General features: G+C 40.5%; 103 protein-coding genes, 1 tRNA gene and 8 pseudogenes (2 of these 112 cut by a window edge). 57 read left to right on the top strand and 55 right to left on the bottom strand.

Going from position 1 to position 115,343, the window contains the following annotated elements; genetic code table 11:
* From atpH to FJG96_RS01785, 7 genes are all read left to right on the top strand, one after another.
* Window positions 1-387: the 3' portion of an ATP synthase F1 subunit delta gene (atpH, locus tag FJG96_RS01815; RefSeq protein ID WP_139412484.1), read on the top strand. The gene continues 198 nt to the left of window position 1, outside the view; 387 of the gene's 585 nt are visible here — the last part of the coding sequence; its start codon lies beyond the left edge, outside the window; the stop codon is at window positions 385-387.
* The gene (gene atpA / locus FJG96_RS01810; protein ID WP_005774542.1) at window positions 387-1,922 is read left to right on the top strand and encodes a F0F1 ATP synthase subunit alpha; all 1,536 of its coding nucleotides are present in this window, start codon (window positions 387-389) and stop codon (window positions 1,920-1,922) included. Before atpH ends, atpA begins: the two co-directional genes overlap by 1 nt.
* A 20-nt stretch (window positions 1,923-1,942) precedes the next feature.
* Window positions 1,943-2,866, top strand: coding sequence for a F0F1 ATP synthase subunit gamma (locus FJG96_RS01805; RefSeq protein ID WP_139412483.1), 924 nt, complete (start codon window positions 1,943-1,945; stop codon window positions 2,864-2,866).
* Window positions 2,867-2,885: 19 nt separating this feature from the next.
* Window positions 2,886-4,493 carry a F0F1 ATP synthase subunit beta gene (gene atpD, locus FJG96_RS01800; RefSeq protein WP_139412482.1) on the top strand — a complete coding sequence of 536 codons (1,608 nt, stop codon included), beginning with the start codon at window positions 2,886-2,888 and terminating at the stop codon, window positions 4,491-4,493.
* Window positions 4,494-4,619: 126 nt separating this feature from the next.
* Entirely contained in the window at window positions 4,620-5,036 is a 417-nt protein-coding gene (locus FJG96_RS01795; protein WP_139412481.1) for a F0F1 ATP synthase subunit delta/epsilon, read from the top strand.
* A gap of 24 nt (window positions 5,037-5,060) precedes the next feature.
* Entirely contained in the window at window positions 5,061-6,692 is a 1,632-nt protein-coding gene (locus FJG96_RS01790; RefSeq protein WP_139412480.1) for an MFS transporter, read from the top strand.
* Window positions 6,693-6,716: 24 nt separating this feature from the next.
* A complete protein-coding gene (locus FJG96_RS01785; RefSeq protein ID WP_005774548.1) occupies window positions 6,717-7,721 on the top strand; it encodes an HlyD family secretion protein in 1,005 nt (334 codons plus the stop codon).
* A 454-nt stretch (window positions 7,722-8,175) separates the two neighbouring features.
* Here FJG96_RS01785 and FJG96_RS01780 read toward each other — a convergent pair whose 3' ends face one another.
* Window positions 8,176-8,463, bottom strand: a complete 288-nt coding sequence (locus FJG96_RS01780; RefSeq protein ID WP_139412479.1) for a hypothetical protein — start codon at window positions 8,461-8,463, stop codon at window positions 8,176-8,178.
* A gap of 927 nt (window positions 8,464-9,390) precedes the next feature.
* Here FJG96_RS01780 and ispG point away from each other — a divergent pair.
* Window positions 9,391-10,632, top strand: coding sequence for a flavodoxin-dependent (E)-4-hydroxy-3-methylbut-2-enyl-diphosphate synthase (gene ispG / locus FJG96_RS01775; protein ID WP_139412478.1), 1,242 nt, complete (start codon window positions 9,391-9,393; stop codon window positions 10,630-10,632).
* Between the two features lie 814 nt (window positions 10,633-11,446).
* Window positions 11,447-12,613: an MFS transporter gene (locus tag FJG96_RS01770; RefSeq protein ID WP_139412477.1), complete on the top strand. Its 1,167-nt coding sequence runs from the start codon at window positions 11,447-11,449 to the stop codon at window positions 12,611-12,613.
* Window positions 12,614-12,834: 221 nt separating this feature from the next.
* Here FJG96_RS01770 and FJG96_RS01765 read toward each other — a convergent pair whose 3' ends face one another.
* Window positions 12,835-13,737: a polyprenyl synthetase family protein gene (locus FJG96_RS01765; RefSeq protein WP_139412476.1), complete on the bottom strand. Its 903-nt coding sequence runs from the start codon at window positions 13,735-13,737 to the stop codon at window positions 12,835-12,837.
* Between the two features lie 441 nt (window positions 13,738-14,178).
* On the opposite strand from FJG96_RS01765, the gene rpmF reads away from it, so the two are divergent.
* Window positions 14,179-14,358 carry a 50S ribosomal protein L32 gene (rpmF, locus tag FJG96_RS01760; RefSeq protein ID WP_005774555.1) on the top strand — a complete coding sequence of 60 codons (180 nt, stop codon included), beginning with the start codon at window positions 14,179-14,181 and terminating at the stop codon, window positions 14,356-14,358.
* 1,347 nt (window positions 14,359-15,705) lie between these two features.
* Here rpmF and FJG96_RS01755 read toward each other — a convergent pair.
* The 3 genes from FJG96_RS01755 to FJG96_RS01745 form a co-directional block, all read right to left on the bottom strand.
* Window positions 15,706-16,290, bottom strand: coding sequence for a CarD family transcriptional regulator (locus FJG96_RS01755; RefSeq protein WP_139412475.1), 585 nt, complete (start codon window positions 16,288-16,290; stop codon window positions 15,706-15,708).
* Between the two features lie 304 nt (window positions 16,291-16,594).
* Complete coding sequence (gene fdxA, locus FJG96_RS01750) at window positions 16,595-16,936, bottom strand: ferredoxin FdxA (protein WP_005774558.1); 342 nt, start codon at window positions 16,934-16,936, stop codon at window positions 16,595-16,597.
* Window positions 16,937-16,957: 21 nt separating this feature from the next.
* Complete coding sequence (locus FJG96_RS01745) at window positions 16,958-18,538, bottom strand: hypothetical protein (RefSeq protein WP_139412474.1); 1,581 nt, start codon at window positions 18,536-18,538, stop codon at window positions 16,958-16,960.
* Window positions 18,539-19,140: 602 nt separating this feature from the next.
* Between FJG96_RS01745 and FJG96_RS01740 the strand changes: the two genes are divergently transcribed.
* Window positions 19,141-20,052 (top strand): RNA polymerase factor sigma-32, encoded by a 912-nt coding sequence (locus FJG96_RS01740; protein ID WP_005774560.1) that lies wholly within the window; start codon window positions 19,141-19,143, stop codon window positions 20,050-20,052.
* 351 nt (window positions 20,053-20,403) lie between these two features.
* Here FJG96_RS01740 and FJG96_RS01735 read toward each other — a convergent pair whose 3' ends face one another.
* Window positions 20,404-21,978 (bottom strand): M48 family metalloprotease, encoded by a 1,575-nt coding sequence (locus FJG96_RS01735; protein WP_139412473.1) that lies wholly within the window; start codon window positions 21,976-21,978, stop codon window positions 20,404-20,406.
* A gap of 148 nt (window positions 21,979-22,126) precedes the next feature.
* Between FJG96_RS01735 and FJG96_RS01730 the strand changes: the two genes are divergently transcribed.
* From FJG96_RS01730 to rimJ, 4 genes are all read left to right on the top strand, one after another.
* The gene (locus tag FJG96_RS01730) at window positions 22,127-22,768 is read left to right on the top strand and encodes a thiamine diphosphokinase (RefSeq protein WP_139412472.1); all 642 of its coding nucleotides are present in this window, start codon (window positions 22,127-22,129) and stop codon (window positions 22,766-22,768) included.
* Between the two features lie 103 nt (window positions 22,769-22,871).
* Window positions 22,872-23,258: a glycine zipper domain-containing protein gene (locus FJG96_RS01725; protein WP_005774563.1), complete on the top strand. Its 387-nt coding sequence runs from the start codon at window positions 22,872-22,874 to the stop codon at window positions 23,256-23,258.
* Window positions 23,258-25,123 carry an ABC-F family ATP-binding cassette domain-containing protein gene (locus FJG96_RS01720; RefSeq protein ID WP_139412721.1) on the top strand — a complete coding sequence of 622 codons (1,866 nt, stop codon included), beginning with the start codon at window positions 23,258-23,260 and terminating at the stop codon, window positions 25,121-25,123. The genes FJG96_RS01725 and FJG96_RS01720 overlap by 1 nt, the downstream gene beginning before the upstream one ends.
* Window positions 25,124-25,688: 565 nt before the next feature.
* Window positions 25,689-26,255, top strand: a complete 567-nt coding sequence (gene rimJ / locus FJG96_RS01715; RefSeq protein WP_139412471.1) for a ribosomal protein S5-alanine N-acetyltransferase — start codon at window positions 25,689-25,691, stop codon at window positions 26,253-26,255.
* 611 nt (window positions 26,256-26,866) lie between these two features.
* Here the strand turns inward: rimJ and FJG96_RS01710 are convergent.
* Window positions 26,867-27,127 (bottom strand): DUF2312 domain-containing protein, encoded by a 261-nt coding sequence (locus FJG96_RS01710; RefSeq protein WP_005774567.1) that lies wholly within the window; start codon window positions 27,125-27,127, stop codon window positions 26,867-26,869.
* 274 nt (window positions 27,128-27,401) lie between these two features.
* Between FJG96_RS01710 and FJG96_RS01705 the strand changes: the two genes are divergently transcribed.
* The 4 genes and pseudogenes from FJG96_RS01705 to FJG96_RS01690 all read left to right on the top strand — a co-directional run.
* Window positions 27,402-27,890 (top strand): DUF1036 domain-containing protein, encoded by a 489-nt coding sequence (locus FJG96_RS01705; protein WP_139412470.1) that lies wholly within the window; start codon window positions 27,402-27,404, stop codon window positions 27,888-27,890.
* Window positions 27,887-29,323, top strand: coding sequence for a pyruvate kinase (pyk, locus tag FJG96_RS01700; RefSeq protein ID WP_139412469.1), 1,437 nt, complete (start codon window positions 27,887-27,889; stop codon window positions 29,321-29,323). The genes FJG96_RS01705 and pyk overlap by 4 nt, the downstream gene beginning before the upstream one ends.
* 57 nt (window positions 29,324-29,380) lie before the next feature.
* Window positions 29,381-29,669: pseudogene (locus FJG96_RS01695) on the top strand (pyruvate kinase alpha/beta domain-containing protein); the annotation flags it as partial.
* A gap of 63 nt (window positions 29,670-29,732) precedes the next feature.
* Window positions 29,733-30,016: pseudogene (locus FJG96_RS01690) on the top strand (pyruvate kinase alpha/beta domain-containing protein); the annotation flags it as partial.
* A gap of 848 nt (window positions 30,017-30,864) precedes the next feature.
* On the opposite strand, the gene FJG96_RS01685 reads toward FJG96_RS01690, so the two are convergent.
* Together FJG96_RS01685 and FJG96_RS01680 are read right to left on the bottom strand one after the other, a co-directional pair.
* Window positions 30,865-31,248 (bottom strand): cell division protein ZapA, encoded by a 384-nt coding sequence (locus FJG96_RS01685; protein WP_005774572.1) that lies wholly within the window; start codon window positions 31,246-31,248, stop codon window positions 30,865-30,867.
* Between the two features lie 28 nt (window positions 31,249-31,276).
* Window positions 31,277-31,552 carry a DUF4164 domain-containing protein gene (locus FJG96_RS01680; RefSeq protein ID WP_005774573.1) on the bottom strand — a complete coding sequence of 92 codons (276 nt, stop codon included), beginning with the start codon at window positions 31,550-31,552 and terminating at the stop codon, window positions 31,277-31,279.
* 336 nt (window positions 31,553-31,888) lie between these two features.
* On the opposite strand from FJG96_RS01680, the gene tkt reads away from it, so the two are divergent.
* The 5 genes and pseudogenes from tkt to FJG96_RS01655 all read left to right on the top strand — a co-directional run.
* On the top strand, window positions 31,889-33,895 hold the full coding sequence (gene tkt / locus FJG96_RS01675; protein ID WP_139412468.1) for a transketolase: 2,007 nt from the start codon (window positions 31,889-31,891) through the stop codon (window positions 33,893-33,895).
* A gap of 204 nt (window positions 33,896-34,099) precedes the next feature.
* Window positions 34,100-35,107: a type I glyceraldehyde-3-phosphate dehydrogenase gene (gene gap / locus FJG96_RS01670; protein ID WP_139412467.1), complete on the top strand. Its 1,008-nt coding sequence runs from the start codon at window positions 34,100-34,102 to the stop codon at window positions 35,105-35,107.
* A gap of 381 nt (window positions 35,108-35,488) precedes the next feature.
* Window positions 35,489-36,682 (top strand): phosphoglycerate kinase, encoded by a 1,194-nt coding sequence (locus tag FJG96_RS01665; RefSeq protein WP_180338234.1) that lies wholly within the window; start codon window positions 35,489-35,491, stop codon window positions 36,680-36,682.
* 138 nt (window positions 36,683-36,820) lie between these two features.
* Window positions 36,821-37,852, top strand: coding sequence for a class I fructose-bisphosphate aldolase (locus FJG96_RS01660; protein ID WP_139412465.1), 1,032 nt, complete (start codon window positions 36,821-36,823; stop codon window positions 37,850-37,852).
* Window positions 37,853-37,887: 35 nt separating this feature from the next.
* Window positions 37,888-38,261, top strand: a pseudogene (locus FJG96_RS01655) (class I fructose-bisphosphate aldolase); the annotation flags it as partial.
* 1,438 nt (window positions 38,262-39,699) lie between these two features.
* Here FJG96_RS01655 and rpmE read toward each other — a convergent pair.
* The gene (gene rpmE, locus FJG96_RS01650) at window positions 39,700-39,921 is read right to left on the bottom strand and encodes a 50S ribosomal protein L31 (RefSeq protein WP_005774581.1); all 222 of its coding nucleotides are present in this window, start codon (window positions 39,919-39,921) and stop codon (window positions 39,700-39,702) included.
* Window positions 39,922-40,109: 188 nt separating this feature from the next.
* On the opposite strand from rpmE, the gene FJG96_RS01645 reads away from it, so the two are divergent.
* Window positions 40,110-41,900 carry an ABC transporter transmembrane domain-containing protein gene (locus tag FJG96_RS01645; RefSeq protein ID WP_139412464.1) on the top strand — a complete coding sequence of 597 codons (1,791 nt, stop codon included), beginning with the start codon at window positions 40,110-40,112 and terminating at the stop codon, window positions 41,898-41,900.
* A 283-nt stretch (window positions 41,901-42,183) separates the two neighbouring features.
* On the top strand, window positions 42,184-43,323 hold the full coding sequence (locus FJG96_RS01640) for a coiled-coil domain-containing protein (protein WP_139412463.1): 1,140 nt from the start codon (window positions 42,184-42,186) through the stop codon (window positions 43,321-43,323).
* A 382-nt stretch (window positions 43,324-43,705) separates the two neighbouring features.
* On the opposite strand, the gene FJG96_RS01635 is transcribed toward FJG96_RS01640, so the two are convergent.
* The 10 genes from FJG96_RS01635 to FJG96_RS01585 all read right to left on the bottom strand — a co-directional run bounded on the left by FJG96_RS01635 (window position 43,706) and on the right by FJG96_RS01585 (window position 53,633).
* The gene (locus FJG96_RS01635) at window positions 43,706-44,497 is read right to left on the bottom strand and encodes an inositol monophosphatase family protein (protein WP_005774584.1); all 792 of its coding nucleotides are present in this window, start codon (window positions 44,495-44,497) and stop codon (window positions 43,706-43,708) included.
* A 12-nt stretch (window positions 44,498-44,509) separates the two neighbouring features.
* Complete coding sequence (gene efp / locus FJG96_RS01630; RefSeq protein ID WP_012232455.1) at window positions 44,510-45,085, bottom strand: elongation factor P; 576 nt, start codon at window positions 45,083-45,085, stop codon at window positions 44,510-44,512.
* Between the two features lie 49 nt (window positions 45,086-45,134).
* Complete coding sequence (locus tag FJG96_RS01625) at window positions 45,135-45,380, bottom strand: hypothetical protein (RefSeq protein ID WP_139412462.1); 246 nt, start codon at window positions 45,378-45,380, stop codon at window positions 45,135-45,137.
* 355 nt (window positions 45,381-45,735) lie between these two features.
* A complete protein-coding gene (locus FJG96_RS01620; protein ID WP_139412461.1) occupies window positions 45,736-46,101 on the bottom strand; it encodes a helix-turn-helix domain-containing protein in 366 nt (121 codons plus the stop codon).
* Window positions 46,102-47,357: 1,256 nt separating this feature from the next.
* Window positions 47,358-47,768: a hypothetical protein gene (locus FJG96_RS01615; RefSeq protein WP_139412460.1), complete on the bottom strand. Its 411-nt coding sequence runs from the start codon at window positions 47,766-47,768 to the stop codon at window positions 47,358-47,360.
* A gap of 670 nt (window positions 47,769-48,438) precedes the next feature.
* Window positions 48,439-49,482: a tetratricopeptide repeat protein gene (locus FJG96_RS01610; RefSeq protein WP_139412459.1), complete on the bottom strand. Its 1,044-nt coding sequence runs from the start codon at window positions 49,480-49,482 to the stop codon at window positions 48,439-48,441.
* A gap of 389 nt (window positions 49,483-49,871) precedes the next feature.
* Window positions 49,872-50,237, bottom strand: a complete 366-nt coding sequence (locus FJG96_RS01605; protein ID WP_139412458.1) for a helix-turn-helix domain-containing protein — start codon at window positions 50,235-50,237, stop codon at window positions 49,872-49,874.
* A gap of 362 nt (window positions 50,238-50,599) precedes the next feature.
* On the bottom strand, window positions 50,600-50,965 hold the full coding sequence (locus FJG96_RS01600) for a helix-turn-helix domain-containing protein (RefSeq protein WP_139412457.1): 366 nt from the start codon (window positions 50,963-50,965) through the stop codon (window positions 50,600-50,602).
* Window positions 50,966-51,837: 872 nt separating this feature from the next.
* The gene (locus FJG96_RS01595) at window positions 51,838-52,608 is read right to left on the bottom strand and encodes a TIR domain-containing protein (protein ID WP_139412456.1); all 771 of its coding nucleotides are present in this window, start codon (window positions 52,606-52,608) and stop codon (window positions 51,838-51,840) included.
* A 362-nt stretch (window positions 52,609-52,970) separates the two neighbouring features.
* Window positions 52,971-53,633, bottom strand: coding sequence for a thiamine phosphate synthase (locus FJG96_RS01585; RefSeq protein ID WP_139412455.1), 663 nt, complete (start codon window positions 53,631-53,633; stop codon window positions 52,971-52,973).
* A gap of 148 nt (window positions 53,634-53,781) precedes the next feature.
* On the opposite strand from FJG96_RS01585, the gene FJG96_RS01580 reads away from it, so the two are divergent.
* The 9 genes and pseudogenes from FJG96_RS01580 (at window position 53,782) to ybgC (ending at window position 60,026) form a co-directional block, all read left to right on the top strand.
* Window positions 53,782-54,924: an OpgC family protein gene (locus tag FJG96_RS01580; protein ID WP_139412454.1), complete on the top strand. Its 1,143-nt coding sequence runs from the start codon at window positions 53,782-53,784 to the stop codon at window positions 54,922-54,924.
* 200 nt (window positions 54,925-55,124) lie between these two features.
* A complete protein-coding gene (locus FJG96_RS01575) occupies window positions 55,125-55,643 on the top strand; it encodes a DUF1465 family protein (protein ID WP_005774594.1) in 519 nt (172 codons plus the stop codon).
* Window positions 55,644-55,667: 24 nt separating this feature from the next.
* A pseudogene (locus FJG96_RS01570) lies at window positions 55,668-55,903 on the top strand (DUF1465 family protein); the annotation flags it as partial.
* 336 nt (window positions 55,904-56,239) lie between these two features.
* Window positions 56,240-56,475 (top strand): annotated as a pseudogene (locus FJG96_RS01560) (DUF1465 family protein); the annotation flags it as partial.
* Between the two features lie 136 nt (window positions 56,476-56,611).
* Window positions 56,612-56,758, top strand: coding sequence for a hypothetical protein (locus FJG96_RS08815; protein WP_180338225.1), 147 nt, complete (start codon window positions 56,612-56,614; stop codon window positions 56,756-56,758).
* A gap of 378 nt (window positions 56,759-57,136) precedes the next feature.
* Complete coding sequence (gene ruvC, locus FJG96_RS01555; protein ID WP_139412720.1) at window positions 57,137-57,652, top strand: crossover junction endodeoxyribonuclease RuvC; 516 nt, start codon at window positions 57,137-57,139, stop codon at window positions 57,650-57,652.
* Window positions 57,649-58,263, top strand: coding sequence for a Holliday junction branch migration protein RuvA (gene ruvA, locus FJG96_RS01550; protein WP_005774596.1), 615 nt, complete (start codon window positions 57,649-57,651; stop codon window positions 58,261-58,263). The genes ruvC and ruvA overlap by 4 nt, the downstream gene beginning before the upstream one ends.
* 13 nt (window positions 58,264-58,276) lie before the next feature.
* Entirely contained in the window at window positions 58,277-59,368 is a 1,092-nt protein-coding gene (gene ruvB / locus FJG96_RS01545) for a Holliday junction branch migration DNA helicase RuvB (protein ID WP_139412453.1), read from the top strand.
* A 217-nt stretch (window positions 59,369-59,585) separates the two neighbouring features.
* Window positions 59,586-60,026 (top strand): tol-pal system-associated acyl-CoA thioesterase, encoded by a 441-nt coding sequence (gene ybgC, locus FJG96_RS01540; RefSeq protein WP_005774599.1) that lies wholly within the window; start codon window positions 59,586-59,588, stop codon window positions 60,024-60,026.
* A gap of 570 nt (window positions 60,027-60,596) precedes the next feature.
* On the opposite strand, the gene FJG96_RS01535 is transcribed toward ybgC, so the two are convergent.
* Window positions 60,597-60,959: a helix-turn-helix domain-containing protein gene (locus tag FJG96_RS01535; protein WP_139412452.1), complete on the bottom strand. Its 363-nt coding sequence runs from the start codon at window positions 60,957-60,959 to the stop codon at window positions 60,597-60,599.
* 912 nt (window positions 60,960-61,871) lie between these two features.
* Window positions 61,872-62,237, bottom strand: a complete 366-nt coding sequence (locus FJG96_RS01530; protein ID WP_139412451.1) for a helix-turn-helix domain-containing protein — start codon at window positions 62,235-62,237, stop codon at window positions 61,872-61,874.
* A 1,483-nt stretch (window positions 62,238-63,720) separates the two neighbouring features.
* On the opposite strand from FJG96_RS01530, the gene tolQ reads away from it, so the two are divergent.
* The 5 genes and pseudogenes from tolQ to FJG96_RS08945 all read left to right on the top strand — a co-directional run.
* Window positions 63,721-64,434, top strand: coding sequence for a protein TolQ (tolQ, locus tag FJG96_RS01525; RefSeq protein ID WP_005774603.1), 714 nt, complete (start codon window positions 63,721-63,723; stop codon window positions 64,432-64,434).
* Between the two features lie 15 nt (window positions 64,435-64,449).
* Window positions 64,450-64,902, top strand: a complete 453-nt coding sequence (gene tolR / locus FJG96_RS01520) for a protein TolR (RefSeq protein ID WP_139412450.1) — start codon at window positions 64,450-64,452, stop codon at window positions 64,900-64,902.
* A 108-nt stretch (window positions 64,903-65,010) separates the two neighbouring features.
* Window positions 65,011-66,573, top strand: a complete 1,563-nt coding sequence (locus FJG96_RS01515) for a cell envelope biogenesis protein TolA (protein WP_139412449.1) — start codon at window positions 65,011-65,013, stop codon at window positions 66,571-66,573.
* Window positions 66,574-66,619: 46 nt separating this feature from the next.
* Complete coding sequence (gene tolB, locus FJG96_RS01510) at window positions 66,620-67,942, top strand: Tol-Pal system beta propeller repeat protein TolB (RefSeq protein ID WP_180338233.1); 1,323 nt, start codon at window positions 66,620-66,622, stop codon at window positions 67,940-67,942.
* A 672-nt stretch (window positions 67,943-68,614) separates the two neighbouring features.
* A pseudogene (locus tag FJG96_RS08945) lies at window positions 68,615-68,728 on the top strand (DUF4102 domain-containing protein); the annotation flags it as partial.
* 688 nt (window positions 68,729-69,416) lie between these two features.
* Here the strand turns inward: FJG96_RS08945 and FJG96_RS01505 are convergent.
* Complete coding sequence (locus FJG96_RS01505; RefSeq protein WP_005774608.1) at window positions 69,417-70,163, bottom strand: YebC/PmpR family DNA-binding transcriptional regulator; 747 nt, start codon at window positions 70,161-70,163, stop codon at window positions 69,417-69,419.
* A 382-nt stretch (window positions 70,164-70,545) separates the two neighbouring features.
* Here FJG96_RS01505 and FJG96_RS01500 point away from each other — a divergent pair, with 382 nt between their 5' ends.
* The 6 genes from FJG96_RS01500 to glmM all read left to right on the top strand — a co-directional run bounded on the left by FJG96_RS01500 (window position 70,546) and on the right by glmM (window position 79,690).
* Entirely contained in the window at window positions 70,546-71,241 is a 696-nt protein-coding gene (locus FJG96_RS01500) for a DUF1013 domain-containing protein (RefSeq protein ID WP_139412447.1), read from the top strand.
* A 194-nt stretch (window positions 71,242-71,435) separates the two neighbouring features.
* Window positions 71,436-71,957 carry a peptidoglycan-associated lipoprotein Pal gene (gene pal, locus FJG96_RS01495; RefSeq protein ID WP_139412446.1) on the top strand — a complete coding sequence of 174 codons (522 nt, stop codon included), beginning with the start codon at window positions 71,436-71,438 and terminating at the stop codon, window positions 71,955-71,957.
* Between the two features lie 53 nt (window positions 71,958-72,010).
* Window positions 72,011-73,624 (top strand): tol-pal system YbgF family protein, encoded by a 1,614-nt coding sequence (locus tag FJG96_RS01490; protein ID WP_139412445.1) that lies wholly within the window; start codon window positions 72,011-72,013, stop codon window positions 73,622-73,624.
* 18 nt (window positions 73,625-73,642) lie between these two features.
* Entirely contained in the window at window positions 73,643-75,130 is a 1,488-nt protein-coding gene (tilS, locus tag FJG96_RS01485; RefSeq protein ID WP_139412444.1) for a tRNA lysidine(34) synthetase TilS, read from the top strand.
* Window positions 75,131-75,244: 114 nt separating this feature from the next.
* On the top strand, window positions 75,245-77,425 hold the full coding sequence (gene ftsH, locus FJG96_RS01480; RefSeq protein ID WP_139412443.1) for an ATP-dependent zinc metalloprotease FtsH: 2,181 nt from the start codon (window positions 75,245-75,247) through the stop codon (window positions 77,423-77,425).
* A 906-nt stretch (window positions 77,426-78,331) separates the two neighbouring features.
* On the top strand, window positions 78,332-79,690 hold the full coding sequence (gene glmM, locus FJG96_RS01475) for a phosphoglucosamine mutase (RefSeq protein ID WP_139412442.1): 1,359 nt from the start codon (window positions 78,332-78,334) through the stop codon (window positions 79,688-79,690).
* 431 nt (window positions 79,691-80,121) lie between these two features.
* Here glmM and FJG96_RS01470 read toward each other — a convergent pair whose 3' ends face one another.
* Window positions 80,122-80,478: a helix-turn-helix domain-containing protein gene (locus FJG96_RS01470; RefSeq protein WP_139412441.1), complete on the bottom strand. Its 357-nt coding sequence runs from the start codon at window positions 80,476-80,478 to the stop codon at window positions 80,122-80,124.
* Between the two features lie 876 nt (window positions 80,479-81,354).
* Between FJG96_RS01470 and FJG96_RS01465 the strand changes: the two genes are divergently transcribed.
* From FJG96_RS01465 to FJG96_RS01450, 4 genes are all read left to right on the top strand, one after another.
* A complete protein-coding gene (locus FJG96_RS01465) occupies window positions 81,355-81,729 on the top strand; it encodes a hypothetical protein (protein WP_139412440.1) in 375 nt (124 codons plus the stop codon).
* A 262-nt stretch (window positions 81,730-81,991) separates the two neighbouring features.
* Window positions 81,992-82,240 (top strand): HigA family addiction module antitoxin, encoded by a 249-nt coding sequence (locus FJG96_RS01460; RefSeq protein WP_139412439.1) that lies wholly within the window; start codon window positions 81,992-81,994, stop codon window positions 82,238-82,240.
* A gap of 195 nt (window positions 82,241-82,435) precedes the next feature.
* Complete coding sequence (locus FJG96_RS01455) at window positions 82,436-82,624, top strand: antitoxin VbhA family protein (protein ID WP_139412438.1); 189 nt, start codon at window positions 82,436-82,438, stop codon at window positions 82,622-82,624.
* Window positions 82,611-83,204, top strand: coding sequence for a Fic/DOC family protein (locus FJG96_RS01450; RefSeq protein WP_139412437.1), 594 nt, complete (start codon window positions 82,611-82,613; stop codon window positions 83,202-83,204). The genes FJG96_RS01455 and FJG96_RS01450 overlap by 14 nt, the downstream gene beginning before the upstream one ends.
* Here FJG96_RS01450 and FJG96_RS01445 read toward each other — a convergent pair.
* The 23 genes and pseudogenes from FJG96_RS01445 to FJG96_RS01320 form a co-directional block, all read right to left on the bottom strand.
* A pseudogene (locus FJG96_RS01445) lies at window positions 83,201-83,458 on the bottom strand (type IV secretion system protein); the annotation flags it as partial. The gene FJG96_RS01450 and the pseudogene FJG96_RS01445 overlap by 4 nt on opposite strands.
* Before the next feature lie 46 nt (window positions 83,459-83,504).
* Window positions 83,505-83,927, bottom strand: a complete 423-nt coding sequence (locus tag FJG96_RS01440) for an EexN family lipoprotein (protein ID WP_139412436.1) — start codon at window positions 83,925-83,927, stop codon at window positions 83,505-83,507.
* A gap of 277 nt (window positions 83,928-84,204) precedes the next feature.
* Complete coding sequence (locus tag FJG96_RS01430; RefSeq protein ID WP_139412434.1) at window positions 84,205-84,504, bottom strand: EexN family lipoprotein; 300 nt, start codon at window positions 84,502-84,504, stop codon at window positions 84,205-84,207.
* Between the two features lie 323 nt (window positions 84,505-84,827).
* Window positions 84,828-85,112, bottom strand: coding sequence for an EexN family lipoprotein (locus tag FJG96_RS01420; protein WP_139412432.1), 285 nt, complete (start codon window positions 85,110-85,112; stop codon window positions 84,828-84,830).
* A gap of 150 nt (window positions 85,113-85,262) precedes the next feature.
* On the bottom strand, window positions 85,263-86,315 hold the full coding sequence (gene virB11, locus FJG96_RS01415) for a P-type DNA transfer ATPase VirB11 (protein WP_139412431.1): 1,053 nt from the start codon (window positions 86,313-86,315) through the stop codon (window positions 85,263-85,265).
* Between the two features lie 65 nt (window positions 86,316-86,380).
* Window positions 86,381-87,568, bottom strand: a complete 1,188-nt coding sequence (gene virB10 / locus FJG96_RS01410; protein ID WP_139412430.1) for a type IV secretion system protein VirB10 — start codon at window positions 87,566-87,568, stop codon at window positions 86,381-86,383.
* Between the two features lie 40 nt (window positions 87,569-87,608).
* The gene (gene virB9 / locus FJG96_RS01405; RefSeq protein WP_078674220.1) at window positions 87,609-88,460 is read right to left on the bottom strand and encodes a P-type conjugative transfer protein VirB9; all 852 of its coding nucleotides are present in this window, start codon (window positions 88,458-88,460) and stop codon (window positions 87,609-87,611) included.
* A 2-nt stretch (window positions 88,461-88,462) separates the two neighbouring features.
* Window positions 88,463-89,134 carry a VirB8 family type IV secretion system protein gene (locus tag FJG96_RS01400; RefSeq protein WP_078674219.1) on the bottom strand — a complete coding sequence of 224 codons (672 nt, stop codon included), beginning with the start codon at window positions 89,132-89,134 and terminating at the stop codon, window positions 88,463-88,465.
* The gene (locus FJG96_RS01395; RefSeq protein WP_139412429.1) at window positions 89,131-89,415 is read right to left on the bottom strand and encodes a type IV secretion protein VblB7; all 285 of its coding nucleotides are present in this window, start codon (window positions 89,413-89,415) and stop codon (window positions 89,131-89,133) included. The genes FJG96_RS01400 and FJG96_RS01395 overlap by 4 nt, the downstream gene beginning before the upstream one ends.
* 7 nt (window positions 89,416-89,422) lie before the next feature.
* A complete protein-coding gene (locus FJG96_RS01390; RefSeq protein WP_139412428.1) occupies window positions 89,423-90,349 on the bottom strand; it encodes a TrbL/VirB6 family protein in 927 nt (308 codons plus the stop codon).
* 26 nt (window positions 90,350-90,375) lie between these two features.
* Window positions 90,376-90,750, bottom strand: a complete 375-nt coding sequence (locus FJG96_RS01385) for an EexN family lipoprotein (RefSeq protein ID WP_139412427.1) — start codon at window positions 90,748-90,750, stop codon at window positions 90,376-90,378.
* A 59-nt stretch (window positions 90,751-90,809) separates the two neighbouring features.
* Entirely contained in the window at window positions 90,810-91,019 is a 210-nt protein-coding gene (locus FJG96_RS01380) for a hypothetical protein (RefSeq protein WP_139412426.1), read from the bottom strand.
* Window positions 91,020-91,055: 36 nt separating this feature from the next.
* On the bottom strand, window positions 91,056-91,469 hold the full coding sequence (locus tag FJG96_RS01375) for an EexN family lipoprotein (RefSeq protein WP_139412425.1): 414 nt from the start codon (window positions 91,467-91,469) through the stop codon (window positions 91,056-91,058).
* A gap of 59 nt (window positions 91,470-91,528) precedes the next feature.
* Window positions 91,529-91,738, bottom strand: a complete 210-nt coding sequence (locus FJG96_RS01370) for a hypothetical protein (protein WP_139412424.1) — start codon at window positions 91,736-91,738, stop codon at window positions 91,529-91,531.
* Between the two features lie 26 nt (window positions 91,739-91,764).
* Window positions 91,765-92,169: an EexN family lipoprotein gene (locus FJG96_RS01365; RefSeq protein ID WP_139412423.1), complete on the bottom strand. Its 405-nt coding sequence runs from the start codon at window positions 92,167-92,169 to the stop codon at window positions 91,765-91,767.
* A gap of 380 nt (window positions 92,170-92,549) precedes the next feature.
* Window positions 92,550-92,765, bottom strand: a pseudogene (locus FJG96_RS01355) (EexN family lipoprotein); the annotation flags it as partial.
* Window positions 92,766-92,803: 38 nt separating this feature from the next.
* Window positions 92,804-93,139, bottom strand: coding sequence for an EexN family lipoprotein (locus FJG96_RS01350; protein ID WP_139412420.1), 336 nt, complete (start codon window positions 93,137-93,139; stop codon window positions 92,804-92,806).
* A gap of 2 nt (window positions 93,140-93,141) precedes the next feature.
* Window positions 93,142-93,525: an EexN family lipoprotein gene (locus tag FJG96_RS01345; RefSeq protein WP_139412419.1), complete on the bottom strand. Its 384-nt coding sequence runs from the start codon at window positions 93,523-93,525 to the stop codon at window positions 93,142-93,144.
* Window positions 93,526-93,527: 2 nt separating this feature from the next.
* Window positions 93,528-93,794, bottom strand: a complete 267-nt coding sequence (locus FJG96_RS01340; RefSeq protein ID WP_139412418.1) for an EexN family lipoprotein — start codon at window positions 93,792-93,794, stop codon at window positions 93,528-93,530.
* 25 nt (window positions 93,795-93,819) lie between these two features.
* Window positions 93,820-94,521, bottom strand: coding sequence for a type IV secretion system protein (locus tag FJG96_RS01335; RefSeq protein WP_139412417.1), 702 nt, complete (start codon window positions 94,519-94,521; stop codon window positions 93,820-93,822).
* Window positions 94,518-96,878 carry a VirB4 family type IV secretion/conjugal transfer ATPase gene (locus tag FJG96_RS01330; protein WP_139412416.1) on the bottom strand — a complete coding sequence of 787 codons (2,361 nt, stop codon included), beginning with the start codon at window positions 96,876-96,878 and terminating at the stop codon, window positions 94,518-94,520. Before FJG96_RS01330 ends, FJG96_RS01335 begins: the two co-directional genes overlap by 4 nt.
* On the bottom strand, window positions 96,875-97,201 hold the full coding sequence (locus tag FJG96_RS01325) for a VirB3 family type IV secretion system protein (protein WP_139412415.1): 327 nt from the start codon (window positions 97,199-97,201) through the stop codon (window positions 96,875-96,877). The genes FJG96_RS01330 and FJG96_RS01325 overlap by 4 nt, the downstream gene beginning before the upstream one ends.
* A gap of 28 nt (window positions 97,202-97,229) precedes the next feature.
* Complete coding sequence (locus tag FJG96_RS01320) at window positions 97,230-97,577, bottom strand: TrbC/VirB2 family protein (RefSeq protein WP_139412414.1); 348 nt, start codon at window positions 97,575-97,577, stop codon at window positions 97,230-97,232.
* A 158-nt stretch (window positions 97,578-97,735) separates the two neighbouring features.
* Here FJG96_RS01320 and FJG96_RS01315 point away from each other — a divergent pair, with 158 nt between their 5' ends.
* Window positions 97,736-98,479, top strand: a complete 744-nt coding sequence (locus FJG96_RS01315; RefSeq protein WP_139412413.1) for a nuclease — start codon at window positions 97,736-97,738, stop codon at window positions 98,477-98,479.
* Window positions 98,480-98,855: 376 nt separating this feature from the next.
* Here FJG96_RS01315 and FJG96_RS01305 read toward each other — a convergent pair whose 3' ends face one another.
* Together FJG96_RS01305 and FJG96_RS01300 are read right to left on the bottom strand one after the other, a co-directional pair.
* A complete protein-coding gene (locus FJG96_RS01305) occupies window positions 98,856-99,308 on the bottom strand; it encodes a phage holin family protein (RefSeq protein ID WP_005774647.1) in 453 nt (150 codons plus the stop codon).
* Between the two features lie 3 nt (window positions 99,309-99,311).
* Window positions 99,312-99,650 carry an ElaB/YgaM/YqjD family protein gene (locus FJG96_RS01300; RefSeq protein WP_139412719.1) on the bottom strand — a complete coding sequence of 113 codons (339 nt, stop codon included), beginning with the start codon at window positions 99,648-99,650 and terminating at the stop codon, window positions 99,312-99,314.
* Between the two features lie 978 nt (window positions 99,651-100,628).
* On the opposite strand from FJG96_RS01300, the gene FJG96_RS01295 reads away from it, so the two are divergent.
* Both FJG96_RS01295 and FJG96_RS01290 read left to right on the top strand, forming a co-directional pair.
* Window positions 100,629-101,504: a MotA/TolQ/ExbB proton channel family protein gene (locus FJG96_RS01295; protein WP_139412412.1), complete on the top strand. Its 876-nt coding sequence runs from the start codon at window positions 100,629-100,631 to the stop codon at window positions 101,502-101,504.
* Window positions 101,501-102,100, top strand: coding sequence for a biopolymer transporter ExbD (locus FJG96_RS01290; protein ID WP_139412411.1), 600 nt, complete (start codon window positions 101,501-101,503; stop codon window positions 102,098-102,100). The genes FJG96_RS01295 and FJG96_RS01290 overlap by 4 nt, the downstream gene beginning before the upstream one ends.
* 879 nt (window positions 102,101-102,979) lie before the next feature.
* Here the strand turns inward: FJG96_RS01290 and dut are convergent.
* A complete protein-coding gene (gene dut, locus FJG96_RS01285) occupies window positions 102,980-103,519 on the bottom strand; it encodes a dUTP diphosphatase (RefSeq protein ID WP_139412410.1) in 540 nt (179 codons plus the stop codon).
* Window positions 103,520-103,798: 279 nt separating this feature from the next.
* Window positions 103,799-104,608, bottom strand: coding sequence for a VIT1/CCC1 transporter family protein (locus tag FJG96_RS01280; RefSeq protein ID WP_139412409.1), 810 nt, complete (start codon window positions 104,606-104,608; stop codon window positions 103,799-103,801).
* A 1,041-nt stretch (window positions 104,609-105,649) separates the two neighbouring features.
* On the opposite strand from FJG96_RS01280, the gene FJG96_RS08810 reads away from it, so the two are divergent.
* Window positions 105,650-106,378 carry a hypothetical protein gene (locus FJG96_RS08810; RefSeq protein ID WP_180338224.1) on the top strand — a complete coding sequence of 243 codons (729 nt, stop codon included), beginning with the start codon at window positions 105,650-105,652 and terminating at the stop codon, window positions 106,376-106,378.
* A gap of 209 nt (window positions 106,379-106,587) precedes the next feature.
* Entirely contained in the window at window positions 106,588-106,797 is a 210-nt protein-coding gene (locus tag FJG96_RS01270) for a hypothetical protein (RefSeq protein ID WP_139412408.1), read from the top strand.
* A 708-nt stretch (window positions 106,798-107,505) separates the two neighbouring features.
* Here the strand turns inward: FJG96_RS01270 and FJG96_RS01265 are convergent.
* The 3 genes from FJG96_RS01265 to FJG96_RS01255 all read right to left on the bottom strand — a co-directional run bounded on the left by FJG96_RS01265 (window position 107,506) and on the right by FJG96_RS01255 (window position 109,628).
* On the bottom strand, window positions 107,506-108,039 hold the full coding sequence (locus tag FJG96_RS01265) for a type II toxin-antitoxin system PemK/MazF family toxin (protein WP_139412407.1): 534 nt from the start codon (window positions 108,037-108,039) through the stop codon (window positions 107,506-107,508).
* Between the two features lie 407 nt (window positions 108,040-108,446).
* Window positions 108,447-109,010 (bottom strand): disulfide bond formation protein B, encoded by a 564-nt coding sequence (locus FJG96_RS01260; RefSeq protein WP_139412406.1) that lies wholly within the window; start codon window positions 109,008-109,010, stop codon window positions 108,447-108,449.
* A gap of 12 nt (window positions 109,011-109,022) precedes the next feature.
* A complete protein-coding gene (locus FJG96_RS01255) occupies window positions 109,023-109,628 on the bottom strand; it encodes a YqaA family protein (protein WP_139412405.1) in 606 nt (201 codons plus the stop codon).
* A gap of 196 nt (window positions 109,629-109,824) precedes the next feature.
* Here FJG96_RS01255 and FJG96_RS01250 point away from each other — a divergent pair.
* Together FJG96_RS01250 and FJG96_RS01235 are read left to right on the top strand one after the other, a co-directional pair.
* Window positions 109,825-109,909 (top strand) — tRNA-Leu (locus tag FJG96_RS01250).
* A gap of 1,677 nt (window positions 109,910-111,586) precedes the next feature.
* Complete coding sequence (locus tag FJG96_RS01235) at window positions 111,587-113,371, top strand: MFS transporter (RefSeq protein WP_139412404.1); 1,785 nt, start codon at window positions 111,587-111,589, stop codon at window positions 113,369-113,371.
* 1,601 nt (window positions 113,372-114,972) lie between these two features.
* Here the strand turns inward: FJG96_RS01235 and FJG96_RS01225 are convergent.
* Window positions 114,973-115,343 carry the end of an outer membrane protein gene (locus tag FJG96_RS01225; protein WP_139412403.1) on the bottom strand. 520 nt of this gene lie beyond the right edge of the window, so only the last 371 of its 891 coding nucleotides appear in the window; its start codon lies beyond the right edge, outside the window — the gene reads right to left on this strand; its stop codon occupies window positions 114,973-114,975.

The following is a 115,343-nucleotide window of genomic DNA, read 5'->3' as shown; positions in this document are numbered from 1 at the left end:
AAAATGATGCAATCTGTTTGTGAAAACATCAAATTTGCTGATAAAGAAGCAGGGCAGATTGTTGGTAATTTCTTACGCGTTGTTGCAGCAAACCGTAGGCTTAGTGCCGTATTTGGTATTTTACATGCTTTTCAGCGTCATGTCGCACGCGCTCGTAGGCAAGTTACTGCGCAAATTATTTCTGCGCGCCCGTTGAGTTCTCAACAAAAACAAGAGTTGTGTGAGGCTTTGGAAGGTGTGGTTGGGGGAAAAGTTTTGCTCCACATCATTGTCGATCCAACAATTCTTGGTGGATTAATCGTTCGTGTCGGGGCGTCTCAAATTGATACGTCTCTTCTCACGAAATTGTCTTCGCTTAAGCTTGCATTGAAAAAAGAGGTCAGCTGATGGATATTAGACCATCTGAAATTTCAAAAATTCTAAAAGAGCAAATCAAAAACTTTGACCAAAAGGCTGAGGTTTCAGAAATTGGTTGGGTTCTCTCTGTGGGAGATGGTATCGCTCGCGTCTATGGTTTGGATAATGTTCAAGCTGGGGAAATGGTTGCTTTTCCAAATGGTGTGCGCGGGATGGCGCTCAATTTGGAAGTTGACAATGTCGGTGTGGTCATTTTTGGCTCAGATCGCGAGATTCGTGAAGGAGATTGTGTCAAGCGGTTGGGCGCTATTGTTGATGTTCCTGTGGGACCCGCTTTGCTTGGCCGTGTGGTTGATGCTCTTGGAAACCCTATCGATGGTAAGGGACCACTTAAGGAAACAGAGCGTCGTCGTGTTGATGTTAAGGCACCAGGGATTATTCCGCGTCAGTCTGTGCATGAGCCTATGTCAACCGGATTAAAAGCGATTGATGCGCTCATCCCCATCGGACGGGGACAGCGTGAATTGGTGATTGGTGATCGCCAAACAGGAAAAACAGCGATTTTGCTCGATACATTTTTAAATCAAAAACCGTTCCATGAAAAAGGGGCTGGACGAGAGCAGGACAAAGTTTATTGTATTTATGTGGCTATCGGTCAGAAACGTTCGACGGTGGCACAATTCGTTAAGGTTTTAGAAGAACGTGGAGCACTGGAATATTCTATTATTGTTGCGGCAACCGCTTCTGATCCTGCTCCCTTGCAATTTATTGCACCTCTTGCGGGATGCGCGATGGGCGAATATTTCCGCGATAATGGGCAACATGCTTTGATCGGTTATGATGACTTGTCAAAACAAGCAGTGGCTTATCGTCAAATGTCTCTTTTGCTGCGTCGTCCACCAGGGCGTGAAGCTTATCCGGGAGATGTTTTCTATCTGCATTCACGTCTTTTAGAACGGGCGGCAAAATTGAATGCGGAAAATGGATCAGGATCATTGACAGCTTTGCCGGTCATTGAAACGCAAGCAAATGACGTTTCAGCTTATATTCCGACAAATGTGATTTCCATTACCGATGGGCAAATTTTCTTGGAAACCAATTTGTTCTATCAGGGTATCCGTCCTGCTGTAAACGTTGGTCTTTCTGTATCGCGTGTTGGTTCGGCTGCACAAATAAAAGCCATGAAGCAGGTTGCTGGATCGATTAAAGGGGAATTGGCACAATATCGTGAAATGGCTGCTTTTGCGCAGTTTGGTTCTGATTTGGATGCATCAACCCAGCGACTTTTAAATCGGGGAGCACGCTTGACAGAGCTCTTAAAACAGCCACAATTTTCTCCACTCAAAACAGAAGAACAAGTGGTGGTTATTTTCGCAGGGGTGAATGGCTATCTTGATTCTCTAGCGGTTTCTGATGTTGCGCGGTTTGAGCAGGGGCTTCTGGTACTTTTGCGGAGTGATTATCAAGATCTCTTAAAAGCAATTGCTGAGCAAAAGCAAATAACAGATGAGCTAAAAGATAAGTTGATAACTGTTCTCAACACCTATGCGAAAAATTTTTCGTGATGAATTGATGGAATGCTTGAATGGCCTCACTAAAGGATCTTAGAGACCGTATCGCTTCGGTTAAAGCAACACAGAAAATTACCAAAGCTATGCAGATGGTTGCGGCGGCGCGGTTGCATCGTGCGCAAGAAGCAGCACAATCGGCACGTCCTTATGCGAAGAGAATGGCTGATATTTTAACCAGTGTTGCTTCTGATGTGGATGGTGTTGATGCACCGGCTCTTATGCGTGGGACGGGGCGCGATGATGTACATCTCCTCGTGGTGTGTACGGCTGAGCGTGGTTTATGTGGTGCTTTTAATGTGCAAATCGCTCGTCGTGCCCGTGAGCAAATTAAAGCACTGTTGACCGCTGGTAAAATTGTGAAAATTATCACTGTGGGCAAAAAAGGTGCGGATATCTTATCGCGTGATTATAAAAGTTTGATGATTGATCACATTGATTTACATGCTGTAAAGCGAATTGGTTTTGCAGAGGCGATGATGATTAGTCAACGCATTATTGATTTGTTCAATGAAGGCGCTTTCGATGTCTGTACGTTATTTTATTCTGAATTTGTTTCCGTGATTAATCAACGCCCAACAGCTTTTGACTTGATCCCAATGGGGGCTCCAAAAGCAGCTGTTGAAGCAATAGATGTTGGGGAGCAAATAGAGCCTAAAGGTTCACAAGGGGTTGTTAATGGGGCGGTTGTTTATGAGTATGAACCTGATGCTGCTTCTCTTTTAGAAGCGCTTGTGCCCCGCAATCTTTCAGTGCAAATCTTTCGGGCTTTACTGGAAAATGTTGCTGGTGAAATGGGCGCAAAGATGACAGCTATGGACAATGCATCGCGTAATGCAGGTGAAATGATTAATAAATTGACGGTGGCTTATAATCGTCAACGTCAGGCACAAATTACCACAGAATTGATCGAAATTATTGCGGGCGCTGAAGCGCTTTAAATGGAAAAGGTAAGGATTGATGGCAAAAGCAGTAACCTCAAGCAAAGGAGCAGAAAAAGGTGAAAAAAAGAAACCAGCTGCTCGTTCCGGTGTGAAAAAAGACGCTTCGAAATCGCAAGTGGATGTAAAGACTTCATCTGCGCCTGCACGTCGTGTTGCTAAAGATGCGACCGTGAAAAAGGAAGAGCGTGTGAAAGGCGCTGTTGGTGAGATCAAACAGGTTATTGGTGCTGTCGTTGATGTGCAATTTGAAGGGGCATTACCAAATATTCTCAATGCGTTGGAAACAGAAAATTTAGGCAATCGATTGGTGTTAGAAGTTGCGCAGCATTTGGGTGAAAATACTGTGCGTACGATTGCCATGGATACGACCGATGGTCTGATGCGTGGCCAAAAGGTTGTGGATACAGGAGCACAGATTAGCGTTCCTGTAGGAGAAGCAACTTTGGGACGTATTATGAATGTGATTGGAGAGCCGGTGGATAATGTCGGCCCAATTCCTTCAACTAAAACGCGTTCTATTCACCAAGAAGCGCCTGAATATGTTGAACAATCGACCGTTTCAGAGATTCTTGTCACGGGTATTAAGGTTGTGGATTTGTTAGCCCCTTATTCGAAAGGGGGGAAAATTGGCTTGTTTGGTGGTGCTGGTGTTGGAAAAACCGTTCTCATTATGGAGCTTATCAACAATATTGCAAAGGCACATGGTGGTTATTCCGTGTTTGCTGGTGTGGGAGAACGGACACGTGAGGGAAATGATCTTTATTACGAAATGATCGAAAGCCGCGTGAATGTGAATCCAAAAGAAAACAATGGTTCAACAGAAGGCTCAAAATGTGCGCTTGTTTATGGGCAAATGAATGAACCACCAGGAGCACGTGCGCGTGTGGCTCTTTCAGGATTGACCATTGCAGAAAGCTTTCGTGATGAAGGGCAAGATGTGCTCTTCTTTGTGGATAATATTTTCCGGTTTACACAAGCAGGGGCTGAGGTATCTGCTCTTTTAGGACGTATTCCTTCTGCTGTGGGATATCAGCCAACTTTGGCAACGGATATGGGGGCTTTGCAAGAACGTATTACCAGTACAAAAACAGGTTCTATTACTTCCGTTCAGGCGATTTATGTTCCGGCTGATGACTTGACAGATCCTGCGCCGGCAACGTCTTTTGCCCATTTGGATGCCACAACCGTTCTTTCGCGCTCTATTGCGGAAAAGGGAATTTATCCAGCAGTTGACCCGCTTGATTCTTTCTCGCGTATGTTGGATCCATTGATTGTAGGGGAAGAGCATTATACGGTTGCTTGTCAAGTGCAAACCATTTTACAACGTTATAGAGCCCTTCAGGATATTATTGCTATTCTTGGGATGGATGAGCTTTCTGAAGATGACAAACTGTTGGTGGGACGGGCGCGTAAAATTGAACGTTTCCTTTCGCAACCTTTCCATGTGGCAGAAGCCTTTACGGGCTCGCCAGGAAAACTCGTTCCTTTGGAAGACACAATCAAAGGCTTTAAAGGTCTTTGTGCGGGCGATTATGATGATTTGCCAGAAGCTGCTTTTTATATGGTGGGTTCGATTGATGAAGCCATTGAAAAAGGAAAACGTCTCATGGCGGAGGCTTCTTGAATTAGAAGCTTCTTAGTTTAAGGAGAAATCTGTCATGAATATTTGTCGTTAAATAAGGGCAAGTTGTTGAAAAAGATAAGTTGTTAAAGAGGGCGGAGAGCCCTTCAGGGTATTGTGGAGACTTTTGTGGAAAACAATAGAGAAGAGCATTTTTTGTTTGAGCTTGTATCGCCTGAAAAGATTGTGTTTTCAGAGCAGGTGGTGTCTGTTGTTCTTCCTTCCGCTTCTGGTGTTTTGACCGTGATGGCACATCATGCACCATTGGTGGCAAGCATTGTGTTGGGGGGTGTTCGTGTTCGCACCTCTGTGGGAGAAAAGCTCTTTGCTGTTTGCGGAGGTGTTGCAAATATTACCTTTGCGGGTTGCTCTTTATTGGTCGAGCATGTTGTGGCTGTGGAGCATCTTTCTTTTGATGCTTTAGAACAGCAAATCTTGCAGGTTCAAGCGACGTTAGAGGGGGGAACGCGTGATGCGGACAATCCTAAAATCGAGGCTTTTTTCCAGCAATTGTCAGCGGATGGTTCTGTGTTGATAGAAGCGTAGCAGGGTATATTAGGAAAAGGTGACATGAGCGGAAAAAAAAGTACGGTTATGTCTGCCAAAAGGGGCGGAAAGCCTTTTCCTCGTCCTGGTCGTGTTTTTGCGGGACCTCTGCCGAAATGTTTTGTTTATATTTTTGCTTCTCTTATTTTGCAATGGGCTTATGGTTTGGGAGCCAATATTGTTCAGTCTAATATTGTCCATCTGACCGGTGATTTTCACGCAACTTTGGCCGAGACGACATGGTTGGTTGCAGCCTATATGGCACCAAATGTCAGTGTGGCGATTATGTTGATTAAAATCCGCTATCAATTTGGACTGCGTGCTTTTGCTGAACTGTCGATCCTTGGCTTCGTTTTGGTTTGCGCGTTGCAGCTCTTTGTGACTGATCTGCGTTCTGCGCTGATTATTCGCTTTTTTGCTGGGATTGCTGCTGCGCCTTTGGCTTCACTTGCGTTGCTTTATATGATGGAGGCTTTTGCGCCAGCAAAGAAGTTTACTGTTGCTCTTAGTTTGAATTATATGAATGCGGCTTTAGCGGCACCTTTATCGCATTTGATTTCTCCTGATTTGTTGGAAAATGGTGGTTTTTCCAGTCTTTCTGCTCTGGAAATGGGGTTGGTTCTCATCAGTTTGGTCTGTATCTATACGTTGCCTCTCACCCCTGTTGTTCGGAGTAAGGTTATTCAAAAGTTAGATTGGATAAGCTATGGTTTGATTGCTCTTGGTCTTGGTCTTAATGCTGTAATTATGTCTGTTGGCATCTTGTATTGGTGGTATGAAGCGCCATGGATTGGTTGGGGGCTTGCACTGGCTATTTTCTCTTTGGCTGTTGCTATTATGATTGAGCTTAATAGAGAAAAACCATTGATTGATCTGCGTTGGATTTTCAGTAAAGAAATGATTCAATCTGTTTTTATTTTATTGATTTTTCATGTGTTCTTGTTGGAACGATCCAATTTGCCCTTCGGTTTTTTTAATCTTTTTGGTTTGCTCAATCGCGAGATGGCGCCCATGTATTTTGCAGTGACATTGGGGACTTTGTTAGGGGGGGCTGTTTGTGTGTTTTTTTTACGGGCAGGGCGTGAGGATTATTTTTATTTGTTATCTTTGGGGTGTTTGGCTCTTGGCGCTTATTTAGATAGTCGTGTAAACCATTTAACGCGTCCACAAGATATGATGTTGAGCCAAGGATTGGTGAGTTTTAGTTATGCGCTTTTTTTGCCTCCTGCGCTTTTTAAAGGGTTTGCGATCGCTGGTGAGCGAGGACCACGTTATGTTTTGAGTTTTATTGCTGTTTTTTTGCTCACACAAGTAACGGGAGGATTGATGGGGTCGGCTTTTTTTGGCAGCCTGCAGTTTTATTTTGCTCATAAGAATTTTGAGTCCTTAACACAAAATATTGTTGTGACTGATCCGCTTATTTCCGGTGAGATGAATACTTTATTTTCGCCTTTTTATGGTACGTCTGTCGCTCATGGCTTGGGAAAAGATCAGGGGACTTCTCTATTGATAGAGAAATTTAAGTTAACAGCAAATATTTTTGCTTATGATGACGTTTTTCGGCTTTATTTTTATATTTCAATGGTTGTATTCGTTATTTTTCTTGTCACAATGATTGTTAAGTCATGCTCTGTGCGTGCATTAGAAAAAAAGTGATGTCATAGAAGAGGGGTGCAAAAAATGATAAAAGCATTACGGTCAAAGGCTACGATTGTTGCATTCCTGTCAGGTATTATGGGGGTTTTGCTGATTTTGTGGGCTTGGAGACTTCCTCCTTTTGTGAGCAATATCCAAATAACGGATAATGCTTCCATTAAAGGCGATGTTACTTTGGTTAGTTCACAGATCTCTGGGGTGATCGCACGTATTTATGTGCAAGATTATCAACGCGTTGAAAAGGGAATGCTGCTCTTTGAGCTTGATGATTCTCTTTTTCGTCAGCAGCTTGCACGAGCACAGGCTGTTCTCGATTCAAAAAATGCAAAATTGGCCAGTATTGAATTGCAAGCACAGCTTTTGCAGGGTGAAATTAATACAGCAGAAGTCGAATTGGCTCGTTCACGAGCATTCTCTAATGTTGTTCCTGATAAAAAGTTAGGTTTTGGTGATGCGGCAAGTACTGTTTCTCGTCCTCTTTCACAACTCTTGGCGGCATTGGAAACAAAACGGCAATTGCAAAAACAATTAAATCTTGAACGGCAAAGTTTACAGTCAGAAGTTGCGGGCGCAAAAGTGGGGGTTGAGTTGGCAAAACTCAATCTCGATCATACAAAGATTTTATCGCCTCGAACAGGCTATATTGGATTGGTTGGCGCTAGGGTAGGACAATATGTTATGCCGGGGACGCAATTGGTCTCCGTCATTTCTGATGATATTTGGATTATTGCTAATTATAAAGAAACGCAACTTTCTCAGATGCGTGTGGGACAACCGGTTGTTTTTTCTGTTGATGCATTGAACAACAAAAAGTTAACAGGGCGTGTGGTTCGTTTTGCTCCTGCGACAGGTTCAGAGTTTTCATTGTTAAAAACGGATACGACAATTGGTAATTTTATCAAAATTGCGCAACGTATCTCCGTACGGATTGCTTTAGATCCTGGGCAGGAAGGGATTGAAAAGCTTATTCCTGGAATGTCTGTGGTGACATATGTGGATACTTCGCAGCGAGTCGATTCTGGAGGATAAAATTTTGGGTTTTTTCAATTTAATTTTTATACCGTTTTCTTATAGCAAGTGGTTGTTCACTTTAGAAGATTTCGTTTGGTTTGTGATGCTCTATCTTTTAAAGCTCTTAAAACTCTTACTTGTCATGATGTAAAATAATATTCTTTAAAATATTCAAGTGCATGCCTTTTTTATCCCTTTACATTTTGTGATATAACGTAGTCGAGGGGGGCTGGAGTAATACGTTAAAAGCTTGCTTGTTGTTTCTTACTACACTGTTCTTTTAGGTGTGGTGGCGTGGATTACATGCGTGGACAGTGATCCTGCTGCTAGATCAAAAGCTGGATGAGAGACTGTTGGATGAAAAATTTATCCTTTAGGTGCATAAGGTTAGGGGGTGTAAAATATTATACTTTATCAACGATAAAAAAATGCCCGCTTTGAATCGGGCATGAAAAGGGGGAAATTATTAGTGTTAGTAATTTTTGCGTATGAGTAAGACGCTTGCTAAAACTAATCCTGCAGCTAATGCGAGGGTTTTCTTAGGATTTTCTTTTGCTTTTTTCTTTAATTCTGTTGCCTGTTCGTTCAGGTGATAAAGCGCATGACGGCCCTTTTGTTTCCACGTGTTAAACAGCTCAGAAATATTTTCAAAGCTATCATTTTGAGAACTCCAGCGATTTACGGGAACGAGTTCTCTTTTTAATTGTGCAATACGTTTTTTAATTTTAGCATTTTTGGCATTGGTTGAAAATAGACACATCTGTTGACTCCTTCATGTGTTAAATTGTTGCATGATCGTTGGAATTGTGTTTGGGGTTTTGCTATAACGGCTTAAAATTTGAAAGGTTGCATTGATTATATGGTCTAGGGGTATATTGTTGGGAGGGATTATGCGGCTTGGGGGTGAGGTGAAAATTTAAGCGTTTGGGTTTAACGAGACGTTTCTTAGCGGGTTTGTATTCATTTCATGATGAGGGGGATAAAGGATATAGGATAAAATCTCCTGCAAAGAATAATCCCTCGTGAGAGGTCTCAAGTTTATCGCGCATTTCCATCATTATTTCATACAGGGATTAAATTGGGCGCTTCATTTTCTTGTACTTGTTTCAGAGTGTTACGATTGCTTTTGAAGATAGTTTTTCAAACATTTTTACTTTTTTAGTTTTATTTCCATGGGTGCTTTTAAGTGTGTAAGGGGCATGGCTTTGATTGATGATGAATAAATTTGCAATGAGAGAAGCTGACCATGTTTAAGTTTTTTATTCAAATTTATAAAAAAGAGATTATTATAAATCAATATGTTGTCTTAATTAGGTGGTAGCTTTCGTGCATTTTTAAAAATTGTGCTGTGATAAGCGTTATCTGTTGTGTTGTAAATATTGTTTTTCGATGATGTGGATGTAAGGTATAGGATGCCACTTAAAAATGTGGTTTTGTCCTTGTCTGATTTCAGTTTCTTTTTGAAGTAACCAAGTGTAAAATTACGAATGTGAGCAGGCGTGGTAGGATTTATCTGAGGCATTTATGAAATGGACCTCGCTTATGGGCTTAAATTGCATCAGGGGTAACAGATGGGACTTTAAGCAATCTGTTGATTGGTGGGCGGTGTATGTTCATCCTTTGAAGCGCGGAGAAAGTCAATGTCAGTGATGACTGATAGTGCGGATTTTAAAAATTTGAGGACTTGATGAGCACGACCTATTTTTTATCGAAACCTCTTGAGCGTCGTCACTCTGTTGGCGTCGCTGTTGGTGATGTAATGGTTGGGGGGCAGAGCCCGATAGTTGTACAGTCAATGACCAATACAGATACTGCTGATGTTGATGCAACCGTTTCTCAAGTGGCTGCTCTTTGGCAAGCGGGCTCACAATTGGTTCGTATTACGGTTGATCGTGATGAAGCGGCGGCAGCTGTCCCAAAAATACGTGAACGATTGGAGCGGTTAGGATTTTTTGTCCCATTGGTTGGAGATTTCCATTATATTGGCCATAAGCTTTTATCAGAGCATCCGGCATGCGCTGAGGCGCTTGCCAAATATCGCATCAATCCTGGAAATGTAGGTTTTGGTGCGAAAAAAGATCGTCAATTTGCAGAAATTATTGAGATTGCTTGTCGTTATCATAAACCTATTCGCATTGGTGTGAATTGGGGTTCTCTTGATAATGCGTTGTTAACACAGCTTATGAATGAAAATGCGAGACAAGAAAACCCTTTATCGGTGGCTGAAGTGATGCGGGAAACCGTTGTGCAGTCGGCTATACAGTCGGCTCTTTGGGCTGAAGAGATGGGATTGGGGCGTGATAAAATTATTCTTTCTGCTAAAGTGAGTGATGTTCAAGATCTTATTGCTGTCTATATTGCTTTGGCAGAGCGTTGTGATTATGCTCTTCATTTGGGATTAACGGAAGCAGGGATGGGAACAAAAGGGGTTGTGGCTTCTTCAGTGGCTTTGGGCATTTTATTACAGCAAGGGATTGGCGATACAATCCGGATTTCCTTAACGCCGGAACCGGGTGGGGATCGAACACGAGAAGTAAAAGTGGGGCAAGAGCTTTTGCAAGTGATGGGATTTCGGCAATTTCTCCCCGTGGTTGCAGCTTGCCCTGGATGTGGGCGTACAACTTCAACGGTTTTTCAGGAATTAGCGCAAAAAATTGAAACAAATTTACACAAAAATATGCCCGTTTGGCGTGAAAAATACCCTGGAGTTGAAAGTTTGAAGGTTGCTGTGATGGGATGTATCGTCAATGGTCCAGGGGAATCAAAACATGCGGATATTGGAATTTCATTGCCTGGAGTGGGAGAAAGTCCAGCGGCACCCGTTTTTATTGATGGACAAAAGGTAAAAACTTTGCGGGGTGATCATATTGCTGAAGAATTCGAGGGGCTGTTGAGTGATTATATTCATAAACGCTTTGGACAAGGTTGAATAATTGCACAAGGTTGAAATAAAGAAGATCCCTTGTTTTAAAGAGATATCTCTTAGGATTTCCATTTCACGATGGAGTTTATGAAATGCTATAATGGTAAAGTTCTCGTGAAGGGTATAAAACTTGTACAGTCCCCCCATCTTTTAAGTTTAATAAAAGAACAACCCGCAGCATCATATATTTGCGCCGGCTTCCATACAGTTTTTAAGATTTGAGATGGTACCATAAAAGACATTTTAGTTTTTATTTGTAACGTTTTTACTCACATGTCTCCCTCGCTTGTGAGGGCAGATAAGTGATTTGAATTGATGCACTATGAGTGAGTGAAAGAATTTTACAATATTCAGGATGCTCATTCGACATGCAAAACAATGAATGATGATTATAAATCAATGTATTGTTTGTTGATCAGTTGCTTGGTACGGTGTGAAAGTATTGTACTGCTGATGATCTCAGGCAAAACCAGCTTTTATGCATGGTATCAGAAACCTATGACTGATATCGATGTGTTTGAGCTTTTTAAGACTATTCAGTAAAACGATATGAAGACTTTGATAGATCCTTAAATGTGGATGCTGGCTCGTTGGCGGTTCTTGCGTTCGTGGAATAATAGACTTTGACAAAAGCAAAATTATAGAAAGAACATGATTTATTCTTTCTTCCGATATTTTTAGGCATTTTTCCGGATATAAAATTGATAAAACTGAAGATCCTTATAGCGGATATTGCCCTATCTGTCATAAAAGGTCAGCTTTTATTTTTCTATAAAATGATGTATCTGGATGCCTTTTTTGGCGCTATTGGGGGGAATGAATGAAAAGTATACTAGCCTTTGGCTTTTTATTTAACGGTATAAGAATTTTAACAGGCGCCTTTATTGTCTTTTATATGCTTGAAAAAGGGCTAACACTTATTGATATCGGGATCATTAAGTCATTTCAGGCTTTTATTATGATGGTGACCGATATTCCTCTGGGGTATTTTGCCGATCGAAAAAGTTATAAAATATCAATCGTTTTAGCGGCGGCTTTTGCTGCTCTATGGCTCTTTCTTATGGGCGTTTCTACAAGCTTTTACGGTTTTCTTGTGGCAGAATCTTTTAATGCAGTGTCGCTGACATTGATTGCGGGGGCTTATAATGCTTTACTTGTTCAATATGCAAAAGCAAAAGGAACATCGACTAAAAAAGTGCTGGGATTAAGTTCTCAATATAATTACATTGGCATGTTTATCTTTAGTTTGATTGGTGCTTATTTTGCTGATTATTCGAGCCAATCTATATGGTATATCGCGGCATTTTTAATGTTGATGACAACATTCTTTGGTTTGTTTTTTCTTGATGACCTCAAAGGAGAGAAAAGACCACGTCATGTCAATTCACTTCAGACACATTCTTTCATTTGTGAAGCTAAAGAAATGGTCTCTATTTTTGTTCAAATTCCTTATATCTCTTTATGCTTTTATTTTTCATTGATTTTTTTCAATATCTTTTCGCAATATTGGCAGTGGATCTTTAAAGATCATCATATTCATGTCACTTATTTTGATCTTGGGCTGACATTTTCGCTGATATTGCTCTCTCAGCTCTTGGCGAGTTTTCTCTTTACAAAACTAAGCGAGAAAATAAATTTTGTTTTATTGCTGTTTCTTTCTGTTTGTCTGATTTTTACAGTGGCTTTCTTTGAACCAAGAAAAGAAATTGCTGTCATTTTAGTCTGTATGATTTTTTATCTCATTAAGTATACCTATCTTCGTGTGGAAGTTATTCTACATGATTGTATGAGTGATCATTTCAGGGCGACATACGAGTCTTTCTTGTCAACCGTTGGAAGAATGAGCCTCTTGGTGTTTTTTTACATGAGTGCCTCTATGGTCAATAGGTTTGGCTTTTTCTCACTCATTTATATTTTTGCTCTTTATTTATTGATTTACTTGTTGTCCGTATTTTTTTTAGAAGGAACGCGCAAAAAAGTTCAATGAGATTATTATTACATGTGTGTTTTATAAATTCATGTGCTTGTTTTAATGGATCTCTTCAAGGTTTGTCATATCCCCTTAGGGTTTGTCATATCCATTGAATGATGGGACCAATAATATCATGGAGATCAATGGTAAGATTTTTGAAAAATCTCTTGGACATTTAACAAAAAGGATGGTGTAAGCTGTGTACAATAGAGCGGAATGTAATAGGGTCGATGACGTTAATTTTTGCGTGTTGCACTAAAGCGAGCTGCTTGTTGGAGAGGGAGTGCTTTGATACCAAAAGGGTGTAAGAGAGCCTCTGCTTTTGTGATGAGGGAATCTCGCTTTTTTTCGGTTTCTTCAATGCCATAAAGGCGAACAAAAGTTGCCTTTTGTGCTGTTTCATCTTTCCCAGCGGTTTTTCCCAAAGTCTGTGTGTTGGCAGTAACATCAAGAAGATCATCCGTTAATTGAAAGGCTAGACCAAGGTAGGTTCCAAAAGCCGTCAACTTTGTCAATAATTTTTCTGACGCATTACCAATGATGGCGCCTGCTTGGCAAGCAAAGCTTATCAGAGAAGCTGTTTTCATGTGTTGTAGGGTGATGATGTCAGTACTTTCTTGTGGTCTTTTTTCTGCTTCAATATCAAGCATCTGACCACCTATCATACCACCAAGTCCGGCTGATTGTGCAAGAGCTGTGATCAATTTTATTCTCATCTCTGTAGAGAGTGCATTGGCTTTATGGGCAATGATTTCAAAGGCAAATGTCAAGAGAGCATTGCCTGCTAGAATTGCTGTTGCTTCATCAAATTCTATGTGGACGGTGGGTTTTCCACGTCGGAGGATATCGTTATCCATGGCTGGAAGATCATCGTGAATGAGCGAATAACAGTGAACACATTCTAAGGCACATGCAATATCAAGCGAATGCTCTACAGGGATATCAAAAAGTGCAGCACTTTGAATCACAAGAAAAGGTCGCAAGCGTTTTCCACCGTTTAGCACCCCATAGCGCATAGCTTTGATGAGGTTTTCAGGGCGTGAAATTTCACCAGTTTGGATGTGATCACTGAGCAGGGTGCTCAGTCGACTTTCAACGCTTTGACCATGTTTTGCAAGAAGGGTGGTAAATTCGTGCATTCTTGCTTCCTTTGTTTTTATGAAAATAAAATGATGACGTTCAAAAAGAGAGGCTATTGCTTTTTTTGTTTTCATCAATGGGCGTAGGTTTTTATTAAAAATCAATTTCTCTTTATTATGCGTATCTTTACTGTATGCGCAAATCCCTTTTAAAGCCAAATAAGATAATGCCAAATAAAAAATTAAATTTTAGCCTTATGAAAATACTTTCATGGGTGTATAAAACGCATAAATTTTTGGGTTCTTTTGCTCTTCATTTGCTCATTGTGACATCCTTTTTGATAAAAGAAAGGTTATTTTTGCTAAGAGGAAGATCATTTTGACATTGCCTCTTCTTTTTTATCAGTATATAATGCCCTCAAATTTTATGGTGTTTTGAAATGAAGCATTGTCATTTTTGACATTGCTTTTTCTGTTTTAATGGATTTGGAGTGTCTTTTTATGGCTGTACCTAAACGAAAAACCTCTCCAGCGAAGAGGGGCATGCGCCGTTCGGCTGATGCCCTGAAGGCGCCGACTTACATCGAGGATAAAAATTCTGGTGAATTGCGTCGCCCTCATCACATCGATTTGAAAACGGGAATGTATCGTGGACGTTCCGTTTTAGTGGTTAAGGACTGAGTCTTTTATCTCTCTGTCTCTGCTGGTAAGATCCTTTTTATTTATTGGTGAATGCATGTTCTCGAGCGTGCATTTTCTGCTTTGAGGTGGCTGTTGAGGAGACTTGGCGTCGCTCTCATGCTATTGATTTGAAAACGGAAGTGTATGGTGGACGTTCCGTTTTAGTGATTAAGGCTTTAGTCTTTTATCTCTCTGTCTCTGCTGGTAAGATCCTTTTTATTTATTGGTGAATGCACGTTCTCAAGCGTGCATTTTCTGCTTTGAGGTGGCTGTTGAGGAGATTGGCGTCGCTCTCATGCTATTGATTTGAAAATGGGTCATTGATTTGAAAAAGGAAGTGTATGGTGGACGTTCTGTTTTAGGGATTAAGGCTTTAGTCTTTTATCTCTCTGTCTGTGCTGGTTAAGTTTCTTTTGGTTTATGGATGAATGCGCGTTCTCAAGCGTGCATTTTCTGCTTTCCCTAGAATAGAGGGTAAGGCTTTGTCGTAAAAAGATGATTCTATTGGGGGGATGATTTTTTTGTTTTCTTGAGAGACAATAAAGGATGGTTTGTGTGCAGTGTCTTTTAAAGAATGGAGATGATGGTTTGTTTCATGCTTTTCTTGTTCTTTGATGAGATCACAGCCATTATATAAATAAAACGCTCCAAATCGAATATACCCGTGTTGTACATCTACGCGTTTTTTAAAAATACCTCTCTCAGCGTGCTTTTCAGCCCATTTTGCGACAATCTTTCGTGAAGGGTATAATGATAAAGCCCCATGAAAGAATATAAAATTTATTTACCTTTAAGCTGCATAAAAGTGCAAGCGAGCGCTGTCATACACTTTGCGAGCTCGTGGGTGTGCAAATAGCTTTTGACTCTTAAAGCGGTTCATAAGAGACATGCTTTTTTTGTAAAGTTTTTATTCATATGATCTCCTCACTTGTAAGAGGTAAGCGAGTGTTTTTAATTGATTCAACATGGAATAGGTTGGAAACAAAAGAACTTTACGATATTCAGGGGGTAATTCAATATAAGACAAAATGATAAATTATCTTTATAAATTAATATCTTGAATTACATGGGATGTGTGAGGGGACATTTGAATGATTTAATGGGAGAGAAGCTTCCTGTATTCAGACTGATGATTGAGAAGATAAAAATGATATCTTATGATGATGAGTCAATGAGCTTGCTATGAAGTAAAACGCATGAAGCGGCAGCGGTTGTGATTTGTCGAAAAGTTAGAGTGTTAATTGGTGCTTTAAGAAATTTTATTCTTGAGAATACAGAGGATGATAAAAAAATAAAACCAGCTTTTGCTGGTTTTATCAAAATATTCTGTTGTTATGAAAGAGTGTATTATGCCGCGTAGACAGCTTCGCTGTTTTCAGCGTTTTCTTCTCTTTCAGTTTTAAATTCGCGTTTTGGCTTGTTGGAAAGGTGCATCTCGATGAGATTAATCGCTTCTGTTTCAGAAAGGCTATTAATAACCGCAATTTCGCGGGCCATTCTTTCAAGAGCAGCGGTATAAAGTTGACGCTCAGAGTAGGATTGTTCGGGCTGTAGGTTAGAGCGAAAAAGATCACGGACCACTTCAGCAATACAAATAAGATCTCCAGAGTTGATTTTAGCATCATATTCTTGGGCGCGGCGTGACCACATGGTTCGTTTAACGCGTGCTTTTCCACGTAAAACTTTTAACGCGCGTTCAACGGAATCTCCAGCAGATAATTTACGCATTCCAACGGAAAGGGCTTTTGCAATAGGGACCTTGACATCCATTTTATCCTTCGCAAAATGAATGACAAAAAGCTTTAATTTATGTCCTGCAACTTCTTGATCTTCAATCGCTATAATTTGTCCTACGCCATGCGTGGGGTAGACGATATATTCAGAGGTTGCAAATTCTTTAGTCTTTGAGGACGTTCCATGTTGGGATGCCATAATTTTAGTTTACTCCCTTATGATCAACAAATGCATCGGAAAACAGGTTATAAACCTGAGGGTTGAGTTTTCTTTAACCAAGTATATTGTATCAATTAAGTGAGCATAAAAGCCGAGTACTTTTAAATCCAAAAAAAATACATTGCTTTACTAAAAAAAGCAAAGAAAAATACTTAGAAAGATGATCATGCTAGAATAACACTAACATCAAACTTCAAAAGAATCAATCATTTCGCTTGAGGATTTTTTATTTTTACAAGAGAAGTCTTTCAATTGTTGAAGGAGAGCGCCATACCCTGTATCATTACTCTTCTCCACTTCCTGGATTTTCTGAAAAATACTTTTCTAATTTGTTTGGAACGCCATCCATTTCTTTGGCTTGAGGAAGAGGCTCTTTTTTTGTGGTTAAATTGGGCCATTTGTTTGCGTAATGAAGATTAAGTTCTAACCACTTTTCGAGTCCTGGTTCTGTATCAGGTATAATGGCTTCTGCTGGGCATTCTGGCACACAAACACCACAATCGATGCATTCATCAGGATGAATGACCAACATATTTTCACCTTCATAAAAACAATCAACAGGACAAACTTCAACGCAATCCGTATATTTGCAGTGAATGCAGTTGTCGGTTACGACGTGGGTCAAGATCAAACTCCATTTGTTACTTTAATGCTCTTTAGAGGAAAGTGTGTCTGTGTTTTGATGATTGGTGAGTTGATCACGGAGTACAGCTAATTTTGCAAAAGGTGAATCAGGGTTAAAACGTTTTTCTTTTTGAAAAGGCTTATAATTTCCACGCTTGTCTTGGGGTTTATGGAACTTATGAGAACGTTTTGTTTGTGAAGGGGTTTCTTGAGGGAAATTTTCATTCACTTTGTCCCCTTTTTTTATAGCGCTCTTCGGGTTATTTTTCCACTTATGTCCGGATTTATCACGTTTCTTTTGTGTGTGATGGTGAAATGGATGCTTATAATGCCATAATAAAATAACTTTATCTTCTGCAAGAGGGAGAGTGGGCTTGGCAAAATTTCCAATAGGTTCAGCTGCTGGTAAATGATTGGTTTTAAGGGGGTGTTTTTCAATATGAGAGGATAAAGCATTCAGGGTTGAGGGATTTTTTTCTTCTTGTGTTGTTTGTGAAGTTCTGATTGTTTGCCATAAATTGCCAACGCATTCTGCGGGTTGAACCTCTTGTGTTGTCGCAGTCACAGAAAAAGAGCTTTGCTGTGCAAGAAGATTTTGTTCAAAAACAGTATTGCTTATGCTGTATGATTGGTAGCCAAGTCCTTTGAGGATTTCTTCCATATCATTCCCATTGGCACCAAGAATGGACATCATGGCTGGGGTTACAAAAAAGCTTTTGCCGTCATAGGCGCCATCGGGCTTGGGATCACTTCCCTGTTTCCACTGAAGAGCGGGGCGGATGAGATTGGCAAGACGTTCTAAAATATCAATCCGTACGGCACGTTGTCCTAAAATGCGGTAACCGGCTAATTGATAAAATTGGCGGTTATAGGTAGGGTCAACACTCAAAGAGGTACGACCAGCAGATAATGCTGTAAAAATTTCACCCAAACCCGTTTGGTCTTGTCCCGCGTTTTGAAGATTCCACAAAAGGGTAATGGCTTGAACTGGAGCAGGTTTAAGTATGCCTGCAACATAGATATGAAAAGCACCAAAACGCACCCCTAGACGCCGAAGTACGGCACGTGATTCTTGTGCAAGGTTTTTGACAAGGTCTAAAACTTCGCGGCGGGGTAAAACCCCTAAAGCGTTAAACAGTTGTAAGGCAAGGTTACTGGTTGAATCTGTTAAATTATCGGCATTGCGTAAATCAAAAAGGGGCTTTAAAGCCGTCTCAAAATGAAAGGTTACAAAGCGTTCTAATCGTTTTACGACATTGTCACGGGATTCTCCGGTGAGTTGTGTGTCTGCTAAAACAATCAGTTTAGGTTTGAAAAAATCTTCTGTCGCAACAAGTTGCCCCACAGGTTGACCAATCCAGCGCACAATGCCATCAGAACTGAGGGTAAAATCGCCATTTGCACAAGCACAAAAACGTGTTGCACGTTTGGAAAACGCAAGAATCAAATTCTCATTCTCTGTTGAGCATTGCTCCTCAGCTGTTTGATCGCTATCATTTTTGTTGGCATAAAAACGAAAACCTTCAAATTTACCCCTTCCGTATTTTTCAATGAGAATATCATCTTGAAGAATCTCATTCTGTTGAACAATCTTGCTATCCATGATCATTTTCTTTCTCAGCGCGATACTGGTAAAAAGCCTTTTGCGACAACTCCATAATGCTGCTCTTTCTTTAACACGTTTGTTGCGCTTGCTTCAATCATTCTTCTCGTTTTTTGATGTTTCTTTTTGCGTCTTTAAAGCTTAGATGCTGCTTTTTTATTCAGTTTTTATTCAGTTGGGATATTTTATATTTGTAGATTACACTTATTAGTTGTAATGTAAAGTCGAAAGCTTAAAAAGCATAAAGATTCTCTCAATTTAAAAGGAAATGGAATCGGTCATCAAAAAAAACAGCATGTATTTTGTCTGAGCATTTTATTTTTTTTGCTGTTTTGTCATGAAAAGTGAAGAGAAAGTTTTTTTTTCAAATATTTCATAGGTTAAAAGGCATATTGTAGGGGCATTTTGCAGGTGAAATTGTGTCTTATGACAAGAAGTTTTACCATGACACTAAAAAAAACAATTGCGATTATAAATTTACACGCTAAAGTAGTGGGCGCATAAGTGGACAACTTTTGAGTTCTTTTTAAGGAAGAATTTAAGAAAGAACAATGATGTCGTTACCAAATCAATTTTGATAATTTTAATCGCAAGGGGTTATTATGGGTAATCTTTCAAATGCTGTTTATAAAAGCAGCAAAAATTATAGCGATGCAGACAAAAGCTTAGGACGTAATATGATGCGTTCTGCTATGCAAGCACCTTATCTTGAACGACAAAAAGAGCATGATTTGGCTCTGCGATGGAAAGATAAACGCGATGATGATGCCATGCATCAAATTGCCGCAGCTCATATGCGTTTGGTGATTGCTATTGCGAACCGCTTTAAACGTTTCAAAATGCCCTTAGGGGATTTGGTACAAGAGGGATATGTGGGACTATTGGAAGCTGCTGCACGTTTTGAACCTGATCGGGAAGTGCGTTTTTCAACTTATGCAACATGGTGGATACGGGCTTCTATTCAAGATTATATTTTGCGAAACTGGTCAATTGTTCGAGGGGGAACCAGTTCTTCGCAAAAAGCACTTTTCTTTAATCTGCGGCGTTTGCGCGCAAAACTGGTGCAAGATGATAGTGCTTTATCAAAACAGGATATTTTTCGCACAATCGCTGAAAAACTTGGTGTTTCCGTACGCGATGTGGAAACAATGGACTTTCGTTTTTCCAGTTCGGATAATTCCTTGAGTGTTTCTGTTTCTGAGAACAGTGATAATCCCATTGCGAAGATGGATGTTTTGGTTGATGAGAGCCCCCTTCCGGATGCTTTAATTGAGCAAGTGATCGATGGTCAACGGCGGACGCAATGGCTTTACGATGCGTTGCAAATTCTCAACGAACGGGAGTTAGAAATTATTCGCTTTCGTCGCTTAAATGAAGAGGGAGCTACTCTAGAAGTTTTGGGTGAAAAATTAGGAATTTCGAAAGAGCGGGTGCGTCAAATTGAAGCACGCGCTTTACAGAAATTACGTTCTGCTCTCCTTACGGTTCATTCAGAAGATGCTTACGATATATAAGCCATGAAAGACTTTGTGAGGGGGTAGCTGCAGGAGGCGTAGGGCATGATGAAGCTGGTTGAGGGATTGCTCGCTTTATCAAGCCATACGCCTCCTTCTGGGGTGCATTGAATCGTCCTTCATGAGCAGAAGAAGATTGGAGGGCGATGTGTGTTTGAGAAGGTTTGTGCAGAAATTGCACTCTATTCTCTTTGACACGTTCATTTAGAATATAAGCCATGGTAGGTTTTTTAGGGGAATAGCTGTCGGGGCGTAGGGCATGGTAGGCTGGTTGCATTTGCCAATAGTCTTGAGGAGGGCGCTATTAAAGACAGACAAAGAATCAAGATTATCGCAGATGAAAAAGAAGAGTTATTCGGTGATAATTTTTACTTTTGTACCAGCGCGTAACGTTTGAGTTGGTGAGAGGGCATTGAGAATCCGAAAGAGTTTTTCTTTGTTTGGTGTGTGTTGTATTTTATTGGCAAGGTTTGCAACATTTTCTCCTTGTTTAACGCGGACAATACTGATCTTTAAGGGTTTTAATTTTTTTAACTCTAAAGTTGAAAGAGTGTGAAAGCTTTGGACCGTTTTTTTGGCAATTTCTGCAAAATTTTGAGAATTATAGGGCGCTGCCGTCAGAAAACGAAAAATATGATTATTAAACAGAATGACAACTACATCAAATTGCCATTGCTCATGAGTTGCACGAGCTTGTGCTGCAAGTAAATTTTGGCTTAAGTGTTCTTGACGCGTGAAGCCTTGAGGAGGGAGCTCTTGAATTGTAAGGGGGCGGATAGATGATGGATCTAACCCGATAATCCATCCGCTTTTCAAATAATCACTTGCAGACATTCCTGCTGGATGGGGAACAGCATCAAAACGAATGGCAATTTTATTGGGGCCGCTGGCCCAAACGGTTTGTGCGGAATGTTCTATTGTAAAATTGTTGGGAACAGAAAAAGCGATGCGCCATTGCGGATGAATAAATTCGTTGCCTCGTACAAACCCTGTGTCAAAGCTTCCTCCAAAAGTCATGCCATCAATGCTTTTGAGAAAAGAATCACGATCTGTCTTTCCACTATTTTGTTGATTGATTTTACGGGCTTTTTCTATCGCAAGCCGAATGCGTTGAGGGGTGGTTGGGTGAGAGGCTAGAAAGTCTAAGGAAGCATTTGGGGTGCCAGAAATATTCTGAAAAGCACCATAGGCTTCCATTGTTTGAAGAAAGCGCGGTGAAGCAAAGGGATCATATCCTGCTTGTTGGAGTATTTCGAGGGCAAGAGAATCAGCTTCTAGCTCTTGATTGCGGGAAAATTGTGCAAGTTGTTGCTTGTTGTGTATGGGATTGTGGTTTTTGCCTATAGAAGAAAAAAGCCGTGGAGACATACGATTTGTCGTCTTTAATTGGGCTTCTTTTTGCAGGCGTAAAATGCCATGATTAGCTCTGATATGGGCCATCTCATGGGCTAAAATGGCGGCGACTTCTGAAGAATCATTGGCAAGTGCCAGCATACCACGGGTGATGTAGATCGAACCATTGGGAAGTGCAAATGCATTGACATTTTCTGAGTTTAAAATTGTGACAGAATAGCTTTGAGAAGAATGGTGGGATGCAAGGGCGAGTTTACGGATAATTTTTGCTAAAAAGCGTTCAAGTTTTGTATCATGATAGGCACCACCATACATTTGCAAAATGCGGGGGTGTTGCAGTGCGCTTAATGTGACATAGATATTATGGTTGTCGGTACGTTTGATTGTTTCAGAAGAACTGGAAGAGAGCTTATCATTTTGAGAAAGGGGGATATGACAGGCTGAAAGGAGAAGCATAAAACTGATGAAAGTTGCTTTATAAGGCAGAGAGCGAAAAAGAAAATTTCGTTGAAAAATGGCGTGTATTGGATCGCGATGCAGGTTATTTCTGCGGTGGAATATGGCAAATTTCATGTGTATCTTTATATCGTGTGTTTTTTTAAGAGAAGCTTTAGGGATTAAGGATTCGTTTGGCTATATTACGGTTATTGTTTATAAAAAAATAGCGCGCATGGATAAAGGGATGCTCGAGATGAAAATTTTGTGAAAGGCGAAATATGGCATGACAACATTTACGATATTGTTAAATGGAGATCTTTTTATCACTGATCGTTTGCTTAATCAAATTCAAAACAGTCGGGTGATTGCTGCAGATGGTGGGATGCGTCATGCGGCAGCGCTTAATGTGATGCCTGAGTTATGGTTGGGGGATTTTGATTCATCTGATCAGACTTTGATCGATGAATATAGCTATGTTCCGCGTGAGGTTTTTCCTTCTGATAAAGATATGACAGATAGTGCTTTGGCTTGTGAAAGAGCGCTCCAAAAGGGGGCTAAAAAACTGATTTTGTGCGGGGCTTTGGGAGGGGAGCGAAGTGATCATAGCCTTTCTCATATGACGCAAGCATTGATGATGGCTGAGAAAGGCATTTCAGTGTTGTTGACAAGCGGTGTGGAAGAAGGTTGGCCGGTTGTACCAAAGCCAAAACTTGTGTCATATGATTTGCCTGAAGGATGTTTGTTTAGTCTTATTGGTTTTTCTGACTTACAAGGCTTAACGCTTGAAGGGGCAAAATGGCCAATTTGTGATAAAAATGTGTCATTTGGCTCTTCTTTAACACTTTCTAACCGTATTTGTGGAACCTTTTCTTGCCATTTAGGTTCTGGAAAAGCTATATTGTTAGCGTCTGTGCCTATTCCGTAAAGCTCTTCCAATATATTTTGAATAAGGCAGGGGGGGGCTGAGTGATTAAGTGCCGACATAACTGATATATTATGTATTGATCTTGAGAAGGAAAGGTTTTGCTATGTTAAAATCAATTTTAAAAGTAGCCGTCGTTTCTGCGATTGGTTTCAGTTCGGTGGCTTGTACGACAACTGATGAACGCGTTGCGCGTTACGGTGTAGGGGGAGCAGCAATCGGTGCCTTGGCTGGAACAGCTATTGCTGGAAGTACGCCTGGAGCAGCGCTTACTGGTGCGGCATTTGGTGCTTTGGCTGGAACAGTAACGGGTGAGGCTGTAAATCAAAGAAGACAACAAAGACAAGCTTCACAATTGTGCACATATCGCTCTCGCAGAGGACATGTTTACCAAGCACCTTGTGCGCAAAGAGTCCCAGTACGTCAATTATGTACCTATCGTGATGCAAGAGGGGTGATGTATCAAGCACCTTGTCCGCGCCGCGTTCGTTAATGGCGGTGCCATTGCTGCGGCTTGACCGCATTTTCTTAACCTTTGGGATAACGCCTTTGCTCAACCAAGCCTGTTTATCGGTTGAGCAGGGAGCGCGTATTGCGTTGGTAGGCCGTAATGGTTGTGGAAAATCGACCCTGTTAAAAATTGCCGCAGGAATATTAGAACCTCATGGTGGCGAAATTTTTCGCCACCCTCGCGTAACACTTCGTTATGTCGCTCAAAATCCGGATTGTTCAGGTTTTGCCGATATTAACGCTTATATGGAAGCAGGATTGGATCAGACATCTGATGTTCAGTGGATCAATATGCTTCGCACAAATTTAGGGTTTTCGGGCGCGGAAAAATTAGAAACGCTTTCAGGTGGTGAAAAGAGGCGTGTTTCATTGTTACGGGCCATTGCAGCAAAACCCGATATTTTGTTCTTAGATGAACCAACCAATCATCTTGATTTACCCACCATTGAATGGTTGGAAGGCGTGTTGTCTTCTTTGCGTTCAGCGATTGTGGTGATTTCCCATGATCGACGATTTTTGGAAAATGTTACGCGTTCAACGGTATGGCTTGATCGTGGGACAACGAAAAGACTGGAAAAGCGTTTTTCAGAATTTGAGAGTTGGCGCGATAAAGCGCTGGAAGAAGAAGCACTCGAGCAGCATAAATTGGGGCGTCAAATTGTCCGTGAAGAGCAATGGTTGCGTTATGGTGTGAGCGCACGCCGTAAGCGTAATGTACGGCGCTTGAGCGAATTAAAAAACTTAAGACAGCGTCATCAAACCTATCAGGGGCAGCCTGGAAGTGCACTGTTGAGCGCTGCCAAAAGTCATGATTCTGGTCAATTGGTGCTCGAAGCAAAAAAAATTTCAAAATCCTATGGGGATCGCGTTATCGTGAAAGATTTCTCTTTACGCATTCAGCGGGGGGATCGAATTGGTTTGGTAGGACCTAATGGCATCGGAAAGACAACGCTCCTTTCCACATTAATTGGGCAAGAAGCCGTGGATAGCGGGACGGTGAGGCATGGTTATAACCTCTCTATGGCATTGCTTGATCAGCAACGTATTCTCAATGAAGAAGAAACTTTGGCACACTATTTAACGGGGGGAAGGGGCGATACCCTCGTGATCAATGGACAAGAACGGCATGTGGTTTCTTATATGAAAGACTTTTTATTTTTGCCGGAACAAGCGCGCACCCCCCTTAAAGAATTTTCCGGAGGAGAAAGAGCACGTCTCATGCTTGCGCGCCTTCTTTCGCGTCCGGCAAACTTTTTAATTCTTGATGAACCAACCAATGATTTGGATATGGAAACTTTGGATTTGTTACAAGAATTTATTGCTGATTTTGCGGGAACGGTGTTGTTGGTTAGCCATGACAGAGATTTTTTAGATCGTACTGTAACGCATATGTTGGCACCGGAGGGCGATGGTCATTGGATTTTATATGCGGGCGGCTATAGTGATATGATGGCGCAAAATAAACAGGCTCTCCGTTTACAACGCAAAGAAGTAGAATTATCGCACCGTAAAGCATCTGCAAAATCTTGCGCAGGAGGGGGCGGAAAAAGTGCTTCATCAAAAGATTCTAGCTTGAATAGTGCGGGAGAGAAAAAAACACGAAGAAAATTGTCCTATAAGCAGGTTTATGCATTGGAAAAATTGCCTGAAGAAATCGCTGTTTTGCAAAATGAAATAAAAAAAATTGAACAAGAGCTCTCTGACCCAACTCTTTATCGCAGTGATAAAGAACGTTTTGAGCTTTTATCAACAGCATTGGAAAAAAAGAAAATGTCTTGCACACAAAAGCAAGAAGAATGGCTAGAACTTGAAATTTTACGCGAAGAAATAGAAGCCTATTCACAGTAATATCTCTCATCATCTCTCAGCATTTTAAGATATTCCTATTGTCTCATTGCTTTTTGTAGAAGCGCTTGGACATATTGAAGAATGACCACAGTGCCTTATGAGTTCATAAAGAGCCGATTGTAGAAACATACTTTTGATAGCGGTCCAAAGTCATAGGGCTGGTTAATGGGATTTTGAAGTAAGCTTGACTGTTTATATTTGGCTTTTTTGCACAATTCTTGATAAAGAGATCTTGATAAAGAAAAAATTATTGGTGTGGTGCGTTTTTCAAAATGACCTGTATGCAAGCAGGGCAGCACCCTCACACATTTTGCCAGTTCCCAATGTTGCTATCACCCGTGGCGCTTGAGCGCATTGATAAAAAGCATTCTCTTGTTTTTGTCTTATACCTTAAACATACCAATCCTGTTTATGAAGGAACAAGCAAATGAGCCTCATTGATTCTCATGTGAGAAGCGTTGTGATGCGAAAAGCGTAAGGTATTCGATGTTACGGGTTAAGTTTAAAAATGATGATATGTCAGGACAAATCAACGTGTTATTGTAGCATTTCCTAGGAGGAGAAAATGACGGTAATTAAAACAAAGCGAACAATTTCCACATTGATTGGTTTAGAAGATGCCGCTGAACTGTCTGCTTATTACTTGCGGAATGCGAATCATCTGCGCCCTTTTGAACCGTTGAGATCTGATGATTACCACACCCGAACCACTTGGGAAGCACGCGCCAAAGCATTTGCTGATGAAAGCGCACAAGGGCAAGCCTATCGATATGCCGTACGACTCAAAAATGAAAACACAATCATCGGTGTTGTAAACTTCACAAATGTGGTTCGGGGTGTTTTTCAAGCCTGTCATCTTGGTTTTTCTCTTGATGAGAAACAACAAGGCAAAGGTCTTATGTTTGAGAGTTTATCGGCTCTTATACGCCATATCTTTCAAGTCTATCACCTGCATAGAGTGATGGCAAATTATAGACCTGAGAACATAAAAAGCGAACTTTTATTAAAGCGCCTTCATTTTGAAAAAGAAGGCTATGCCAAAGATTATTTGATGATTTCTGGAAAATGGAGAGATCATATTCTAACCTCTCGAATCAATGATCTTTATGAGCCCGTCAATAGATTTGAATAAAAGATTTTAATAAAGCTAGGGCCTTTTTACCAGATGTCTAAATATGCCGAATTTTTCACGATCTTAATAAGAGGAAGATCCTTAAATCTCTCTTCTGTAAACAATTCAGACCTTATGTTTAGCGAATTTCAGCTTCTGACCTCTTTAAATGTTTTTTTATCCTAGATAATCAATTGATTGATCATCATTATTCATTGTTTTGCAATTTGAATAAAAGTCTTCAATAGCGCAAGATTTTCTCTATTTTACACCTGTTTTTAGATTGAAGGACTCAAAAGCGCTTTGCTGGCATGTATGAGTGGGGTTGGCTTACAAGGGAGATCCGTATAGATAATAAATACCCTCCCTATGGATACAAACGCTCTTGTGGATAAAAATAATTGAAGAATAAGACGTAAAAATGCGCCTTCATGAATCCTTTCACCTTGCATGAATTCTTTCAAATGTGAGGGCTGTTACAATGTTACGCATCCTGTGAAGTCGTCTCATCACAGGTTACATAAATTTTTTGTTATTTTTCATAAACTGCTCATGGTTGGCAGAATTTTTGTGCATTCACGCGTTTTTTCATTTTTCATTTTCTTAAAAAATTTCCAATGTTATCAATGTTGTTAATTCATCCCAAGTGCATTTTTATAAAGTTCAATGATCGCTTCTTCTTCCATTCGTTCGTGCTCTTCTTTTTTACGCAACCGTATAATGCTTCGAACAGCTTTGCTATCAAAACCAGAGCCTTTAAGTTCCGTGTAGACGTCTTTAATATCATCGGAAATGGTTTTTTTTTCTTCTTCTAGTCGTTCAATCCGTTCGATAAAAGAACGTAATTGGTTGACGGATATAGCGTGTGTTTGATCGGTTACTGTATCATTCATTGTATTTTCTCCAAGTTATATGTTGTACGTTATTTTTTCGATGACCAATTTATGTTGGAGAAGCTTGAAAAATAAAAAATCAATCAAGTCCCACAGTTTTTTTACAAATTGACTTTAAATATTTTGTAAAGTTTTTAAGATATATGCATTGATAAAAGGGCTATAAAAAGAAAAATATAAAAATATATGTTTTAGATTTGAAAGGCTTTTGAAAAAACAATTGAAAAAAAGATGTATGATTTGTTTTGAGAATTGACATTATAGAGGAAGTTTTGTGATTTTGAAGAAACAATATTGGGCATTTCAGAAAAGATTAGAGGTTTTTCTCTTGAGCATTTTGCTCTACTTTCCCCTTGTTGTTTGTGCAAAGGCTGACTTTAGGGTGTGTAATACAACCCAACAGTCTGTCGGGGTTGCTCTTGGATATCGTACGTTTTCAGGGTGGGTGAGCGAAGGCTGGTGGGTGGTTCCCGTGACAGAATGTAAAACTTTAATCGAAGGACCTCTTGCTTCGCGGTTTTATTATTTTTATGCAGAAGGAGCACAAAAAAAAGGAAGCTGGGCAGGCTCTGTCACCATGTGTGTGCAAGATAGCCAATTTACCATTCAAGGGGTTCATGATTGTTTCCCTCGAGGATATCAAAAGGCTGAGTTTAAGGAAATCGATACTGGGAATCAAACCAGTTGGATGGTACAGTTGACAGATGATTCTTTGTTCAACAATTCAGTGGCCTCTTCTCTTTCAGGAAATTCTCCACCGTGAAACGGGCTCGTAAAGTAAAAATTATTGCGACTCTTGGTCCTTCTTCTTTTTCTCGTGTCATGATTGAGAAGCTTTTTAGGGCAGGGGCAGATGTTTTTCGCCTTAATATGAGTCATACGGATCGTGACACACTGGGCGATTTGGTCAAGTCGATACGGGAGGTTGAAAAAACGGTTCGCCGACCCATTGGTATTTTAGTAGATCTTCAGGGACCAAAATTGCGTATTGGTTGTTTTGACAAAGGTCAAGAAGATTTGCGTGTTGGGCAAAGCTTCACATTAGATCATCGCGATGTGGCTGGCGATACACAGCGTGTTTTTTTCCCTCATGAGGATGTCTTTCCAGCACTTAAACCAGGGGATCGCTTGTTAATTGATGATGGAAAGTTGGAACTGCGCGCTGAAGTGTGTGATGATCATTTTGTTCAGTGTCGTGTGGTTGCTGGAACCCGTATTTCTGATCGAAAAGGTGTGAGTTTTCCGGATACAATTTTGCCTTTTGATTCGATGACCTCAAAAGATAAGGCTGATCTTCAGGCGCTGTTGCAGCTGCCTGTTGATTGGGTTGCTCTTTCTTTTATCCAGCGTCCAGAAGATATTATAGCGGTGCGCAGGTTAACAAAAAACAAGGTGTCTTTGATGGCTAAAATCGAAAAGCCTCAAGCTGTGGGGCATATAGAAAAGATTATTGAAGTCTCTGATGGTATTATGATTGCACGCGGAGATCTCGGGGTGGAAATGCCTCTGGAAAGGGTTCCAGCACTTCAGATGGAGTTGATCAAAGCGTGCCGTTTAGCAGGAAAACCGGTGGTGGTGGCGACACAAATGCTCGAATCAATGATCACATCTCCTGTGCCAACGCGGGCAGAAGTATCTGATGTGGCTACAGCGGTTTATGCTGGAACAGATGCGGTGATGTTGTCGGCTGAATCTGCTTCTGGTCGTTATCCAGAAGAAGCGGTGCTTATGATGGATAAAATCGCGCGACAAATTGAACAAGATCATACTTATGCTGCTCAGGTTGGAGCACAACATCCTGCACCGGAAACGACAGGGACGGATGCGATTTCTCTTGCAGCGCGTCAGATTGCTGAAACACTTTCACTCTCCGCGATTGTTGCCTATACGGCTTCAGGAACAACGGGGGTGCGCGCTTCTCGTGAGCGTCCTAATAGACCGATTATTGCTTTATCGCCCATTGTAGAAACAGCACGACGTTTGGCACTCGTTTGGGGGCTTCATTGTGTGGTCACTGCAGATGCAAAGAATTTAGAGGATATGGTTGATCGTGCAGCTACCATTGCCTTTCAGGAAGGTTTTTGCCAAGGGGGAGATCGTTTCCTTGTGACAGCCGGTGTTCCCCTTGGAACGCCTGGCGCAACAAACCTTTTGCGTATTGCTTCTGTTTCTCAAGATGGAACGAAGGGGATTTGATCCGTTTACGCATGGTGTTTTTTTACGCGCCTTTGAATGGGCTTTAAGAACAAACGAGTGCGCGCTTCTCGTGAGCGTTCTAATAGACCGATTATTGCTTTATCGCCCATTGTAGAAACAGCACGACGTTTGGCACTCGTTTGGGGGCTTCATTGTGTGGTCACTGCAGATGCAAAGAATTTAGAGGATATGGTTGATCGTGCAGCAGCCTTTGCCTTTCAGGAGGGTTTTTGCCAAGGGGGAGATCGTTTCCTTGTGATAAGCTGGTGTTCCCCTTGGAACGCCTAGCGCAACAAACCTTTTGCGTATTGCTTCTGTTTCTCAAGATGGAACGAAGGGGATTTGATCCGTTTATGCATGTGTTTTTTTCATGCGCCTTTGAATGGGCTTTAAGAACAAACGAGAGTGCGCTTCTCGTGAGCGTCCTAATAGACCGATTATTGTTTTGATCTTCCATTGTGGAAACAGCACGACGTTTGGTACTCGTTTGGGGGCTTCATTGTGTGGTCATTGCAGATGCAAAGAATTTAGAGGATATGGTTGATCGTGCAGCAGCCTTTGCCTTTCAGGAGGGTTTTTGCCAAGGGGGAGATCGTTTCCTTGTGATAAGCTGGTGTTCCCCTTGGAACATCTAGCGCAACAAACCTTTTGCGTATTGCTTCTGTTTCTCAAGATGGAACGAAGGGGATTTGATCCGTTTACGCATGGTGTTTTTTTCATGCGCCTTTAAACAGGCTTTAGGAACAATGGGTGCGCGCTTCTCGTGAGCGTTCTAATAGACCGATTATTGTTTTGATCTTCCATTGTGGAAATAGTATGGTCGTATGGGGTTTGGGTATTAGGTTTTGGGGTTGGGATGCGGTGATGTTGTAGTTTTATCGTTCGTTTTGAAGATGGTGTGCCTATGGTGAGAAGAATTCTTTTGTATCATCTTTTTAGATATGTTTCAGATCATTTTATTGATCTCTTATAAGCGAGAGCTTCATTGATCATGAAAATGCATTCTTTTGCTGTTTAAATGAGAACTTTAAAATTTTTCTCACTTTAAGCTTTTGTGAATGGATGAAACTTTTGCAAGCAGAATTGAATAAAATTATGTGTCCTCAAAAATCATGAAGGTCAGGCATGAAAATAAAGTGATGGGTGAATGTCTTTTAAAAAATAGGCTGTTTATGTGTCGTTTTTATGTAAAAGCAGTTGGCTTTATGCATTATGATTTTTTTACAATGGGGTTGTTTTGGGGGGGTGGTTTTGGGGGGGGCGTTTGTTTTGGTCGTTTGTTGTGCAAGATATTTCATTGGAAACGCAGTGGTATAAGGCTGCTTCTTTGGTCTATGAAGTGTTTATGTGTCAGTGAAATATTTAAGTTTTTTTTGATCAGACTTTAAGTCAATTCCATGAGAGCCATGCGTGATCAGTTATTGGAATCCTCTTATATAAAAAATCGAACTATTTATGTGTGTGTATTTTTTAGAGTTTTGTGCCTTTTGAGGCGCGGAAAGTAAGTTAAATCGGCTTGCTTTTTCCGTGATGACGCGGGTTTAAAAGTCTTCCTGTTCTTGTTCTTGAATGTTTTTGCTGTTTTGATCATCTTTGAGCAATTGGTTGGTGAGTTTTTCAATGCGGTGTGTGGTGTCACGCATAATTCTTCCCATGGCGCGCTCCTTTTCATTGTGGAGTCGTAAAAGAGCATCGTAGCTTTCTTGTAATTTTTTATTTTCTCGTTTTATTTCTTCCATTTCATCGATAATCATGATGCCCGCCATGACCGATAAACGATGGTCGCCAATTTCTCCAAAATTTTTCTTTAAATGGGAAATATATTGATCCAATTGTGCTGCAAGCGCAATAAGATGGCTTTCTTGTCCTTTATTACAAGCCATACGATAATTCTTACCATCAATGGTAACGGAAACTGTTTCCATACATTCAAACCTTTATTTATCCAAACCTTTATCTATCAATGACGACACGAATCGTTTCCATTGCTTTAATCAGACGTTTGGAAACTTCTTTGTTAACAGATTCTAAGCGTTCAATTTGAGCTTCAGCTTTGTCAAGCGCTTGGGCAAGATGGCTGCGGTCAGCATTCATTCGTTGAATTTCTTCTTCCCATTCGTTATTTTTATCAATAACGGCGTTGCGGTTTATTATGGTGATCTCTAAGGTTCTAAGTGCTTTTTCTAGGTGCTCTAGAGCATCTTGCAGAACCGTAGTCTCTTGGTTCATTGCTTTTGTCCTTTGGGTAATTGTATCCTTTATCAATGCGTTATGCAAAAACGAATCACTTACATTCTCATAGTGTGTCTCTTTTATTTTTAAGTATGTAGGATATTTTAGCAAGCAAAGCAGGGGTGAGATATAAATTAAAAGCTGGATTTTTTGCGCGTATTGGCATAAATGACATGGGTATACAGGATGCGTGAGGGGAATGTGTTACTAATGTTATGGAAGTGATGACAAAAAGTCTCACGCTTATGGTTAAAAAAAGTATTTCTTAAGGAACTTTAAGAGAATACGGAAAAAGCAACAGTATAACGTAATTAACGAAATGGTCGATCATTCATGACAAACACCCACCAACAGAATCAGATGGCCAATGCTATCCGTTTTCTTGCTATTGATGCGATTGAAAAAGCCAATTCTGGTCATCCCGGCTTGCCAATGGGAGCCGCTGATATTGCAACGGTTCTTTATACGCAATTCCTTGCTCATGACCCCAAAAATCCTCGTTGGCCTAATCGTGATCGTTTTGTCTTATCAGCAGGACATGGATCTATGTTGCTTTATGCTTTGCTGTATCTTTCTGGTTATGAAGATATCTCACTTGAGGATCTCAAAAGTTTTCGCCAATTAGGGGCGAAGCTTGCAGGCCATCCAGAATATGGGCATGCAGCAGGAATTGAAACAACTACTGGACCTCTCGGACAAGGGTTGGCGAATGCCGTGGGAATGGCTCTTGCAGAACGGTTGCAAAATGCTCGTTTTGGTGATCTTATCAACCATTACACTTATGCATTGGTGGGGGATGGATGCCTGATGGAAGGCATTTCGCAAGAAGCACTTTCCTTGGCTGGGCATTTGAAACTTAATAAGCTTATCGTATTGTGGGACGATAATAATATTTCTATCGATGGAGAAATTTCCCTTGCGGATAGTACAGATCAAATCGCCCGTTTTAAAGCATCCGGTTGGAATACACTCAAAGTGAATGGGCATGATCAAGCCGCCATTGCGCAAGCTATTGAAGCAGCACGCAAGAGTGATAAGCCAACGTTGATTGCCTGTAAAACAACAATAGGCTTTGGAGCGCCTAATAAAGCGGGAAGCAATAAAGTTCATGGATCCCCTTTAGGTGTGCGAGAAATTGCTGAGACCCGTATCGCCTTAGGGTGGGAGGCAGAGCCTTTTGTTATTCCAGCCGATATTCTCGATAATTGGCGCTTGGCAGGGCTTAATGCTGCTAAAAAGCGACAAAAGTGGGAAGAAAAATTGGCCGATCTTCCTGTCTCAGAACGGCTGGAATTTGAAAGGTTGATGCGTGGTGATCTCGTGGGGGGATTTGATGGCGCTGTGGATGCTTATAAACAGAAACTTGTTGAAGAGTCTCCTGTTGTTGCGACGCGTAAAGCTTCGGAAATGGCTTTGGAAGTGATCAATGAGGTCGTTCATGAGACCATTGGTGGTTCTGCTGATTTGACCGGATCTAATAATACAAAAAGCAGCCAAATGAAAAGTATTACGGCAGATGATTTTTCAGGGCGCTATCTCCATTATGGTATTCGTGAACATGCCATGGGCGCTATCATGAATGGGCTCGCTCTCCATGGAGGTTTTATTCCTTATGGGGGAACATTTTTATGCTTTTCTGACTATATGCGTCCTGCCATGCGTTTGTCTTCTCTTATGGGGTTGCGGGTGGTTTATGTCATGACCCATGATTCTATTGGGCTTGGGGAAGATGGTCCGACCCATCAACCCGTGGAACATTTGGCTTGCTTGCGCGCCATGCCTAATCATCTGGTGTTCCGCCCCGCTGATGCTATGGAAACCGTTGAGTGTTGGCAATTGGCTTTGAAAGCACGCGGGACACCTTCAACTCTAGCTTTGAGCCGACAAAATCTACCGCTGTTGCGTCAAGAGTATGAAGAAGAAAATCTGTGTACGCTTGGGGCTTATGAATTGTTAACAGCCAGTGATGAGGCGAAAGTGACATTGTTTGCTTCTGGTTCAGAATTGCAGATTGCGGTCAAAGCACGTGAAGCCTTAGAAGAAAAAGGCATCCCAACCCGTGTGGTTTCTGTGCCTTGTTTTGAACTCTTTTCTCAACAGTCTTGCTCCTATCAACGGGCTCTCATTGGTGATGCGCCGATTAAAATCGCGATTGAAGCTGCTGTTGCTCAAGGATGGGACCGTTTTATTGGCTGTGATGGTGTGTTTATTGGTATGGAGAGCTTTGGGGCAAGTGGAACAATTGATGACCTTTATACACATTTTGGTCTTACTTTTGAAAATGTTGTTGCGACTGTTGAAAGAGAGCTGGAAAAGATCGAAGAGGAAAAGACAAAGTGACAGCTTGTATTGTCATGCGTGGGGGTGTCTGTAAGGTATCACACTCTGTACAGTGTTGTGGATAGTGTTGTGCATTATTGTGGATAAGTGATTGATTGATCGAGATATTGACGTCTTGTGAATTCATAGTTTGGGATTGGAAAATGCCCATTTGTTGTGTTTTAAATGTTATGCTTTTAAAAATTAGATGAGGAAACATGTGAAATGACAGTTCGTGTTGCAATTAATGGGTTTGGTCGTATTGGACGCAATATTTTACGAGCACTTATGGAAAGTGGACGAAAAGATATTGAAGTGGTCGCAATTAATGATTTGGGATCGGTGGAAACAAATGCCCATTTATTGCGCTATGATTCAGTTCATGGGCGTTTTCCGAGGGACGTTAAGGTGGTGGGTGATGCCATTGATGTGGGGGCTGGTTTAATAAAGGTCTGCGCAGAGCGTGATCCTGCACAATTGCCTTGGAAAGATTTGGATATCGATATCGCGTTGGAATGTACGGGTATTTTTACTGCGCGTGATAAAGCAAAGGCGCATTTAGATGCGGGGGCAAAGCGTGTTCTGGTTTCCGCTCCCTCAGAGGGTGCAGATCTTACGGTCGTCTATGGGGTTAATCATCAGTCTTTAAGCAGTGAGCATCGCATTGTTTCAAATGCTTCTTGTACAACCAATTGTTTGGCGCCTGTTGCACAAGTTTTGCATAACACGGTGGGTATTGAAAAGGGCTTTATGACAACAATCCATTCTTATACGGGAGATCAACCTGTGTTGGATACCATGCATCGTGATCTTTATCGTGCGCGTGCGGCTGCTCTTTCGATGATTCCGACCTCAACAGGAGCGGCAAAAGCTGTGGGATTGGTCCTGCCAGAACTAAAGGGATTGCTTGATGGAGTGTCCATTCGTGTTCCAACCCCTAATGTTTCTGTGGTTGATTTGACATTTAATGCTAAGCGTTCCACAACAATTGAAGAAATTAATACGGCTATTGCGACAGCTGCACGAGGTCCTCTCAAGGGAATTTTGGATACGACAGAAGAAAAGCTTGTGAGTTGTGATTTTAATCATAATCCGCATTCAGCGATTTTTCACAATGATCAAACTAAAGTGATTGATGGTAAGCTTTGTCGTGTTCTCGTCTGGTATGACAATGAATGGGGCTTTTCTAACCGTATGAGTGATACGGCTGTGGCTTTTGCCAAGACAATATAGACACCATAAGAAGGACCTTAGGGTCCTCTTTTTATAGGAAAAAGTTTTATAAGAAAAAGCCTCGTTTTTGTACAAATTAAGACGCATTCTTTTGGGAAAGTCGAGAGAAGTTATTGTTTTTATGCGCTAGAGAGAAGATGCTGTTGAAAGATTGATGGCGTTTTTTGATACGAGGCGATATCTGCTTTTAAAAGCTGCGTGAAAGAGTGAACTTTGAGAAACATCTGATACGGGATAACTTTTGAGAAACCGTCAGAAAACGAAAGAGGTAAACTCTTTTGTATAAAAGTAAAAAGCGTTTTAGTGGAAATGAAATTAAGCAGGTTTGTTCGATGCATCTTTATTTGAAACAATGGAATGGAAAGTGAAGAGGAAGCAGTGATGGGGTTTCGTACGCTTGATGATGTTGATGTTTTGGGCAAACGTGTCCTTGTGCGCGTGGATTTTAATGTTCCTATGGCACAGGGAAAAGTTTGTGATGAGACGCGTCTTCAACGACATAAAGAAACACTCGTTGAGCTGCAAAAGCGGGGAGCTAAGCTTATTCTGCTTTCTCATTGTGGTCGCCCCAAAGGAAAGGTCGAGTCAGAATTTTCACTCCGCCCTGTTGTGCCAGTGCTGGAAAAGATCATAAAACAGCCGGTTGCTTTTGTTCCTGACTGTATTGGCTCAGTGGTGCAGGTCGCGGTGGAGGCATTGCAAAACGGAGGTGTTATCCTGCTCGAAAATGTTCGTTTTTATGCCGGTGAGGAAAAGAATGATTGTTCTTTTGCAGAAGCTTTGGCTCATAATGGGGATCTTTATGTCAATGATGCTTTTTCGGTTTCTCATCGTGCTCATGCTTCAGTGGAGGGAATAACCCATTTGTTGCCTTCTTATGCAGGGCGATCGCTGCAAGGGGAATTGCAGGCGTTAGAAAAAGGGCTTGGAAATCCAACGCATCCTGTAGTCGCACTGGTGGGAGGGGCAAAAGTTTCCAGTAAGCTTTTTGTTCTCAATCATTTGGTGGAAAAAGTCGACTCCTTAGTTATTGGGGGTGGAATGGCCAATAGTTTTTTAGCTGCGCAAGGTATTCATGTGGGGAAGTCACTGTGTGAACACGAATTGATGGAAACGGTCAAAAAAATCATTAAAAAAGCGCAAGAATGTCACTGTAAACTTCTACTCCCTGTGGATGCTATCGTTGGATTTCGCTTTGAAAAAAATGCGCCGCATCGTCTCTATGATATTGGTGATATTCCTGAAGATGGCATGATATTGGATATTGGGACGCGCTCTATTGTTCATATCAAGAGCGCCATAGATGAGGCTGCAACCCTTGTGTGGAATGGACCCCTTGGTGTTTTTGAGATGCCTCCCTTTGATAAAGGAACAATTGCTGTTGCACGACATGCCGCAGAACGCAGTTTGACGGGCAAGTTGGTTTCAATTGCGGGAGGAGGTGATACGGTTTTTGCCCTTAATCATGCGGGGGTTGCCAATGATTTTACTTATCTCTCAACTGCAGGAGGGGCTTTTTTGGAATGGATGGAAGGGAAGGTTCTTCCCGGAGTTCTTGCCCTTATGCAGGATTAAAGGGATTACTTGAAAAGCAGTTTTAAAACTGTGTGTCATTTGTGTAGAGTGTGTTCAAGTGTATGGCGCATTGTTGGAAAATTTTAAGACAAGATGAAATTTTAAGACAAAATAGAGAAAATAAAGAGGAATTTTTTTATGACTGAACGGCTTGAAGATATTGCACTTTCTCTTGTGCAGGCGGGTAAAGGTATTTTGGCGGCAGATGAAAGTACGGCGACAATAGGCAAGCGTTTTACAAGCATTGGTGTTGAATCCAATGAAGATAGCCGCTGTGCGTATCGTGAAATGCTTTTTAGCGCAAAAGAAGCTATGGAAAGTGCTATCTCTGGGGTTATTTTATTTGATGAAACCATTCGACAAAAAGCATCAACAGGGCAAATGTTGACGGATCTTATTCGGGATGCCGGTGCTTTGCCAGGAATTAAAGTGGATACCGGCGCTAAGCCCTTGGCTGCTTTTCCCCAAGAGACGATTACTGAAGGGTTGGATGGTCTTCGTGACCGTCTCAAAGACTATTATGCTTTGGGCGCGCGTTTTGCTAAATGGCGGGCGGTGATTGCCATTAATGCCGATACTTTACCAACAAGAGGTGCCATTAATCAAAATGCACAAGCTCTCGCGCGTTATGCTGCTTTATGTCAGGAACTCAATATTGTGCCGATTGTTGAGCCGGAAGTGCTGATGGATGGACCGTCTTGTCAACATTCCATTGCCCGTTGCTTTGAGGTGACGCGCGCTGTTTTGACAACTGTCTTTAAAGAATTGCTTGAAGCTCGTGTTGTTTTAGAGGGGATGATTTTAAAACCCAATATGGTCATTGATGGCAAGGATGCGCGCAAGGCTGGTGTTGAAGAAGTGGCTGAAAAGACCGTTCGTGTGCTTAAACAAACTGTACCTTCCGCTGTTCCAGGAATTGCTTTTCTCTCTGGTGGGCAATCGGATGAGGAAGCGACAGCCCATTTGTCTGCCATGAATAGTTTGGGTGCATTGCCTTGGAAATTGACCTTTTCCTATGGGCGCGCATTGCAAGCGGCTGCTTTAAAAGCATGGGCTGGTCGCCATGAAAATATTGCTGTTGCACAAAAGGCATTTTGTCATCGTGCGCGGATGAATCATTTGGCAGCTTTAGGACAATGGACAAAGAACCAAGAAAAGGTGAGCGCTTAAATTGCCATAGATTTGAATTTCCATAAGGGTGTGTGCGCAAGGCTGGAGTTGAAGAAGTGGCTGAAAAGACTATCCCATGTGCTTAAACAAACTGTCCCTTCTGCTGTTCTTAAGAATTGCTTTTCTTGTCTTGCGGACAATCGGATGAGGAAGCGACAGCCCATTTGTCTGCCATGAATAGTTTGGGTGCATTGCCTTGGAAATTGACCTTTTCTTAATCGACGCGCATTTCAAGCGGCTGCTTTAAAAGCATGGGCTGGTCGCCATGAAAATATTGTGGTTCGCACAAAAGGCATTTTGTCATCGTGCGCGGATGAATCATTTGGTAGCTTTAGGACAATGGATAAAAGAGCAGGGGACAAAAGAGCCAAGAAAAGGTGAGCGCTTGAAGTACAAGCTCTATGCTTAAATGCGGGGATATTTTGCATGTTTCTGCGTGATTGGGAAATCCTCATCATGATAAAAATGATGGGGGTGTTTTAGGCTTGAAAGCTTTCTTAGAGAGTTTTCTCATTGCATATTTTAAAAGTCTTTATGCGTGGCATCGCGCGATAAGTTTGCGGGAGAGGCGCGTTTGTAGGAAGGGGAGATGGTGCTTTAAAGGAAATTCGTGAATGCGCAGCAGTGTGTTGTCGTTCATGAGGGGGGCTTACTTTTTAAGTAAAAATCATAAAGATGATATTATATTGAAGAGTTTGATATTGTAATATTTTCTCTTTTTCATGTTATCATTGCTTGTCATCAGCAGAATCCATTTGATTGCAGTTTCACAAAGGTGGATAAGCGGGTCAATTAGAGAGTTGTGATTTCTCTATGGATTAGACATACAGCTTATGAAGCTTTTGTGCGTCAGGATAGTTTCCTTTTCAATGAGCGGGGCGTCTTTTATTGGCGGACGGGTTGAATAACTCTTGCGAAAGAAGATAGATTTGCATCTCAATAAAACCCCTCTTTTTTCATTAAAATGAATAAATTTTTCTTGTATTTTGTGATGATATCATTATAGAAAATTAATTTCATGGCATTTCAGCTTACAACGCCGCGAAGCAACAGCAGATGAAGCCGCTCTATCGTTCACACTACTCATAGCAATTGGTGAAGGTGCTTTTTCTATTTGCTGCATGTCTGTTAGTTGGGGGTATGATGCTCTCTTATTCCGTTTAGCGCCTCCAGGGTATGTTCTTATTCTCCCTGAATAAAGAGAGCGCACTTTGGTTGTGTACAAATCAAAATGAGAGGTGGACAGCCTCTCAAATTCTTAAGAATTGTTCTCAAAAATCATGACATTAGAGCTGCATTTAATGAAGGGACTATAATAAACCTTGGTCCTTAAGCTCAATGGAAATCTTGTAGGGCGGAAATCTTGTAGGGCGGACTCACTGCGTCCTTGACCTTAAGACACTCAAATGGCTTGTTTTGTCTTTTTCACGCGGCTTATGAAGTCATGATATAAGGGGAAAGCTTTTCAGGGTGCCTCAATGGTATGTTATCATGTGTTAAATGGAAAAATGAGAAAGCATCTTTATGCATATAATCCAATTATGATTTTTTGATTTAAAAAGGGCAAGCCTTCTACAAAACTCATACGCTATAAGGGGAAAAAGCACCTATATTTAGCAACAAAGGCGTATTTTAGGTGCTCTTGATAGAGTTATATCACAAAATGATTTTTGAATTTAAAGAACGCAGCCATCACGATTAATAAGGGTTTGAGACCGATCTATTTCTGTTGGATGCGTTTTTAAATTGATCTTTAAAGTGCGCTCTTTATAGCACAAAAAAAGCCTCATCGCTTAATGAGGCAATCGTTTTGTTTAAAATCTTTGTGCCTCATGAGAATGAGGTTTTTACATACCAATATTGCCAAAACGATTTTTGAACTTAGAAAGGCGACCGCCACGGTCTACGAGTGTCTGGGACCCACCTGTCCATGCTGGATGTGTTCTTGGATCAATATCCAAATTAAGGGTATCCCCTTCTTTTCCCCAAGTGGAGCGTGTTGTATATTGGGTTCCATCCGTCATAACAACGGTAATTTTGTGATAGTTAGGATGAATATTCGCTTTCATGCGTGAAACCTTTTGCGTTTATAGAATGAAAGAACACTTATTCGATTTTTTAAGTGCGCTTCCTTTGTCTTTTTGATACACTGATTAAAGTATCTATTCCTATAGCTGAGCACGCATCAAAAAACAAGTGTTCAAGATGCATCATTGTGTCACGTGTTTAAATCATCTCATATAGTGAGCGAAGTTTTATGAAATTAAATCGTCATTCAGAAAAATCTGCAAAGCCTTTCCCTAAAAAATCTTCCTTCTCTTCGCTTGTAACTTTCGGTCCTTATCTTTTACGTTATCGCTGGTTGTTTATCTTTGCCTTTGTTGCTTTATCTGTTGCAGCTCTTGTCACGCTCGCTTTACCTGTTGCTATCGGCAAAATGTTTGATCATGGTTTTTCCACTTCAAGCCATGGTTACATCAATTTTTATTTCTTTATTTTGTTTGCTTTGGCTTTGTTGCTCGCACTTGCTTCGGCTTGCCGTTATTATTGTGTTATCACTTTGGGAGAACGGATTGTTGCCGATTTACGCCGTGATGTTTTTGTCCATATTATGAAACTTTCCCCTGCTTTTTTTGACAAGTCTCATTCTGGTGAACTTGTTTCAAGGCTTCTTACCGATACAACACAAATAAAACTAGCCGTTGGTTCAACTGCTTCTACGGCTTTGCGTCATCTCATTGTGGTGATTGGGGCAATCGTGATGATGGTGATCACCAACGCCAAATTGTCTGCTCTGGTGCTGCTTGCTATCCCTTTTGTGGCAATTCCCTTAGTGGTTTTTGGGCGCAAGGTTCGTACACGCACACGGGCGGCACAAGATCGTGTCGCAGATGCTAATGCTTTGGCAACCGAACAGGTCAGTGCTATTCGTACGGTGCAAGCTTTTACCGCTGAAAAACTTGTTGCGACACGTTTTTCACAATTGATTGAACGTGCCTTTCAGACAGCGCGGGCTTCTGTGATTTTGCGTTCCTTTTTTACGGGCTTTGCCATTTTTCTTGTGTTTAGCAGTGTGGTGGCTGTGTTGTGGATTGGATCACGTGATGTTTTGAATGGAACGATGACAGGGGGCACCTTAGGACAATTTGTTCTTTATGCTGTTTTTGGCGCTTCAACCTTTGCTCAGTTATCAGAATTGGGGGCAGAACTCATTCAAGCTGCAGGGGCTGCTGAACGATTGGCTGAATTATTGCAGGAACAACCCATGATTTTAGCCCCCAAAAAACCTGTCTCTTTGGCAAAACCTGTTCGGGGCGAACTTGTTTTTGATCATGTTGATTTTGCTTATCCTTCTAGAGCCCAAAAGCAGGTTTTACACGCGCTTTCCTTTTCGGTCAAAGCGGGTGAAACGGTTGCTTTTGTTGGTGCTTCAGGAGCAGGGAAAAGCACACTTTTTTCTTTAATCCTGCGTTTTTATGATCCGACAAGTGGAAAAATTCGACTTGATGGTGTGGAGATTGATCATCTCTCGCTACAAGATTTACGTGGTGCAATTTCTTATGTTCCCCAAGATGTTGCTATTTTTGATGGCACACTGCGTGATAATATTATTTTTGGGACTGAAAATGTTAGGGAAGAGGATGTTATTGCTGCTGCTAAAGCAGCCAATGCCCTTGAATTTATTGAAGCTTTACCTGATGGTTTGGATACACAAGTGGGAGAACGCGGTACCATGCTTTCTGGGGGGCAAAAGCAGCGTATCGGTATTGCGCGGGCGATTTTAAGAAATGCTCCGCTCTTGCTGCTGGATGAAGCAACATCTGCGTTAGATGCAAACAGTGAAAAGCTTGTGCAAGAAGCCTTAGAGGGTTTGATGAAAAATCGCACAACATTGGTGATTGCGCACCGTTTGGCAACCATTTTAAAAGCGGATCGTATTCTTGTGATGGATAAAGGCACCCTTGTGGAAGAGGGAACCCATGCCGAACTTGTGGAAAAAAATGGCGTTTATGCTTACCTTGCTAAATTGCAATTTTCACCCGAATAAGAGATCTTGAGATAAAAGTCATCTCTTTAAGAGCAATAAACAGCACTCTTTTAAAGTAGGCTTAGCAGTTTTAAGGGCTGGCTTTTCTTTAAAGTGCATCAATCTCCAGAAAAGTATAATTAAATACAAAATGTTGTATTATATCAATAATAATATCTATATTTTGTATATAATTTCTATTAAAATATATAGATAGTTTCGAATCATATATACACATAATGATACAATATTGAGGTGTTGATGAGAAGGTTGCATAAACGATTAGCTAAAAAAGAGGGAAATAATGGATGAAGAAATAAAAGAAATAATAAACAGAATTATTGCTACGATAAAAGACATTAGTTTCATAATAACTATAATTAAGTTCATCCGAGAGTGGAAGACGCAATCTGTTTGTATGGGATTGGTTGTATTCGCCATAGTGATGGGTGGGTTGTGGTATCGGGGATATTCAACGAACGTGTTGTTAGGCTTTGCAATGGGAATAGTGTGTTGTGTGGTAGGCATAATGCTGATAGCTAAAATTTATCGTAACAAACAATTGACTGAACAACTTAAGCAAAAAGAGCAAGAGTATCAGATATATCAAAAGACTATTGAAGAAAGGGAACAGAAGTGTCTTCAATTGACTGAACAACTTAAGCAAAAAGAGCAAGAGTATCAGATATATCAAAAGACTATTGAAGAAGGGGAACAGAAGTGTCTTCAATTGACTGAACAACTTAAGCAAAAAGAGCAAGAGAATCAGATATATCAAAAGATTATTGAAGAAGGGGAACAGAAGTGTCTTCAATTGACTGAACAACTTAAGCAAAAAGAGCAAAAGTATCAGATATATCAAAAGATTATTGAAGAAGGGGAACAGAAGTGTCTTCGATTGACTGAACAACTTAAGCAAAAAGAGCAAGAGTATCAGATATATCAAAAGACTATTGAAGAAGGGAAACAGAAGTGTCTTCGATTGACTGAACAACTTAAGCAAAAAGAGCAAGAGTATCAGATATATCAAAAGATTATTGAAGAAGGGAAACAGAAGTGTCTTCAATTGACTGAACAACTTAAGCAAAAAGAGCAAAAGTATCAGATATATCAAAAGACTATTGAAGAAGGGAAACAGAAGTGTCTTCGATTGACTGAACAACTTAAGCAAAAAGAGCAAGAGTATCAGATATATCGAAAGATTATTGAAGAAGGGAAACAGAAGTGTCTTCAATTGACTGAACAACTTAAGCAAAAAGAGCAAAAGTATCAGATATATCAAAAGATTATTGAAGAAAGCGAGCAAAGGCTTCTTGAAACAACGCAAGAAATGTCAAAGGTATGGATTGAGAAATGGGATGAGGGAGTAAGGCAATGGGAAAGGAATGTATTAAGGATCAAAGAAACTGTGGAAGGAATAAAAGCTCTTGAGAGGTATATGTGATAGCTCTTAGCAGAGAGGAGAGGCGGTTTGGAGGCAAGCTTCTGTGTAAGGGTGATTTCTTAAGAAAATAAAGAGGCTTGTTTCTGGTGTGCTTGTTGCTTCTTGGAGCGTTTTGTTGTGATGGGTTCTTTGTTTTCTAGTTTGTTTATAGGGGAATTGAGAAAAATAGCGTTAGTAATATTGGCTAAGTTGTCATTGCATTTTTAGGGGGGCATTGATTGTTTGGTGGTGGTGGTGTGTCATTATTTTCTGTTGCGTCTGTAAAGAAAGTTGAAAAGCCTCCCTTCATATTGTTTTTTTAAGATTTTATAAAACTTTAAGGTGGGTGGACAAGTTTTAAGGGGCTTTTTAGGACGACGGGCTTTTTAAAAGATTATAAGGTTTAAATACCTTTTTTGAGAACTTTTTCTAGTTTGGTGCGAATGTGTTCATTGCCGGCGAGGATATTTTTTTTGCGGAATATGTCATTACCACCTTCTTTATCGGTGACAAAACCACCGGCTTCGCGAACCATTAAGATTCCAGCTGCCATATCCCAAATTTGTAAGTTGTCTTCCCAATAGCCATCGGTGCGGCCAGCAGCAACATAGGCTAAATCAAGGGATGCTGCACCAAAACGGCGAAGGCCAGCAACTTCCATCATCACATTACGCAGTTCAATGAGATAGGTTCCATGACCTGGGCGCCCAAAATGAGGCATGCCTGTAGCAATGACACAATCTTCTAGTCTGCGCCGCGCAGAAACACGACAGCGCCGGTCATTGAAAAAAGCACCACTGCCCCGTTCTGCGGTAAAGAGTTCATCACTGACCGGATTATAAATGACAGCCGCAACAATTTTGCCTTGGCTTTCTAAAGCAATGGAAACGGCAAAAAAAGGAATGCCATGGAGAAAATTGGTGGTGCCATCTAAAGGATCAACGATAAAACGATGTTGTGAATCTTCTCCAACGATTTCTTTAGACTCTTCCATCAGAAAACCAAATTTAGGGCGTGCTTTGCTCAGTTCAGTGAAAATAATTTTTTCTGCTTTACGGTCTGCTTGACTAACGTAATCGGCTGGACCTTTTAAAGAGACTTGCAAATTTTGTACTTCACCGTAATCACGCACGAGCGAGCGTCCTGCTTTCATGGCAGCTTGCACCATGACATTCATGATTGCAGAATGGGCCATCTTGTTATTCCTTTATTTATCTTTTTCATTTGCACGACGCAAATAGATCAACTCGTTGGTATCGACAATGATACGTTCTCCGGCATTCATAAAAGGGGGAACAAGAATACGAATGCCGTTTTCAAGAATGGCGGGTTTATAAGAGGAGGTCACCGTTTGTCCTTTGAGAGCTGGATCAGCTTCCACAATCGTGACAGCAACTTGATCAGGGAGGGAGATGCCGATAGGCTTTTCTTGATAAAGTTCAACTGTGACAGTCATCCCATCTTGCAAGAAAGCAGCGCGTTCACCAACAAAGTCTTTTTGGAGTTCAAGCTGTTCATAAGACTCTGAATCCATAAAGACCAAAGCATCCCCTTGTTGATAAAGAAAGGTGAAATCTTTTTGTTCAAGGCGAACCCTTTCAACCGTTTCAGCGGCACGAAAGCGTTCATTGAGTTTTGTACCATCAAGCAAATTTTTTAGTTCAACTTGATTAAATGCACCGCCTTTTCCAGGCTTTACAGCGTTGCATTTGACGGCAACCCACAAACTTCCTTGATGCTCAATCACATTCCCGGGGCGAATTTCATTGCCATTAATTTTCATCGTTTCTATCCAATTCTCTTCTTGCAAAAAGAGTTTTCTTACTTTGTCCTTACGGCGCTTTTCTTTGCTGCCTTAACAGTGTAAACTCTTTTGTTGTTTTTAGGTTCAAAATTTCTTGTTCGTTTTGCGGTTTCCTCATGGTCTTTGTGTGCTTTTCATCTGTTTTACCATGGATTTTCTCATGGGGTTCTCTCATAAGTTTTCTTATGAGCTTTGCAGAGAAAAGCTTAAGAACAAAAAAGACCTTGATGTATTCTTGCTTTTCAGTTCTTTGCAAGACCATAAAAAGTGCCAAGACGCAAGCTTTTTAAAAATTTGCACAAAATTTTTTGAGACTTTTGAGGATTTTGGAGAAAATTTATCCCGTTGTGTTGTAAAATCTCATTGAGATTGATGATAGAAATTTTGTAAAATCATGAGGCGTTGTTTTATGAAAATGACGCGTGGGTATTGTGCGGGGAAACTTGTCCGAATAATCTTGTGAAATCAATCCCATGGAACGGCAAGCGGAGTTTCGTTCTGAGAAGCCGGATTACTGAAAAATTGGATCGGGAAAGGGCTTATGTCGTGTGTATGAGGTAAGAAAAGAGCGTGTAGCACCTTATAGCGCGTATCGCGCTATAGAGAATGTGGTGCGCTGTCACGTGGTGTTAGTTTGCATTTTCATCCACCATGAGCTGTAGAATGGCTTTTTGTTTTATCGAGGTGAGCGTTCTAAATCTTTTGAGCAGCAGGTATTCTTCAGTGTTCGAGATAACTTCATCGTGATGGTATGGAGGCTGTTGTTTTGTGATGATATCGGCATAAAAAAAGGCAATCGGAACATTCAAAATATCGGAAATTTGCATTAAACGCCCCGCGCTTACACGATTTAAGCCGTTTTCATATTTTTGAATTTGTTGGAAACTGATCCCTAAAGCGTTTCCTAACGTTGTTTGAGACATTTTCAGCTTTTTTCGTCTCAAGCGAATTCTTTTGCCGACCAGAAGATCAATATTAAGATTTTGAGATTGCATTGCTCCCCACCGGTTGCGAGCGCCCTCGCATAAGTATTCCGGGAGTCTAAAACACTGAACTCGAATCAGCATTTTGCTTTTAGTGCGTAAGACGCACTTGGACATAGCAAAATCTCCCGGAATTCCGGGATACCCACAAAGTGGGACAAATTAATGTACGAGTTTTCGGGTTTTAGAGCCCTATTGGTCGTTGCGTAGGCGACCAAACACCTTTTAATGTGTAAAGTAATTTCAGGAAATTGGCAATAAAAAACAGTTTTTTGAATAAGAAGCGGTGTGTTTTTTATGAAAGTAATAAAAGCATCTATATCGAGGGAGTATGGCTTTGAACAGTGTATATCGCGTTATCGAGAGTGTGGTGTGCACTATCACATGAGGTTAGATTGCATTGTCCCCACCGGTTGCGAGCGCCTCTTATGCGTATTCCGGGAGTTAAAAACACTGAACTCGAATCAGCATTTTGCTTTTAGTGCGTAAGACGCACTTGGACATAGCAAAATCTCCCGGAATTCCAAGATACTCGCAAAGCGGGACAAATTCATGCTTAGATTTTCGGGTTTTAGAGCCCTATTGGTCGCCCGCGTAGGCGACCAAAATACCTTTTAATGTGTAAAGTAATTTCAGAAAATTTACAATAAAAAACAGCTTTTTTAATGAAAGGTGATGTGTTTTGCGTGAAAGCAATAAAAAGCATCTATATCGAGGGAGTATGGCTTTGAACAGTGTATATCGCGTTATCGAGAGTGTGGTGTGCACTATCACATGAGGTTAGATTGCATTGTCCCTACCGGTTGCGAGCGCCTCTTATGCGTATTCCGGGAGCTTGAAAGTACTGAAACCTAATCAGCCTTTTTTGCTTTTAGTGCTGGGACAGCACTTGGACATGGCAAAATCTCCCGGAATTCCGTGATACTCGCAAAGCGGGACAAATTCATGCTTAGATTTTCGGGTTTTAAAGCCCTATTGGTCGCCCGCGTAGGCGACTAAAATACCTTTTAATGTGTAAAGTAATTTCAGGAAATTGGCAATAAAAAACAGTTTTTTGAATAAGAAGCGGTGTGTTTACAAGTAATAAAGTGCTTAAACGGAGGCTGCTCTTACCTAAAATCCCCATGAATGCTTATTGAAGAACGCGAAATGTTTAGGAGAAGAGAGCGCGTAGGAGCATTTGTTAGAGCCGTAAAATGAGGTGCAAATCTCTTCGTTTTTCGCAAAAACTTTTAAGTCTTTACGTCTGAAAATAGAGAATGTTCACATTAATGGCGGGTTAATCTAGGACGAGTACTTATATGAGTACGTGGTTCTCCAGCCACACTATATTGAAAAACAGACACTATAGTTGTACTATTTAATCTTATTCTATAAATCAAATTCACACCCATGTTTTGCTGCTTTTGAGGTTGATCTGTATAGATTACGCGATATCCATTCCGTTGCAAAAGATCGATAAATAAAGGCGTAAAGTTGTCTGCTGTATCATTTTTCTTTATAAGAAGTGTGGTTGTCGCTGGTGGGAAAGATCGTTTGATATCGCTCATAAAATTGTTAGCGACGAGTTTTGCTTCTTGCTTCGTAAGATTTTGATCAACATAATTTGATGAATAACTGCCTACAGACGCGCAACCAGCTACCACTACAATAGGTGACAGAAATAAATATTTTAACATCTTAACTCCCCCTCTTTTAGTTCAAAACCTTGATTATCAAGCTTTCCTGCGAAGTTTCTACATTAGGAATAAGAACAACTTCGCTCATAACTACACTAACAACATATCGATTTCCAATCAAGCGGTAATTCATGAATGAATAATGGTTCTAGCTTGAATTTAAGGCTTTTTGAAGTGCTTCTTGCAGCATATATTTAAATAAACTGCTGCTTTTGGGGAGTGCGATAAAAGAGCAATCTTTTGCGCTTGTATGTTAAGATGACGTTTTCTGGCACCATTATAACAATGATGTGTTAGGTGTTGCTCTAGATCGACCAAATAAATTTTCAAACACTGCTTTTTAAAGGCTCCCTTTTTTAAAATATGAATAAGTGCTTATGCTGTTTGTTGTAAAATGCTATCGTTTGAAATGTTGTGTGGTAAGGCATAAGACTTTGCACATGTGATGTTTTGATGAGAATGGGTGGTGAATATGTGAGGAGGGGGGCATTGTTTCAAGATCAGGGGCTTTTGCCTGTTTTAGCGGGCAGAGCCGTTAGGCGGCGTTAGAGTAGGGCGTTGTTATTGTGTTGCCCTTTTATGCTTTAAAGCCCCCTTTTGTTTATTCTTTTGATGCTGCCTTTTTGAAAGAAATTTGTGCCCCGCAAAATTTAAGTTTGTTAAGGGTGTTTTAAAAAACAGGAAGGAGCTTTATTGCTTCTTCGCGTGCCTTTTCTTGTTGTGTGTTGTCCATACCTTGGAGCATTCTTTCAAGATCAGGGGCTTGCATTTTTGCTTCTTTCGCAAGCATATACCATGCTGCTGCCATGATCGTATCGCCTTTTGTTCCGATGCCGTCTCGATAAAGTCTTGCAAGAGAAATTTGGGCGGGGGCAACCATGTTGTTGGCATTGTGAAGCAGCAAATGAAAAGCACGATCAAAATCTTTTGCGCCTCCACGGCCTTTTATCAGCCATTGTGCTAAATGAAGTTGAGCTGCTAAGTGGTTGTTTTGAGCCGCAACTTCCATGAGCTTGCGGGCATTGCGATCATCCTTTGGTCGATTTAACGTGCCTAGAGAAAGAATTTTTGCCGCCGCAAAAGCCGCTTCAGCATCCCCAAGAGCAGCCCCTTTTAAGTGCCATTTTAAGGCTTGCTCGATGGCTTCATTTTCACGGCTTGGAGAAGAAACGCCAGGAAGATTTTGTTTTTCCTGAGAGGCTTTATAAAGAAGCAGTTGTCCATAATAAAAATAGGCTTCCTTAACACCTGCTTTGACAGCTTTTTGAATATACTGTTCACCAAGTTCTTGATTTTGTTTTACAAAATGACCATCAAACAACATAAGCCCATAGCGAAGTTGCGCTTGGGGTTCCCCTTGTTTGGCGGCGCGTTCAAACCATAAAGCAGCCCGCGCTCCGTCAACAGGAACAGCGCATCCTTCCATATAAATTCGGGCAAGAAGCGTTTGCGCAAAAGGATCATTTTTTTCAGCACGTCGAAGAGCTTCTTGAAAAGCTTTTAAATAATAGCCTTGGATGTAATAGTCATAGGCTTGGTCATAGTCTCCAGCTTTTAAGGGTTGAAAAGGTTCTTCTGGAGGGGAAGATTCTTGAGTTGTATTGAAAGAGTGTTCAAAACTTGCCGATTCATCAGTATTGCCAGCAGAATTGACAACAGAACTTGTAAACCCTACTATTCCTAGGATAAGCAGTTTAACACTTCTCTTGATCATCGATATCTCCTCCTCATTATCGATCAGAATTTTCACATTTTTTTTTCATCATTACAAGCCGTATCAGAATCCCATGGCTTTCTTATTTTTCATTTCAGTTAAGGGAGGTTTGGGTCCCTTTATAAAGATAGCATAAGCGTTGATCAGAACCAGACTGTTTTAAACAGTGCTATTTAAAACAACGATAATGAAAGAATGATCCAGAGAGACGACCTTCTCTTATCAAGACTTTATCACCCTAAAATAAAAAAGCGTCTATCATGAGGCTACTTTTTAAAATATGTGACAAATTGCTTATGAAAAATGTGAAATGTTGAGAAAAAGAGAGCGTGTAGACTCTATAGCGCGTATTGCGCTATAGAGAGCGTGGTGTGCGCTATCGTTTGATATTAACTTGCATGTTCATCCATGATGAGCTGTAAAAAGGCTTTCCTTTTTACAGTGGTGAGCGTTCTAAATCTTTTAAGCAGCAGGTATTCTTCAGTGTTCGAGATGACTTCGTCGTGAGGGTAGGGTGCATGTTGTTTGGTGGCGATATCCGCATAAAAAAAGGAAATCGGAACAGTCAAAATATCAGAAATTTCCATTAAACGCCCCGCGCTTACACGATTTAAGCCGTTTTCATATTTTTGAATTTGTTGGAAACTGACACCTAAAGCGTTTCCTAAAGTTGTCTGAGACATTCCCAGTCTTTTTCGTCTCAAGCGAATTCTTTTGCCGACCAAAAGATCGATATTAAGATTTTGGGATTGCATGTTTCCCTCCCGCCGGTTGCGAGCGCCTCTTATGCGTATTCCGGGAGTTAAAAACACTGAGTCCGAGTCAGCATTTTGCTTTTAGTGCTAAAGAGCACCTGGACATAGCAAAATCTCCCGGAATTCTAGGATACCTGCAAAGTGGATTTGTTTTTATGTATCGGGTCTTAGGGTTTTTAATCCCCGTTGATTGTTGCGTATACGATCAAAAATACCTTTTAAGTCATAAAGTAATTTCAGAAAATTGGCAATAAGAAACCGCTTTTTTAATGAGAGGTGATGTGTTTTGCGTGAAAGCAATAAAATAACCACATTGAGAGAGGCTTTGAACAGAGCGTGTTTTGCGCCGCTATCAAATGATGTTAGCTTGCATGTTCATCCATGATGAGTTGTAAAAAGGCTTTTCTTTTTACAGTGGTGAGCGTTCTAAATCTTTTGAGCAACAGGTATTCTTCAGTGTTCGAAATGACTTCATCGTGAGGGGTGGGGGCATGTTGTTTGGTGGCGATATCCGCATAAAAAAAGGAAATCGGAACATTCAAAATATCGGAAATTTGCATTAAACGCCCCGCGCTTACACGATTTAAGCCGTTTTCATATTTTTGAATTTGTTGGAAGCTTATTCCTAAAGCGTTTCCTAAAGTTGTCTGAGACATTCCCAGTCTTTTTCGTCTCAAGCGAATTCTTTTGCCGACCAGAAGATCAATATTAAGATTTTGAGATTGCATTTTTCCCTCCCGCCGGTTGCGAGCGCCCTCGCATGAGTATTCCGGGAGTCTAAAAACACTGAACCTAAATCAGCATTTTGCTTTTAGTGCGTAAGACGCACTTGGACATAGCAAAATCTCCCGGAATTCCGGGATACCCGCAAAGCGGGGTAAATTCATGTTTAGGTTTCGGGTTTTTAGATCCCTATTGGTCGTTGCGTATGCGACCAAATATCCTTTCATTCATAAAGTAATTTCAGGAAATTTACAATAAAAAACAGCTTTTTTAATGAGAGGCGGCGTGTTTTGCGTGAAAGCAATAAAAGCATTCATATCGAGGGAGTATGGTTTTGAACAGTGCATATCACTTTATCGAGAGTGTGGTGTGTACTATCACATGAGGTTAGATTGCATTGTCCCCGCCGGTTGCGAGCGCCTCTTATGCGTATTCCGGGAGTTAAAAACGCTGAGTCCGAGTCAGCATTTTTCTTTTAGTGCTAAAGAGCACTTGGACAGTGCAAAATCTCCCAGAATTCTAAGATACCCACAGAGTGGGACAAATTAATGTATCGAGTTTTCGGGTTTTTAATCCCTATTGGTCGCCCGCGTATGCGACCAAAATATTTTTTATTCATAAAGTAATTTCAGAAAATTGGTAAATAAAAATAGTTTTTTGACTTATAAAATTTGTTTTTTGAATGAGAGGCGAGAATAGCCTCTCTACCTCTCTGGAATGATGACCAAAATCACGACATTAGACCCCGATTTTGTTGAGAGCGGTAAAAAGAAGGAAAAAAGTAGAGTTATTTTGCGCATTGGATATTGGCTTGCTGGAAGCAAATTTATAGGCAAACGGCATGTGTTTAGAGACTAAAGATAAGTGTTATGCAAATTTAACGTGATGCAAGAGTAATTGCTTTTGGATCTAAAGTGAAACCAGCTTCCATTAAGTGGTCGGCAAGTGTTGGAACTGTTTCTTTTACATGTTCATGAAAAGGAATGTATATAATTCCCTGAGCATCTGAAGGGATTTCAACATGTTGTTTTTTTAGAATAGCGACATTTTTTCGAGAAAGCGCGGTGATTAACATGCCCATTTCGAGAATAACATTTTGTCGCGCACGGGGTTGTGCTGTGTCTGCACTGGCAGTTTTGACATAGCCCATATCATCGGGCGTTAGCAGTACAATACCAAATTTTATAGAACTGGTTGGCTTACAGATTTCTTTTTCTAAAGCCTCAATGATAGTTAAACCATTATTGATAGGTAAGATGTATGGTTGGAGTCCAAGATCGTAAAGAGCTAGCTTAATTTGCTCTAGGGCAGTATGATCATGACCGTGAACGATAAAAATTTTTTTAGGGGGTGATTCTGAGACATTAGAAGGTATTTTAGGGACATTGGAAGAAGCTTTTGGGGAAGGAATCGTTGATGTTTCTTCTAGATATGGCGTTAAATCTTCTTTTAACTTTTGTTTTATGTTTTCTTTGCCTTGAATTTGCAGCTTCCCTGTTTTTTCATACCAATTAATAATTCCTCCATTACAGGTTCTGATCTGATATGTTCTAGGGGATTTATGTGGTAGAAGTTTGGCTTCTTTGATTTGATATCCAGCCTTGCAAATTATATCTTTAAGGTCTTCAATCGTTCCTCTGTATTCCATTTTATGTCCCCTGCATATTCGTATCATCAGTTGTTGGTATTCATTATGAATATGAAAAATGATGATTTCCCGCGAATGGTTTAGTTTGTATAATACATTGTTATGATTTTTCTTTTATCATTTCAAGCACTATGAAAAGATTATCGTAGGTAAAGATGATTTCGTTCACGGTAATGAATTCGCAGGCGGTCTCTTCATCAAAACCTGCGCAATCGTTTGTTGTTTAAAAAAGGGTAGGGCAGTTCTTTTTAGTCTATAGAATGTGCGTGTCTGTAAGGTGTGGCGGGGTGGGGCGCGTGTTTTGAGTATGCTTTAGTCTGGGGGCTTTTTCCTTTACAAGAAAAGTTGTAAAAGGAGGCGCTTTACAAGGGGGCGTTTTTACATTTTTCTTGGCAAAGTTGAAGCAGAACCAAGGGGGAGGCGTGGGTAAAGATGACTTCTTCCATGGCAATGAACTCACAGCCCGTCTTTAAGGCTTCATCAAAATTTGCAAAGTCGCTGCCTGCTTGAATAATGGCGGGGGTTTCCATAATCTCTGACCACCATGTGGCTAACTGAAGATTGCGTGGGTGCGCTTGGGGTTTTTTATCAGCCCCTAATTTGCCAAAGAGAAGATAATCAACCCCTGTTTCTGCTGCAAGCATAGCACTATGGCGATTGCGTAGATTGCCAAAGCCGATGATTTTTTGTTCCTTTTGCTGATTTTTAAAGCTTTCAAGAGCATTAAGATCATCTTCTATGTGTAATCCATCAGCCTTTATGCGTCCAGCAATGCGACTGTCACCAGCGATAAGAAGAGCAGCATCATTGTTTTGAATATCTTCTGCGTAAGTTTGAGCCTGTTTTTGTAAAAAAGAGCCATCATCTTTCTGCTGTTCAGAATCGTAAACGATGACACAGGCAAAAGACTTTGTTTGCAACATGGGACGCAAAAAGCCGTGTGGAATATTGCGTCGAACATCAAGTGTTAAAACCAATTGAGGAAAAAGAGGGGAGTCAATCGGTTTATTTTTTTGTTGTGTCATGTCCTATCTCTGATTTTTGTAAAAAAAATAAATACTTAAAAAGAAACTTGACTCTTAAAAGCTAAAGTTTCATCCTATCTTATTTGCGATAAAGGTAACCACCATTTTTATGTGACTTCAAAGTTTTGTGACGCGTGGGAGTCCATTTATGAAATACCAAGCCGTTGTTGATCATAAGACGCAGCCTTTTCGTCGTGATACACGCATTGATGTTTTTCGTTCTTTAGCCTTATTGACGATTTTTATCAACCATATTCCCGGAACGCTCTATGAACATATAACCCATAGAAACTTCGGTTTTTCTGATTCTGCAGAAGTTTTTGTTTTGCTTTCAGGTGTCTCATTGGGCTTAAGCTTTCATGCGCGGTTACAGAAAAAGCCTTTTTCCTTCATTGTGCGTAAACTTTGGTACAGGGCTTTGCAGCTCTATGGCGCATATCTTTTGACTACTTTTGTTACGTTAAGCTTGTTTTTAGGAGCCTTTTTCTTATGGAAAACAGAGAAACTGTTAGCGATGAACAATGTGGGGCTCTTTGTCACACAACCGCTTACAGCATTTTTGCATAGCTTCAGCTTGGGACATCAATTAGGCTATAATAATATTCTGCCGCTTTATATGGTTTTAATGTTTTTTGCGCCTTTTATCCTATATGTGGGACGTAAACAGACAAAGTGGCTGCTTTTGGGCTCATTTATACTTTACCTCATCTGCGGACTGTATAAAATTGCACCCCCTTCTTATCCTATAGAGGGAAAGTGGTTTTTAAACCCTTTGTCTTGGCAATTCTTGTTTGTTATAGGCTTAACCAGTACTTTAGCGCTTAAACAAGGAAAAAAAATCGCTTTTAAATCTTTTTGGGTGGTTTGTGCAGCAGGCTATCTCTTGCTGGCACTGTTATGGGTTCGCTTAAATTGGTGGGGCGTTTTGGGTTGGCTCGGCTGGTCTTCTCCGTTGCTCAACTTTAATAAAACCTTTTTAAGCTTGCCACGTTTGCTCCATGTTCTGGCATTATCTTTTCTTATTCTTTCGTTGCCGCGCGTCAATAAATGGTTTGCTGTTTCACAGCAACATCCTTTAGCAATCCTAGGAAAACATAGTTTACCGGTCTTTGTAACAGGAACTATTTTTGCCATGTTTGGACAAATTGTCAAAACAGTGATGACAGGAACGTTTTTTTCCGATAGCCTCTTAATGATAACGGGCATCGCTCTGCAATTTGGAGTTGCCTATTATTGTGAAAAACGGCGGTCTTTACAGCAGGCTTTTGCAAGAAAACTGATCCGCTTATAAGAAAAACGCGGTCCCGCGGTCCTTGTGCAGCTGCGTTAACCTTAGTATAAAAAGCGCATTGCACAAAAAAATTAAAAGAGGTAGTCATTTCAAAAAAAAGCATTCTATACAGCAACAAAAGAAACTTTTTAAGACTCTGTTCGTTGAGTGATATAATATTGAGCGGTGTGGTTTTGTGCTGATCCTTGGAGTATAAAAGCGTGAGCGTACATAAACGTCCTTATGATGAACCTATTATCATGATTGAGCATAATGCTTTTGAAAATGCTTTTAATCGTCTCTATGAAGAGACAATGGCGCTGATTGAAAAAACAGCAGCCTATATCGATTCAGAAGGGAAAGTCGTCGCGCGTTCCCTTTCGACAGAAATTTCTGCACTCTATGCAAAAGAGGCGATGTATTTAAGTACACGACTAATGCAAATTGCCTCTCAACTCCTTCTTCTTCGGGCAGAGCGCGAAGGGGAAATGTCATCAGAACAAATAAAAAAAGAAATCGTCAAAGTTTCCCTTCAGACACCGACATTGGAACTTGAAACCCCTCATTGGAACGAACTCCCAGAAATTTTCCGCCAATTTGTTGCGCATTCATTGCGTTTGGAAGCGCGCATAAAATATATGCGTGCAGGGTGGGAAGCAGCGGCTTCTAGTACTTTAGAAGATGAAAATCCAGTAGGAAAACAAATCGAATTACTCAAAACAGCCTTTGGGCGTTCTTAGAGGATATTCTCTTGGGCTTTTTGCGAAGGGGAAATGTCATCAGAACAAATAAAAAAAGAAATCGTCAAAGTTTCCCTTCAGACACCGACATTGGAACTTGAAACCCCTCATTGGAACGAACTCCCAGAAATTTTCCGCCAATTTGTTGCGCGTTCACTCTCGTTTGAGAGGCGCGCATAAGATCTATGCGTGCGGGGTGGGAAGCGGCGGCTTCCTATCCTTTAGAAGATGAAAATCTGCTGGCAAAACAAATCGAATGACTCAAAACAGCCTTTGGGCGTTCTTAGAGGATATTCTTTTGGCTTTTTGCGAAGGGGAAATGTCATCAGAATAAATAAAAAAGAAATCGTCAAAGTTTCCCTTCAGACACCGACGTTGGAACTTGAAACCCCTCATTGGAACGAAATTCCAGAAATTTTCCGCCAATTTGTTGCGCGTTCACTCTCGTTTGAGAGGCTTGCATAAAATCTATGCGCGCGGGGTGGGAAGCAGCGGCTTCGTATCCTTTAGAAGATGAAAATCCGCCGGCAAAACAAATCGAATGACTTAAAACAGCCTTTGGGCGTTCTTAGAGGATATTCTCTTGGGCTTTTTGCGAAGGGGAAATGTCATCAGAACAAATAAAAAAAGAAATCGTCAAAGTTTCTCTTCAGACACCGACATTGGAACTTGAAACCCCTCATTGGAACGAACTCCCAGAAATTTTCCGCCAATTTGTTGCGCGTTCACTCTCGTTTGAGAGGCGCGCATAAAATCTATGCGTGCAGGGTGGGAAGCAGCGGCTTCCTATCCTTTAGAAGATGAAAATCTGTTGGCAAAACAAATCGAATGACTCAAAACAGCCTTTGGGCGTTCTTAGAGGATATTCTCTTGGGCTTTTCGTGAAGGGAAATGTCATCAGAACAAATAAAAAAAGAAATCGTCAAAGTTTCCCTTCAGACACCGACATTGGAACTTGAAACCCCTCATTGGAACGAACGCCTGAAATTTTCGCCAATTTGTTGCGCGTTCACTCTCGTTTGGAAGCGCGCATAAAATCTATGCACGCGGGGTGGGAAGCAGCGGCTTCTAGTACTTTAGAAGATGAAAATCTGCTGGCAAAACAAATCGAATGACTCAAAACAACCTTTGGGCGTTCTTAGAGGATATTCTTTATAATGTAAAAAGACCCAGTGGCGTATATACCATTCAGAGAGGAGAATTTTTGCCATTGATATATCAAACCCTCTCTGCACGCTTGGAATGGTTTAATCATTATGACATTGAAGATGAGATAGAAGGGGCGTTTTATACTTTTCTTTTGCTTACTTGTCAGGTGTGAGGGGTTTTGTTTGATGGCATTTTTAGTCTTATAAAGCTGCTGTTTGTTCGGGTGTTATAACACATAAACTCATGACGCATGCTCCTCTTTTTACGGGTTTTATGTTTTACTGCTGTTTTCTTTATGGGCGAGCCTTTATTCAAAAGGGGGAAAAGTGTATAAACTAGCGTTTATGGCAGAGACGATTCGTATTATAGGCATTGATCCCGGATTACGGTATACTGGATGGGGTGTTATCGATCTTGCGGGTAATCGTCTTCAGTTTGTTGCTGCAGGGACAGTTTCTTCCGATGTAAAGTGTGATTTGGCTTCTAGGCTCTGTCAAATCCATAAAGGTCTTTCAGAGGTTGTGCATCAATTTATGCCTCATGAAGCTGCAGTGGAACATGTGTTTGTCAACAAAGATGCGACAGCAACTTTAAAACTTGGACAAGCGCGTGCGATTGCGCTGCTGGTTCCGGCTCAGGCAAAGTGTCCTGTTTTTGAATATGCACCCAATAAGGTGAAAAAATCAGTTATTGGCGTTGGACATGGGGCGAAAGAACAAATTCATATGATGGTAAAAGTTTTACTTCCACGGGCTGAATTTGATAGCAATGATGCCGCTGATGCCCTTGCGCTTGCTCTTTGTCATAGCATGCATCGTAAGAGGATTGATCAATCTTATCAAGCAAGGATGGTGATATGATTGGCAAATTAAAGGGGACGCTTGAACATATCTTTGAAGATTATATCATTCTTGATGTTCATGGTGTGGGGTATGTTGTTTTTATCTCAAATCGGTTGCGTCCTTCTTTGCCTTCTGTTGGGGAGGCGTTAAGCCTCTTTATTGAAACGCATGTTCGGGAAGAGGCAATCCGCCTTTTTGGTTTTGCAACAAGAGCCGAACAGGAGTGGTTTTGTATGCTCCAAAATGTTCCAGGGGTCGGGGCTAAGGTGGCTTTGGCAATCTTGGGGACTTTATCGCCAGATGAACTCGCACAAGCTATTGCTTTAAACGATGGGGCGATGATTAGTCGAGCGCCAGGCGTTGGTAAAAAAGTCAGTGAAAGAATTGTGGGTGAGTTGAAAAGTAAAACGCTTCCCTTTGAACAGGCGGTCAAGACGGTTTCAATTCCGCAGCATGAGAGGGCTGACCAACCTGCGCAGGATGCGCTTTCCGCGTTAATGAAGCTAGGCTTTGAACGTGAGCAAGCAGCTCGGGCTCTTGCTCTGGCGATGAACGCCCTTGAAGGGGAAGCTGTTTCTTCTGCTCTCTTGATCCGCCATAGTCTCAAATTGCTTTCTTCTCCTACTTGAAATTAAGGTAACAATGCATAAAGATGAAGATCAACGCCTTTTAGGGGCAGCGCCCCTTCCCAACGATCCGGATCGTTCCTTAAGACCACAAGTTCTCGATGATTTTATTGGTCAAGAAGCGGCGCGGGCTAATTTAAAAATATTTATTGAAGCTGCAAAAACTCGGAAAGAAGCGTTGGATCACGTTTTGTTTGTAGGACCACCGGGATTGGGAAAAACAACGCTTTCACAGATTATGGCAAAAGAATTAGGGGTTAATTTTCGCTCTACTTCAGGACCAGTCATTGCTAAAGCAGGCGATTTAGCCGCTCTCTTGACCAATTTGGAAGAACGCGATGTCTTGTTTATTGATGAAATTCATCGCTTAAATCCAGCGATTGAAGAAATTCTTTATCCAGCTATGGAAGATTATCAACTCGATTTGATCATTGGCGAGGGGCCAGCAGCACGCTCGGTTAAAATTGATTTGGCTAAATTTACTTTGGTGGCAGCAACCACACGGTTGGGGCTTTTGACCACACCGCTTAGAGACCGTTTTGGCATCCCTATTCGTCTTAATTTTTATACGATAGAGGAATTGGAATATATTGTGCAGCGTAATGCGCGGCTTTTTGCCGTCAAGATCAGTGATGATGGCGCCCATGAAATTGCACGTCGAGCACGTGGAACCCCGCGTATCGCTGGACGGCTGTTACGGCGCGTTTGTGATTTTGCTTTGGTAAAACGAGCACAACAAATTGATCGAAAAATCGCCGATGAAGCGCTTTCGCGCCTTGAGGTGGATCATCTTGGGCTTGATCCGCTTGACCGGCGTTATTTGCTGCTGATTGCGGAAACTTTTTTAGGAGGACCGGTAGGCATTGAAACCATTGCGGCTGCTTTATCAGAACCACGCGATGCGATTGAAGATATTGTTGAACCGTATCTTCTCCAACAAGGTTTTATTCAAAGAACGGCTCGTGGACGCATTCTGACCGAAAAGGCGTGGAGCCATTTAGGACTTGCTGCGCCCGCTTCAACGTCGATACAAAAGCGTACGCAACTTTCTGATGCTCAAGATAATGCATCACTTCAGGCAACTTTATGGGATGGGGAAGAGGATTAAGGCATCTTTTTAATAAGAATTGTGCGGATGATTTATCGCAAGCTCTTATAAGGATAAGAAGAAAGCCTCTGGTTCTTGTGTTTTCACCGAAAAGGTTTAGAACGATAGGGGGGGATTTTGTGCTTTTTCTTTTCACAACTTCAACACAAAAATATGTTCAATCTTTTGATTGATAAACAATTTTCTAACTTAAATGATTTTATGGGACACGAAGTCAATGACAGAAGTAATGCCTTTCAAGAGTGATCATAAAAATGCTTTTCATAATTTTCAAGTGCGCGTTTACGTGGCTGATACAGATTTTTCCGGTGTGGTTTATCATGCGCGTTATCTGGAATTTTTTGAACGGGGACGTTCAGAATTTTTACGGGAAACAGGTTTTAATAATAAAATGTTAGCTGCAGGAGGGGAGGGGGAAAAACTGTTTTTTGTTGTGCGTCATATGGAAATTAGTTTTTTACGACCAGCCCAAATTGATCAGCTTTTAGTTGTTAAAACACGTGTTAATCATATCCAAGGAGCACGTTTTTTTATGGAGCAGTCAATTGTGCATGAGGCAACCACGTTGGTAACGGCAAAAGTTGAAATTGCTCTGATTAATGAAGAAGCAAAACCGCGACGTTTACCCAAAGAGCTGTTTGCAAAAATGCTTGGTTAAAACTCTTACATGTTGAATATAGAACAGTTTTATTGATAATGATAAGATAGGGTTATTCAATTTAAATGAGAGCCTGTGCGTGTTGTAAAATTTTCTCATTTCGAACTCTTTTGTGAACTCATCAAAATCATTTTCTTGTCACAGGCAGGATTGATGGGTGGAGATAAAAAGGATTGAGAAAGGCATAAAATGCCTTTTATAAAGCGTTTTAAGTGCCAAAATTTATTGCAAATTTTGAGCTGGGAACGCTTTATCCTATCATGCCGTAAAAAACTGCTCTTTGGGGCGGTGATCGTTGGGTAATGTAAGGGGCTTTTTGTGCGCGTGGGGGGTGAATATTTTGAAAGATTTGCGGGCTGGGGAACACTTTTTTTGAGAGAGAGTGATACTCCTGTGAAATAATCAGTTGAACAATCCGCTAGCATCAGAAGCCAGCGTTTTGACAGACCAGTGTTTATAGAATGGTGCGGAGGATAGTTTCGTTTGCTGATTTCTGTCAAAATGAAAAAGCGTGAAAATGTGGATCTGTAAGAATGAAATAAAGGATTGGAGCTTTGTGTGTGCTTTTGCCTAATCGGAAATTAACCACCAAATTGCCTTTTGTTTTTTAGGGTGGAGTTCTCTAAAAGTTTTCAAAAGGGTGTGTTCTTTTTCGCTATAGATTTCTTGATCATCGTGTGAGAGATTTTCTGGAATGTTTTCTTTTGAAATATCTGCGTAAAAAAAGTTCATTGGAACTTTCAGTAGGTTAGCAATTTCTAGCAAACGTCCTGCGCTTACACGATTCAAGCCTTTTTCGTATTTTTGGATTTGTTGGAAACTGACACCTAAAGAATTCCCTAATTCTTTTTGAGAAAGCTTCATCGATATTCTTCTATGACGAATTCTTTTGCCAATAGAAACATCGTTAAAATGTGAATTTTTGGTTTGCACTTTGTGTCCCCTCCGGTTGCGAGCGCCCTCGCATTGGTATTCCGGGAGTAGTAAAGGACTGAATCCGAGTCAGCTTTTTTGCTTTTAGTGCTTTTGGCACCTGGACATAGCAAAAACTCCCGGAATCCCGGGATACCCACAAAAGTAGGCACAATTATACGCTCGGATTTAGGGCTTTACTAACCCTCTTGATCGGTGCGTAGACGATCAAAATATCTTTTAAGTGATAAAGTACTTTCAAGAGATTGGCAAGATAAATTAAAGCATTAGCTATTCTATTATACTGTAAAATGGGGTTGTTTGAGAGGCGGGGATCTGAAGCCAATAGAGGGAATTCGCTTTAAGGAAAGCTGGTGTGTTGACGGATTATTGTTTGCAAAACGGTGCGAGGATTAGTTTCGCTTGCTGCTTTGAGAAAGCTTCACTGACATTCTCCGATGACGAATTCTTTTGCCGATAAATATCGTTAAAATGTGAATTTTTAGTTTGCATGTTAAGTCCCCCCGATTGCGAGCGCCCTCACATTATTGGTATTCCGGGAGTAGTAAAGGACTGAACCCTAGTCAGCTTTTTTGCTTTTAGTGTTGAGAAACACTTGGACATGGCAAAAACTCCCGGAATTCCACATACTCGAAAAGCGGGTTTATTTTTACGTTAAAGCTTAGATTTTTCAGAGCTCTTTTGATTATCGAGTATGCGATTAAAACACCTTTTAATCCCTAAAACCATTTCAGAAGATTGGCAATAAAAAACGGCTTTTTTCATGAGAGGCGGGGTGTTTACAAGTCATAAAGCGCTACAATGAAGGTTGTTCTTTTACCAAATTCCCATGAATGCTTATTGAAGAGAGCATGTAGGCTCTATGAGTGCGTATCGCGTTATAGAGAATGTGTTGTATGCTATCGCATGATGTTAGTTTGCATTCTCATCCATGATGAGTTGTAAAATAGCTTTTTGTTTTATCAAAGTGAGCATTCTAAATCTTTTGAGCAGCAGGTATTCTTCAGTGTTCGAGATGACTTCATCGTAATGGTATGGAGTCTGTTGTTTTGACATGATCTCCGCATAAAAAAAGGCAATCGGAACATTCAAAATATCGGAAATTTGCATTAAACGCCCCGCGCTTACACGATTTAAGCCGTTTTCATATTTTTGAATTTGTTGGAAACTTACGCCTAAAGCATCCCCTAAGGTTTTTTGAGACATTTTCAGCATTTTTCGTTTTAAGCGAATTTTTTTGCCGACCAAAAGATCAATATTAAGATTTTGAGATTGCATTGCTCCCCACCGGTTGCGAGCGCCCTCGCATGAGTATTCCGGGAGTTAAAGGTACTGAGCTCTAGTCAGCTTTTTGCTTTTAGTGCTGAGATGCACCTGGACATAGCAAAATCTCCCGGAATCCCGGGATATCCACAACAGTGGATTTATTTGTACGCTAGAGCTTAGGACCTTTAATCCCTCTTGATCGGTGCGTAGACGATCAAAATATCTTTTAAGTGATAAAGTACTTTAAGGAGATTGGCAAGATAAATTAAAGCATTGGCTATTCTATGATACTGTAAAATAGCGCTGTTTGAGAGGCGGGGATCTGAAGCCAATAGAGGGAATTCGCTTTAAGGAAAGCGGGCGTATTGACGGATTATTGTTTGCAAAACAGCGTTGGGATGAATATTTCGCTTGCTGCTTTGAGAAAGCTTCATTGACATTCTTCTATGACGAATTCTTTTGCTTGATAAGAAATATCATTAAAATGTGAATTTTGGGTTTGCATGTTAAGCCCCCGCCGGTTGCGAGCGCCTTCACATTATTGGTATTCCGGGAGTTAAAAGTACTGAACCTAAATCAGCATTTTGCTTTTAGTGCGTAAGACGCACTTGGACAGTGCAAAATCTCCCGGAATCCCGGGATATCCACAACAGTGGATTTATTTGTACGCTAGAGCTTAGGACCTTTAATCCCTCTTGATCGGTGCGTAGACAATCAAAATATCTTTTGATTGATAAAGTACTTTAAGGAGATTGGCAAGACACCTTAAAACATTAGCTATTCTATTATACTGTATATACTGTAAAATGGGGTTGTTTGAGAGACGGGGATTTGAAGCCAATAGAGGGAATTCGCTTTAAGGAAAGCGGGTGTAGATTATTGTTTGCAAAACGGCGTGGGGATAGTTTTGTTTGCTGATTTCTGTCAAAATGAAAAAGCATAAAGGCGTGGATCTGTAAAAATTAAAAGGAAGTTTTGGGGCTTTGTGGGGGGTTGAGAGATGGGATTGCAGAAACTTTCGTTCTTTGAAGGGGAGAGAGATTAAGAATATTTTGGGTAGGGTTTTCCCGTAAAGACTTATGCAAGTGAACCGCATGAGTGGTCAGCCGTAAGAATCTGCTAAGAGAAGTCAGATTGTTCACACGAGACCGGTGCGGGGTGGAATTTTCATCCTGTAAGGTGAGGGGGGAAAGTCAAGATGGTGGAGCGTTCTTTTCATAAACGGGGATTGGGTTGTATCCTTCATAGGTATTGATGAAGGGGGAGGCTTTAGGGTGATCTTGGGTGATCTTGCATAAATGCCTTTGTGAGAGAGGTGAGGTGTCTTGAGAGATGTCTTTGATGATCACTTTTTAAAGAAATTTAAGAAACAGGTCTTGTTTTAGTGCATGGATTTATGTGAGACTGAAATTTTTTACTTAAATTTAGAAACTATAAAACAATCTGTTTTATAAAATTTTAAGAAGTGCACCTTTCATTTAGAGGGACAAAAATTATGCCGCATGGTGAACTAATGAATCCGGAAACAATGGGAATATTGCATTTGTTTATGCAAGCAAGTCTCGTCGTTAAAGTTGTTATGGTTGGGTTGCTGCTTGCTTCCGTCTGGAGTTGGGCCATTATTTTTGATAAAATTTTTACCTACCGGAGAATACGGCGTGAAATCAAGCAATTTGAACGGACATTTTGGTCAGGCAAAGCGCTAGAAGATCTTTATGTCACCTGTAAGAGTCACCGTACCAATAGTATATCTGCTGTTTTTATGGCAGCAATGGCTGAATGGAAAAAATCTCTTGAAAAAGGAACCCATACTTCGATCAGTTTGCAGAGCAGAATTGATAAGGCAATGGATCTGACGCTGGGACGCGAAAGCGAAAAAATAGAATCAAAATTAAGTTTTCTTGCGACACTGGGATCTGCAGGACCCTTTATTGGTCTTTTTGGAACAGTGATTGGTATTATGCAGTCTTTTCTTTCTATTTCAGCTTCTCAAAATACCTCTCTTGCCATTGTCGCACCAGGAATTGCAGAAGCACTTTTGGCAACAGCTATTGGTTTGTTTGCAGCAATTCCAGCCGTTATTGCCTATAATAAATTGACCCATGAAAGCGCGCGCATCATTGCACAAATAGAAAATTTTGCCGATGAATTTTCAACAATTGTTTCACGGCGTCTTGATGAAACACGTACAGCACCTTCCTCTTTATAAAAAGGAGCTTATCCCATGGGAATTTCAGTTTCTTCTTCTTCTCAAAAAAATACACGGAGACGGCATCATTCACGAAGCCACCTGATGAGTGAGATTAATGTCACCCCTTTTGTGGATGTCATGCTGGTGTTGCTTATTATTTTTATGGTCTCAGCCCCCCTTTTGGTGAACGGTGTTCCTTTGGATTTGCCACGCAGTCAAGCGGGTCCCGTCCGCGCGCAAAAAACGCCTCTTACAGTTTCACTGGATGCGCAAGGGCGCTTTGCCATTCAACAAGATTATTATGAAAGTTCACAAGCGTTGATTGCACAGCTTAAAGCTCTTCTGGAAGCGGATCCTACACAAAAAGATCAACGAATTTTTGTGCGGGTTGCTAAAACTGTTGAATATCAACAAGTCTTAAAACTACTCGCAGATATTCAAAAGGCAGGGTTTTCTCAAGTTGCGCTAGCAAGTCTAGCACAATAAGTAACGGACAATAACATGGTCCATAACTATTTGTTTTTTAATGTTTTTAAAAGAGTGCAGCGTGATTAAAAGTGAAAAAAATACAAGGGTTCAATTAAGGCATAAAGAATGAACAAAGACTCCTATCATAGTATGAAACGAGGCTTGGTTTTATCCCTTGTGGTCCATGTTATTTTGATCAGTTGGGGCGCCGTTCAGTTTACAAACTCTGTTTCTTTGCCACAACCCTTGGAAGCAATTCCCATCACTCTTGCGCCTATAAGCGAAGAATTTTCCTCTCAACAAGGCGCCGTGGAAGCGCCACTCCATGCAATTCCTGCTGTTAAACCAACCACTGCCCCCCAAGAGATAGAAGATGCTCGCCATATTGGAGAAGGACAACGAGATAGTCTTGCGCCTTTTCAGCCAAAGGAAAAACCGCGTCCCGTTGAGACAACACCGCCGCCGCCAAGCGAGCACGCATCGGAAATATCCGAACCTACGGAAACAACAGAAGCAAAAACAGAAGAGATTTCAAAAGCAGCAGAGGAGGCGTCAAAGCTTGCGCCGGAGATGCCTTTGAAAACACTGGAGGAAACCCCCAAGCTTGCGCCGGAGATGCCTTTGAAAACACTGGAGGAAGCCCCCAAGCTTGCGCCGGAGATGCCTTTGAAAACACTGGAGGAAACCCCCAAGCTTGCGCCGGAGATGCCTTTGAAAACACCGGAGGACCCCCCCAAGCTTGCGCCGGAGATACCTTTGAAAACACCAGAGGAAACCCCCAAGCTTGCGCCGGAGATGTCTTTGAAAACACTGGAGGAAACCCCCAAGCTTGCACCGGAGATGCCTGTAAAAGCACCGGAGGAAGCCCCCAAGCTTGCGCCGGAGATGCCTTTGAAAACACCGGAGGAGACTCCCAAGCTTGCGTCTGAGATGCCTGTAGAAGCAGTGCAGGAAACGCCCAAGCTCGCACCTGAAATGCCTGTAGAAGCATTGAAGGAAGCGTCTAAGACTGTGTTTCAGCCTGCGCACAAAAATGAAAAGAGGGTATTGCCAAAAGAATTAGCTCCAACGGTACAAAAGGCACCAGCAGAGCAGGTTGTGTCTCAAGTGCCTAAAATTGCACTTCCAGAAAAACCTCTTCTTCCCCAGTTTAAACCAAAATTTAATGAAGAATTTCCAAGGAAGAATGAGGCTGCATTGAAGCAAAAGACGTCAAAGCTTAACAAGAAAAATCAAGAGAAACAGACGATCGAAGATATTTTGGCACTGGAAGAAAATAATTTGCTCAATCGTGCGCGCTCACAAGGAGGGGGAGCAAAACGTTCTCATACACCAGAAGCAATGGGGGCAAGAAAAAATATCAATGATACCACAAAAATGGCACAAACATTGGTCAGTATCGCAGGGGGTTGTATTCAACAGAAGCTTAAACTTGTAGCGCTTGGTGGCGATTTAAAAAACCGTCCCATTGTGCGGTTGCGTTTTTACTTAGACCGTGAAGGGATGGTTATGGGGGATCCTATCATTGATCCCGTAAGCGGTCTTGAGAGCCAACAGGCGATTATGATAAGGCAGGTGTATGCGGCTGTCTTTTCATGCCAACCTTATGCAGATCTTCCTCGTGATCAATATGACCTGTGGGGGCAGGGGTTTGACTTTAATGTTGACCCTCTCCAAGAAATAAGATGATAAATGAGAGAAAATAAATTCGCTTAATGAAAGGACACATTCCATGATGACTATAACAAGACATAAATTTTTTACTTGGTTTATTGTCACTTGTGGTGTGTGGCTTTCAAGTTTCTCATCGGCTTATGCGCAATTGAAAGGAACAATTTCCAGCGCTGATTTTAATCCCATTCCCATTGCAATTACAGATTTTATCTCCAATGATTCGATTGGGTTGAAAATATCTGCTGTGGTGACAGCCGATCTTGAACGCTCGGGGCTTTTTTTACCGCTTGATAAGGAACATTTTTTTGAAAAAATTTCTAATCCGAATAAACAACCGCATTTTGCTTCGTGGCAGAAAATAAAAGCGCAAGGTTTGGTGACGGGACAAGTCATGAGAGAAATCGACGGACGCTTGAGAGTCGATTTTCGTCTATGGGATGTTTTTGGACAGCGACAATTGAAAGGACGGCGTTTTTATACCGCGACAGAACGTTGGCGGCGTGTGGCCCATATGATCGCTGATGAAATCTACAGTGAAATGACAGGAGAAAGTGGCTATTTTGATACAAGAATTGTTTTTATCGATGAAACAGGTCCCCAAAATGCACGCATTAAACGTCTAGCCATGATGGATCAAGATGGCGCAAATTTGATTTATATGTCTGATGGAAGTGAGTTGGTGCTTACACCACGCTTTTCACCAAAAAGGCAAGAAATCACCTATATGGCTTATGAGGATAATCAAATCCCTCATGTTTATCTCCAACAAATTGAAATGGGACAAAGAGAGTTGATTGGAACGTTTCATAACATGACAATTGCGCCGCGTTTTTCTTCTGATGGACAAAAAGTCATCATGAGTTTATTGCAAAATGATGGAAGTGCAAATCTTTATACTATGGATTTGCGGACCCGTACAATGACGCGGTTGACAACAACTTCCGCCATTGATACCTCTGCTTCTTATTCACCAGATGGAACACAAATCGTCTTTTCCTCAGATCGGAGCGGAAAGCCGCAAATCTATAAAATGAATGCCGATGGCAGTGATATTCAGCGTATTTCTTCAAATGAAGGAAGTTATTCGACACCCATTTGGTCGCCAAGGGGTGACTATATCGCCTTTACAAAACAATTAAGCGGACAATTTTCTATCGGTGTTATGCGTCCTGATGGACAAGGAGAACGAATTTTAACCACAGGGTTTCATAATGAAGGACCGACTTGGGCCCCCAATGGTCGTGTGTTGATGTTCTTTCGTAAAAACCCCGGTATGGGACCCAAAATCTATACCATTGACATTACGGGACGCAATGAACGTCAACTCCCTACACCCAATGATGCTTCCGATCCAGCATGGTCGCCATTACTCAATATACAATAAAAAAATGCTCGATAAAAAAATAAAAACAGAAAAGAAATATCAGTCTACACAATCTGAATGGTCTTTAATCAGTTTGAAAAACGCACTTGTGAGAGGGGGCATGGGGGCTATCAATTTCTTCCAGCATCGGCTATCGTTTATCGATAGTCGAATTTTCTTGAGACGAAAACGTTTTTTAAAAAAACAATTTCTTGAAAAAAATAGAGCTGTTTGGGGAGCTCTAGATTGCCTTTATTCTTCAAACTGTCGCTATAGAACTTTTTGACTTCCTCTCTGATTTGCTTTGCTTAAAGTTCAGCCATTGCTGCTATAAAAACGGCAGATATGCTATTGGTATTCAGATTTTTGTTAAGAAGGTTTTCTCTGCTATCCTACTGATGTGTTTGCACAAAACACGAAAAGAAGCTCTATGGGGAAATCCTATCTTAAGACGATGGAAAGTGTCCTTTAAAAAAATATGGAATGCCTCTAGAAATTTTTAGGCGTCATAACAGATACAACTTATTGATTTATAATGATAATATAGCGTTATTTAACTTGAATAAGAACCTTTAAATAGCGTCAAATTTTCTTATTTCAAATTTGTTTATCTTGAATCAATCAAAATCACTCGCTTACATGTTACAAGCGGGATGAGTGTGTAGATAAAAATTGTATAAGACAAGGACTAAAATGCCTCTAATGAATCGTCTCAATGCAAGGGGTGTTGCAACATTGGGCGCTGGAAAATATAATGATGAGGCCTCCTTTTTACTCCATAAGTGTAAAGAGGGCGGTGCACAATGGAATAAGTGAGCATCATGCAAATCTCTCATGTTGCAACTGCCTTACAGACTTTGAGACAGTTTGTAAGGGGTATTTTCTCCTTTAAGTTTTACGCGTCACACAGGCATTTTCTGTTGAAAAATGGGCAAGTGTATAATTTTAATTGATGCACCATACACACAGATTTTAAATAAGAAAATTTGACACTATTTAAAGGTTCTTATTCAAGTTAAACAACGATAGATTATCATTATAAATCAATGTGATAAGCTTTCTGCTTTCAGTTCCAAGTAAATTTCATGTGTGAGGAGAAGAATGCGTCTTTAAGAAAATCCGAATTGTTTACAGACCAGATCGGGGTGAAATTTTTATCCATTAAGGGGAAGAGAGGGGACTTTTAAACAATAAAGAGAGAGGCGCTAGAGGAATAACCTTTTGGGTATGTAAAAAGCCGTGAGATGATAGAGTCTTGGCTTTTATCATCAGAATTGTTTGAGTGTTCAAGGAAGCTTGCTTTATGTTTTCTTTTTCTGCGATCTGTTTTTTTTGGGCAATCGGTTCTATTTTTTGCACTTGATGGTATTTTTTGGGGGGCTACCAATGATTAACCCCGCTTTTTACGCGGGGCTTTTATATTTATAACCAAAGAGGCGAGGTGAAAGATGTTTTTTAGTCGCTCATTGGTGAAGAGAGGGGGCAATAATAGCCATTATACAGACAGTTTTGCCAAAATCTCATCGCTGACATCAAAATTAGCATAAACATTTTGCACATCATCATCTTCTTCTAAGGTTGAAATCAGTCGTAAAACGGATAAAGCTTTTTCTTCATCTATGGGTGCAAGGGTGGTGGCTTTCCAAATTGTTTTAATCGATTCTGCTTCACCAAGTTTTGCTTCAAGTGTTTTTGAAACTTCACCAATATCTTCAAATGCGCAGGTAATATGATGTCCGGTTTCTTCGGATTGTACATCTTCAGCACCGGCTTCAATAGCTGCATCCATGATGTTGTCTGCTGTTCCTGCTTCTGGTTTATAAATTATTTCTCCAATCCGATTAAACATGAAACTGACTGATCCCGTTTCCCCTAGGGCTCCACCTGATTTGGTGAAGGCGGCGCGCACGTTTGAAGCGGTGCGGTTACGGTTATCGGTTAAAGCTTCAACAATAACGGCAACACCACCTGGTCCATAACCTTCATAGCGTACTTCATCATAATTTTCGACATCGGTTCCTGAAGCTTTTTTAATCGCGCGTTCAATATTATCTTTCGGCATTGACTGTGCTTTGGCATTTTGAACAGCCAGCCTTAAACGTGGATTCATGGCTGGATCAGGGGCACCTTGTTTTGCTGCGACGGTAATTTCACGTGCAAGCTTAGAAAATATTTTCGAGCGCATTGCATCTTGACGCCCTTTACGGTGCATAATATTTTTAAATTGTGAATGGCCTGCCATAGTTTTCCTTCCTGTTTCAAGGGCTTCTTTCTGGGGTGGGTGTTTTTTAGAATGTAAGGCGATAAAATCACGCATCCCACCAGAATAAATGTGCCACAGCATGAGGTGAAATCATCAAATAAATCCTTTATAGGAAAATTCATCTTAAAGGTAAAGATACCTTCGTTGAGGATCATTCCAAGAGAGATCTCTTGTCGTTGAGCAAAAATCACGCTATAACAGAATATAATCTCATGGCAAAATGGTTTATTCCATGTCTCGCTTTATGGTAAAAGTGGGTGGAAAAGACGAACATATAAGAACATATAATGAAGAAGTTCCAGTGCTCTTGAGTGGGCGGTAACCTGCCTCATAGAAGAGGCGCAGAAGAGGATTTATAAAAATGGCAACGCAACTTTTGATGCCCAAAGCAACAGCTGTTTGGTTGGTTGATAATACAGCTCTTTCTTTTGAGCAGATTGCAGAATTTTGTAAATTGCATGTCTTGGAAGTAAAGGCTATTGCTGATGGTGAAGCAGCTTATGGTATTAAAGGTCTCAATCCGATTAATTCTGGGCAGTTGACGCGTAGTGAAATTGCGCGGGTGGAGGCGGATCAAAACGCACGCTTGAAAATTTCTCAATCAAGGGTGCACATTCCTGAAAAAAAACGTAAAGGAGCACGCTATATCCCTCTTTCTCGACGTCAAGATCGTCCCAATGGTATCTTATGGTTGGTCACAAACCATCCCGAGTTGAAAGATGCACAAATTGCAAGGTTGATTGGGACAACAAAAGCAACAATTGAACAAATCCGCCTTAGAACCCATTGGAATAGTGCTAATTTGTCTCCTCTTGATCCTGTAGGGCTTGGCTTGTGTTCGCAAATCGATTTAGACTTTGAACTCCAGCGTGCGGCAAAAAACCGCCCTGTTGCTGCAGAAGAAGATAGGTCATTGCTTCCCGCCTCTGTGACGGAAAACGCTGCTCTAGAGGAAAATGAAAGTGAAGACAATTCCCACAAAACTTTTGATGCTGATAAAGTTTTTGCAAAATTGAACGCGCTGCAAAAAAATCGTCAAGATCAAGAGGAAGCGTAAGCGGTAGGACGTACCAGAGCAATGTTTCTCAATTGATATCGAGATGTTAGAGGAATAGCTGGGGGGAAGAAAAATTGGCAGAGACTGAAAAATGATGACAAAAAAGACAAAAAAATTTCGTCTTCATTAGGAATTAGCAGTTATTCTTGAAAATATTTTTAAGAATTTACCCTTCTTTAAAGGAGAAACGAACTATGTGCTCTACCAAAAATACTCTCTCTCGTTCCTTAGCTATCCTCTTTCTTTTCTCCCTATGTTTGGGTGGGTGTGGCAAAAAAAATACCGGTGCATTTCATGGTATGAATGGCGCTTATATGAATGATGCTGGTTTAAATCAGGTGTTACCAGGTTCAGGACAAGAATTTACGGTTAATGTGGGTGATCGTGTGTTTTTTAGTCTCGATTCTTCTTCATTGGATGCAGATGCTGAACGTATTTTAACACGTCAAGCGGAATGGTTGCTTCATTATCCTTATTATTCTATTATGATCGAAGGTCATGCTGATGAGAGAGGAACACGTGAATATAACTTGGCACTTGGACAGCGTCGTGCTGTTGCTGTGCGAAATTATTTGGTATCTCTCGGTGTGTCTGCGCAACGGATTCAAACAATTTCTTACGGAAAAGAAAGACCTGTCGCGGTATGTGATGATATTTCCTGTTGGAATCAAAATCGACGTGCTGTGACAACGCTAAGTAATATGAACAGTTATTAAATGAGCAAATTGTTTGTTTCTACCATTCAATGAACTCTTAAGGGGAGAAAAGAATGTATCGTAAAATCAATTGGAAAACGATCTTTTATATGGCGGTTTTCATAGCTTGTTCTACTTCATTTGCTGAAAGTGCGGCTCGAAAGGCTTCAGAATATCCTGCACATGATACGGATAAAGTTGGCGCCGCTGATAAAGCCGCTTCCGATGTGGTGGAAAAAGCTTCAGATGCTGCTGATAAGGCTTCCGATGCGGTGAAGAAAGCCACGGATGCTGCTAGTAAAGCTGCTTCCGATGCGGTGGAAAAAGCTTCAGATGCTGCCGATAAGGCTTCCGATGCGGCGAAGAAAGCCACGGATACTGTTAATAAAGCTGCTTCCGGTGTAGTGGAAAAAGCTTCAGATGCTGCCGATAAGGCTTCCGATGCGGCGAAGAAAGCCACGGATACTGCTAATAAAGCTGCTTCCGGTATGGTGGAAAAAGCTTCAGATGCTGCCGATAAGGCTTCCGATGCGGTGAAGAAAGCCACGGATGCTGCTGATAAAGCTGCTTCCGGTGTCGTGGAAAAAGCTTCAGATGCCGCTGATAAGGCTTCCGATGCGGCGAAGAAAGCCACGGATACTGTTAATAAAGCTGCTTCTGGTGCGGTGGAAAAAGCTTCAGATGCTGCCGATAAGGCTTCCGATGTGGTGAAGAAAGCCACGGATGCTGCTGATAAAGCCGCTTCCGGTGTGGTGGAAAAAGCTTCAGATGCCGCTGATAAGGCTTCCGATGCAGCGAAGAAAGCCACGGATGCTGCTAATAAAGCTGCTTCCGGTGTGGTGGAAAAAGCTTCAGATGCCGCCGATAAGGCTTCCGATGTGGTGAAGAAAGCCACGGATGCTGCTGATAAAGCCGCTTCCGGTGTCGTGGAAAAAGCTTCTGACGCTGCTGATAAAGCTGCGGGTGTTTCAGTGCACCAAGGGATTATTTTAGAGAATCAGCAGGCTTTATTTAAAGATTATGATTTAGATAAGCTTTTACATAAGATACGGATGGTGCTTGAACATAACAATTTGAAGACTGTTAACAAGCAATTTCACCGGCTTTTTGATAAAAAAGATTCTTCTGTTTATTCTTGTTCCATTGAAAGTGCCGCTTTGGATGCAAAATCTCAGACTGTAAAAAAAGAGACGCTGCAGGAGCATGGCACAAGTGATCAGACAAAGGTTGCAGATGTGAAAGACAATCCTGCGAAGGAAACAGGCGATCATTTACAAAAAGCGCATGATGTAACGGCTCATATTAAAGCAGATCAGAGTGACACGCTTTCTTCTTCTAAAGCTTTGTATAAGGAAGGGTATGACTTTATCCGTTCTGCCAACTATGTTGAGGCTGAAAGGAGCTTTTGTGCTTTTCAAAATCGTTACAAAAAGGATCCTTTGAGTGATGATGCTTTATTTTGGTTGGCTGAATCTTTGTTGGGACAAAAACGCTATTATGAAGCAGCACAAGTTTATTTGTCCGCATGGTATGCCGATAAAAAGAAGCTCTATACATCCGAGATTTTGCTGAAATTAGCAAGAAGTATGGTCGCTCTTGAGAAAAATGAAAAGGATTGTGCTCTGTTTGCAAAAAACAAAAAACATCATCAAATGTTAGAGTCTGTGTTTTGTAAGTCTCTAAAATAAGCAGCGAGGTTATTTTCGGTGTGCGTTAGACTGGCAAGAAATCTCTTTAAAACATCGGATTTTATTCAATGTCGACGCGTGATTCTTGCCGTCTCAGGGGGAAGTGATTCTTTAGCTTTAATGTTTTTGGTTAAAGAATATTTGGACACGCTCTCTGTTCCCTCCGAAATAATTGCTATTACGGTTGATCACCAATTGCGTAAAGAGTCAGCGCGTGAAGCAGAAACCGTTGCGGAAATTTGTCGTGCCCATCACATTAAACATATTACTGTGCGGTGGGAAGGCAAAAAACCAAAGACGCATATTGCTTCTAGCGCTCGTATTGCGCGCTATAATCTCTTATTTCAGGAAGCACAAAAACAAGGTGCCTCCCTTATTATGACGGGCCATACACTCAATGATCAGGTTGAAACCTATCAAATGCGCTCTCAACGTCTTCAAAAGAGTAGGGGGGCTTTATGCGGTGAAGCTGGTGCTATGCATGATGGTGTTTCTGCAGGCAGTTTTGCCGGTGCATTGTGCGGTGAAGCTGGTGCTATGCGTGATGAAGATCATGCCAGAGAAACGAGAAAAAATATTGCCGAAAAAAACGATGGAGTCCTCTATGAGCGTGGTTTATCTTGTATTCCACGTGAAGCATTATTGCAGAGAAAAGTGCGTTTGATTCGGCCGCTTCTTGGCGTAAGGCGCCAAACATTGCGTAATTATTTACGCTTAAAAGGAAAAATGTGGATTGATGATCCCACAAACGAAGATCGCAATTTTGAACGCGTGCGGGTGCGTCAATCTCTTTCTTCGCAAAAGCTCACTGATATTGCTCAAAAAATAAATCAAGCCGCCTTGCAGCGTCGTCAACAAGCGCAAAATATTGCCGATTTAATTGTAGCGCTGGATATTACGGTTCAACATGGGCGTTGTTTCATCAAAAAGCCTGCGCCATTTTTACAAAAACATGCTTGTTTTCCTTTTGTTGTTGGGCTTTTTGCCGTGTTGATGGGGGGGGGATTTTATTTGCTCCCCCAAAAAAAATTAAGCACGCTTGTTCAAAAATTCTGTCTCCATTCTCCCGAAAAGCAGCGTTTTACGTATGCGGGCTGTGTGATTGAATATAACAGAGATGGCATTGCTTTATGGCGTGAAGGGCGCAATATGAAAGAGGCTCTGGTAGGGACAGAGGAAACGCTTATATGGGATGGGCGCTATCAGATTACCAATCATGGATCTGAGGCTATAAAGGTTGGAGCAGCTCATTTAGAACAGCTGAAATCTTTATTGCAAAACAACAATTTTGACCTTGAAAAGCCTCATTTTCCCTCTTTACAATCGCTGCTGATGATTTCAAATGATAGAGGGTGTGATATTCCTGAGTTGATTTCTCAAGCGATTATTCATAAAAATATTATCATCAAGCGGATTATGGCGCCTTTCGATTGGCTTTCCTCACGTGAAGATGCTGCGCTGGTGAATGTTTTGGAACCTTTTTTTAATCTTGAGGTGAAAAGATAAAGAAAAATAACGCTAAAAGAGAATAAACCGTCTCTCATCCCTTGGCAAGGGGCTGACAAGGTTATATGTTAAGGGGAACTGTTTGAAATCTATATTTGATTAAGTGGGCTGAATATGAATTCCAATTACCGCTCTCTCCTCATTTGGGGAGTTATTGCCTTGATTTTGATTATATCGTTTTCTATTTTTAATGGAGATAGTCAACGTTCTGGGGGTGGAGAAGTCTCCTATTCTGAATTTTTGCAAAAAGTTGAGAATAATGAGCTAAAATCGGTGACCATTCAAGGTCAAAAATTAACAGGACAAACTGTCGATCACAGAAATGTTTCAACTTTTGCACCACGCGATCCAGGTTTGATACAAAAATTGGAAAGCAAAAATGTCAATGTTAAAGCTATTCCTGAAAGTTCTGGAAATAGTATCTTCCTTAATCTCCTGTTTTCTTTATTGCCTGTTATTATTATCGTTGGGGCGTGGGTCTTTTTTATGCGACAAATGCAAAATGGATCACGCGGGGCAATGGGCTTTGGGAAATCAAAAGCAAGATTGCTTAATGAAGCGCAAGGACGTGTTACCTTTAAGGATGTTGCTGGCGTTGAAGAAGCAAAACAAGATCTACAAGAAATTGTTGAATTTTTACGTGAACCACAAAAATTTCAACGCTTAGGAGGGCGTATTCCTCGTGGTGTTTTGCTTGTTGGTCCTCCAGGAACCGGTAAAACGCTGTTAGCGCGCTCTGTTGCGGGTGAAGCCAATGTGCCATTCTTCACCATTTCAGGGTCTGATTTTGTTGAAATGTTTGTTGGTGTTGGGGCAAGCCGTGTGCGTGATATGTTCGAACAGGCTAAAAAGAATGCACCTTGTATTATCTTTATTGATGAAATTGATGCTGTTGGACGCCATCGGGGTGCTGGACTGGGTGGCGGAAATGATGAACGCGAGCAGACCTTGAATCAGTTGCTTGTTGAAATGGATGGATTTGAGCCCAATGAAAGTATTATTCTGATTGCTGCAACAAACCGCCCTGATGTGCTGGATCCTGCTTTATTGAGACCAGGACGTTTTGACCGACAAGTTGTGGTGCCAAATCCAGATGTTTCTGGACGGGAACAAATTTTGAAAGTGCATGTGCGCAATGTCCCTTTAGCTCCGAATGTTGATTTGAAAGTTTTGGCAAGGGGAACACCAGGATTTTCCGGTGCTGATTTGATGAATCTTGTCAATGAAGCTGCTCTTATGGCTGCAAGCCGTAATAAAAGAGTGGTGACCATGCAAGAATTCGAAGATGCAAAAGATAAGGTGATGATGGGGGCTGAACGTCGTTCAACCGCTATGACGCAAGAGGAAAAAGAACTCACGGCTTATCACGAAGCAGGGCATGCTATTGTGGCTCTTAATGTACCGGTTGCTGATCCTGTCCACAAAGCAACAATCGTTCCAAGGGGAAGGGCATTGGGAATGGTGATGCAATTGCCAGAAGGTGATCGCTATTCCATGAGTTATCGCTGGATGATTTCTCGTTTGGCTATCATGATGGGAGGACGTGTGGCTGAAGAGTTGAAATTTGGAAAGGAAAATATCACATCAGGGGCTTCTTCTGATATTGAGCAAGCAACGAAATTAGCACGTGCCATGATCACACGGTGGGGATTTTCTGATCTGCTTGGAAATGTCGCTTATGGCGATAACCAAGATGAAGTCTTTTTAGGTCATTCTGTGGCGCGAACACAAAATGTTTCTGAAGAAACAGCGCGCATGATTGATATGGAAGTGCGTAAGCTTATTGATGATGCCTATAAAAATGCCACCAATATTTTAAAAACAAAAAGAAAAGAATGGTTTGCTCTCGCTCAAGGCTTGTTGGAATATGAAACTTTAACGGGTGCTGAAATTAACGAAGTCATTGCAGGTAAGCCTCCTTCACGCACACAGAAAGATGAAAATGCTGCGCCGCGGACTTCCTCTGTTCCAAAAACTGGAACAGTAAAGGTAGAGACCTCTGTGGACGATGAAAAAGATGCTAAAACAGCGCCTAAAACAGTGACGCATAAAGTAGAAAACGTTAAAGGTGAGGCAGGCAAGGTAGAGGGCGCTGTTGGGAAAAAAACAGCAAAATCCAATGATACTAAGACCAAGGATACTGAGTCTAAAACTGAGTCTAAAAAAGTGCAATCGGGTGAAGCTGAGAAAAAAGCCCAAAACGCAAAAGGTTCCACAAAAACACTCAATCACTCTCAAAGTAAAAATAGTGCTGACAAAAAGCCCAATACTATGGGAGCTGATAAAGAAAAATAAGAGCCTTTTAATAACGCTTAAGTGGCTATGTTTTGGAAAAATTTCTAAATTCCTTGAAAAAGGCGCAAGCAAGGCTTTGCGCCTTTAATGTAATATTAAAATATGGAAGCAAAAAATTAAGCAAATCCGTTTATTATGACAGCTTTAGCAAGGGGATAAGGTGGTCTGTTCTCTTGCAGCATTGGTAGAGTGCGATGGATTGTGAGGTTTGAGAATGAATTGGCTTGCAGGTTTTCTCAAGGGTGCGAGGTGAGGCGATAGGGGTGCTTTGCGGTTTTGGTCCGAGGGTTTTGAGGGTTGATGATGAATTGGCTCGTGGGTTTGTTCAAGAGCGCGAGGTGAGACGGGTGCTTTGCGGTTTTGGTCCGAGGGTTGTGAGGTTTGAGAATGAATTGGCTTGTGGGTTTGTTCAAGAGTGCGAGGTGAGGTGAGACGGGTGCTTTGCGATTTTGGTCCGAGGGTTGTGAGGCTTGATGATGAATTGGCTCGTGGGTTTTCTCAAGGGTGCGAGGTGAGGCGATAGGGGTGCTTTGCGGTTTTGGTCCGAGGGTTGTGAGGTTTGATGATGAATTGGCTTGCAGGTTTTCTCAAGGGTAGCGAGATGAGACGATGGATTGGTTTGCGATTTTGGCAGAATGTGAGACTATCCTTTGCGTGTCTTCAAGGATGTGTAAAGCCTGTTTAGAAAATAATATTGCTTGATGTGTGCAGAGGAGAAACATTATTGGTTGAGCATGGTTTAGATGCGTCAATGGTGAAGAGGGGTTTTAATGCTCTAAAAAGATGAGGGGCAAGCCCTATGGTCTCGTTGAGAGGGTAACGGGTATAGAGTAAAGGACTATTATACCAAGGGGGCTGTTAGGGTGTTCAAGAAAAGCCAAGGGAAGAAGGATAAAGGAAAGAGGCATGGTGCAAAAATATTTTGGGACAGATGGGATTCGGGGGAAAGCCAATTCATTTCCTATGACACCTGATTTTGCCATGAAGGTAGGGATGGCTGTAGGGGTTTTATTCCGTTCACACCATCAATCGCGTCGTGTGGTGATTGGTAAGGATACACGATTATCTGGCTATATGTTGGAAAATGCTTTGGTTTCAGGATTGACTGCTGCGGGGATGGAAGTTTTTTTATTGGGGCCTGTTCCGACACCTGCTGTTGCCATGCTTTGCCGTTCGTTGCGCGCGGATCTTGGTGTGATGATTTCGGCTTCTCATAATCCTTTCTATGATAATGGCATTAAACTTTTTGGTCCTGATGGTTTTAAACTTTCAGATGATATGGAAGCAAAAATTGAACAATTGATCGATACAGATCTGTCAAAATCTTTAGCAAGTTCTGCTGAAATTGGTTACGTAAAACGGGTCGAGGGGGATATTTATCGGTATATTGAATATGCCAAACGAACTTTGCCTCGTGATGTTCGCTTAGATGCTGTGCGTATTGTGGTGGATTGTGCCAATGGCGCTGCTTATAAAGCCGCCCCCCGAGCTTTATGGGAGTTGGGAGCTGAGGTTTTTGCTATTCATGATGAACCCAATGGCACCAATATTAATCAAAAATGTGGCTCAACAGATTTAAGCTCTTTAAAACGAAAAGTGCATGAAGTGCGTGCTGATGTGGGGATTGCTCTTGATGGAGATGGCGATCGTGTGCTCATTGTTGATGAAAAAGCACAAACAGTTGATGGGGATCAGTTGATTGCTGTGATTGCTGAAAATTGGTATAAAATGGGACGGTTACGGTGCAATGGGGTTGTTACAACAATTATGTCTAATCTGGGACTGGAGCGGTTTTTGAACAGCAAAGGATTGGATCTTATTAGAACAAAAGTTGGAGATCGTTATGTTGTCGATGCCATGCGCCAAAAGGGATATAATGTTGGAGGAGAAGCGTCAGGGCATATTGTGCTCAGTGACTTTGGGACAACGGGCGATGGGTTGGTGGCAGCCTTGCAGATTTTAGCTTGTATGAAGGAAAGTCAAAGCCCTATGAGCCAATTGTGTAAACGCTTTGAACCTGTTCCGCAAATTTTAAAAAATGTAACGATTAAAGATAAAAATGTCTTGAAAAAAAATCCCGTCAAAGCGGCCATTAATCAAGCAGAAAAGCGGTTGGGAAAAGAGGCGCGATTGGTTATTCGTGCTTCTGGAACCGAGCCGGTTATTCGCCTTATGGCGGAAGGGGATGCACGAGACGTGTTGGATACGGTCGTGACAGAGTTGATGGATGTGATCACTCAGCATGATGCGCTTATGGGAGCTTGAGCTTTAAGGCATCTTGAGTTTTTTAAAGGTAAGTGATCAGGTCATCTTTTGAAAAAAAACAAAAGGAAGATAGGCAATGATTTACTGGAGGAATGCGTCATGTCAGAGTCAGAGAAGCGGGTGATTTTTGGTGATGTTGTGATAAGAAGTTACCACCTCGTAATTTAGTGAAGACAATTTTCTCACCTAGTTTAACATCAAGGTGCTTTGGTAAATCGTGCTGTAGTAAATACGGCTTCAGCGTAATTTATCCTTTCGCTGTAACAGTTAATACAGACATAGAAAAATGCTCTTACTATCAATGTAGCTAGTGGATATATATAAAAGTAATATAAAAATAAATTACCCTTGAGTGTAAGACAATTAATGTGAGCTATGGCACGTTGATAGTCATCTGTAACGTGGATTATGTTATTTTTCAAAGCTGTTTTCTATTCGGCAATTAAGGACAAAATTGCTTTCTGTTTTTTAGGTTTGAGTTGTCTAAAACTTTTTACAAGGAAATATTCTTCTTTACTGTAAATTTCTGTATCAAAAGGGGATGAGATATTTCTTTTTTTTGAAATATCTTTATAAAAAAAGGAGATATCGACTTCCAGTATGTCGGCGATTTCCTGCAAACGTCCAGCTCCTATGCGGTTTGTAGCTTTTTCATATTTTTGGATTTGTTGGAAGGTTATTCCTAGGAGGTCTCCTAATTGTTTTTGAGACATTTTTAACATTTCTCTTCTGAAGCGAATTTTTTTGCCTACAGAAACGTCATTAAAATGTTGATTTTTTGTTTGCACTTCAAGCCCCCTCCGGTTGCGAGCGCCCTCGCATTGGTATTCCGGGAGTAGTGAAGTACTGAGTTTTCATCAGCATTTTGCTTTTAGTGCTATTGCACTTGGACATAACAAAATCTCCCGGAATCCGGGAACACTCACATAGTGAGTTAATTTTTTGAAAACTTAGGGTTCACTATCCCTTAGTGATTATTGCGTAGATAACCAATAACTCTTATTGATAAGATAATCTTGGAAGATTAGCAAGAAAAATAGTTTTTTTACTTATAAACTTTGTTTTTTAATGAGAGGCTACCACCTCTCAAGCTCTTGTGTACGCTCACCAAAATCATGATATCCGATCCGCGTTTAATGAGAGGACTAACAAGCCTTAGGTTTTAAGGTCAAGGAAACCCCTTTGGGGCGCCTAACGGCGTCCTTGACCTAAAACCATAGCGGCTTGCTTTGTCCTTCTCACGCGGCTCCGAAATCATGATAAGAAGGAGAGCTTGTTGGGGCATATAAGTTAAAAAAACAAATAAAAATTATAAGGTATTTTATGCTCTATATATTTGAAAATATTATAAAAAAACATCAAAAAAAGATAATAAAATAGTTGAAAATAAATGGGGATTTTGTTATATAAATAATCAAGTGATCAAAACACTTAAGTCGTGAGCGGATAGATTACGAAACAATCTTTCTCTGCTTTTTAAAAACTGACTGTCTTTTATTATTTAGGGAAAGGCTTGCCCATAGAGTCTATGAAGAGAACCGCATGAGTGGTCAGCAGTAGGTCCCCGCTGAAAGAACCTAACTGTTCACAGATCGGCGCTGGGTGGAATCCCCGTCCTTTGAGGTGAGGGGTGGAGGTCAAAGATAAAAATATGGGAGGGGCTGATGGATACTCTATCTACTAACCAACTAAATAAAAAAGAGAAAAATTCAGTTTCTAAAATTCTTAGAGTGTTTTCTATCGTTCGTAAAATCTTATCTACCATATTGAAAATATGCCTTTTTTTTCTTTTTCTTTTCCTTTTATTTATTCGTAAACCGGTTATTATTTTGACAGAGTTTATAGTAGGGGGGAGTTTATTAGTGTTATTCATTTTTTTTACTGGATATGTGGCGGGTGCGGCTCCCTATGAACACCAAACAGCAATGGTCATTGGTTATATAGTTTTTATATTTCTAGGTTTAGCTGTCAATTGGGGGTATGATACGCTCCTATTGCGTTTAGCACCACCTAATTATGATTTTATGCTTTTCAAATAACGAGTGGAGTAAAGATAATGAAATTTTTTCTTATTATGCTCAAAAACTGAAGCTATTTTAGGGGCTCTTGAAGAGATGTATCGCCAAAAGATTTAAAGTTATGTGTCCTTTTGATTCCATCTGCTAAAAGGTGATTTCAAAGATTATGGGTCAATGATTGTCAATGAAAATTGACGTGTGGATATTTTGCTTTGATGGCATATTTAATGGTGTAGATGCCTCAATGGTGGATTATCTAGATATCACTAAAGAGATCTAAGCAATGATGAAGAATCTTTCACATCCTGGTGAGTTATTGCGTGAAGATGTGATCAAAGAACTTGGTTTATCGATTAATGAAGCAGCAGAGTGGCTTGGTGTATCTTGTGGAACACTTTCTAGAGTTTTAAATGGAAAAGACGCTATGAGTGCTAATCTTGCTATTAGGCTTGAAATGGCTGGTGTAAGCACAGCACGAGCTTGGCTTGCACTGCAAACAAATTATGATTTATCAAAAGCAATTCTTAAATAATAGTCTCATGATAAAGATTGCATAAAAGAGTTTTAAACGGCTGTTAAATTTTTTTAACAGAGATATTGGGAAGAGCAAAATAACGCGAGTAGTGCGTATAAAATTAAAAGATATGACACGGTAAAGCAAGGAATAAAATCTTGTGTCTGTAGCCTATTCGAGCCATAATGAACTATAAGCAAGGGAGGATTTTATATGTTGAGTGAAAAGGAAATTAAACAACGTCGCTTTGCTGCTGAAAATGCATTAGCAAGCCAACGTTTAGAGGGGTTAGAGCCAGATCCAAAAGTCGTTGAGCAAATGGAGCGTGTTATTATTGGAGAGCTTGAAATAAGTGATATTATCAAAGATTATATAGAGCGGGTAAAACGTGGAGACGTATAAGGGGAGTGGTGATCCTTATACTGATCCTAAAACTGGTGTGATGTATAACCGGTTTGAAATTCAGGATAAAAGCGTACTGGAGCGTGTAGAATCCACTTTCGCTTATGTAAGGTCTTTTGAGCTTATGCGTGCTGCTACGGGTGGTAAGTTTGATCTCAATCATATGAAAGAGATCCATAGAAAACTATTTGGTGACGTCTATGAATGGGCAGGAAAGATCCGTTCAATAGATATTACTAAAGGTGGTTGTTTATTTGCTTATCATCATCAGATTGAAAACTACGCACCGAAGATTACACAGCAGCTTGCCAAAGAACAATATCTGCGTGGTCTTGATGCGGATGAATTCAGCCAGAGAGCTGGATATTACATGGGTGAAATAAATGCGTTGCATCCCTTTCGAGAGGGAAATGGACGCACCCAACGTGAATTTATGGGGCAACTTGCTCGTGAAGCTGGTTATAATATCGACTGGAAGGGTATCACGCGAGAGGAAATGACAAAGGCATCAATTGAGGCACTTTATGGTACTTCTGAATTACTGTCTGAGCTTATTCGTAAGAACCTCAATCTCTTATAAGCAGCGGTATTTGTGGTGCATACAACAATGATGCCAAGTTTGAAGGCTGTCGCTATAAACTCCCATAAGGGCGTGGAAGAGCGCCCATAGATGATATTGTAGCCCATAAATGCAATATAGATTGTACAAGACGCTTTAAGCGGAGCACTTAACCCCGACGAAAGATGTTTGATAGTGTTATTCATTATTTCTTCAAGAGTCTTCGTTACAAAGCTATTCATATCAGTAAATACGGTTATATTTTCAAATGCTATTGCACGTCCATTCTATTCAATGTTTGCAAATATGATCATTTCTGATTTAATTATTATCTTGTTGTTGTTTAGCTTTAGCGTGCTCTTCTGCTTCTCTTTCGGCTCGTTCTTTTGCTTTTTCTTCAGCTTCTTTTTTTTCCATTTCAGCTTTTCTTTTTTCAAAATCAATTTTCCATTTTTCATGTTCTGCTTTTAATTCGGCATCAAATCTTTCCATTTTTTTGCGATATTCTTCTTTCGCTTCACGTGCCCTTTCTTCCGCTTTTGCTTCATATTCTTTCTGAAGTTCTAAAGCTGCTAATCTTAGGTTTTCACAATTTTTTGAAGTTCCTGTGAATCCACATCTTGCTCCCCATTCGTCCATCAACTTTGGATTTTTTTTAAATTCAGCGACGCTATAGGTTTTTTCACAACCAGCAGCGATGAGTCCTGTGCCAAGTAGCAATGTTATTATGAGAACTTTATTCATCAATATTTCCCCTTTTTCCTTTCAGTTTTTATAACCAGTGATGATAAATCTAGAGCAGCGATATAATGCTACCGTAAATGGAGTATAGGATGCATGTAAGTGTTTAGCTTGAGCAGCTAAAGTGTAGTAGTGATATGTGAGGGTGCTGTCCGTTACCTCTGTAAGAGGCTCCATCAACATATTGTCTATAGTGGTAAATACATCATACGCTGCCATTGTTTTCTTCCCCTCGTATCATATGGGGATCGCGTTCCATGCGAAGTCGAGTTTTTGTACTTTAATTACTGTTCTCTTTCTTTTCAGATTGCTCTTCTGTTTTTTTCTTATCGTCATTTTTACGATATTCATTTAGATAGTTTTGAAAGGATTCTTTACCAAGTTCGTCTATTGCTTTTCCTAAGTTTTCACAATTTTGAGGAGATTCTGTTTCAGAAGGTTTTTTCCACATACATTTAGATATCCACTCATCGCGTAAATTTTTATCTTTTTTAAATTCAGCGACGCTATAGGTTTTTTCACAGCCAGCAGCGATGAGTCCTGTGCCAAGTAGCAATGCGGTGATAATGGCTTTGTTCATTGTTATTTCCCCTTCTTCCTTTCAGTTTTACAAGGTTTGAGCACAATTTTTAAATTATGCTCGGTTATCGGTTTTTATAACCAGTGATGATAAATCTAGAGCAGCGACATAATGCTACCGTAAATGGAGTATAGGATGCATGTAAGTGTTTAGCTTGAGCAGCTAAAGTGCAGTAGTGATATGTGAGGGTGCTGTCCGTTACCTCTGTAAGAGGCTCCGTCAACATATTGTCTATAGTGGTAAATACATCATACGCTGCCATTGTTTTCTTCCCCTCGTATCATATGGGGATCGCGTTCCATGCGAAGTCGAATTTTTATGCTTTAATTACTGTTTTCTTTCTTTTCAGATTGTTCTTGCGCTTTTTTCTTATCGTCATTTTTATGAAATTGTTTTAGATAGTCATCAATACTTTCATCCTGAAGTTCTATTGCTGCTTCTTTTAAGTTTTTACAATTTTGTGAAGTTCCAGTCCATCCACATTTACGTAGCCACTCATCGCGTAAATTTTTATCTTTTTTAAATTCAGCGACGCTATAGGTTTTTTCACAGCCAGCAGCGATGAGTCCTGTGCCAAGTAGCAATGCGGTGATAATGGCTTTGTTCATTGATATTTCCCCTTCTTTCTCTCAGTTTTTATAACCAGTGATGATAAATCTAGAGCGCAGATATAATGTTGTGAGAGATATTTTTTCCTATAGTTTAGTTGCTTTTCAGCTTCATTTTTTTCATGTTTATTGACTTGACTTTGCGTTTTTTTAAAAAGCATCACGGCGCTTGAAGGGGTCGTAGTAAATTTCTGTGACACGAAATTTGCCTTCAAGGCGTTTGCATTGGATGATGACGTCTATCATGGAAATTAATAAGCCGCGGATATCTTCTCTTGCTAAATTACCGCCACCCTCACTTTCTTTGACAAGAAGGGTCATTTGTTCAAAGGCGGAAAGGGCTGTGGAGGCATGAACTGTGGTGATGGAGCCTGGGTGACCAGAGTTGACATTGCGGATATAGTAAAAGGCTGTGCCATCACGCAGCTCTTGTAGGAGAATGCGGTCGGGGCGCATGCGCAAGCCCGATTCAAGGAGTTCTTTTGCGCCAGCTTTTGCTAAGCCTTGGTTGTCTTTTGAGTAAAAAAGTTGCACTTTGTTTGAATGGGGAACAACCAGTTCTGGTGTGTCTTCAATGGTGAGAATGCGTTCGTATTCGGGGATTTTGGCAATTAAAGCTTTGGAGAGAGTGGTCTTTCCAGAGCCGGTTTTGCCAGATATCAAGATGTTTTGTTGGGTGATAACGGCGCGTTCTAAAAACTTACAAAAATCTTTGGCGATAAAGAGGTCTATTAGTTCTTGTTCTGTGTCAGAAAGTTCACCTGCTCGCTTTTTCATTTGTTCAAGGGGGGTGAAACTGACGTTTCTTGCCACAGAAAACAGTTGGTTTTCGTGTAAACTTTCAAGGGAAAAAGTGCGTGATGAAGGTTTGCGGATTGTCATGCTGATGGTATTGGGGGAAACAGCGGGGGGCATGACAATTTGTATGCGTTCATTATTGGGGAGTGTTGCGGAGAGAACAGGGTTTTCTACACTGATTTTTTGTGTTGTGTAGGCAGCAACAACTTTTGCAATGCCTTCTAGCTCGCTGTAGGTTAGTTCTTCTCTCGTGTGGGTTTGCCAACCACCTGGACCTTCGACAATCACTTCACCAGGGCGATTGACGACAATTTCAAATAAATTTTCATTATTGAGGAAGTCATCTAAGATTTTTAATTTTGTTAAAACGATGGAGGCTCGTTCTGCATTTTTTGCTGTTGGCATGATGTGACTTTAATTACTTTATGTGTTTTATGGGGTTTATATATTTTTATTGATTGTGAGCGTGACTAATGAAAAAAGGAATAGCCTGGGGTCGAGTGGGAGTAAGTGCTGTTCCTTTTGTGGGTGAGCGTTAGTTTATAGACAGATGAAAAGTCGAGATCTCTTGCGACGAAAATATTGACCAGTTCGCCTTGGAATTTTTCTAAGGTAGGGGGGATATTGATTTGGTTTTCAAGAGCGATACTTGCTGCATCTTTTCCCATGTTGTTTGCGCCTTCAAAGCCACCGCCTCCAGAGTTGTTTGCACCTGCTTTATTGGATTTTTTTTGCATTCTGTTGGTGAGGGTGGTTGTGGCGCTATCAATAACGGTGAGTAAAAGGGAAGAGCCAAAGCGTTCCCACCAATGGGTGTTGATGTTGCCATCAAAGCCGGCGCGCCCTAAACTGTCGGTTGCGGGTGAGGCAAGGGGGATGATGATCCCGTTTGGGGTTTTTGCTCTGGTCCAGAGGACGAAGAGACGGGATTGCCCTTGTTTGATGCCTCCGCGATATTCGCCAACCACTTGGGTTCCTTTATCAAGCAAAACAACGCGTCCATTGTCAGAGAGGATATCGCGGTTAATAATGCAGCTGGCAAAGCCTGGTTGGTCACTGTTTAAGGCGGTTTCTAAGATACAGGGGATAGAGGTTCCCATGGCGATGATAAAGTTTCTATTGCCGATGAGTTTTGCTTTTGTCTCTTCTGATGTGGTGGGTTTTAGGAGGGTTGCAAAATTTTGTGTGTTTTGAGCGGCAGGAGAATTTTGCATCTGAGTGAGATTTTCAAGGGCATTCAATTTCTCAAGGGGGTTGAAAGCACTGTTGACGACGTCTTTTAATTCAGATTTAGAGCCTTTGGCAAAAGCTAAGACAGGGGCACGTCTTGCGGCATCAAGTAAGGGGTCATCTTTTTTGGGTTCTGGTGCGAGTGGTTGTGGGGCGGGCAGGGTTATGGGTGCCATTTTTGCTTGCGGGGTGGAGGGGGCGAGCTCTAAAGGCGCGAGGGTGTTGCGAAAGCTTTGTGCTTGTTTTTTATGAGCTTTTGCGGTGTCTTTTTCCTTTTCTGAGGGAGATGAGAGAATGTTCCAGACCACGTAGGCGCAGACTCCTATACAGGCGATGGCAACAACTATTTTTTTGCCAAGGCTTTGTGAGGTATTGTTACGTTTATCGCCAATGGATCCTCGATCGCTGATAGTGGTTTTATCACTCATGTGTTGGTCCCCTTTGAATTCCCGCTTTATTTAAAGATGTTTAAAGATCTGATGCAATTTTACGTTCAACAGATGGTGAGGTTGTGCCGGTGTCTGGATTGATGCCTTTGGGTTGATAGGCTTCGTTAAAGATGCAGAGGACATTTCTTCCCTGTCTTAGGGTGAAGCGTGCGCTAATGGCATGGACAATAACCATGTTGCCTCTTGTGGTTTTGGGAACCAGCGATTCTGTTCCATCACTGCTTACAATGTAAATGGCAGGGATTTCTTGGTTGTCAGGAAAGGTAAAGGTTGTGGTTTTGCCATTGTCGTATACAGAGGAGGGTTCAAGGTTGCTTGAGCCTTGTGCGGTGTAAGCCCAATTGCGTGGTCCATAGGTTTCATAAGCATTGAAGACATTATCAATTTGCCTGGCTTGTTTTTTTTCTTGTCGCAGCAGGGCTGCAAGTCTTCTTTGTTCTGCTTCTTCTTGGGGGTAGCGAAATTTCACAAGGAAATAGGTTTCTTGTCCAGAGGAGATTTCGCCATCTTTGATGATTAGTTCAAATTGATAGGAGCGTTTTGAGCCATCAAGTTTTGTGGTGACGACTTGAAGGTTGGTGATGGGTTGGACTTCGCGCGCTTTGAGGAAGAGAATATTGCCAGCGGGGGCGACTTCCCATGCGACGCTGTTGCCAATGGCGACATGCGCAATTTCTTCATTGGCAGAAAATTCTATTTGGACCGATGAGCGGATGGAGCCAATAATTTTTGTGACATTATAAGCATCATAATTGATGAAGCGAATGCGGCTATCGCTCGGCGCGCGGGTGGGAAAAACACTGGCGTTACTCCAAGGTGTAGGAGAAAGGGCGAGGAAGCTTAGAATAAGAAAAAGGATTTTTTTTGTCATGATCAGTTGACCACTTCCGGATCAGTTCTATATTCATTAACAATAAACCCAAGAGGATTTATCAGACGATTTTGGACAGAGATAGGGGCGTTGATGTATTCGAAGGAGAGCGTTGCAACCCAATGAGTAATGAATTCTTTGTTGTTTTCATTGTCACGGATTGTTCTGTAGTAACGCACTTGAGCAACATCTTGATTGATGAAGGAGATTGATTTTATCGTTATTGTAACGGTGGCGTGTTTATAGAGAATTTGGGGGCTTTGTGGATTTCTTGCGCCGTACCAGCTGGCAAATCTTTCCTGTTCTTCAGGGGAAGAGAGGAGAGAGACAGTTTCGAAGTTGTGTTGTACTTCTTCTGTGGCAAAGCCTTCACGCGAGCGGACGTATTTTGCGGCAAAATAGCGTGTGATGGCTTCATCCACATTGGTGGGTCCTTCTTTTAAGGCTTCCACGACTTCTGTGATACCGGTTGAATTGTCCACACGGATGACAAAAGGCTCTACGGTTTTAAGCGGTGTGAGGGTGATGACCGCGAGTGAGGAGATGAGCGCGACGATAACGGATATCGCGGCAATCGTGAGGGAGGCGCGGGTTGTGCGTCGTGCTGCTAACATGCGATCTTGATCAAAAGAGCGCGCTTCAGCGATGTATTGTTCTACGTCTTTTTCTTTCATGCTTTTTGCCCGCAATTTTTGTAAGATCTTATTTCCTCATCCGTTAACTTTTGTGCCAGAAGCATTTCCAGCTTTCCCTCTTTTTTGGGTGAGGGGGTGGTGTTGTTACTGATGATGATGGGGGTGGGTGTTGGTTTTTTCCCTTCCCAATTCCACATGGATCGGTTGAGTGGACGTTTAGAATATCCATCACACTTTGGAAGTGACTTCAGTGTGTGTGATGAAGACATACAGCCACTGAGAAAGAGAAAAGGTAAAATAACCCCAATTTTTTTTAACATTTTCCTATTATCCTTTCCCAAACAGTTTCTTTGCTATTTGTTTCATAAATTTTTCTAACTTTTGAGCAGCTTTCCCAGCCGTTTTTACTGTGTCTGCTCCTAATTTTGTTGCTCCCGTAAGGGATGCTCCCCCAGAGGCTAAAGCGGATGCAATGTCAGGTAAATGGGAGAAAAGGTAAATCCCCCCAATACCAACAACCAAGAACTGAATTAAAGTAGTGAAGATATTGTCAACACCTCCTGAAAAAACTTTCATTGAAATGTTAACATATAAACCACCAAGCAGCACGACTAACACATATAAAATGACGAAGTTTGCAACTTGCCCTAACCATGCTTCTGTGAATTTTCTGGTTGAGGAAAACATATAGAGGCTTATGAAGAGTGGTCCGATTGATAGGACAAGAAACAAACCCAATTTAGCAAATAATGAAACAACAAAACCGACTAGACAAAAAAAGGTAGCAGCAACTAGGCAGATAAAACCAGCAATCCATGTCGCAATAAACATCCCCATTTGAGTCAGCCCTGTGTACTTGTTTGCGGCGTCCAAAACCTGTGCTCCAGCTTTGTTTATCATGTTATCCCATACATTTTGATCTACATGTGCTCCTTGGGTGACATTTGAAATGGCATTCGGCAGATCATGGAAAAATATACCACTGACCCACTCATTATAAAAAGCAGCGTTTGTGGCTAGTGAAACAACAATGCCGAGTTTAAAAGTTGTCACTATAAATTCCCATAAGGGCATGGAAGAGCGCCCATAGATGATATTGTAGCCCATAAATATAATGTAAATTGTACAAGACAGTTTAAGCGGAGCACTTAAAGACGATGCAAGATTACCAATGACATCATTCATTGTCTCTGTGAGGGGCTCCATCAACATATTGTCGATATAAGAAAATATGCCTTTGCTGTCTACTGCCATTTAAATGCTCCGCTCTTCATTATGTCTTAATTATTATTCTGTTGTTCCTCTTCCGCGCGTAGTTTTGCTCTTTCTTCAGCTAATCTTTTCTGATTCTTTTCTCTCATTTTTTTTACTCTGGCTCTCATTTCAGCTATATCTTCTTCTTCTCTTTTACGATTTTCTTCTGCAATTTTACGACTTCTTTCTGCTGCTTGTGCCTGACGTTCCTTATCAAGTTCTAAAAATGCTAACCGCATGTTTTCACAATTTTTTGAAGTCCCTGCAAATCCACATCTAGCATCCCACTCTAAGCGTAATTTTTCATCTTTTTTAAATTCAGCGACGCTATAGGTTTTTTCACAGCCAGCAGCGATGAGTCCTGTGCCAAGTAGCAATGTTGTTATGAGAACTTTATTCATCAATATTTCCCCTTTTTCCTTTCAGTTTTACAAGGTTTGAGCACAATTTTTAAATTATGCTAGGTTATCGGTTTTTTATAACCAGTGATGATAAATCTAGGGCAGTGACATAATGTTGCCATAAATGTAATATAAAATGCATGTAAGTGTTTAGCTTGAGCAGCTAAAGCGCAATAGCTATGTGCAGAGGTATTGTCTGTTGCCTCTGTAAGGGGATTCACCAACATATCATCTATATCAGTGAATATGCCTTTGCTGTCTATTGCCATTTAGATGCTCCACTCTTTATTTCTTATTTTTATAATTTAATTATTATCTTGTTTTCGCTTAGCTTCTCTTTTAGCACGTTCTCTTGCTTCTTGTTCTTCCTCAGCACGCTCTTTTGCTTCTTGTTCAGCTAATATTTTTTTAGTCTCTGCTTCCATTTTTTTAAGTCTGGCTCTCATTTTAGCCATATCTTCTTCATCTCTTTTGCGATTGTTCTCTTCCGCTTGACGCTCTCTTTCTGCTGCTTGTGCTTGACGTTCCTTATCAAGTTCTAAAAATGCTAACCGCATGTTTTCACAATTTTTTGAAGTTCCTGCAAATCCACATCTAGCATCCCACTCTAGGCGTAATTTTTCATCTTTTTTAAATTCAGCAACGCTATAGGTTTTTTCACAACCAGCAGCGATGAGTCCTGTGCAAAATAGCAATGTTGTTATGAGAACTTTATTCATCAATATTTCCCCTTTTTCCTTTCAGTTTTACAAGGTTTGAGCACAATTTTTAAATTATGCTAGGTTATCGGTTTTTTATAACCAGTGATGATAAATCTAGGGCAGTGACATAATGTTGCCATAAATCTATTGTACAGTCTGTAAGGTTCTTTAAGTTGAGCAGCTAAAGCGCAATAGCTATGTGCAGAGGTATTGTCTGTTGCCTCTGTAAGGGGCTCCATCAACATATCATCTATATCAGTAAAAACGCCTTTGGTTACTATTGCCATTTAGATGCTCCGCTCTTCATTGTGTCTTAATGGTTATTTTGTTGTTCTTCTGCTGCGCGTTCTTTTGCTCTTCGTTCTTCTTCCGCGCGCTCTTTTGCTTTTTGTTCAGCAAGGAATTTTTGATTCTCTTCTCTCATTTTTTTAATTCTGGCTCTCATTTCAGCTATATCTTTTTCATCTCTTTTGCGATTTTCTTCTGCAATTTTACGGCTTCTTTCTGCTTCTTTTGCCTGACGTTCTTTCTGAAGTTCTAAAAATGCTAACCGCATGTTTTCACAATTTTTTGAAGTTCCTGCAAATCCACATCTAGCATCCCACTCTAGGCGTAATTTTTCATCTTTTTTAAATTCAGCGACGCTATAGGTTTTTTCACAGCCAGCAGCGATGAGTCCTGTGCCAAGTAGCAATGTTGTTATGAGAACTTTATTCATCAATATTTCCCCTTTTTCCTTTCAGTTTTACAAGGTTTGAGCACAATTTTTAAATTATGCTAGGTTATCGGTTTTTTATAACCAGTGATGATAAATCTAGGGCAGAGACATAATCTTGCCATAAATCTATTGTACAATCTGTAAGGTTCTTTAAGTTGAGCTGCTAAAGCGCAATAGCTATGTGCAGAGGTATTGTCTGTTGCCTCTGTGAGGGGCCCCATCAACATATTGTCTATCTTAGTGAATATACCTTTGCTTTCTACTGCCATTGAGATGCTCCGCTCTTCGTTGTGTATTTTTATAATTTAATTATTATTTTGTTCTTTCGCTTTTTTTTCTTCATCAGCACGCTCTTTTATCCCAAATGTAGCGTTCCATATTTCTTTAGCTTTTGCCTGACGTTCTTTCTCAAGTTCTAAAAATGCTAACCGCATGTTTTCACAATTTTTTGAAGTTCCTGCAAATCCACATCTAGCATCCCACTCGAGGCGTAATTTTTCATCTTTTTTAAATTCAGCGACGCTATAGGTTTTTTCACAGCCAGCAGCGATGAGTCCTGTGCCAAGTAGCAATGTTGTTATGAGAACTTTATTCATCGATATTTCCCCTTCTTTTAATAATGTTATAATAATTTTTATGGATCAAAATTATTATCGCGTTTTTGTTGTGCTCTATTTTTTTCATACTCAGCGTTTCTTTTAGCTTCTTCTTCTTGTTGTTTTTTCTCCCATTCTTCTCTACGTTTACGATTTTCTTCGTCAATTTTTGCCCGACGTTCTTCATGAATTTGATGAGAGGCTAATCGTGCATTTTGGCAGTTTTTCGAATTTCCTGAAAATCCACATCTCACCGCCCATTCTTTAAGTAATTTTTCATCTTTTTTAAATTCTGCGACGCTATAGGTTTTTTCACAGCCAGCAGCCATAAGCCCTGTGCCAAGTAGCAATGCTGGTATGATGATCTTGTTCATGATTAGTGATTGTCCTGTTGTTGTTGTTCTGCGCGCTCTTTTGCTTCTTTTTCAGCTTTAGCTCGTTCTCTCGCTTCTCGTTCGGCTCTTCTTTTTATTCGCTCAGCGTCTTCTTTATCCCTAAGTTCCTTTAATTTTTTATCCAAGTCTTCTGCGGCTTTACGCTGTCTCTCTCCAGCTTTTTCTCGATATTCCTTATCAAGTTCAGCTACTGCTAATCTTAGGTTTTCACAATTTTTTGAGGTTCCTGCAAATCCACATCTAGCATCCCACTCGAAGCGTAAATTTTTATCTTTTTTAAATTCTGCGACGCTATAGGTTTTTTCACAGCCAGCAGCCATAAGCCCTGTGCAAAGCAGTAATGCTGGTATGATGATTTTATTCATGATTAATGACTGTCCCCTTGTTTTTCAGATTTTTGCTGCTCATCATTTGTAGAGCCAAAACCTTCCCATTTCTTACGGGTTTCAAATTCAGCTTGCTCTGCGTTTTTACAATTTTTCGACTTAAGATCCCCTGATGTCAAACATTTCACGAGTACTTCTTCCATCAGTTTTTTGTCTTTTTTTAATTCTTCTACGCTGTAGGTTTTTTCACAGCCAGCAGCCATAAGCCCTGTGCAAAGTAGCAATGTTGTTATGATGATCTTGTTCATGTTCAAGCCCCTCTTTTTTTACCCTTTATTGACCACGCATTTTTTGGGCTAAATCTTTGGTTCGTGCCTTAAATTCTTCCATTTCACGTCTTTCTGCCGCTTTATCTTCTGCTTGTTGAATCATCGCGGCGGCTTGCATTTGGAGAACTTGTGTTTGCAGTCTTGCTTGTATTGCTTCTAGTTTTGCTTGAATGCTTTGAATTTCACCAGCCTTTTCAGTGTTTCCAAGTTTATCGAGAAGCTTGTTAATCTCTTTTTGCGTTTCACTGGCTTCTTCGTAGACATCTTGGCCTTTTGCTGCTTGTCCGACTGTGCGCTGTTCGGCTTTTTTTACTTCCTCTGCGTAAAAAGCATCCACCGCTTCTTTTGATCCTGCTCCGCCTGAGGGCTCTTTATATTTAAGCTCTTCTTGCCATTTTTGTGCGTTTTTGCTGCTGCTCCCGCCGCCGCCGCCACTGCCCATCGATTGTTGAAAGTGGTTAAAGTCAGAAGGCAGAGCGCCATTGCTTCCTTGCTTGTTAAACATTTCTTTCAATGCCGAAATGTCAGGCTTGGCATTTAAGGAGCTATAGAGTTGTTTCATTTGCTCAAGTTGACTTTCTAATTTTTTAACTTGCGCCATGTTTTCCAGCAGTATTTTATAATCAAAGGGACCACCTCCAAGTGCATTTGCTTGAGGGCTAAAAGAAATTGCGCAAAGCGCTGTTGCCAATAAAAGTTTTTTCATTGTTTTGACCTTTCTTGGAAAATAGGAAGCCATTTATCTGGAGATGTCCCAACTTCTTCCATAATGGTTTCGAGAAGTTCAATGTTTTTCGTGGTGCCGCTTAAAATGGCTATTTCATCATCAAAACCCCGTAAATTCAGTTCTGCTACCACAGAACTTTGTCCTTGTTTGATGAGAAAACGCCGTGACTCTCGGCTTAATTCTGTTTGTATCAGGTTAAACTCTCGGTCTGATAATTTAAAACCCTCTACATAATCCGCGTGGTTCCCCTTTTGATTGGGAAAATAAACCTGGGTGGGACATTGCTCTATAATGGTGTGGGCTATCGTCGAATTAATCGCATCTTTGGGAGATTGCGTGGCAAACAACATCAAACCATTTTGCTTCCGAATGGTCTTTAGCCTATCTTGCGCAAAGGCTTTAAAGGAATCATCCTCTAGCGCTTTCCAAAACTCATCAATGACAATGATAATACGACGCCCGTCAATCAGAGACAGAATCCTATGAAAGAGATACATCATTAATGGTGGACGAATTTCGTCATTGTCCAAAAAATCCGTCATATCATAACCAATAAATTTGGCATCAATCCCTATGTCATCATCAGGATTGTCAAATACCCACCCTAAAGCATTGCCTTTACACCATCGCTCTAAACGCCCCGCTATCCCCTCCCTGTGCGTGGTGTCAAAAAACATTTGTAAAGCCGATATGGTCCGTTGCTCTTGAGGGAGCAAGGCAAGTTGGTCAACCGCAGAAGCAATATCTTGCCTTTCCGACTCACTAATCTTTTGACCCTCAGCAGAAACAAGCTTGGTAATCCATTGACGTAAAAAAACCCTATCAGCTGGATTGCTATAATCTAAACCTTTTAAGGGCGCTATCCCCGTCGGCTTGCCGTTTTTTAAGGGCATATACGTGCCGCCACCCGCTCTGACAAAAAGCTCTGCTCCACGATCCTTATCAAAAAACACCATATTGGGATCATGCTTTTGAAGTTGCGCGAGTAAAAAATTAACAATAACCGTTTTACCAGAACCAGACGGACCACAGACAAAGGTATTGCCTAAATCACCAAAGTGAAAGTTAAAATAAAACGGCGAACCTGCTGAAGTCTTCATTAAGGCTACCGCTGGTCCCCACACATTGCCATCTATTTTGCCAACCGGAAAAGAATGAAAAGGTGAAAGCGCTGCATAATTGCGGCTGGTTATCGCGCCAGAGCGGGTGCGATAGGCATAATTGCCAGGCAATTGTGCCCACCATGCCGCCGCTAACCCTAAATCCTCCCGCGCAATAACAGCACCACCATCTGTCAGACGAGAACGCGCTTTGGCAAGATTATCCGCTAACTCTTGTGGCTCATCGGCAAAAACCGCTAACGATAAATGATGCTCCCCTAAAACAAAACGATTCGATTCAAGATCATCAAGCGCATCATCCAGCTCCATGATTTGTGAGCCCGCACGATCTCCGGCATTGACCATCTGGTTTTGTTTGCGACCCATAATCTGCTTGGCAGCATTTTTGCTCTTGAAAATAAAAGATTGCGTAAAAATAAACTCAAAGGGAAGCGTTAAAAGACCATCCGCCATGCCTACTCTGGTTTTGGCTGGATACTCTTTCCAACCAAACATGCCAGCAAAACGCTGGCCCGCTTCGGTGCGTATTTCTATGACTTCTTTCCCAAAAATCAGACGGTCTGAATAAACAGTCGACGCTATCGTCCCCCATGTCAACGGTATGCGTTCACGACGACCGCCTACCAGTTGGTGAATAAACTCACTTTGCTGCGAATAAATAATGCCTTCATGTTCATAAAGACTTAATCTTCTTGCGCCATAACGCTCTAAATTTTGAATGACATCTGTCGTAATATCTTCAAGCTTGCGAATCGATTCTTCATCAACTTCCGTTTTTTCTTGCTTGGCTTTGCCTAACCGTTTGAAAAATTCTGCTAATTTATCCGTCTTATCAACGTGTGGATTCCACAAAATTGAAAGATAAAGCTCATTGCGATAAAGATCCTGTGAAACCATCCGTTCACGATATTTATCATCTAGCTGCTTGGCAAATGCCGATCTAAAAGTGCCATCCGGATAGACCGTTTCACGCTTTCGGATAATATGGCTATAAAGCGCAATCCGTTCATCGGCAATGTTCTTAAACAGATTGTTGAGCTGTTCGTGAAGCACGTTCAGATCAATAATATCCGCTGTCTCAAAGTTAATGCCTTCAAGTTTAACAACCATCATGAGCGCGCGTGAATCCAGTGCAATGACATGCTTGTTTACATGGCGCACGTAAGGGATGATCGCCTCTGGCTGCTTTTCACGCTTGCGCTCTGCTGTTTTCATTTTAATTCCTCATAATTACGAATTAATCGTAATGGAGAAATACTTCCTCCACCCCATAGACTAGAATTTCTGGCAAAAATAGTTGTCTTTTGCCATGTTAGAAGAATACGAAATTTGTTATGGTCATGTTTTAGGATTTCCTTGAATATGAAATGGATGGCAATACCAATGGTTAAAAGAAAAATATTGCCTGCCATAATAAACAATATCATCGATCCTATTCCATTTAATCCCATAGCTTCCACCGTCACGCCCGCAATCATTGCAGGGCGTGTGCAAGCAAGAAATAACGTATCCTCCGTTAGCTTCTCATGCTCTTTCATGATTTTTGAAAATGCTAGAGTACGTTAATTAAGCTTTAAGCATTGATACGATTTGCGATGCACCAAAGATTATGCCAATGCCAACACAAACAAAAAATGCCTTACGCATTTCAACATAACCAGCAATCCATGCAAGCCCAATACCCGCAACCGCAATCGTTGCTATCGATATGGCAATAGGTCCGTTTAAAGTGTCAACTATTTTTTGAAGTGCAGTTTCAACTTTTCCGAAGCCTTCTGCAAATGCTGGATCACTGAGCGCAAGGAAAGCAATAAAAAGCATCAAGACTGTGGTTAGCCATTTCTTTTGAGTATTGGATAAAGTATAGTTTTTTAAGGTGCGTTCACAACTGAACGAATTATTCATGTTTTTCATGAAAATTTCCCCGCTTTATGTTTAAGTTAATCATAAAATTAATATTTAATATTAATCAAACATCCTATAAATGAAAAAAATATTTTTTTCTATTGATAAATTAACAATATTTAATTTTTTTCTCGCTTAATTAACAGTAAAATACAGTAATATTCAAAATGATAATTTTTAAACAGTTTCGATCCGTTTCTAAATATATTGTCTTAATTTGTCTTATTGTTTTGGGATACTTTTATTTGAGTGAAAATAATGAACAGATTATTCAAACGTTTTCTTTAAAAGGACCAGAAAAGCTAAGAGAGAAAACAGTTCAAAATCCAAAGTCACAATTGAAAGATGATGTGAACCAACAAAATATAAACCAACAAAATGGTGCTTTGCTCCAACAGCCATTGGCTTCACAATTTTATGAAGAAAATGTTCCCGTCTATTCCGGTGCTATAGAGGTCACAAGTGGTGTGACCTTTAAAATGATCACACCAACAGATGATGGATGGAGAAAAAGAATCGTGCGCAATATCCGCCTCTATGGTGTGGAAACCTGCGAAGTGCGGCAATTCGCCTCACGCAATGGTGTTAAGTGGCCCTGTGGGGCTTTTGTCACGGCGTGGCTGGTCTCAAAAACAATCGATAAAAATGTGACTTGTCGGCAAACCCGTGTCATTAAACAAATTCATTATGCTCAATGTTTTGTGGATGGAGTGGATCTTGCACGCTTAGGCCTTGCAGAAGGATTGATGGTTTTGACAAAAGATCAACATAACTTCCCATCTCCCGCAGACTATAAAAACTTACAATCGACCGCTCAAAAAGAAAAAAATGGCTTGTGGTCAAGCCAATTTCAACAACCAGAAGATTGGCGAAGAGAACACGGAAGCTATAATCCCATTGACCATAATTGATATTGACCATAATTGATCAAGCGTCCTCTTCAGTGCTGTTTACAATAAAGACAATATGCCACAACAAGCCTTAACAGCTTTAAAGTTGATCACAAGCGTCATAGATCTTGATGGATAACTCTCGTCATGGAAAAAAGGCTTATGAAAAAATAGACAAAAGCAAAACTAAAAACCCTTTATCTTCAAAAAACACTGCATTGCTTAGATCTTTTACCTGAAGCATTCTCTAATACTGCTATGTTCGTGAAAAATGGTGTGTGCATTCTGAAAGGGATTTCTTCTTAAAACCGTTTGAAGAAGCTAAAAAAAACACGAAATAAAAAGGTGCTTTCTTTTACAATAAAGAAAGCACCGGGGGGGGGATAGGATCACAGTCTTACATATTTTCATCTAAAAGGCGGTCTTTTTTATCTTTTTTCCACAGAAAATACGTTGCTAGTCCGAGAATGGGCACACCCAATTTGGCAAAAGGAAGATGTTGACTGAGAACAGCAAGGCTGGAAACAGTCGCATCTGTCATCAGTTTGTGGCGTTGTTCTTCGGTCTTTTTTTGTTGGTCATAGCGTTGATAAACCTTCAGAATCCTGTTGATCATGAGTGCTAATCCGGCAAGAAAAAGCCAAATTAAAAACATGATACTGGCGGCAAAAAGAGGCTTCATAACGGTACATAACCCAAGAAAACCAATCATACATAAAAAAAGCAACGCCATGAATAATGAAATGCCAATAAACCCACAGCAAATTGCTTGAAGGCGCACTTGCTTGACAGTGCTTTTTAGTCCTCCACCGACAAGATGGTTTAAAAGAGGAGCGATAAACTTATGCATTGCTTAACGACGCAGTAACTGAGAAAGAATAAAACCAACGCCTGCTGCAAACAAAACGCTTTTGCCAGGATTTTTACGAACACATTGATTCATGGTTTGTTCAAAATCACTGATTTTGTCTTTTGCTTGAGACATGAGGTCTTCACTACTTTCTTTTGCTGAGTGATATAGTTTTTCCGCTTTGTCTTTGGCCGCATTGAATTTTTTAGCACCAAGATCTGTCAGTGTGGAGGTCATCCCTGAAATTTCATGACGTAACGTTTCTAATTGTCCCTGGAGCTCGTTTTGTAGATCTTTTTCTACGGCAGTTTTATTTTTTTGTGTTGTTTTGTTCTTGTTCATGATGTTCTTTCCCTCTCTTGTATAGTGGTGTTTGCTGTGTTCATCGTAATCATTTGCATTGGAGTGAAAATTTTTACTGCTGGGGTAACGCCAAAAATGTTTTTTGGTTCCTTGTCTTTTTGTGCAATTTAAAATTGTTTTAGGCATTGCAAGCTATTCAGCACCATTTCCCAGCTTCTCGTGGTGTAAGTTTTGTTAAAGAGGCACCTTGAGACTTGGTTTTTAGGACTTGTGATAGGTAAAAAAATAGGCGTCTGGCGATTTTGCTGGAGAAATTTTGCATGAGAAGTCATGACAGTTTTAGGCTTTTTGAAACAGAGAAGAGAAAATAATATTGCTTGCTCTTTTCTTGTAGGTCTTTAGAGTGCTCAAGGAGTATCTCTATGATCCTTTTTGTCTGTTTAAAAGAATGTGGCGTTTTAATTGTGAGAAGAGGATTTTAGAGAATTGTTTTTTAAAGAAGCGAAGATCGTTTTCTTTAAGTGTTCCATCTTTCCTGTTTATCTCGTATAAATTATCTCTTGCGGGCAGATGTTTTGTTCTCTTTATTTAAGAGCGGTTTAATTGAGAAAAGCTTGCGATATGAGGGGCTTACTCAATAGCAATGATGATAAATTATTCTTAAAAGTCAATGTGCTATAAGTAGATAAGATGATGCGTTGTTTGTACACATTGAGATATCGTATGGGGGGAAATATCGTAGGGGAGATTTCTGATAAGTCTATCATTTTGACAAATTTACGCAGTAAAGCGATTTAAGTAAGATAAACTTGTGAAGGGGTATAAAAAAATTTCTTGAGTGATTTTGCTAGGGGCAAAGAGAATTTAGGGAATAAAACTATACTTGATTTATCAAGTTTTCTTTCTTAAGAGGAATGCGGAAGTGACGTTGAAGTGGCGGTGTGGAATAGGGGTGCTCTGCGGGTTAACGATTCAGCGCATAAAGAAGATTAAGACCACGAGAGTTGTGAGACAGAAATGGAATCTGAAACAGTCCCTTTAGAGAAGAGTTCTGCTATATTGGCAGGGCATGATTTTTCACCTTTTTCTATGTTTATGGCTGCTGATTGGGTGGTGAAAGCTGTTATCGTTCTTTTGTTGCTTGCTTCTTTGATATCTTGGACAATTGCTTTTGTGAAAATTATTGAGATCACTGTGGCAAAACGACGCGTGCGTCATGAGCTCCGATTGGTTCTAAACGCTCAGACTCTCACGCGTTTGGCGGCGAGCTTAAAAGAAAGCAAAGGGGCAGGGGTGTTTTTTCTCAAAGAAGTGCTTAAAGAGGTCTATCTTTCGACACAAGAGGTTCATTTTGTTGCTCCTGAAGGAACAAATGAAAGCTCTGCTGAGAGAACAAATCCAAAGAAAAGTGCACAAACGCTTGAAGATATTCTCTTTTATGAGGAAAACGATCAATATGGAAATGTTTCTCGTGATGGTTATGTCCGCGATGTTCATGAGGGTTTAAAGGAAAGGGTTCATTCGATTTTATCGCGCTGCTTGCTGGCTGCGACACGACGTGTTGCCTGTGGAAGCGCTGTTCTTGCAACCATTGGCGCCATTGCGCCCTTTGTGGGGCTTTTTGCAACAGTTTGGGGAATTATGAATTCTTTTATTGGGATTGCGCAATCGCAAACAACGCGGCTTGATGTGGTTGCTCCTGGAATTGCTGAAGCCTTATTTGCAACAGCGATTGGGCTTTTTGTAGCGATTCCCGCCGTGGTGATGTATAATAGTCTTATGCGTGCTTTGAATGGCTATCGCAGTGATTTAGGTGATATCGCGGCTGCTCTTGAAAGGCTCTTGAGTCGTGAACTTGATCGACAAAAACAACAGAAAAGTCATAAAAAATGAAAGCAAGCTTTAATGATGATTTTGATCTCGATGAGAGTGGGTTGCACAGTGAAATTAATGTGACCCCTTTTATTGATGTTGTGTTGGTGTTGCTGATTGTTTTTATGGTTGCTGCTCCCTTGGCAACATCTGTCATTCCTGTTCAGCTTCCTTCGATTACTCAAGCGCCTTCAGTGGTTCAACCTGATGAGCCCCTTTATGTTACTTTGCAAAAAGATCATTCTCTTTACATTGGCGATCATCTTATAGAACAAGCTGCCTTGAGGGAAACTTTGTTGAGGGAAACCAAGCAAAATTTAGAAACAAAAATCTTAATCAAAGCCGATAGTGAAATTGATTATGGCATTGTCATCGATTTATTAAACCAAATACGCATGGCTGGATATGGGAAAATCGGTCTTGTTGGATTGCAAAATTCTCCCAACCTTGCCGCAAAAGATGGGGGCAATCATAAAACAGCAGATGGAGCAAATGGATCTGTTGTGACAGATGGTGCTATTGAGAGAGCGGGGACTAACGTGGTCGGGCATGTGGAGGCTGTAACAACCAGTACTGTGGAAAACGCTCATATTTCTGGAACAGTTTCTGCTCCGTGATAAAAAATGTCTGATAAAAAAATAGCTTTGTTGAAGGAAGCAAAGCAACTTCATCAAAGGCATAAAGTGAAATTGATGAGGGGCAGTGTCATCGATTGATGCAACCAAAGATGTATGCGCTGGATAGCATAAAATCAGTCTTATTCGGATTATAAAACGCTCTCAATCTTGCTCTGCTAACGGACAAGAGACTTGGGGTGTGATGGTGGAAAATTGATCATGCGCCACTCTTATGGCATTTGAATTGCTTATTTTACAAGACAAGGAATTTTTCTTAAATCCAATCAAGAGGAGGTGTCTTTCGGATCATCACACTCAATCGTCCTTGAGGGGGAGGAGCATGTGAGGGATGTGCGGGCATGTGGAGGCTTGTGCTTTTAAATGAGATACGTGGAAGAGGATGCGTGCTTTAAAAGCCTTAAGTGATCAAGGAAAGACGATTGAAATAAGGGCATATCTTACGTGCAAAGGTTTTTGTTTCTCTAAGGGCTGCATGTCAATCAAGACGAGCAGAACGCGCTGTTGCGTCGTGGAAAATTTTCATTATTGATAACGTCACGGGGTCGTGAATGTTGAGAAGGGACGTGAGAGGAGAAAGGATGTAGGGCTTTGTGCGTTTGATTAAAAGGTGAAAGCCTTGGGCATCAATGGGCGCTGCTTTGCTTTAAAAGCTCCAGAAACCTCAAAAATCAAGAGTTCTTAAATAAGAATACATCAAATCAATTCCTCAAGCTGTTCCGATGTCAGTATTATGATGACGCACTACGTAAAGGATTTCCCAATTCCAAGGGGACTCGCAAAAAAATCAAGGGATTAAGAAGTAAAAAAACCTTTAAAATGAGCCTTGTGTTGCTTTAAAAGCAGATTTTTGTCGTGTTTTTAAGTATGCCCTGTAGAACCAAAACCTCCTGTTCCACGGCTCTCTGCATGACTTTGGTTGTCTTCTTGCGCTGGTTCAATGGCGCAAACAGTGACTTTTGTGACGGGGGCGATGACGGTTTGGGCAATGCGCATGCCTCGTTCAATAGAAAAGTCTTCCTGACCACAATTAATGAGCAGAACTTTGACTTCGCCACGGTAATCACTATCAATCGTTCCTGGGGTATTGAGGCAGGTGATGCCGTGTTTTAAAGCGAGACCAGAGCGTGGGCGTATTTGCGCTTCATACCCTGGGGATAAATGAAAAATAAGACCCGTTGGAATAAGAGCACGCTGCCCTGGTGAAAGGACGAGCGTTTCTTCTTCTCCAAGGGCGGCGCGTAGATCAAGCCCTGCAGAACCCGCTGTCGCGTAATGAGGAAGTTCTAAACCTTGTCCGTGTGCAAGAATCTCGACGGATAAAGTCACGCAGTGTGAAGATTTTGAAGAGACACAATTTTCTTGCTTGTTGAGTGGTGCGTTGGTTTCAGTATGCGACATGATCAAGGCATTTCCAAAATATGAGGTCTAGAAAAAAGGGTACTTTAACAAAAGATATTCATAAAACAAGTCGATAAAAGTTTTTTAAAGAAGGTTGTCCCCAGAGCTTGGTTATGATCTCTTGTTCATCCAGAATACGCTAAAGTATACACATCCCAAAGCACCATAAGAATCTTTTTAATAAAGGGATTGCCAATGATGATTTGATGCCCGTTAAAAGGGACGCGCTATGGGAGAGCTCAATTATATTCGAGATCGAAAGGATAGGGGTGCGCGTTTTTAAATACTGCCGATAAGAATCCCTGTGGCAAAAACCAGAGCTCCCCCAATGATGACTTGTAAAGAGGCGCGCCAAAAAGGGGTCGACATGTATTTGTTCTGGATCCAGACAATAGCGCCGAGTTCGAAAAAAACAATGATACAGGCAATTACTGTTGCGACATAAAAAGAATTGATCAAATAGGGAAGCGTATGACCTAAGCCCCCTAATGTTGTCATAATGCCGCTGGCAAGACCTCTTTTCAAGGGCGAACCACGCCCTGACAATTTGCCATCATCATGGGCGGCTTCTGTGAAACCCATTGAAAGTCCCGCTCCAATGGAAGCTGAAAGCCCGATCAAAAATGTTTGATGTGTTTCTCCCGTGGCAAAAGCGGCAGCAAAAATGGGCGCAAGGGTGGAGACAGAGCCATCCATTAATCCGGCAAGACCTGGTTGAATCCATGTCAAAAGCGTTTGTTTTTCCGCTTTCGAGGGCTTTTTTATGGTGTGATTTGCTGCTGCTTTTTTAGGAGAGGGTTGGCTCTCCTTGCTTTTTATAAAAGAAGTTTGTTTACATAATCCATCCGCCGTGTGCGCACGATTATGGCAAGAAAGACACAAAAGTTGCTTATAATTTTCAAGCTCTTGAATCCCCATAGCGGCAAAAACCGCTGCTTCTTTAGAGGAATAAGGCTCTAGCGCTTTTGCATATTTTAAATAGAGCGCTGCTTGTTTCTCTTTTACTCTGAGCGCTTGAAGGAGCATTCTTTGTGCCGAACGAAAGAACAGAGCTTTACGCTGTACAAATGAAAAAAACGATTTCAACATTCTCTGTTCCTTTGCACTTTAGAATAATTCTAAAAGATGAAGAAAAATAAACTGAAAGTCAACCTAAAAGTTACAAACTGAAAAAATGCAAAAAGGTTGCAGTGAGAAAAAAAGAATGTGCGGACGCCATGAAAGTAAAGCTGGCCAATCAATAAAGGAGATTTATCCAAGGGGAGGGGTGAGGAGCTGCCCGTGAAAAAATTGAGAGAAAATAGGCTTTATTTTGCTAAAGAAGCGTTGCAATAGAGCATTCCAATTATTGTACGAGAGTTAATGGATTTAAGCTCGGAAATCTATGGAAAGAAATAAGCCAGCTCCGTCATTTAGTTGATCGTTCAAAAGACGATAAAAAACTTTTTGAAATTTGAGATCATTCTAAAAAAAAGACCTTGTCTCAAGGGAACCAAGTTCCTTTTCGTAAGGATGTTCGTGAAGAGTAGAGCAGTAAGGCATCCATGAAGTAAGATAAATTCCCTATAAATTCCGTTGTGTCTTCTCCTCTTGATGCTTCATAAACCGGTACCATGACACCTGCTTAGTCCCCAATGTTTGCGACAGTCTTTAGCAGCGTTTATTCTCGGCATTTTTATTGGATCGTTTTACATTCCGCATCGCGTTTTAAGTGTAAGCCAGTTCCCTTATGATATTAGCATTGAGGTGGATTTGTTCGCGTCTAACAAATTATCTTTTGTGCTGTGATTGGAATTTGTTTGAAAGGTTGGAGTGTATCAATGAGAGATATATATTTGTTTGATCACGCATGAAAATTAATGCTTTATGAAGGATCATTTATCGCCTTTTTATTTGCCTTATATCTTGCATGAAAGCCCCAAATTCAGTAGGATTCTCTCACTTCAAAACTTCTTATATTGAATCAATTAAAATCATTTGTTTGTGAATCACGAGAAGGGAAATGTTGTGGACCACTTAAAAAGTGTAATAAATTCGGGAGGAAGTGCATAATCTCTGTGTATTGAGGGAGATTGTTCTTAGCATTTTGAAAAAAAACGGTAAGTTTCGTAGAAAAAAGCGGGGAAATACATGGAAATTGATAAATGCTTGGAATTGTGGCGGCTTCTTGAAAAACTAACAATACTGCAGGCAGCGCTTTTAATAGCTGGTTTGAATCCTATCACATGTACAGTTATTGAGACACCTTACCCAGAAGATAGTGTTATTTACGAAGATGGCAATGTCGTATCTCGAGAGAGTACTGTTGTATTCCATATTGCTTATAATGCCATCGTTCAAGCAGGACACAGCAGTCGGTTAATAATAGAATGGGTTGAGAATAGTATTCTAGGTTTTATAAATGAATCTTCCTCATATGTTCTCGTTGAAGATTTAAAAAGATGGCTTTTATTACGTGGTCAGCGCCCTGCATTTTTCTTTCCTAAGAATGATTTTGACAATATTAAAGATCACAAATATGCGTTTCAAGATCCAAATCATCCACACTATGCTCCAAAGCTTGCAGCTGTTGTTGCAGCATGGGAAGTGGTGCACGAGGCTGCACCAAATAAAAGTGTTAAAGCAACGCTTGCAGAATGGCTGCAGGAGAATGCCAATCAATATGATTTACGCGATAAGAAAAGTGGTAAGTTAAAAAACGATGTCATTGAGCAGCTTGCAAGCGTTGCTAATTGGGATCCTACCGGAGGGGCTCCAAAAACAAAAGCTAGCGTTTCTTTATCAGAAAAAAAAGAAACTAAAAAAAGTGATAATTCTGTTTGTTCTGCGTCTGTTAATAATTCAGAAATACCTTTCTAGGGGGGAGGTTTAAGCTATCCTCCCCTAGATTATAACTAATTGTTTTTACATAAGAAAATATTTTATCGTGTTTCAATGGTTGTTTAGAGGGGGAAAAATAGACATTGTTAGGCAGTAAAATTTACCCTCTCGTTTTCGTAACTTACCCTTCTATTTTTGTTTGATTTTTTTGGGCATTGTTCTCCGTATTCATAATTACGGATAAAAACATGAAAATATTGTCTTTTTTCACAGTGCGCAAAAGTGCAAAAAATTCTCAAGGAAATATACCGATGAATGGATCGATATTGGAGCAGCCTGTGGCGGATGAGGTGGTGCGCAAATCATTTAGAGGGAGCGTATTGTCGCGTTGGTTAAAGTTTGAATTTATTATTGTGATGGAAAAGGTCAAAACACGGCGTCCTGCGCGCTCTCCCTAAAGAAACCTTGCTCTCTATCGCTTTGTGAAGGATTTCTCTTGAAAATGTTCAGGATTTCTCTTGAAAAATTGGCGCCATCGTAAAACCCTCTCTATGGCATAATACGAAAAGGATATCTTATGATTTATTATGATGAAAATGCAAAAAGAAAAACGACTGTAGGGCATGGTCACTCTGGAAGAATCTGTCGCTCGCGCAGGTGATGATCGATATTTCAGTGTCTCTTTTGTCCATTTATTTCTGACCAATGGAAGTGATGAAGAAGCTTTTGTTTTATGGTGATGGTGGTCAACGTTAAAGAATGACACTTGAAGAATATCAAGGGCTTTCAAGGAGATAGGGAAAAGGAGAATATATTCCGCTATAGGGGGTGTTTCTTGGAAATAAAGTTAACCATTAAAATGGCTTTTTTAAAGGAAATAGGGAACCATGTAAGGAGAATATAGCTTGAGGACTGTTTATTATGAAACAGTTTTCTAAAAAGAGAATTATAATCCTTGCTATCGGGTAAGACTCTTTACTTTTAGCTTGTAATCGTTGCTTTTGCGTGACGTTGGTTATATTCTTGCTGGATCGCTTAAAAGAGAGCGCTTTAATGACGAAAGGAGTGGTTTCCCACTCCTCCGTTCCTATCTCCCCTTGCGGGGAAGCGGCCACCATTACTGATGCCGTGTATGCTTTTCTATATACGCTTATTTTTTTTTAAAGTCAAGGGTTCAAACGAGGTAAATATTTCAGCATAAGAGAAATAACTTTATGAAATTCTTCCTCCGATAACCTTGGGGCGCCACTATGTGAGCAACTAAGACGGCTTACTGAGACGGTTGTTACATAATTGCAGATAATCCATGCTTTTTTATGTTCTATCGGAGATTGTAGGGCATAAGCCGCAGGATTATTCGGTTGAGATTTTGTCGAAAAGGGCAAAACCGTAACATTGCCATAGAGTTTTGCACTCTTAGAAAGCACTAAAACAGGACGTTTTTTCCAAAATTCAGGGAGAATCGAATCATGAGGAAAATCGCACCAAAAAACTTGTCGAATGCGCGGTGCTGATTTGAGCCGTGGTTTTATATGAGGGGGTTTTGTGTAAGGCGCATTGAGATCTACAAATTTCTCATGTTCTCGCCATGCGGCATGATCATGTTCCATCACACTATGCGGTGCTTCAATATGACAGATTTCTACAGGAGTGAGCGGGAGAGGGGGTGTGGGAGGCGTTGTATTTTTATCCTCAGACATGGTTGACCATTCAATATTTATTGGTCCCCTCACTGACATTCTCTGATCGCTTTTCTGTGGCCTGCTTCTATCAAAATATTGCTGATAAGTACAGAGAAGCAAAATAATAAAATACAGATATTCGTTGTTTTTCTCCCCTTTGGAGAACAGAATATTGATAAAAACATTAAACCTGCAAAAGCCATGAAAAGAAAACAGAGGAAGATTTGACAACAAAAGCTGTGTTGCATCCATTTTAATGTTCAAGGAAAAGTTTGATGATGAGAAGATGATGTTTGTGGATGTGCGTTATAGGGGCAATTTTTATGTTCTCGACGCTCTAGGCTTGGGGGGATTTTGCTGTGGAGCCCCATGCGCTATACGGTTTTTTTAAGAGAAAGTATGCTGTTCTGCGTGGGGGGATTCGTTTATGTCTTGTGGCTCGAGAGAATGCCTTTCGAAGTAATATAGAGGCTCATAAGGGCGAAAAGGAGGCTTGCAACCACATTCCAACCGGCAAATGAAAGAAAAAGAAAACGCGTGGGGGCTTCTGCACAAGAAGGAGGGTGAATATTGTTTAATTGATTAAGCAGTTGGTTAATGTCTGAGGTTTTTCGCACTGCGTTTAAACCACAACTGAGAGGAGCTTCCCAAAAGCCATATTCAACACCGGCATGATAAATGGCTAAAACAAGGCTGATGCTCATTAACACAAAAACACATAAAAATAAAAGTTGTATCCAAGAAGACATGCGAAAAAACCATGCTCCAAAACCTGCTAAGAGCAAAAAGGGGATGGCACCGTAATAGGGAAAACGCTCGATAAGACATAAATCGCAAGGAAGATACCCACCAAGATATTCAAAACAAAGGGCAAGACCTACGGTGGCAGACAAGCAAAAGGTAAGAAAAAAAGCCCATAAACTTTGTTCTTTTCTGCTGGGTTCACGATGAAGATGCTTGTTTAAAAGGGAAGAAAAAACATGTGTCATTGGGTCTGTTCCTTATAAAAGCTGTTTGTTAAAAAAAGCTATGAAAAGCCCATAAATCAGAAGGAGACTAACACACCCCATGAGGATAATCCATTTGAAATTTTGTTTTAGAAAATTCATTGCTTTTTGTCCAAAATGTTTAATCAGCCACGCGAGAAGATAAAAACGAGCACCTCGGGAAAAAATACAAATGAGAATGAAAAGTTCAAGATGGACACTCATCACACCTGCCAAAATTGTGACAATTTTGATGGGGGGAAGATGAAAAAAACCTGATGTTATCAGTAAAATGATTAGAAATTGCAGGGTTGCATGGTTTTTTAGAGCTTCAAAACTTTCAACTTTGCCGTAAAATTCTAAAATGGGTTTGGCAAGAGTGTCATAGGCAAAATGTCCGATAAACCAACCGGCAATGCCGCCTAAAACAGAACAAATCGTTGCAATGAAAGCATAGCGATAAACCCGATTTTGGCGGATAAGCAGTAGTGGGATATATAAAATATCTACGGGAATGGGAAAAAAAGAACTTTCAATAAAGGCAATGAAACCAAGCCAGTGTGGTGCTGTACGCCGATTTGCTAAAGAAATCGTCCAAAGCTTTAATTTGTTTAATATCATGAGGTTTTTTATAAATTTAAGTGGTAAAAACTTTACAAATGCGGCTGCAATAAATCCGATAGAAAAAATATTCCATCAAACAGAGAAGAAAATGAGCGAAATTCTTAAAAAATCAGAAGTCTTCTGTTGACGAATCTATGCTTCTTCATATAGTGCAAAAGAATAATCGACAAGTCTGTCTTTTATAATAACAAGTGCGGGTGTGGTGGAACTGGTAGACGCGCCAGACTCAAAATCTGGTTCCGAAAGGAGTGTCGGTTCGAGTCCGACCACCCGCACCACTTTGATAAAGACTTCCATTTTATCCTGTTAGAGTGCGCCATATTGATTTATAAAATCCTAGGATTTGTAAAACATTGGGATTTATCAAGGGTATTCATTATTTTGTCTGTTGAATGAACAACCTTGAAGATAAGAGGGGGCTCTTGTTTTAAAATCTGTTGATTGCCAATCAGTCAAAACCATGTTTACAAGCCGGATGCGTTTGCGTGGTGTAAAACTGTATAAGAAACACACCTTTTCATGAATCTTATTAAGAGTATACCGTAAAATCCATTGAGCACCTCCATCTTTACGCTTATGAAGAAGCAAGCCGGCATCATCACACCATTTGCCAGCCCTAAAATGTTGCGGACAGATCTTGTATTCAGACGGTTATAAGGGCCATTTTTAGTTCTTGTCTTTAATAAATTTGATCCACACACTCATCCCGCTTGTTATGTGCTGCCAAGTGGTTTTTCTTGCTTCAAGATAAACAGATTTGAAATGAGAGAATCTTACGTTATTCGGGATGCTCATTCATTATGAATAACACTCGATTATCATTATAAATCAATATGATTGTATCTTTAATAAGAAATAAAAGTTTGTATTGTGGCATAGAGTAGAACCTCTTTTAAAGGTAATTTTACTGCAAGGAGTATTTCATAAAATGACAATTAAAACAGAAAAATAATTGAAAAATTTTTCTTCTGAGAAGCTGATTAACGCAACAACTATTCTTTATTTCAGTCCCAAAAAACCTTTTTAAAATTACTTGATAAAGTAGAGCATTGCATATTTCTTATTGCGATTGAAGTGAAATAGCCATTGAAATCAAGAATAATACTTTTTGAATGAACTTAATCATTAAAATGGAAATGAGCTGAGCACAAGAGTTTTTCGATTTATACCAGTATAGGCCAATTTGTTTTCCAAACTGAATATTGCGTAATACAGTTAAATTGATTTTACAATTATAAAGTTGTAAATATAAAGTTGTAAATCCTCAAACCTTTTACAAAATACTAATTGTCTTGAATATACATAAGGGACATCATAACAATATGAGGAGGATATTATGATATACGGGGGGCGAATAAATTTGATCGCGTGTGGAAAAACATTGAAACAGTTAGGAATCTTCAACCTCTGCAAAGTATAGGAATAAGAGCAACAGTTATCAAAGAGATTCTAGAAAATATTATTCATTTTATCGATTTTTGTATAAGCAAAGATGTTGATTATATCGGATTCAGCCCGCTCGATACGTCGTCATTTAGTTTTTCTAGAAAAAATAATACAAAGGATCGATCTAAGGCTTTAAGAAACAAAACTCTTCCGCCAAACGCTTCACTTTTTCATTTGAGAGATGAATTATCAAGGATAAGAATCCTCCCTCCAGATTTATAGAGATAAAAAGTTCCAAGAAAGAAAAATCTCATGGACGTCACAAAATTTTGTAAATTGTATTCATGATTACTTAGGCGAAAATTCTACGTACGTTTCGTCGCCGTTAATGTGTTTATTTCCATTTTCATCCCTAGTATTGGACTATAATGGAGATTTAAAAAATTGCTTTTATTCAGAAGCTTTTGGGAATCTACAAAATTATGAGGCAATAGATTGGTCTGCTCAAAGCGTTTTAAAATCTTTGAAAGAATCTGGCGCATGTAGCGATGTCGTGGGACAAGTATTTTATGGATAAGGTTAAGCAATTTAAGATTTATAGTATTAGCAAGTCTACTGCTCTCGTGGTTGCTGTTTTACCCCTTTTTTTGTCGGAAAAATTGCATTTGTCGCAAGCGGATATTGTTTTAATCGGTAGTTATTTTTTATTGCTTCCTTTAATCTTAGAAGTCCCCTTGGGTTTATTAGCAGATGTTTATGGAAGTAAGCGCGTTATTTATACTGGGCTGTTTTTCTTTCTTTGCGGTTTTTTAGCTCTTTTTATGAAGTATGCCTATTTTGCTTACGCCACTTATTTGTTGTGTATTACATTAGCAGCCGTTTGTTTTTCCGGTGCGGAAGATAGCTTACTCTTTTCTATCGTCCCAAAGCATCGCACACTGTTTTCCGTTAAGTCCGAAGTGGCTGCTGTTACCTATAGTGTGACAACGGTACTTATTTTTTTAGGGGGAATACTTTATTATGTGAATCCTGCATTGCCTGTGATTTTTCAAGTCCTCTCATTCATTTTTGCTATCTTTATGTTTTCAAAACTGACGAAGGGATTAGATCATTTTCATATCAACGCTCATCCGAGTATTTTCAAAGTTATGTGCGCCAGCCGTAAAGAAGTCAGAAATCCTTATCGCTTCACTCTTATTTTTTTAAGTGCAGTTTCAGCTTTTGCTATTTTGGTTAATAATCGAACTGTTTCTATCGCATTTTCTGATTTTTTGCCATTTCAACCTGCTCTTTTGGTTTCGATTATTTTTATCATTGGGAATTTTTTTTCAGCAAGTTCCAATATATTGTTTCAGAAGTATTTTTCAAAGTTTCAAAATCCTATTTTTCCCGTCTTAATGATTGGTTGTATGGTAACCATTGCTTTTTTTCTCATGTCATTTCAAATCATTGCGGCTCTTATATTAGGATTTTTACTGCTCTGTGTTTTTAAATCTGCTTATCGGTCTTATCTGTCGTCTCTTCTTATAAATTCACTGATTGATCCCAAAGCTATCGCGACTGTTTTATCATTTACAGCCATTATTACAGCGGTTGTATCCTTTGCATTCAGTTTTTTATACGGTCATATTTTTTCAACATTCTGGCAAGCTAATTTGTGGATGGCAGTGGTTATGGCTGTGATTTTTGCGGTGTCTGCTTTAATTATTTTTGTTAGAAAACAAGAAATCATTTGGTTACAGCCTGAAAATGCACAATCGTCAAAACAACATTTCTTGAAACGTAAGCATCAAGAGTTTTGCTATGGGCAAATTTATCCGGAAGCATCGTGCATTAATGAAAACATCAAGGATGGCTCTTTTCGACAAAGTCTCTATCCTGCACCAAATTTGATAACACTTTGCGATGAAGTCGTCGAATGGGAGTTTATCCGAGGGACTGTATTGAGCCAAATGGATTTGCTACATCAAAAGGCGATTATTGATCAAATCAATAAGATTTTTCAAGATCGATTAAGCAAGAATATAATCTTATCACATGGAGATTTACAGCCTGATAATATCATTGTTACTCCTGATCATTCTTTTAGGGTAGTGGATTGGGACTTATGTCAAGAAGCCAGTCCGGAATTGGATATCTTAACATTTTTCACCAGTCCAAGATTATCTCTCAATTTAGAAGAACGGATCGACTATATTTCTCATTTGCTGTCTCTATCAAAGGATGAAGCTTTACCAATGATAAAAGCGTTTGTGGCTAAAAAAATTTCTGATCTTTGTCTATACGAAAATATTTTCATGAAACAATTAGTATTGGATTATAGGAACTTGAATGAAAAGTTTCATGGGCGATAATAGTGTAATTTGTCATGAAAATTGCAGTGCGGGCTGCAATCATTGTCCGTATTCGATAGAATGTATGGTGAGAGATGATGCGTTGCCTGAATCTTTATATACAATAAATGACAAATGACATAAAATCTGATTTTATTATTCTTTCTGGTGGAGAGCCTTTTGAGCTCGATTATGATTTATTTCATAAATATATGTGTCTCATTTGTAAAAAATATTTTCGGATTGCAACAGGGGGGCATATCTATATTCAATCCTATTTGAAGCTCTTCAAAGAGTCATCCGTTCTTTTTAGGGATACAAATAGGCACAGATGTTATTTCAGAGATAAGAAATCTAGACAGTAAAAAATATAAACAAAAGTGGGTGCGTAACATAGAATGTATGAAAAAAAATAGCATACCCTATAGTGTGACGATTACTTTATCGGAGAGATTCGATTTGGCAGAAGTGTTCGCTCTAATATGTATCGCATCTCCCGAGTTCATTTTAGTTAATTTTGAAAATAGAAAAAAGTACGATAATACATTTCAGTTAAATATGATACGGGATTTTTTTTCTGGCTGTGAGATAAAATATGGATATACGCCTCAGAGTTTACACCAATAAATATAAACTATCGAATTCTTTGTGTTTGGTTTGGAACACTCTCCTATGGCGGGTAAGCCCAAATGGGTTGAGAAACAAAAGCCTAAACTCTACTCTTTAAAAGATACTGCTTTAGAGGCTTTTGAAAGTCGTCAAGAAGAGGAGTTGTGAGGGGAAGGGGCTGGAAACGAGTTGCTACAAATGGTTTTTTCATCTTTACAACGTCATATTCTTCCCCAATGAGATTGTTTCTTTCGTTTCAGAAATGACACAAACAGAGAAAGACAATCCCCATGTGCTACTCTGCATAGAACAGTTGTCAACAGCGTCATTTGACATGAGGTGATAGAAGGCAAGCCGTTTCAGTATTTTTTTCAGTGTGTCTTGAATATTCAAGTGAGGGTTTGCCTATAGCGTTTTTCAGTTTAAGTGAATTCCGTGAAAGGGGACAACAAGAACAACCTACGCCCCAAGAGGGATCGTTTTTTTACAAACCGATATAGGTTTTGCAATGGGCTTTAAAATCTTTATTCTTTGAGAGGGGGTGCGAAAAGAAATTTCCGTGATCCGATCAAGAGATCTTGCTTGAGGGAAAAGGAGGTCATCGGTGAATTGACACTGAAAAATCTAGATTGTTTGTTGGTGAAGAAGTATTCCTTTAAGAGGCGTGAAGATAAAGATTGAAAAATCAACACACACACACCCTTCTCTTTTATGGTGTTGTCACGTTTATCATCATCAGCTGTATTGAATGCCCTGTATCCGCTCGTTTTAAAGAAATATCCATGCTCTTCCTTCTTTCATTACAATGGTCGTGAGGGTAAAGCTCTTCTATTTTAAATGCGTCCTCTAAAAGGGGGAGAGGATAGGAGTTTTCGAGAAGCTGGATGGTTTAGCTTTTATGGACGGTTTAGCGCTGGTTTTTAGAGGCTTCGTTTTTTTAAGGGGGGGGAGACATAAAAAAAAACCCTGTTAAAAACAGGGTTTTTAAACGGTTTTATTTTTTCTACAAGAGATTAGAATTTATACGCCATGCCAAGGCGAAAATTATGCGCTTGGGCACGCATTTTAAGTTCATCATTGGCAAATTTCTGTTTAAAAAAATCTGTATAACGGTATTCTGTACGCATGATAATGTCATCTGTCATGGCAAGATCAAAGCCACCCCCAACAGTATAACCAATCATTCTTTTTGTCTTATCAAACACATTGCCAGAAGCAAATACTGTCGAATCTTCTTGCGATTTTGTTACAAGCGATAGGATATATTGCATCTGTGAGTAGGCAACACCCCCTGCAATATAAGGCATAAAACGATGGGAAGCAAAACCAATGCGCGCGCGCAGAGCGCCAGACCATTTTTCTTTCAATGTGACACTGCTTACAA

The organism is Bartonella mastomydis, from assembly GCF_900185775.1.
GTDB classification, from domain to species: domain Bacteria; phylum Pseudomonadota; class Alphaproteobacteria; order Rhizobiales; family Rhizobiaceae; genus Bartonella; species Bartonella elizabethae.
The sequence above is the reverse complement of the archived record's forward strand: the minus strand, read 5'-3'. Positions and strand labels throughout refer to the sequence as shown.

Excerpts from the sequence above, each read along its gene's own strand:
- atpA (WP_005774542.1), top strand. The coding sequence starts at position 387 with ATGGATATTAGACCATCTGAAATTTCAAAAATTCTAAAAGAGCAAATC.
- FJG96_RS01805 (WP_139412483.1), top strand. The coding sequence starts at position 1,943 with ATGGCCTCACTAAAGGATCTTAGAGACCGTATCGCTTCGGTTAAAGCA.
- atpD (WP_139412482.1), top strand. The coding sequence starts at position 2,886 with ATGGCAAAAGCAGTAACCTCAAGCAAAGGAGCAGAAAAAGGTGAAAAA.
- FJG96_RS01790 (WP_139412480.1), top strand. The coding sequence starts at position 5,061 with ATGAGCGGAAAAAAAAGTACGGTTATGTCTGCCAAAAGGGGCGGAAAG.
- FJG96_RS01785 (WP_005774548.1), top strand. The coding sequence starts at position 6,717 with ATGATAAAAGCATTACGGTCAAAGGCTACGATTGTTGCATTCCTGTCA.
- FJG96_RS01780 (WP_139412479.1), bottom strand. The coding sequence starts at position 8,463 with ATGTGTCTATTTTCAACCAATGCCAAAAATGCTAAAATTAAAAAACGT.
- ispG (WP_139412478.1), top strand. The coding sequence starts at position 9,391 with ATGAGCACGACCTATTTTTTATCGAAACCTCTTGAGCGTCGTCACTCT.
- FJG96_RS01770 (WP_139412477.1), top strand. The coding sequence starts at position 11,447 with ATGAAAAGTATACTAGCCTTTGGCTTTTTATTTAACGGTATAAGAATT.
- FJG96_RS01765 (WP_139412476.1), bottom strand. The coding sequence starts at position 13,737 with ATGCACGAATTTACCACCCTTCTTGCAAAACATGGTCAAAGCGTTGAA.
- rpmF (WP_005774555.1), top strand. The coding sequence starts at position 14,179 with ATGGCTGTACCTAAACGAAAAACCTCTCCAGCGAAGAGGGGCATGCGC.
- FJG96_RS01755 (WP_139412475.1), bottom strand. The coding sequence starts at position 16,290 with ATGGCATCCCAACATGGAACGTCCTCAAAGACTAAAGAATTTGCAACC.
- FJG96_RS01745 (WP_139412474.1), bottom strand. The coding sequence starts at position 18,538 with ATGGATAGCAAGATTGTTCAACAGAATGAGATTCTTCAAGATGATATT.
- FJG96_RS01740 (WP_005774560.1), top strand. The coding sequence starts at position 19,141 with ATGGGTAATCTTTCAAATGCTGTTTATAAAAGCAGCAAAAATTATAGC.
- FJG96_RS01735 (WP_139412473.1), bottom strand. The coding sequence starts at position 21,978 with ATGAAATTTGCCATATTCCACCGCAGAAATAACCTGCATCGCGATCCA.
- FJG96_RS01730 (WP_139412472.1), top strand. The coding sequence starts at position 22,127 with ATGACAACATTTACGATATTGTTAAATGGAGATCTTTTTATCACTGAT.
- FJG96_RS01725 (WP_005774563.1), top strand. The coding sequence starts at position 22,872 with ATGTTAAAATCAATTTTAAAAGTAGCCGTCGTTTCTGCGATTGGTTTC.
- FJG96_RS01720 (WP_139412721.1), top strand. The coding sequence starts at position 23,258 with ATGGCGGTGCCATTGCTGCGGCTTGACCGCATTTTCTTAACCTTTGGG.
- rimJ (WP_139412471.1), top strand. The coding sequence starts at position 25,689 with ATGACGGTAATTAAAACAAAGCGAACAATTTCCACATTGATTGGTTTA.
- FJG96_RS01710 (WP_005774567.1), bottom strand. The coding sequence starts at position 27,127 with ATGAATGATACAGTAACCGATCAAACACACGCTATATCCGTCAACCAA.
- FJG96_RS01685 (WP_005774572.1), bottom strand. The coding sequence starts at position 31,248 with ATGGAAACAGTTTCCGTTACCATTGATGGTAAGAATTATCGTATGGCT.
- FJG96_RS01680 (WP_005774573.1), bottom strand. The coding sequence starts at position 31,552 with ATGAACCAAGAGACTACGGTTCTGCAAGATGCTCTAGAGCACCTAGAA.
- tkt (WP_139412468.1), top strand. The coding sequence starts at position 31,889 with ATGACAAACACCCACCAACAGAATCAGATGGCCAATGCTATCCGTTTT.
- gap (WP_139412467.1), top strand. The coding sequence starts at position 34,100 with ATGACAGTTCGTGTTGCAATTAATGGGTTTGGTCGTATTGGACGCAAT.
- FJG96_RS01665 (WP_180338234.1), top strand. The coding sequence starts at position 35,489 with ATGGGGTTTCGTACGCTTGATGATGTTGATGTTTTGGGCAAACGTGTC.
- FJG96_RS01660 (WP_139412465.1), top strand. The coding sequence starts at position 36,821 with ATGACTGAACGGCTTGAAGATATTGCACTTTCTCTTGTGCAGGCGGGT.
- rpmE (WP_005774581.1), bottom strand. The coding sequence starts at position 39,921 with ATGAAAGCGAATATTCATCCTAACTATCACAAAATTACCGTTGTTATG.
- FJG96_RS01645 (WP_139412464.1), top strand. The coding sequence starts at position 40,110 with ATGAAATTAAATCGTCATTCAGAAAAATCTGCAAAGCCTTTCCCTAAA.
- FJG96_RS01640 (WP_139412463.1), top strand. The coding sequence starts at position 42,184 with ATGGATGAAGAAATAAAAGAAATAATAAACAGAATTATTGCTACGATA.
- FJG96_RS01635 (WP_005774584.1), bottom strand. The coding sequence starts at position 44,497 with ATGGCCCATTCTGCAATCATGAATGTCATGGTGCAAGCTGCCATGAAA.
- efp (WP_012232455.1), bottom strand. The coding sequence starts at position 45,085 with ATGAAAATTAATGGCAATGAAATTCGCCCCGGGAATGTGATTGAGCAT.
- FJG96_RS01620 (WP_139412461.1), bottom strand. The coding sequence starts at position 46,101 with ATGCAATCTCAAAATCTTAATATTGATCTTCTGGTCGGCAAAAGAATT.
- FJG96_RS01615 (WP_139412460.1), bottom strand. The coding sequence starts at position 47,768 with ATGTTAAAATATTTATTTCTGTCACCTATTGTAGTGGTAGCTGGTTGC.
- FJG96_RS01610 (WP_139412459.1), bottom strand. The coding sequence starts at position 49,482 with ATGATCAAGAGAAGTGTTAAACTGCTTATCCTAGGAATAGTAGGGTTT.
- FJG96_RS01605 (WP_139412458.1), bottom strand. The coding sequence starts at position 50,237 with ATGCAATCCCAAAATCTTAATATCGATCTTTTGGTCGGCAAAAGAATT.
- FJG96_RS01600 (WP_139412457.1), bottom strand. The coding sequence starts at position 50,965 with ATGCAATCTCAAAATCTTAATATTGATCTTCTGGTCGGCAAAAGAATT.
- FJG96_RS01595 (WP_139412456.1), bottom strand. The coding sequence starts at position 52,608 with ATGGAATACAGAGGAACGATTGAAGACCTTAAAGATATAATTTGCAAG.
- FJG96_RS01585 (WP_139412455.1), bottom strand. The coding sequence starts at position 53,633 with ATGACACAACAAAAAAATAAACCGATTGACTCCCCTCTTTTTCCTCAA.
- FJG96_RS01580 (WP_139412454.1), top strand. The coding sequence starts at position 53,782 with ATGAAATACCAAGCCGTTGTTGATCATAAGACGCAGCCTTTTCGTCGT.
- ruvC (WP_139412720.1), top strand. The coding sequence starts at position 57,137 with ATGGCAGAGACGATTCGTATTATAGGCATTGATCCCGGATTACGGTAT.
- ruvA (WP_005774596.1), top strand. The coding sequence starts at position 57,649 with ATGATTGGCAAATTAAAGGGGACGCTTGAACATATCTTTGAAGATTAT.
- ruvB (WP_139412453.1), top strand. The coding sequence starts at position 58,277 with ATGCATAAAGATGAAGATCAACGCCTTTTAGGGGCAGCGCCCCTTCCC.
- ybgC (WP_005774599.1), top strand. The coding sequence starts at position 59,586 with ATGACAGAAGTAATGCCTTTCAAGAGTGATCATAAAAATGCTTTTCAT.
- FJG96_RS01530 (WP_139412451.1), bottom strand. The coding sequence starts at position 62,237 with ATGCAATCTCAAAATCTTAATATTGATCTTTTGGTCGGCAAAAAAATT.
- tolQ (WP_005774603.1), top strand. The coding sequence starts at position 63,721 with ATGCCGCATGGTGAACTAATGAATCCGGAAACAATGGGAATATTGCAT.
- tolR (WP_139412450.1), top strand. The coding sequence starts at position 64,450 with ATGGGAATTTCAGTTTCTTCTTCTTCTCAAAAAAATACACGGAGACGG.
- FJG96_RS01515 (WP_139412449.1), top strand. The coding sequence starts at position 65,011 with ATGAACAAAGACTCCTATCATAGTATGAAACGAGGCTTGGTTTTATCC.
- tolB (WP_180338233.1), top strand. The coding sequence starts at position 66,620 with ATGACTATAACAAGACATAAATTTTTTACTTGGTTTATTGTCACTTGT.
- FJG96_RS01505 (WP_005774608.1), bottom strand. The coding sequence starts at position 70,163 with ATGGCAGGCCATTCACAATTTAAAAATATTATGCACCGTAAAGGGCGT.
- FJG96_RS01500 (WP_139412447.1), top strand. The coding sequence starts at position 70,546 with ATGGCAACGCAACTTTTGATGCCCAAAGCAACAGCTGTTTGGTTGGTT.
- pal (WP_139412446.1), top strand. The coding sequence starts at position 71,436 with ATGTGCTCTACCAAAAATACTCTCTCTCGTTCCTTAGCTATCCTCTTT.
- FJG96_RS01490 (WP_139412445.1), top strand. The coding sequence starts at position 72,011 with ATGTATCGTAAAATCAATTGGAAAACGATCTTTTATATGGCGGTTTTC.
- ftsH (WP_139412443.1), top strand. The coding sequence starts at position 75,245 with ATGAATTCCAATTACCGCTCTCTCCTCATTTGGGGAGTTATTGCCTTG.
- glmM (WP_139412442.1), top strand. The coding sequence starts at position 78,332 with ATGGTGCAAAAATATTTTGGGACAGATGGGATTCGGGGGAAAGCCAAT.
- FJG96_RS01465 (WP_139412440.1), top strand. The coding sequence starts at position 81,355 with ATGGATACTCTATCTACTAACCAACTAAATAAAAAAGAGAAAAATTCA.
- FJG96_RS01460 (WP_139412439.1), top strand. The coding sequence starts at position 81,992 with ATGATGAAGAATCTTTCACATCCTGGTGAGTTATTGCGTGAAGATGTG.
- FJG96_RS01455 (WP_139412438.1), top strand. The coding sequence starts at position 82,436 with ATGTTGAGTGAAAAGGAAATTAAACAACGTCGCTTTGCTGCTGAAAAT.
- FJG96_RS01440 (WP_139412436.1), bottom strand. The coding sequence starts at position 83,927 with ATGAATAAAGTTCTCATAATAACATTGCTACTTGGCACAGGACTCATC.
- FJG96_RS01430 (WP_139412434.1), bottom strand. The coding sequence starts at position 84,504 with ATGAACAAAGCCATTATCACCGCATTGCTACTTGGCACAGGACTCATC.
- FJG96_RS01420 (WP_139412432.1), bottom strand. The coding sequence starts at position 85,112 with ATGAACAAAGCCATTATCACCGCATTGCTACTTGGCACAGGACTCATC.
- virB11 (WP_139412431.1), bottom strand. The coding sequence starts at position 86,315 with ATGCCAACAGCAAAAAATGCAGAACGAGCCTCCATCGTTTTAACAAAA.
- virB10 (WP_139412430.1), bottom strand. The coding sequence starts at position 87,568 with ATGAGTGATAAAACCACTATCAGCGATCGAGGATCCATTGGCGATAAA.
- virB9 (WP_078674220.1), bottom strand. The coding sequence starts at position 88,460 with ATGACAAAAAAAATCCTTTTTCTTATTCTAAGCTTCCTCGCCCTTTCT.
- FJG96_RS01400 (WP_078674219.1), bottom strand. The coding sequence starts at position 89,134 with ATGAAAGAAAAAGACGTAGAACAATACATCGCTGAAGCGCGCTCTTTT.
- FJG96_RS01395 (WP_139412429.1), bottom strand. The coding sequence starts at position 89,415 with ATGTTAAAAAAAATTGGGGTTATTTTACCTTTTCTCTTTCTCAGTGGC.
- FJG96_RS01390 (WP_139412428.1), bottom strand. The coding sequence starts at position 90,349 with ATGGCAGTAGACAGCAAAGGCATATTTTCTTATATCGACAATATGTTG.
- FJG96_RS01385 (WP_139412427.1), bottom strand. The coding sequence starts at position 90,750 with ATGAATAAAGTTCTCATAACAACATTGCTACTTGGCACAGGACTCATC.
- FJG96_RS01380 (WP_139412426.1), bottom strand. The coding sequence starts at position 91,019 with ATGGCAATAGACAGCAAAGGCATATTCACTGATATAGATGATATGTTG.
- FJG96_RS01375 (WP_139412425.1), bottom strand. The coding sequence starts at position 91,469 with ATGAATAAAGTTCTCATAACAACATTGCTATTTTGCACAGGACTCATC.
- FJG96_RS01370 (WP_139412424.1), bottom strand. The coding sequence starts at position 91,738 with ATGGCAATAGTAACCAAAGGCGTTTTTACTGATATAGATGATATGTTG.
- FJG96_RS01365 (WP_139412423.1), bottom strand. The coding sequence starts at position 92,169 with ATGAATAAAGTTCTCATAACAACATTGCTACTTGGCACAGGACTCATC.
- FJG96_RS01350 (WP_139412420.1), bottom strand. The coding sequence starts at position 93,139 with ATGAACAAGATCATCATACCAGCATTGCTACTTGGCACAGGGCTTATG.
- FJG96_RS01345 (WP_139412419.1), bottom strand. The coding sequence starts at position 93,525 with ATGAATAAAATCATCATACCAGCATTACTGCTTTGCACAGGGCTTATG.
- FJG96_RS01340 (WP_139412418.1), bottom strand. The coding sequence starts at position 93,794 with ATGAACAAGATCATCATAACAACATTGCTACTTTGCACAGGGCTTATG.
- FJG96_RS01335 (WP_139412417.1), bottom strand. The coding sequence starts at position 94,521 with ATGAAAAAACTTTTATTGGCAACAGCGCTTTGCGCAATTTCTTTTAGC.
- FJG96_RS01330 (WP_139412416.1), bottom strand. The coding sequence starts at position 96,878 with ATGAAAACAGCAGAGCGCAAGCGTGAAAAGCAGCCAGAGGCGATCATC.
- FJG96_RS01325 (WP_139412415.1), bottom strand. The coding sequence starts at position 97,201 with ATGAAAGAGCATGAGAAGCTAACGGAGGATACGTTATTTCTTGCTTGC.
- FJG96_RS01320 (WP_139412414.1), bottom strand. The coding sequence starts at position 97,577 with ATGAAAAACATGAATAATTCGTTCAGTTGTGAACGCACCTTAAAAAAC.
- FJG96_RS01315 (WP_139412413.1), top strand. The coding sequence starts at position 97,736 with ATGATAATTTTTAAACAGTTTCGATCCGTTTCTAAATATATTGTCTTA.
- FJG96_RS01305 (WP_005774647.1), bottom strand. The coding sequence starts at position 99,308 with ATGCATAAGTTTATCGCTCCTCTTTTAAACCATCTTGTCGGTGGAGGA.
- FJG96_RS01300 (WP_139412719.1), bottom strand. The coding sequence starts at position 99,650 with ATGAACAAGAACAAAACAACACAAAAAAATAAAACTGCCGTAGAAAAA.
- FJG96_RS01295 (WP_139412412.1), top strand. The coding sequence starts at position 100,629 with ATGGAATCTGAAACAGTCCCTTTAGAGAAGAGTTCTGCTATATTGGCA.
- FJG96_RS01290 (WP_139412411.1), top strand. The coding sequence starts at position 101,501 with ATGAAAGCAAGCTTTAATGATGATTTTGATCTCGATGAGAGTGGGTTG.
- dut (WP_139412410.1), bottom strand. The coding sequence starts at position 103,519 with ATGTCGCATACTGAAACCAACGCACCACTCAACAAGCAAGAAAATTGT.
- FJG96_RS01280 (WP_139412409.1), bottom strand. The coding sequence starts at position 104,608 with ATGTTGAAATCGTTTTTTTCATTTGTACAGCGTAAAGCTCTGTTCTTT.
- FJG96_RS08810 (WP_180338224.1), top strand. The coding sequence starts at position 105,650 with ATGGAAATTGATAAATGCTTGGAATTGTGGCGGCTTCTTGAAAAACTA.
- FJG96_RS01270 (WP_139412408.1), top strand. The coding sequence starts at position 106,588 with ATGAAAATATTGTCTTTTTTCACAGTGCGCAAAAGTGCAAAAAATTCT.
- FJG96_RS01265 (WP_139412407.1), bottom strand. The coding sequence starts at position 108,039 with ATGTCTGAGGATAAAAATACAACGCCTCCCACACCCCCTCTCCCGCTC.
- FJG96_RS01260 (WP_139412406.1), bottom strand. The coding sequence starts at position 109,010 with ATGACACATGTTTTTTCTTCCCTTTTAAACAAGCATCTTCATCGTGAA.
- FJG96_RS01255 (WP_139412405.1), bottom strand. The coding sequence starts at position 109,628 with ATGATATTAAACAAATTAAAGCTTTGGACGATTTCTTTAGCAAATCGG.
- FJG96_RS01235 (WP_139412404.1), top strand. The coding sequence starts at position 111,587 with ATGGATAAGGTTAAGCAATTTAAGATTTATAGTATTAGCAAGTCTACT.